At 60.4% G+C, this 88,019-nt stretch carries 82 protein-coding genes, 2 tRNA genes, 3 pseudogenes and 1 riboswitch; of the genes and pseudogenes, 37 read left to right on the forward strand and 50 right to left on the reverse strand.

Annotation, left to right across the window (positions count from 1 at the left end; all coding sequences use genetic code 11):
* Window positions 1–197, forward strand: a 197-nt coding sequence (locus tag QRN36_RS19350) for a hypothetical protein (protein WP_285425548.1), incomplete at its 5' end; no start/stop codon positions are given.
* Window positions 198–254: 57 nt separating this feature from the next.
* Here the strand turns inward: QRN36_RS19350 and mksF are convergent.
* Genes mksF through mksB form a run of 3 tightly spaced genes read right to left on the reverse strand, consistent with a single transcriptional unit; the run spans window position 255 to window position 5,060 of the window.
* Window positions 255–3,089 (reverse strand): Mks condensin complex protein MksF, encoded by a 2,835-nt coding sequence (gene mksF, locus QRN36_RS19355; RefSeq protein WP_285425549.1) that lies wholly within the window; start codon window positions 3,087–3,089, stop codon window positions 255–257.
* Window positions 3,086–3,793, reverse strand: a complete 708-nt coding sequence (gene mksE, locus QRN36_RS19360; protein WP_285425550.1) for an Mks condensin complex protein MksE — start codon at window positions 3,791–3,793, stop codon at window positions 3,086–3,088. The genes mksF and mksE overlap by 4 nt, the downstream gene beginning before the upstream one ends.
* Complete coding sequence (gene mksB / locus QRN36_RS19365; RefSeq protein ID WP_093462618.1) at window positions 3,783–5,060, reverse strand: Mks condensin complex protein MksB; 1,278 nt, start codon at window positions 5,058–5,060, stop codon at window positions 3,783–3,785. Before mksB ends, mksE begins: the two co-directional genes overlap by 11 nt.
* A 144-nt stretch (window positions 5,061–5,204) precedes the next feature.
* On the opposite strand from mksB, the gene QRN36_RS19370 reads away from it, so the two are divergent.
* On the forward strand, window positions 5,205–6,014 hold the full coding sequence (locus tag QRN36_RS19370; RefSeq protein WP_285425551.1) for an energy transducer TonB: 810 nt from the start codon (window positions 5,205–5,207) through the stop codon (window positions 6,012–6,014).
* Window positions 6,007–6,459: a ribosomal protein S18-alanine N-acetyltransferase gene (gene rimI, locus QRN36_RS19375; protein ID WP_074759276.1), complete on the forward strand. Its 453-nt coding sequence runs from the start codon at window positions 6,007–6,009 to the stop codon at window positions 6,457–6,459. The genes QRN36_RS19370 and rimI overlap by 8 nt, the downstream gene beginning before the upstream one ends.
* A 135-nt stretch (window positions 6,460–6,594) precedes the next feature.
* Here the strand turns inward: rimI and QRN36_RS19380 are convergent, their stop codons facing one another.
* On the reverse strand, window positions 6,595–7,008 hold the full coding sequence (locus QRN36_RS19380; protein WP_285425552.1) for a serine kinase/phosphatase: 414 nt from the start codon (window positions 7,006–7,008) through the stop codon (window positions 6,595–6,597).
* Window positions 7,009–7,160: 152 nt separating this feature from the next.
* Between QRN36_RS19380 and can the strand changes: the two genes are divergently transcribed.
* Window positions 7,161–7,802 carry a carbonate dehydratase gene (gene can, locus QRN36_RS19385; protein WP_285425553.1) on the forward strand — a complete coding sequence of 214 codons (642 nt, stop codon included), beginning with the start codon at window positions 7,161–7,163 and terminating at the stop codon, window positions 7,800–7,802.
* A gap of 148 nt (window positions 7,803–7,950) precedes the next feature.
* Here the strand turns inward: can and QRN36_RS19390 are convergent, their stop codons facing one another.
* From QRN36_RS19390 to QRN36_RS19405, 5 genes and pseudogenes are all read right to left on the reverse strand, one after another.
* A complete protein-coding gene (locus QRN36_RS19390) occupies window positions 7,951–9,117 on the reverse strand; it encodes a hypothetical protein (protein WP_285425554.1) in 1,167 nt (388 codons plus the stop codon).
* Between the two features lie 178 nt (window positions 9,118–9,295).
* Complete coding sequence (locus tag QRN36_RS27665) at window positions 9,296–10,171, reverse strand: methyl-accepting chemotaxis protein (RefSeq protein ID WP_373568772.1); 876 nt, start codon at window positions 10,169–10,171, stop codon at window positions 9,296–9,298.
* Window positions 10,154–10,969 (reverse strand): annotated as a pseudogene (locus tag QRN36_RS27670) (MCP four helix bundle domain-containing protein); the annotation flags it as partial. The pseudogene QRN36_RS27670 and the gene QRN36_RS27665, both read right to left, overlap by 18 nt.
* Window positions 10,970–11,165: 196 nt before the next feature.
* Window positions 11,166–11,816 carry an HD domain-containing protein gene (locus tag QRN36_RS19400; protein WP_285425556.1) on the reverse strand — a complete coding sequence of 217 codons (651 nt, stop codon included), beginning with the start codon at window positions 11,814–11,816 and terminating at the stop codon, window positions 11,166–11,168.
* Window positions 11,817–11,908: 92 nt separating this feature from the next.
* A complete protein-coding gene (locus QRN36_RS19405) occupies window positions 11,909–12,373 on the reverse strand; it encodes an Lrp/AsnC family transcriptional regulator (protein ID WP_285425557.1) in 465 nt (154 codons plus the stop codon).
* A gap of 123 nt (window positions 12,374–12,496) precedes the next feature.
* Between QRN36_RS19405 and mdeB the strand changes: the two genes are divergently transcribed.
* Complete coding sequence (gene mdeB / locus QRN36_RS19410; protein ID WP_285425558.1) at window positions 12,497–15,202, forward strand: alpha-ketoglutarate dehydrogenase; 2,706 nt, start codon at window positions 12,497–12,499, stop codon at window positions 15,200–15,202.
* A 107-nt stretch (window positions 15,203–15,309) separates the two neighbouring features.
* Here the strand turns inward: mdeB and QRN36_RS19415 are convergent, their stop codons facing one another.
* From QRN36_RS19415 to QRN36_RS19430, 4 genes are read right to left on the reverse strand one after another with little or no spacing between them, the layout of a single operon-like run.
* Window positions 15,310–16,197 carry a metal ABC transporter substrate-binding protein gene (locus QRN36_RS19415; RefSeq protein WP_285425559.1) on the reverse strand — a complete coding sequence of 296 codons (888 nt, stop codon included), beginning with the start codon at window positions 16,195–16,197 and terminating at the stop codon, window positions 15,310–15,312.
* Window positions 16,198–16,223: 26 nt separating this feature from the next.
* Entirely contained in the window at window positions 16,224–17,093 is an 870-nt protein-coding gene (locus QRN36_RS19420) for a metal ABC transporter permease (RefSeq protein WP_285425561.1), read from the reverse strand.
* Window positions 17,090–17,842, reverse strand: coding sequence for a zinc ABC transporter ATP-binding protein AztA (gene aztA, locus QRN36_RS19425; protein ID WP_285425562.1), 753 nt, complete (start codon window positions 17,840–17,842; stop codon window positions 17,090–17,092). Before aztA ends, QRN36_RS19420 begins: the two co-directional genes overlap by 4 nt.
* The gene (locus QRN36_RS19430; protein ID WP_177182087.1) at window positions 17,839–17,976 is read right to left on the reverse strand and encodes a hypothetical protein; all 138 of its coding nucleotides are present in this window, start codon (window positions 17,974–17,976) and stop codon (window positions 17,839–17,841) included. The genes aztA and QRN36_RS19430 overlap by 4 nt, the downstream gene beginning before the upstream one ends.
* 177 nt (window positions 17,977–18,153) lie before the next feature.
* Here QRN36_RS19430 and QRN36_RS19435 point away from each other — a divergent pair, with 177 nt between their 5' ends.
* Window positions 18,154–18,756, forward strand: coding sequence for a flavin reductase family protein (locus QRN36_RS19435; protein ID WP_285425563.1), 603 nt, complete (start codon window positions 18,154–18,156; stop codon window positions 18,754–18,756).
* A 73-nt stretch (window positions 18,757–18,829) separates the two neighbouring features.
* Here the strand turns inward: QRN36_RS19435 and QRN36_RS19440 are convergent, their stop codons facing one another.
* The 4 genes from QRN36_RS19440 to QRN36_RS19455 form a co-directional block, all read right to left on the reverse strand.
* Window positions 18,830–20,410: an aldehyde dehydrogenase (NADP(+)) gene (locus tag QRN36_RS19440; RefSeq protein ID WP_285425564.1), complete on the reverse strand. Its 1,581-nt coding sequence runs from the start codon at window positions 20,408–20,410 to the stop codon at window positions 18,830–18,832.
* A gap of 13 nt (window positions 20,411–20,423) precedes the next feature.
* Window positions 20,424–22,082: a thiamine pyrophosphate-binding protein gene (locus tag QRN36_RS19445; protein WP_285425565.1), complete on the reverse strand. Its 1,659-nt coding sequence runs from the start codon at window positions 22,080–22,082 to the stop codon at window positions 20,424–20,426.
* Window positions 22,083–22,208: 126 nt separating this feature from the next.
* Window positions 22,209–22,913 carry a hypothetical protein gene (locus QRN36_RS19450; protein ID WP_285425566.1) on the reverse strand — a complete coding sequence of 235 codons (705 nt, stop codon included), beginning with the start codon at window positions 22,911–22,913 and terminating at the stop codon, window positions 22,209–22,211.
* A gap of 266 nt (window positions 22,914–23,179) precedes the next feature.
* Window positions 23,180–23,256, reverse strand: a tRNA-Met gene (locus QRN36_RS19455).
* Between the two features lie 1,494 nt (window positions 23,257–24,750).
* Here QRN36_RS19455 and QRN36_RS27675 point away from each other — a divergent pair.
* Entirely contained in the window at window positions 24,751–25,758 is a 1,008-nt protein-coding gene (locus QRN36_RS27675; RefSeq protein ID WP_373568773.1) for a methyl-accepting chemotaxis protein, read from the forward strand.
* 303 nt (window positions 25,759–26,061) lie between these two features.
* Window positions 26,062–26,718, forward strand: a complete 657-nt coding sequence (locus QRN36_RS19465) for a bifunctional 2-polyprenyl-6-hydroxyphenol methylase/3-demethylubiquinol 3-O-methyltransferase UbiG (protein ID WP_285425568.1) — start codon at window positions 26,062–26,064, stop codon at window positions 26,716–26,718.
* 9 nt (window positions 26,719–26,727) lie between these two features.
* Here the strand turns inward: QRN36_RS19465 and QRN36_RS19470 are convergent, their stop codons facing one another.
* Window positions 26,728–28,074 carry an ATP-binding protein gene (locus tag QRN36_RS19470; protein WP_306470482.1) on the reverse strand — a complete coding sequence of 449 codons (1,347 nt, stop codon included), beginning with the start codon at window positions 28,072–28,074 and terminating at the stop codon, window positions 26,728–26,730.
* Between the two features lie 5 nt (window positions 28,075–28,079).
* Window positions 28,080–28,790, reverse strand: coding sequence for a response regulator transcription factor (locus QRN36_RS19475; protein ID WP_285425570.1), 711 nt, complete (start codon window positions 28,788–28,790; stop codon window positions 28,080–28,082).
* Window positions 28,791–28,957: 167 nt separating this feature from the next.
* Between QRN36_RS19475 and QRN36_RS19480 the strand changes: the two genes are divergently transcribed.
* Window positions 28,958–29,749, forward strand: a complete 792-nt coding sequence (locus QRN36_RS19480; RefSeq protein ID WP_285425572.1) for a VacJ family lipoprotein — start codon at window positions 28,958–28,960, stop codon at window positions 29,747–29,749.
* A 100-nt stretch (window positions 29,750–29,849) separates the two neighbouring features.
* Here QRN36_RS19480 and ychF read toward each other — a convergent pair whose 3' ends face one another.
* From ychF to QRN36_RS19520, 8 genes are all read right to left on the reverse strand, one after another.
* Window positions 29,850–30,950: a redox-regulated ATPase YchF gene (ychF, locus tag QRN36_RS19485; RefSeq protein ID WP_093462398.1), complete on the reverse strand. Its 1,101-nt coding sequence runs from the start codon at window positions 30,948–30,950 to the stop codon at window positions 29,850–29,852.
* A 21-nt stretch (window positions 30,951–30,971) separates the two neighbouring features.
* Window positions 30,972–31,556 carry an aminoacyl-tRNA hydrolase gene (pth, locus tag QRN36_RS19490; protein ID WP_093462395.1) on the reverse strand — a complete coding sequence of 195 codons (585 nt, stop codon included), beginning with the start codon at window positions 31,554–31,556 and terminating at the stop codon, window positions 30,972–30,974.
* Window positions 31,557–31,631: 75 nt separating this feature from the next.
* Entirely contained in the window at window positions 31,632–32,240 is a 609-nt protein-coding gene (locus QRN36_RS19495; protein WP_285425573.1) for a 50S ribosomal protein L25/general stress protein Ctc, read from the reverse strand.
* A 139-nt stretch (window positions 32,241–32,379) separates the two neighbouring features.
* Window positions 32,380–33,321: a ribose-phosphate pyrophosphokinase gene (locus tag QRN36_RS19500; RefSeq protein WP_093462390.1), complete on the reverse strand. Its 942-nt coding sequence runs from the start codon at window positions 33,319–33,321 to the stop codon at window positions 32,380–32,382.
* 47 nt (window positions 33,322–33,368) lie between these two features.
* Window positions 33,369–33,443, reverse strand: a tRNA-Gln gene (locus tag QRN36_RS19505).
* Window positions 33,444–33,478: 35 nt separating this feature from the next.
* The gene (gene ispE, locus QRN36_RS19510) at window positions 33,479–34,330 is read right to left on the reverse strand and encodes a 4-(cytidine 5'-diphospho)-2-C-methyl-D-erythritol kinase (protein WP_285425574.1); all 852 of its coding nucleotides are present in this window, start codon (window positions 34,328–34,330) and stop codon (window positions 33,479–33,481) included.
* 2 nt (window positions 34,331–34,332) lie between these two features.
* Window positions 34,333–34,950, reverse strand: a complete 618-nt coding sequence (lolB, locus tag QRN36_RS19515; RefSeq protein WP_093462386.1) for a lipoprotein insertase outer membrane protein LolB — start codon at window positions 34,948–34,950, stop codon at window positions 34,333–34,335.
* Between the two features lie 4 nt (window positions 34,951–34,954).
* The gene (locus QRN36_RS19520) at window positions 34,955–36,682 is read right to left on the reverse strand and encodes a tetratricopeptide repeat protein (RefSeq protein ID WP_285425575.1); all 1,728 of its coding nucleotides are present in this window, start codon (window positions 36,680–36,682) and stop codon (window positions 34,955–34,957) included.
* A gap of 258 nt (window positions 36,683–36,940) precedes the next feature.
* Here QRN36_RS19520 and hemA point away from each other — a divergent pair, with 258 nt between their 5' ends.
* The 6 genes from hemA (at window position 36,941) to QRN36_RS19550 (ending at window position 42,324) form a co-directional block, all read left to right on the forward strand.
* Window positions 36,941–38,218: a glutamyl-tRNA reductase gene (gene hemA / locus QRN36_RS19525; protein ID WP_285425576.1), complete on the forward strand. Its 1,278-nt coding sequence runs from the start codon at window positions 36,941–36,943 to the stop codon at window positions 38,216–38,218.
* Window positions 38,215–39,297, forward strand: a complete 1,083-nt coding sequence (gene prfA / locus QRN36_RS19530) for a peptide chain release factor 1 (RefSeq protein WP_285425577.1) — start codon at window positions 38,215–38,217, stop codon at window positions 39,295–39,297. The genes hemA and prfA overlap by 4 nt, the downstream gene beginning before the upstream one ends.
* Window positions 39,298–40,131, forward strand: coding sequence for a peptide chain release factor N(5)-glutamine methyltransferase (gene prmC, locus QRN36_RS19535; protein ID WP_285425578.1), 834 nt, complete (start codon window positions 39,298–39,300; stop codon window positions 40,129–40,131).
* Window positions 40,125–40,880, forward strand: coding sequence for a molybdopterin-synthase adenylyltransferase MoeB (locus QRN36_RS19540; RefSeq protein ID WP_285425579.1), 756 nt, complete (start codon window positions 40,125–40,127; stop codon window positions 40,878–40,880). The genes prmC and QRN36_RS19540 overlap by 7 nt, the downstream gene beginning before the upstream one ends.
* Window positions 40,881–40,890: 10 nt before the next feature.
* Window positions 40,891–41,691, forward strand: a complete 801-nt coding sequence (murI, locus tag QRN36_RS19545; protein ID WP_285425580.1) for a glutamate racemase — start codon at window positions 40,891–40,893, stop codon at window positions 41,689–41,691.
* Window positions 41,692–41,805: 114 nt separating this feature from the next.
* On the forward strand, window positions 41,806–42,324 hold the full coding sequence (locus tag QRN36_RS19550; protein ID WP_093462609.1) for an acyloxyacyl hydrolase: 519 nt from the start codon (window positions 41,806–41,808) through the stop codon (window positions 42,322–42,324).
* A gap of 144 nt (window positions 42,325–42,468) precedes the next feature.
* On the opposite strand, the gene QRN36_RS19555 is transcribed toward QRN36_RS19550, so the two are convergent.
* The 8 genes from QRN36_RS19555 to QRN36_RS19590 all read right to left on the reverse strand — a co-directional run bounded on the left by QRN36_RS19555 (window position 42,469) and on the right by QRN36_RS19590 (window position 48,800).
* Window positions 42,469–42,777: a YkgJ family cysteine cluster protein gene (locus QRN36_RS19555; RefSeq protein WP_093462371.1), complete on the reverse strand. Its 309-nt coding sequence runs from the start codon at window positions 42,775–42,777 to the stop codon at window positions 42,469–42,471.
* Between the two features lie 150 nt (window positions 42,778–42,927).
* Window positions 42,928–43,704: an SDR family oxidoreductase gene (locus QRN36_RS19560; RefSeq protein ID WP_285425581.1), complete on the reverse strand. Its 777-nt coding sequence runs from the start codon at window positions 43,702–43,704 to the stop codon at window positions 42,928–42,930.
* Entirely contained in the window at window positions 43,701–44,126 is a 426-nt protein-coding gene (locus QRN36_RS19565; RefSeq protein WP_285425582.1) for a nuclear transport factor 2 family protein, read from the reverse strand. Before QRN36_RS19565 ends, QRN36_RS19560 begins: the two co-directional genes overlap by 4 nt.
* Window positions 44,119–45,564 (reverse strand): deoxyribodipyrimidine photo-lyase, encoded by a 1,446-nt coding sequence (gene phrB / locus QRN36_RS19570; protein WP_285425583.1) that lies wholly within the window; start codon window positions 45,562–45,564, stop codon window positions 44,119–44,121. The genes QRN36_RS19565 and phrB overlap by 8 nt, the downstream gene beginning before the upstream one ends.
* A 9-nt stretch (window positions 45,565–45,573) precedes the next feature.
* Window positions 45,574–46,512 carry a MerR family transcriptional regulator gene (locus QRN36_RS19575; RefSeq protein ID WP_285425584.1) on the reverse strand — a complete coding sequence of 313 codons (939 nt, stop codon included), beginning with the start codon at window positions 46,510–46,512 and terminating at the stop codon, window positions 45,574–45,576.
* Window positions 46,513–46,515: 3 nt separating this feature from the next.
* Window positions 46,516–47,496 (reverse strand): DUF523 and DUF1722 domain-containing protein, encoded by a 981-nt coding sequence (locus QRN36_RS19580; RefSeq protein WP_285425585.1) that lies wholly within the window; start codon window positions 47,494–47,496, stop codon window positions 46,516–46,518.
* 105 nt (window positions 47,497–47,601) lie between these two features.
* Window positions 47,602–47,817, reverse strand: a complete 216-nt coding sequence (locus QRN36_RS19585; protein WP_285425586.1) for a TIGR02450 family Trp-rich protein — start codon at window positions 47,815–47,817, stop codon at window positions 47,602–47,604.
* Window positions 47,814–48,800 (reverse strand): NAD(P)/FAD-dependent oxidoreductase, encoded by a 987-nt coding sequence (locus QRN36_RS19590; protein WP_285425587.1) that lies wholly within the window; start codon window positions 48,798–48,800, stop codon window positions 47,814–47,816. The genes QRN36_RS19585 and QRN36_RS19590 overlap by 4 nt, the downstream gene beginning before the upstream one ends.
* 300 nt (window positions 48,801–49,100) lie before the next feature.
* On the opposite strand from QRN36_RS19590, the gene QRN36_RS19595 reads away from it, so the two are divergent.
* Window positions 49,101–50,003, forward strand: coding sequence for a TIGR01777 family oxidoreductase (locus tag QRN36_RS19595; RefSeq protein WP_285425588.1), 903 nt, complete (start codon window positions 49,101–49,103; stop codon window positions 50,001–50,003).
* Between the two features lie 14 nt (window positions 50,004–50,017).
* On the forward strand, window positions 50,018–51,046 hold the full coding sequence (gene hemH / locus QRN36_RS19600; RefSeq protein WP_285425589.1) for a ferrochelatase: 1,029 nt from the start codon (window positions 50,018–50,020) through the stop codon (window positions 51,044–51,046).
* 123 nt (window positions 51,047–51,169) lie between these two features.
* Here hemH and QRN36_RS19605 read toward each other — a convergent pair whose 3' ends face one another.
* Both QRN36_RS19605 and upp read right to left on the reverse strand, forming a co-directional pair.
* On the reverse strand, window positions 51,170–52,450 hold the full coding sequence (locus tag QRN36_RS19605; protein WP_285425590.1) for a uracil-xanthine permease family protein: 1,281 nt from the start codon (window positions 52,448–52,450) through the stop codon (window positions 51,170–51,172).
* Window positions 52,450–53,088: a uracil phosphoribosyltransferase gene (upp, locus tag QRN36_RS19610; protein ID WP_081565524.1), complete on the reverse strand. Its 639-nt coding sequence runs from the start codon at window positions 53,086–53,088 to the stop codon at window positions 52,450–52,452. Before upp ends, QRN36_RS19605 begins: the two co-directional genes overlap by 1 nt.
* A 257-nt stretch (window positions 53,089–53,345) precedes the next feature.
* Between upp and QRN36_RS19615 the strand changes: the two genes are divergently transcribed.
* From QRN36_RS19615 to QRN36_RS19630, 4 genes are all read left to right on the forward strand, one after another.
* Window positions 53,346–53,903, forward strand: coding sequence for a hypoxanthine-guanine phosphoribosyltransferase (locus QRN36_RS19615; protein ID WP_285425591.1), 558 nt, complete (start codon window positions 53,346–53,348; stop codon window positions 53,901–53,903).
* Between the two features lie 696 nt (window positions 53,904–54,599).
* Window positions 54,600–55,085 (forward strand): hypothetical protein, encoded by a 486-nt coding sequence (locus QRN36_RS19620; protein ID WP_285425592.1) that lies wholly within the window; start codon window positions 54,600–54,602, stop codon window positions 55,083–55,085.
* 68 nt (window positions 55,086–55,153) lie between these two features.
* Window positions 55,154–55,441: a PA4642 family protein gene (locus QRN36_RS19625; RefSeq protein WP_093462339.1), complete on the forward strand. Its 288-nt coding sequence runs from the start codon at window positions 55,154–55,156 to the stop codon at window positions 55,439–55,441.
* Between the two features lie 226 nt (window positions 55,442–55,667).
* Complete coding sequence (locus tag QRN36_RS19630) at window positions 55,668–56,129, forward strand: hypothetical protein (protein ID WP_285425593.1); 462 nt, start codon at window positions 55,668–55,670, stop codon at window positions 56,127–56,129.
* An 84-nt stretch (window positions 56,130–56,213) separates the two neighbouring features.
* Here QRN36_RS19630 and mqo read toward each other — a convergent pair whose 3' ends face one another.
* The gene (mqo, locus tag QRN36_RS19635; RefSeq protein ID WP_285425594.1) at window positions 56,214–57,719 is read right to left on the reverse strand and encodes a malate dehydrogenase (quinone); all 1,506 of its coding nucleotides are present in this window, start codon (window positions 57,717–57,719) and stop codon (window positions 56,214–56,216) included.
* A gap of 730 nt (window positions 57,720–58,449) precedes the next feature.
* Window positions 58,450–58,683 (reverse strand): hypothetical protein, encoded by a 234-nt coding sequence (locus QRN36_RS19640; RefSeq protein ID WP_285425595.1) that lies wholly within the window; start codon window positions 58,681–58,683, stop codon window positions 58,450–58,452.
* Window positions 58,684–58,888: 205 nt separating this feature from the next.
* Here QRN36_RS19640 and QRN36_RS19645 point away from each other — a divergent pair, with 205 nt between their 5' ends.
* Window positions 58,889–59,470, forward strand: a complete 582-nt coding sequence (locus QRN36_RS19645) for a YajG family lipoprotein (RefSeq protein WP_093462331.1) — start codon at window positions 58,889–58,891, stop codon at window positions 59,468–59,470.
* An 87-nt stretch (window positions 59,471–59,557) separates the two neighbouring features.
* Here the strand turns inward: QRN36_RS19645 and QRN36_RS19650 are convergent, their stop codons facing one another.
* Window positions 59,558–59,761, reverse strand: coding sequence for a hypothetical protein (locus tag QRN36_RS19650; protein WP_093462328.1), 204 nt, complete (start codon window positions 59,759–59,761; stop codon window positions 59,558–59,560).
* A 266-nt stretch (window positions 59,762–60,027) separates the two neighbouring features.
* Between QRN36_RS19650 and QRN36_RS19655 the strand changes: the two genes are divergently transcribed.
* Window positions 60,028–60,297 carry a hypothetical protein gene (locus QRN36_RS19655; RefSeq protein ID WP_285425596.1) on the forward strand — a complete coding sequence of 90 codons (270 nt, stop codon included), beginning with the start codon at window positions 60,028–60,030 and terminating at the stop codon, window positions 60,295–60,297.
* Between the two features lie 107 nt (window positions 60,298–60,404).
* Here QRN36_RS19655 and QRN36_RS19660 read toward each other — a convergent pair whose 3' ends face one another.
* A complete protein-coding gene (locus tag QRN36_RS19660) occupies window positions 60,405–61,568 on the reverse strand; it encodes a 1-acyl-sn-glycerol-3-phosphate acyltransferase (protein ID WP_285425597.1) in 1,164 nt (387 codons plus the stop codon).
* A gap of 130 nt (window positions 61,569–61,698) precedes the next feature.
* Between QRN36_RS19660 and QRN36_RS19665 the strand changes: the two genes are divergently transcribed.
* From QRN36_RS19665 to QRN36_RS19675, 3 genes are read left to right on the forward strand one after another with little or no spacing between them, the layout of a single operon-like run.
* Window positions 61,699–61,890, forward strand: a complete 192-nt coding sequence (locus QRN36_RS19665; protein ID WP_093462322.1) for a CPXCG motif-containing cysteine-rich protein — start codon at window positions 61,699–61,701, stop codon at window positions 61,888–61,890.
* A complete protein-coding gene (locus QRN36_RS19670; RefSeq protein WP_285425598.1) occupies window positions 61,890–62,150 on the forward strand; it encodes a DUF2007 domain-containing protein in 261 nt (86 codons plus the stop codon). Before QRN36_RS19665 ends, QRN36_RS19670 begins: the two co-directional genes overlap by 1 nt.
* 52 nt (window positions 62,151–62,202) lie before the next feature.
* On the forward strand, window positions 62,203–62,832 hold the full coding sequence (locus tag QRN36_RS19675) for an SOS response-associated peptidase (RefSeq protein ID WP_285425599.1): 630 nt from the start codon (window positions 62,203–62,205) through the stop codon (window positions 62,830–62,832).
* A 67-nt stretch (window positions 62,833–62,899) separates the two neighbouring features.
* Here QRN36_RS19675 and QRN36_RS27680 read toward each other — a convergent pair whose 3' ends face one another.
* Entirely contained in the window at window positions 62,900–63,742 is an 843-nt protein-coding gene (locus tag QRN36_RS27680) for a methyl-accepting chemotaxis protein (RefSeq protein ID WP_373568774.1), read from the reverse strand.
* Between the two features lie 15 nt (window positions 63,743–63,757).
* Window positions 63,758–65,041 (reverse strand): annotated as a pseudogene (locus QRN36_RS27685) (HAMP domain-containing protein); the annotation flags it as partial.
* A 295-nt stretch (window positions 65,042–65,336) separates the two neighbouring features.
* Between QRN36_RS27685 and QRN36_RS19685 the strand changes: the two are divergent.
* Complete coding sequence (locus QRN36_RS19685) at window positions 65,337–66,155, forward strand: M48 family metallopeptidase (RefSeq protein ID WP_285425601.1); 819 nt, start codon at window positions 65,337–65,339, stop codon at window positions 66,153–66,155.
* Window positions 66,156–66,200: 45 nt separating this feature from the next.
* Here QRN36_RS19685 and QRN36_RS19690 read toward each other — a convergent pair whose 3' ends face one another.
* The 3 genes from QRN36_RS19690 to QRN36_RS19700 all read right to left on the reverse strand — a co-directional run bounded on the left by QRN36_RS19690 (window position 66,201) and on the right by QRN36_RS19700 (window position 69,180).
* Window positions 66,201–66,785, reverse strand: a complete 585-nt coding sequence (locus QRN36_RS19690) for a TMEM165/GDT1 family protein (RefSeq protein ID WP_285425603.1) — start codon at window positions 66,783–66,785, stop codon at window positions 66,201–66,203.
* Between the two features lie 90 nt (window positions 66,786–66,875).
* Window positions 66,876–66,996: riboswitch (yybP-ykoY riboswitch) on the reverse strand.
* 40 nt (window positions 66,997–67,036) lie between these two features.
* On the reverse strand, window positions 67,037–68,035 hold the full coding sequence (locus tag QRN36_RS19695; protein WP_285425604.1) for a class I SAM-dependent methyltransferase: 999 nt from the start codon (window positions 68,033–68,035) through the stop codon (window positions 67,037–67,039).
* A 179-nt stretch (window positions 68,036–68,214) separates the two neighbouring features.
* The gene (locus QRN36_RS19700; protein WP_285425605.1) at window positions 68,215–69,180 is read right to left on the reverse strand and encodes a 2-hydroxyacid dehydrogenase; all 966 of its coding nucleotides are present in this window, start codon (window positions 69,178–69,180) and stop codon (window positions 68,215–68,217) included.
* Window positions 69,181–69,267: 87 nt separating this feature from the next.
* Between QRN36_RS19700 and QRN36_RS19705 the strand changes: the two genes are divergently transcribed.
* From QRN36_RS19705 to QRN36_RS19725, 5 genes are all read left to right on the forward strand, one after another.
* A complete protein-coding gene (locus tag QRN36_RS19705) occupies window positions 69,268–69,897 on the forward strand; it encodes a LysE family translocator (RefSeq protein WP_285425606.1) in 630 nt (209 codons plus the stop codon).
* 243 nt (window positions 69,898–70,140) lie between these two features.
* Window positions 70,141–71,817, forward strand: coding sequence for a fatty acid--CoA ligase (locus QRN36_RS19710; RefSeq protein WP_285425607.1), 1,677 nt, complete (start codon window positions 70,141–70,143; stop codon window positions 71,815–71,817).
* Between the two features lie 367 nt (window positions 71,818–72,184).
* Entirely contained in the window at window positions 72,185–74,122 is a 1,938-nt protein-coding gene (locus QRN36_RS19715; protein ID WP_285425608.1) for a DUF1302 domain-containing protein, read from the forward strand.
* A gap of 14 nt (window positions 74,123–74,136) precedes the next feature.
* Entirely contained in the window at window positions 74,137–75,501 is a 1,365-nt protein-coding gene (locus tag QRN36_RS19720) for a DUF1329 domain-containing protein (RefSeq protein ID WP_285425609.1), read from the forward strand.
* Between the two features lie 394 nt (window positions 75,502–75,895).
* Window positions 75,896–78,658 (forward strand): LuxR C-terminal-related transcriptional regulator, encoded by a 2,763-nt coding sequence (locus QRN36_RS19725; RefSeq protein ID WP_285425610.1) that lies wholly within the window; start codon window positions 75,896–75,898, stop codon window positions 78,656–78,658.
* A gap of 30 nt (window positions 78,659–78,688) precedes the next feature.
* Here QRN36_RS19725 and QRN36_RS19730 read toward each other — a convergent pair whose 3' ends face one another.
* Complete coding sequence (locus tag QRN36_RS19730; RefSeq protein ID WP_285425611.1) at window positions 78,689–79,900, reverse strand: HD-GYP domain-containing protein; 1,212 nt, start codon at window positions 79,898–79,900, stop codon at window positions 78,689–78,691.
* Between the two features lie 395 nt (window positions 79,901–80,295).
* Here QRN36_RS19730 and QRN36_RS19735 point away from each other — a divergent pair, with 395 nt between their 5' ends.
* Window positions 80,296–80,940, forward strand: a complete 645-nt coding sequence (locus QRN36_RS19735; protein ID WP_285425612.1) for an MBL fold metallo-hydrolase — start codon at window positions 80,296–80,298, stop codon at window positions 80,938–80,940.
* Window positions 80,941–81,049: 109 nt separating this feature from the next.
* Window positions 81,050–81,751 (forward strand): OmpA family protein, encoded by a 702-nt coding sequence (locus tag QRN36_RS19740; protein ID WP_285425613.1) that lies wholly within the window; start codon window positions 81,050–81,052, stop codon window positions 81,749–81,751.
* Between the two features lie 106 nt (window positions 81,752–81,857).
* Here QRN36_RS19740 and QRN36_RS19745 read toward each other — a convergent pair whose 3' ends face one another.
* From QRN36_RS19745 to QRN36_RS19755, 3 genes and pseudogenes are all read right to left on the reverse strand, one after another.
* On the reverse strand, window positions 81,858–82,757 hold the full coding sequence (locus QRN36_RS19745) for an acyltransferase (RefSeq protein WP_285425614.1): 900 nt from the start codon (window positions 82,755–82,757) through the stop codon (window positions 81,858–81,860).
* Between the two features lie 81 nt (window positions 82,758–82,838).
* Window positions 82,839–84,932 (reverse strand): phosphate acetyltransferase, encoded by a 2,094-nt coding sequence (gene pta / locus QRN36_RS19750; protein ID WP_285425615.1) that lies wholly within the window; start codon window positions 84,930–84,932, stop codon window positions 82,839–82,841.
* 137 nt (window positions 84,933–85,069) lie between these two features.
* Window positions 85,070–85,431: pseudogene (locus QRN36_RS19755) on the reverse strand (DUF3565 domain-containing protein).
* Here QRN36_RS19755 and QRN36_RS19760 point away from each other — a divergent pair.
* From QRN36_RS19760 to QRN36_RS19770, 3 genes are all read left to right on the forward strand, one after another.
* The gene (locus tag QRN36_RS19760; RefSeq protein ID WP_285425616.1) at window positions 85,400–85,885 is read left to right on the forward strand and encodes a peptidylprolyl isomerase; all 486 of its coding nucleotides are present in this window, start codon (window positions 85,400–85,402) and stop codon (window positions 85,883–85,885) included. The pseudogene QRN36_RS19755 and the gene QRN36_RS19760 sit on opposite strands and share 32 nt — an antisense overlap.
* A gap of 130 nt (window positions 85,886–86,015) precedes the next feature.
* The gene (locus QRN36_RS19765; RefSeq protein WP_285425617.1) at window positions 86,016–86,498 is read left to right on the forward strand and encodes a glutathione peroxidase; all 483 of its coding nucleotides are present in this window, start codon (window positions 86,016–86,018) and stop codon (window positions 86,496–86,498) included.
* Between the two features lie 218 nt (window positions 86,499–86,716).
* Window positions 86,717–87,820, forward strand: coding sequence for an NADH:flavin oxidoreductase (locus QRN36_RS19770; protein WP_285425618.1), 1,104 nt, complete (start codon window positions 86,717–86,719; stop codon window positions 87,818–87,820).
* Window positions 87,821–88,019: the final 199 nt, after the last annotated feature.

Consider the following 88,019-nt stretch of genomic DNA (forward strand, 5'->3'; position numbering starts at 1 on the left):
TCGTCAAGATTAAATTCCAGAACCCCATTTGCGAAAGCAGATGGGGTTTTGTTTTTGCGCGTGAAAAATCTGCGGCGTCTGCCCCCTATCGTCTAGCTCTGCAACTCCGCTTCACCCGTTACGGGCTATCATTCGTCGGCTCACGCAATTCCCCACGCTTTGCTGATGCGCTATTCGTACCCGGCAGTACAAGATAGCGCTCATAAAAAACCCCGCATCGCTGCGGGGTTCAGTTAACGCTCATACTATCTGGGTTACTCAGCGGTTTCCGCCGTAACTTCAACGGCCTTTACCGCTGTGACTTCGTCACGACGACGAATGTGTTTCCAGTCCGCTTCGTCGATATAGATCCCGGCTGGTCCACTGCCACCTTCAAGGTCGATTGCGACATGGGCCGAGACCTGCGGCTTTACGCTTGCCAGGATCGGCACGAAGCCCAGTTGCAAGCTGGTTTCAAGCAATGCAGCCTGGTTTCGTTCGTCGATGTCCGCTGCTTCGTCCAGGTAATAGGGCAAGCGCACACGACCGGCTTGTTCGCGATCCATCAAGTGCAACAACAAGTACATGTTGGTCAGCGCTTTGATCGTCATGGTCGTGCCATTGGATGCCGCGCCATCGATATCAGTGTGGATAACCGGTTGGCTGTTGACCTTGGTGATTTCGAATGCAAGTTCGAAGAGGTCTTTGAGACCCAGCTGGTTATGGTTGGCAGCCACGAGGCGCGCCAGATACTCCTTCGCTTCCTCGTTCTTATTATCTTGCTCAGCGCTTTGGCTCAGATCGAACACAGACAGCGTTTCGCCTTCCTCGTACTGACCGGCGCTGTGGATAATCTGATCGATGTGCTTGAGCGCTTCCTTGTTTGGGGCAAGGACGATACGGAAGCTTTCGAGGTTGGAGACTTGGCGGCGGTTGATTTCACGGTTGAACAACGCCAGTTGATGCTCGAGGCTGTCATAGTCGCTACGGATATTGCGCAGCGTGCGGGCGATATCGGTGACAGCCGCACGGCGGGCCTTGCCCAGTGTCAGCGCTTCGTCCTGGCGATGCGCGTAAGCATTGATCAGCAACTGGAGGCGACGCTCCATGTCGTCTTCGCTGTCGAATTTCGCCACGCCTTTGAGACGCACCTGCGCGTACAGCGCCTCAATCTGGCCATCGCAACGCAAAAGTCCTTGCCAGCTGTCCTGGTAATCGTTGAGCAGCGGCAGCAGGTTTTCGAGCGAGTCGTCCACCGGTTCCATGAACGGCGTGCCAAACGGCAGGTCTGCCGGAAGCAGTTGACGCCGACGCAACGCATCGTCCAGCGTGCGTTGCTTGGATTCGAGGTCGCCAATCTGGCGACCCACCAACTGCAATTTTGCCGACAGTTGCTGGACGCGTTCGGTGAATGCGTCGCTGGAACGTTTGAGTTCGTCCTGCGCTGCTTCCATCTGCGCGAGCTGTTCGAGCTTCTCGCCTTCCTCTGCGCTCAGCGTCTGTGTACGGCGGAAATCTTCCAGCGCCTTTTGCGCATCCAGCACCTGCTGGTAAAGCGCTTCGGTCTGAGTCTTGCTCGCTGCTCGGTCAGCAGCAACGGCTTGTTGCGTTTTGAGTTGCTTGAGTTCTTTCTCCAGACGCTCTTTCTGATCACGCAGGGCAGCACGATCGGCCAGCGCTTGCAGGGCAGGCGGCTCGATGTGGGACAGGTTGATCGACAGGCCCGGCACTTCGAAGCGCTCGCCCTTGAAACCGTCAAGGATTGCTTCGAGCGATTTGACCCAGGCCTCCCCGTCGTCCAGTGCGATGCCTTGTTCGCCCAACGGCAAACTGAACAGCGCGCTGTTGAACAGACGCATCAAACGCTCGACATCCGGTTGCGAGAACTCTTCGCGCAGCCGGGCGTAGCTGTTGTTGTCTGCGTGATCGAGTTGCTGTTTGACCGACTTCAGGCGCTTTTCCAGATCGCGCAGGCGCTCATCCAGATCCTCGGCGCTGAACTGACGCGACTGAGCCAGCGCACCGGCCAGTTCGTCGTGCGCGTCTTTTGCAGCCAGCAGCTGTTGCTCCAGCGTTTTGACATCGTCTACCAAGGCAAAGCGGTTCTTCAGCACGGCCAGCTCGCCGATCCAGCGCTGAATATTGCTGATCTCACGCTCAAGCCGCATCAGCTCTTGCGTGCTGCCGCGTTGATCGTTCTGCAGGGCGTCCTGCTCGCCGCGGTAGTGCTCGGCCTGAATGACCAGCTCTTCCTTGCGCGCGTTGGAATAGTCCTGCCACGTGCCCAGCAACGAGTCGAGCAGCGGCGACAGGCGATGCAGTTTACCGCGCAGGATGTCGCGTTGTTTTACGCCGTTGGCCAGCGCCTCGACCAGCGGGCCGGCGAGCACCAGCGCGTTGTAGTCCTGCTCCATGCGGCGTACGTCGCGGAAGGCTTCTTCGCACGCGGCGATGTAATCCACGCTGCCGGAACGCAGGCTGTGCTCGAACGCGTCGAGGAACAGCTGCTTGAGCTTGGCGGCGGTGATTTCGCGCATGTGCAGCAGGTTGATGAACAAGGCGCGGAAGGTCTTCAGGCTCTGTTCGCTGGTGGAGCGCAGCGGGATCAGCGTCAAGTCCAGAGGAATCGACGTGTGTCCGCCCACCAGCAGGCGACGCAGTTCGTCAGGCTTGAGTTCGTAGGCCTTGAGCCCCTGGCTTTCCAGATTGGTGAACAGCTCTTTCTGACGCAGGCAGGTGTCATTCTTCTGGTAATGAGCCAGGTCCAGCTTGCCGGCATAGGCGAAGAACTGGTGCCCGAAACCGCCACCCGGTCCGCGGCCGACCACGCCGATAACGTGCGGGCCGTGGGGCAGGGCGACCTCGACCAGGATGTAACTGGTGTCCGAGGCAAAATAGAAGCGACGCGACTGATCCAGGCTGTATTTGCCGAAACTCATGTCCGACATGCGCGCCAGAATCGGGAATTGCAGCGCGTTGATCGACGCACTCTTGCCCAGGTTATTCGCGCCATAGACCGACAGCGGGTGTTCCAGCGGAAACAGCCCGAGGCTGTAACCGGCAGTGTTCAATAGCGCGAAGCGGCGGATGCCGTAGCGTTCCTGGCTCATGCGTCAAGCTCCTGTTCTTCGGCGATCGCGCGGGCAAGGGCCTGTTCTTCGGTTTCTTCAGCGTCATCAAAAACGGTCAGATCCAGTGGATCGTCGGTCTGCAGCAGCTTTTCATCGCTGTCATCATCGATCAGCACCGGCGTCGGCAGGGGCAGATCGCTATGCAGACTGGCAGCCAGATCGCGGTCTTGCTGGACCGACAGGCAGACATCGAGGAAGCGGTGCATCGGCGGCAGGAAGCGATAGATGCCGACCTCTTCGGCAGCAAAACCAAGCTGGGTCATGCGGCGCATGATCTTTTCTTCCAGCTCTTCCTGCGTCTGCACTTCGGCCTGGAGGAACAGATCGCGGTACTTCTCGAGCAGCGATGGCAACTCGTCGCGCCCCAGACTCCCGCCATCGAGCACGGCGACCGGGTCGCGGCCCTGATCGGCCAGATGCTCGACGAGAATGAAGGTGAACAGCGCCAGGCGCTGAGCGGTCTTGTTGACCTGCGCGGCAGCCAGGTCCGGCACGAAGTAATAAAAGCCGCGTGTGTCACAGATCAGCTCGAAGCCCAGTGCCTTGAACAGTGTGCGGTACTGATCCTGGAAGTTGGACAGTTGCGCATACAGCTCAGGGTCGCGGCGGCTGATGTGGTAACCCTTGAACAGCTCGCGAAAGATGGGCGCGAGCTGGGACATTTCGGATAGATCAAGATGCATGGGCGGTGCCCTCGGAATTCTCTGGGTTTGCGTCTTTGCTCGAGAGCAGGGCGAAGGAGCGCAGGCTGACGCGGTGCTCCTGAGTCAGGTATTCGCGGCGTTCGAGACGCTCGCGCTTGAAGCGTTTTTCCCGCGACAGGCGCGAGAACCAGTACAGCAATTCATCGGTTGCGCCGGTCGGTTCCTGCTCCAGCAGCCAGACCATCAGATCCGGCATGGGCAGCGCCTCTTCACAGCGCTCGACCATTTCCTTGACGGTGCGCGGCGCACGCGGCGGCTCGCCCTTGCGGGTGAGACTGGCCTTGGGAAAGCGCGCAGGTTTTGGCTCGAAGCGCGCCAGGGCGTAGACGTACGCTTCGACCTGGTTCGCGCTGCCGAGAAAGGTGCTCTGCGGACGCGTGAACATGGGCATGGCGGCCTGCGGAACGGCGTCGATGCCTTTGCGGCGAATGGCTGAAAGAGCAAGCGCCGCCCCTCGAGTGACGGCGTTGTGACGACGTGCTTCTTCACGCAGCGGCAGCAACAGCTCGCGGGCATGACGCAAGGTCAGCTGAGCGCTGGTCTGCATTTCTAGAATGCGCGCATGGGTGCGCAGAAGCATGTCGTCATCGACCAGTTGGCCCAGGCGTTGCTGGTCGGTGAGCATGCGCAGCAGCACGTTCTCGACCTTGCGCACCCCTTGCTCGAACGCGCCATCGGCATTCACCAGCTGAATCATCGGCTCGACGTATTCGTCCCACGTCGCCAGTACCTCGGCGTAGCGCTGACGCAGCGGGATCTGGCGATCACTGGTCTTGGCGCGTTCGGCCACCGAGACCAGCGCCTGTTCATCGTTGGCCAGCTTCTTGAGGACGTCGCGCACGCGCATGTCCAGTAGCCGCAGTTGGCGGGCAAGGTCATTGGCATCACGGGCCTCGAACGCTTCCTGAATGTAACCGGCCAGTCGTTCGAGGTGACGCAGATACGCTTCGATTTCCAGGCACAGGCCCAAGCGGTGTTCACGGCGCAGATACGACAGAAAATCGTGAATCTGCGCGTTGAGCTCGAACCGGTTCGGGCTTTTCGCCACGGGAACCAGGATGTCGAGACGAATCCACACGTCCAGCAGGTTGGTGATGTCCTGAGGCGTGCTTTCCAGTTGCTGGGCGGCCAGTTGCAGTCGCAGTTCGCTCAGGCTCAGGGTGCCTTGGTCGAAATGCTCGCACAGTGGCTCAAGAAGCGCCCAGTGTTCGGCAAGGGCGCGCAGGACGCGCTTAGGTTCGATCATCGGATGGCCGCTGGTTGGCAAATAAAAGCGGCAATTGTACTGCATCGTCGGGTCTGGTTTTCACCCTCAGTCGATCAACTGCGGCGTGATTCGTCCAAGGCCTGTAGAATCCCCCTCCTGAATTCATCCACAGGTGGCTGACCTTTGCTCAACGAGCCTCGCCGTCGCGCTTATCTGACCGCCATGCAGGTGGTCAGCTGGCTGCCGCGCACCGAATTGCCATTCGCCGCACCCTCGCGCGCAGAGCTGCTCGCGCCGCTGCCAGCGCTGGTCGATACGCCCGCGCAGGTGGTGCAACCGGCTGCCGCGTTGCCTGCCAGCAACGAAGCACTCGCGGCGAGCAGTACGCCGGCGGCCCGCACGGTCGAGCGGCCGAAGATCGAGGTGCCGCGCCCGTCATCCTCAGTCAGACCAGCGGCCAAAGCCGATGAGGATGACGCTGCGCCTGCGGTGGTCAAGGCCGCTGTCGTACCGCCGCCACGCTTTGCCTTGCAGCTGTTGCGCGCGGGCAGTTGCCTGCTGCTCGTCGAGCTTGCCACCGGCGAGCCGTTCCAGAGCCGCGATCCTTCATATCTCCTGCTCAAGGACATGTTGCGTGCGGCCGGTCTGCCGGACAGTCCGCAGATCATCGGCGAGCCTGTGCGCTGGCCCTTGCTGGTGCGTGGCCAAATGGATCAAGGGCCTGAGGCTGCGCGGGATTTCGTTCAGGGTTTCCTGTATGCCCGTGTCGAAGAACAGCCCTGCACATGCTTGTGGCTGATCGGACTTCCAGCGGTACGTTTTGCCGCCGAAGCCGACGCCGAATCCTACAATCTCGAGCTCCAGGTCGACGGCCTCGGGCTGGCCTGGGCGCTGCCGGGTCTTGAACTGTTGATGGACGAGCCTCAGCGCAAGGCCGATGTCTGGCGCGCCATGCGTCGATTGATGGGCCGTTGGAAGAGCGTAAATGAGTGATGCCGTAACGTTTCGCCGCATGACCGAAGCGGATCTGGACGCTGTATTGAAAATCGAATATGCCGCATTCAGTCATCCATGGACGCGCGGTATTTTTCTCGATGGCCTTAAGTCGTATGAAATCTGGCTGATGTTCGAGGGCAATCAGCAGGTCGGGCACGGCGTGATCAATGTGATCATCGACGAAGCGCATTTGCTGAACATCACGGTCAAGCCGGAGAGCCAGGGTCGCGGGCTTGGCCTGTTGCTGCTCGACAAATTGATGAAGCGGGCCTACGAACTCAATGGGCGCGAGTGCTTCCTTGAGCTGCGTGCCAGTAATCAGTCGGCCTACCGATTGTATGAGCGCTATGGGTTCAACGAAGTCGGCCGACGTCGCGATTATTACCCGGCAGTCGGCGGTCGCGAAGATGCGTTGGTGATGGCGTGTACGTTGGTCGATTAGGTTTTTGATGGTGCGGCAAGCTTGCTCGCGCTGACAATGCGACAACCGCCGAAGACCAGGCCGATTGCAGACGCCTTCGCGAGCAAGCTCGCACCCACAGGAACAGTTCAATCAGACGACTGATGCTCTGCCGACTCAGACGCCAGGTTTGCCATCCAACGGGTCGAGAATCGCCATTTCTTCCTCATCCAGACCATCGCCACCACCGATGTCGTCTTCGTCGACGATACTCAAATCGAAGTCCGCAGGGCCGCCTTCGCCTTGTTCCCGCGCCGAGCGCGCGCCGTCTTCATCGATCAGCGTTTCCGGGCTCATGTCATCGTCGGTGGGATTGTGGTCGTCGGTCGAGGCGCCGGTCATCCCGGCTTCTCTGACGCGCTCGTCCGGGATATAGGTTTCCAGCTCGTCGGCAGGGATCGTGTCACCGATTCTGCCGCTCGGCTCATTGTTGTCGTTGAAGTTGAGCTCTTCCATCGAGCCCATGCGGTCTTCGTTGTCATCGATGGGCTCAGGTTGAGTAGCACCGAAGGGGCGGCGTGGATCGTTCATGGCAAAATCCTCATTGTTGGCGGTCATAGTTGGGTGGACCTGACGTGCCGGTGAAGATTCCCTCCGGTTCTCGATCGGTAGTGGCCCTGAAGGCGTGACCTGAAGCGCCGAGCCCCAGTCATAGCTGAGCATCATTTCCGAGGCATCAACGCATGAACGAACTACAAGACTTGATCGACAACAACGAACGTTGGGCTGCCGCCATCAAGGAAGAAGACCCCGAATTCTTTGCCAAGCTGGCGCGCCAGCAGACGCCTGAATTCCTCTGGATCGGTTGTTCGGACGCTCGTGTCCCCGCCAATGAAATCGTCGGCATGCTGCCAGGCGATCTCTTCGTCCACCGCAACGTTGCCAACGTCGTGCTGCACACCGACCTTAATTGCCTGTCGGTCATTCAGTACGCGGTCGATGTGCTCAAGGTCAAACACATCCTCGTCACCGGCCATTATGGTTGCGGCGGCGTGCGTGCATCGATGCAGGATCGCCAGTTCGGCCTGATCGATGGCTGGCTGCGGACCATCCGCGACCTCTACTACGAGAACCGCGAAGTGCTGGCCAAGCTGCCCACCGAAGAAGAGCGCGTAGATCGTCTGTGCGAGCTGAACGTCATCCAGCAGGTGGCGAACGTCGGCCACACCAGCATCGTGCAGAACGCTTGGCATCGTGGCCAGAAACTGTCTATCCACGGCTGTATCTACGGCATCAAGGACGGCCGGTGGAAGAGTCTGAACGCGACCATCAGCGGCTTTGAGCAGTTGCCACCCCAGTATCGGTTGCGTCCGCTCGGGGAGTGATGGCCTGACGGAGCCCGGTTAATGCGGCGCGATTCTCACGCGTCAGTCAATGGCGGGCGCGAGCCTTGGATTGCGCTTTGTCTGACCTGAGTCTCAGGTAGAAAAAGCGCAGCCATGGGCAAACGCGATCTCTGCCGGCGAGGCGGTGTCAGATCTTGACCTGCTTCATTTCAGGCAGCGGTTTCTGCAGCTGCTTGAGCTGGCGTGACACAGTCCCCGTGCGGCATTTGGCAGCTGCCTGATCGGGCTTCATCTTGCGAACCGAGGTGTAGAACAGCTTGCAGGTCGAGACCTTGTCGGTCACCTGCCAGCGGGTCATGCACTGTTGCAACAGTGCCGCTGCATCCGCTCCCGGTTTCTGGCCCATGCCGGCTTGCCAGCAAGCGGCGCTCAAATCCTGCCCCATCACCTTCAGGCCAGCGTCGTCGGCCTTGGTTTCGTCGCCGCCATAATTGCTCTTGTCCGCTGCATACCAGATATAGCTGGGATGATTGGCGCCAATCACCGAAACCGCCTGTCCGGTTGCGGGGCTGATCGTCGCCAGGCCCAGCAAAGGCACGTCGACCTTATATTGCTCCTTAATCCAGCTGCGTACAGGCGCACCAAAGGCGACCATCGGCAGCGAGGTACCTGATGAACGCTGGCTGACCTGCCTCACCATGGTTGTCTGGTAATCATTGAAGTAGCTGTAGACGCCTTCCAGATCCTTGCCTGCATTGGACGGCGCGGCGATTGGCGCGATGTCGATAATGGTTTGATAGGCCGGCGCCTGATCGGCAGGGATGTCGTTGTCGGTGAGCAGTTCAGCCCAGCGATCCGTGGTGGCCGAGCGCAGATAATCCTGCGCCTGGGTCAACGAATAATCAGGCGGGAAATGCAGCAGTTCGACGCTTTTGCGGTTTTCCAGTGCCATGCCCAGCGGCAGGAACAGATACCAGTTGTAGGCAAACTTCCCGTCTGCATTGAGTTTTGTCGCACCGGCATACGCCAGATCGCCCGCATCCAGTAGAGCAGTCAGCGGCTTGTCGTAGCCATCCGGTACGCCGCTGATGTCCGCGTAAAGCGCATCGCTATCCGTGCGCACTGTCACTTTGGCGGCGGCGTACCCGTCGCGCTGCACGCTCTGCGTCAGGTAATGCTCGACCGTTTGCCCGAGTGTCCAGTCGCGAAAGCAAATGACGTTGCAGTTGTTGGGATAAGCGAAAAGACGAGTGACACGTTCCGTGCTGCCCAGCTTCACGCTGACGTCCGCCTGAGCCATGAAGCTCAGCGTCAAGGCGGCGAGGGCGATACTCAATGATGCGGTTTTGGTCATGCTCATGTCCTTGTTGGCGTGGCCATCCCTCTGCGTGGATGGTGTTTCAATGATGAAACACTTCAACATGGCTGGAAATGGATTCAGACGTGAGCCAGGGAGATTTTTGCACGCGCTTGAGACATCCGTATCGGGTGACAGCGATGACGTTGCCGCGCCACCGCTGCCAAGCGCAGGCTTAAAGGACGAAGCGTTGAACCATCGTGTTCAGATCAGTCGCGAGCATTGCCAGGGCGTTGCTCGCCACGGTCGTCTGCTGCGCACCCGATGCCGATTGCGTTGACAAGTCGCGGATACTGCTCAGGTTGCGGTCGACCTCATGCGCCACCTGCGCCTGTTGCTCGGCGGCGCTGGCAATCAGCATGTTGCGATCGCTGATTGTCGACGTCGAGCTGATGATCACCGTCAGTGCCTGGCTGGTAGCGGCCGCCTGCTCAAGCGTCTGACTGGCCTGCGCCGCCGTGACGCGCAGGGTTTGCGCGGTGTCCTGAGTGCTTTTCTGGACATCGTTGATCAGGCTTTCGATTTCCGTCGTCGAAGCGCTGGTGCGTTGCGCCAGTGAGCGGACTTCGTCGGCCACCACGGCAAACCCGCGACCTGCCTCGCCAGCGCGGGCAGCCTCGATGGCCGCGTTGAGCGCGAGCAGGTTGGTCTGGTTTGCGATCGCGCGGATGACTTCCAGAATCTTGCTGATGCTCAGGGTACGCTCGGCCAGGCCGTCGGCCTGATGCGAGGAATCAAGCACGTTGTCGGTCAGCTCCTTGATCGAGTCGATCGTACCGGTCAGGCGCAGACGACCTTCAGCGGCGGCCTCGTTGGAGGCCTTCGATTCCGTCGAGGTATTGCTGGCGTTGTCGGCGACTTCCACCGCCGCCTGGCTCATCTGGTTCACGGCCACGGCGGCCTGTTCGATCTCATCGTTTTGCGCTTGTAGGTTCTTCGCGCTGGCCTCGGCGATCGCGCCCATTTCCTGTACCGACTGGCTCAATTGGCTGGCAGCGGCGTAAATCTGATCGATGGTGCCGTGCAGGTTGCCACGCATCTGACCGAGCATCTTCAGCAACTGCGCGGTCTCGTCCTTGCCCTCTGCAACGGGCTGGGGACTCAGGTCGCCTTCGGCGATGGTGCTGGCGATCTGCAGCGACTGACGCAGCGGTCGGATGATGCTGACGCTGAGACGCCAGGCCAGCAATAATGTGAGCACCAGCGCCACGACGATGGCGCTGACGGCGATGATCCGGGTCTGTTGAAAACGGCTGCCAGCGCCCGATACTGCGGCCGCCGCGCCTTGCTTGTTCAGCTCGCGCAGCAGTTGAACCTGCATGTCCATCAGGTCGCCCTGCAGGCTCAAGCTGGTGTTGAGCAGCATTCGGGCATCCTCGAGTTTGCGTTGCTCGATCAGGGCGATCTCGTCGTGCAGCCCCGGCATGAATGCGCTGTAGGCGTCTTGCAGGGCCTTGATCGAGTCGCGCTCGGTGCTGTCGGTGGCATGGGCGAGGTAATCACTGAAGCCTTTCTCGACCTCGTTCTTGAGCTGTTCGACGTTGATCTTGCTGGTGACCACGGCGCCCGGATCGTCAGCGTTGGCGATCAGTCGGGCGCTCTCTCCGCGCAGCTTTATCAAGTCGATGGCAATTGCGTCCGCCATGGCAATGCTCGGCAAGGTGCCGCTTTCAACGGCTTCTCCCTGATCGCGGATGCTCTGCATCTGAAACAGGCAAAATGCGCCGAGGGCCACTAACAGCAAAGCCGTCACGCCAAAGCACAACACCAGCCGCTGAGCGATCCTGAAACGCCGCAAAAAGGCGGGCCTGGACGAAGCACGAACTGAACGACGCAATAACCTTTTCACTGCAAACCAATCCCATCGACGAATTCACCGGAGACTTGGTTATAGAGACGTTCCATGATGTCTTTGTGACATCGGAGCTGGATTGTTGCAGATTTGTGGTGATTTGACGGCATTCCGATGAGCGGACGTTTTCATCCCTTCGGCTGCACGCACTTTCAAGCAGCTGCATGAGCGACTGGGTGCGCCACGCGTGTGCTTACCCGCCGATTTCTTCCATGAGTTCCTGCAAAAACCGCTGTGCGCGATCGTGTCTGATCCGGGCCATTCGCTTGCCGGTAGTGGTCTGAAAGCCTTCGGCCAAGGTGAAGATCTTGGTCTTGAAGTGGTCCACCGCGAAGCGTTTGTCATCCAGCGCCCGTCGTTCGGCCTGTGGATCGGAGGGATCGTAGAGATGGCTGCCCATGCGCCCTGACACGTAAAACAGCCGGGCGACGCCGATCATGCCGATGGCGTCGAGGCGGTCGGCGTCCTGGAGGATTTTTGCTTCCAGCGTATGGGGCGTGATGTTGGCCGAGTAGCTGTGGGATTCGATGGCGTGGGCGACCGCCTGCGTGCGCTCCTCGTCCCAGCCCATTTGTGACAGAAGCTCGGTCGCCTTGGCGGCTGCCAGACGCGAGGCGCTGGAGCGAAAGGGTGAGTTTTTCTCGATTGCAACGCAGTCATGCAGCAACGTCGCCGCCAGTAACAACTGAGGATCGCCGCCTTCCTTGTCGCGAATCGCGCAGACATTGCTCCAGACCCGATGCAGGTGCGACACATCATGAGAGCCATCGACTTTTTCAGCCACGGTGTGTGGGATCAGCTTGTTGGCAAGGTCCTGGAAGGGCGCGAAGGAGAGGGCGGTCATGGAGGGTCCTTTCGATGCGGGCTGGCGGTCGTGGCCAGCATAAGCAAATTGACCGGCAAGGCGGGTTTCGGTTCGTCGCGCCCGCGAGGCGTTCACGGCCGCAGTGGCAGGGCGGTTTTGTAGCGGACCTGTTTGAGCGACAGGCTGGAGCGGATTTTTTCGACTTCCGGCATCGGCGACAGGCGCTCGATGATGAAGTGTTCCAAAGCCTGCATATCGGCCATGACCACCCGCAGCAGATAGTCGGCGTCTCCGGTCATCAGGTAGCACTCCATCACCTCCTCGCACTCGCACACGCGGCGCTCGAAATTCTGCAGGGCCTCGCGGCTCTGCTCCTTCAGGCTGATGGATATGAAAACGTTCAAGCGCAGGCCCAGGTGCTCCGGCGCAAGCAGCGCAACGTATTCCCGGATGCAGCCTGATGCTTCCAGCGCCTTGACCCGCGCCAGGCAGGGCGAGGGTGACAAGTGCACACGTTTGGCCAGTTCGACGTTAGAGAGGCTGCTGTCGCGTTGCAGTTCTCTGAGTATCTTCAGGTCAGTGCTGTCGAAATTCATCGTGCTTCAATCCGCCGATTTTGAAGTTTTTTATGCTGAGCATCATCGTTCTTTTCCCGCAGATCAGTCATTAAAGCTGCGACTTCAAGCATAGACTTTTCGGTAAATAATACGGAGGTGTCTATGAGCCATTTCGAGTCCGGCATCCGAGCCGCCGCTGTTGAGCGCAGTCATCCTGATCACCAGGAGCTGACCGAGTGGCGGGACGCGCTGTTGTCGCTGGCTGAAAATGCCGGGCCCGAACGCGCTCGCGAGATCCTCGACATGCTCGCCGCGGTGGCCCGCGACCCGAAAATCGGCTGGCAGCCTGCTCACGGCACGCCCTACATCAACACCATTGCTGTGCATCAGCAGCCTGCGTTTCCGGGAGATCTGGCTCTCGAAGAACGTCTGGCTTCAATCATGCGCTGGAACGCGCTTGCGATGGTCGTACGCGCCAATCAGGCCTACGGTGAGCTGGGCGGGCACATCGCAAGCTACGCCAGCGCGGCGGATCTGTTCGAGGTCGGCTTCAACCATTTCTTCCGTGCGCAGAGCGACAATCCCGGCGGCGATCTGGTGTTCTATCAGCCGCATTCGGCGCCCGGTATCTATGCGCGGGCGTTTCTGGAGGGGCGTCTGGACGAGGACGATCTGGCTCATTATCGCCAGGAGATCGCCGGCCCACGCGCAGGCGCACGCGGTCTGTCGAGTTATCCACATCCATGGCTGATGTCCGACTTCTGGCAATTTCCTACCGGATCGATGGGCATTGGCCCGATCAGCTCCATTTATCAGGCGCGCTTCATGCGCTATCTGCAGCATCGGGGCTTGCAGGAAACGTCGGCCCGGCATGTCTGGGGCGTGTTCGGCGATGGTGAAATGGACGAGCCGGAAAGCATGTCGGCACTGACGCTGGCGGCGCGTGAAGGTCTCGATAACCTGACGTGGGTGGTCAACTGCAACCTGCAACGGCTCGATGGACCGGTGCGCGGCAATGGCCGGATCATCGACGAACTGGAGGCGCTGTTCAGCGGCGCGGGCTGGAATGTGATCAAGCTGGTGTGGGGCTCGGACTGGGATCCGCTGTTTGCGCGTGACGCCGATGGCTCGCTGGTGAGAACCCTGTCGCAGACGGTCGACGGTCAGTTTCAGACGTTCGCCGCCAAGGATGGCCGCTATAACCGCGAGCATTTCTTCGGCCAGAGCGAGGCGTTGGCGCGACTGGCTGCTGGCTTGAGCGATGAGCAGATCGACCGGCTCAAGCGCGGTGGGCACGATCTGGTGAAGATATTCGCGGCCTACGACGGCGCATTACGACACAAGGGACGGCCGACGGTGATTCTTGCCCAGACCAAAAAGGGCTTCGGCATGGGCGAAGCGGGGCAGGGCAAGATGACCACGCATCAGCAGAAGAAACTCGATCGCGAGGCGCTGCTTGCCTTCCGCAACCGGTTTCACCTGCCGCTGAGCGACGATCAGGCCGAAAACCTCAGCTTCCTCAAACCCGACGCCAGCAGCGCCGAAATGCGTTATCTGCGCCAGCGTCGTCAGGCGCTCGGAGGGCCCATGCCCAGTCGCAAGCATAGGGCCGAGTATGTCGGCGTCCCGGCGACCGACCGCTATGCCACGTTTGCGCTGCAAGCGCAGGGCAAGGAAATGTCGACCACCATGGCGTTCGTGCGCATGCTCGGCAACCTGCTCAAGGATACGCAGCTTGGCCCGCGCGTGGTGCCGATCGTGGCGGACGAGGCACGCACGTTCGGCATGGCCAGCCTGTTCAAGCAGATCGGAATCTATTCCAGCGTCGGCCAGCGCTATGAGCCGGAAGACATCGGCTCGATCCTGAGTTATCGCGAAGCCATCAATGGACAGATCCTCGAGGAGGGCATCAGCGAGGCCGGTGCGATCAGTTCGTGGGTGGCGGCGGCGACCAGTTATTCAACTCACGGTTTGCGCATGTTGCCGTTTTACATCTATTACTCGATGTTCGGTTTCCAGCGCGTGGGAGATCTCATCTGGGCCGCCGCAGACCAGCGCGCCCGAGGGTTTCTGCTGGGCGCAACGGCGGGGCGGACGACGCTGGGCGGGGAGGGGTTGCAGCACCAGGACGGCTCAAGTCATCTGATGGCGGCGACCGTACCGAACTGCCGCGCCTACGATCCGGCATTTGCGAGCGAGCTTGCAGTCATTCTCGACCATGGCATGCGTCAGATGCTTGAGCACGATGTCGACGAGTTCTACTACGTGACGTTGATGAACGAAAACTACGCACAGCCTTCGCTGCCGGACGGGGTCGACCAGGCGATCATTCGCGGCATGTATCGCTTTGACGAGCATGTGGTCGAGAAGCCAGCTGGGCGGGTTCGCCTGCTCGGCTCAGGGACGATCCTGCGCGAAGTGATCGCAGCGGCTCAGTTGCTGGCGCAGGACTGGCGCATCGAAAGCGAAGTCTGGAGCGTCACCAGTTTCACTGAGCTCGAGCGGGAGGCGCGCGAGGTCGAGCGCTGGAATCGACTGCATCCACAACACGCCCGGCGCGTCAGCCATCTGGATGCGTGCCTGCCTCAGGGCGCACCGGTGGTTGCTGCATCCGATTACGTACGAGCCGTTCCGCAGTTGATCGCCGCAAGCGTGGCGAGCAACTACACGGTGCTGGGTACGGACGGTTTCGGCCGCAGCGACACTCGCGCGCAGTTGCGCAGTTTTTTTGAGATCGACCGGTTTCACATCGTACTGGCTGCAATAACCGCATTGATGGGTGAAGGCGCAGTGTCGGCGGATCTGGCGGCTCAGGTGATCGAACGCTATGGAATTGAGGTCGACAGCGGCGAACCGTGGGCGCGCTGACCGAGGCGCCTGGCGCTCGACGCAGTGGTTGCAGACCGGTCAGCCCGAAAACGGCGCCGCACCGGTTTGATGGCAACCCCGGTGCCTGGGGGGGGGCGCTGACGGCCTTACTTGCCCTGCATCGCCGCGGTCAGCTTGTCGACGTTGTAACGAAACATCTTCACGTAAGTCGACGCCGGGCCGTCGGCCGGGGACAGCGATTCCACATACAGCTCGCCGCCAGGATGGGCGCCACTGGCCTTGGCGATCTGCTGGACCAGGCGGGGGTCGCCGGAGTTCTCGAAGAAGTAAGCGCTGACCTTTTCCTGCTTGATCTGATTGATCAGCTTGCCAACGTCAGCGGCCGACGCTTCGGTTTCGGTGGAGAAACCCAAGGGTGACAGAAAGGTCACGCCATAAGCGTCGCCGAAATAGCCGAAGGCATCGTGTGACGTGAGGACCTTGCGTTGTGCGACCGGGATGGCATTGATCTGCGCGCGAGCATAGGCGTCCATGTCCTGCAGCTGGGCGATGTAGCGATCACCGTTGGCTTTGTAATCGGCAGCGTTTTCCGGGTCCGCTTTCTGCAGCGCCTTGATGATATTTCTGACGTAGACGACGCCATTCACTGCACTGTTCCAGGCATGCGGGTCGGTGATCTTCTTGCCGTCTTCCTCCATGCTACGGGTCATGATGCCGTTGGATAGCACCACCGGCTGGCCTTTGTAGCCGGACGCGGTGATCAACCTGTCGAGCCAGCCTTCCAGGTGCAGGCCGCTGACAAACACTACGTCAGCTTTTTTCAGCGCCTGTGCATCATTGGGTGTCGGTTCGTACACGTGCGGATCGCCATTAGGGCCGATCAGCGAAGTGACATGCACGTGTTCGCCGCCGACGTTATGCACCATGTCGGCAATGACCGTGAATGAAGCCACGGTTTCCAGGGTTTTTGCCTGGGCGAAGTTCGCCAGGCCCGACAACGCCAGCATGGCGGTCAGCAACGTCAAACGCTTCATGGGATTTCCTTTCGCTAAAAGAACGATCAGCCGGACAGATGAACCCTCGGGAACAGACGGCGCAGAAAACCGCTGCGTCCAAAGAACAGTGAGAACACATAAAAACCGCTGGCGGTCAGCACGATGGCCGGCCCCGACGCGACGCTTGCGTGGTAGGACACGATCAGGCCGATGAAGCCCGACAGGGTAGCGACCGCTGTCGAGATCACGATCATGCCGGTCAGCGAACTGGACCAGAATCGCGCCACCGTGGCGGGAAGCATCATCATCCCGACGGCCATCAGCGTCCCCAGCGCTTGGAAACCCGCGACGAGGTTGAGCACCACCAGCAGCAGAAACAACACGTGATACAGCGAGCCGCGACCGCCGACCGCCCGCAGAAATCCGGGATCGAAACATTCCAGGATCAGCGGCCGATAAATCAGTGCCAACAGGATCAGGGTGAACGAAGCGATACCGCCCACCATGAAGATCGCTTGATCATCGATGGCCAGAATGGTGCCGAACAGCACGTGCAGCAGGTCCACGTTGGAGCCGTGCAGCGAGACGATCAGTACACCGGCGGCCAGCGATGTCAGGTAGAAGCTGGCGAAACTGGCGTCTTCGCGCAGCGTGGTGAAGCGGCTCACCAGTCCGGACAGCAGCGCCACGGCGAGTCCGGCGATCAAGCCGCCGAAGCCCATCGCCGGCAACGACAGCCCTGCAAACAGGAAGCCCACCGCTGCGCCGGGCAGCACCGCGTGGCTCATCGCATCGCCCACCAGACTCATGCGACGCAGCATCAGCAGCACGCCGACCGGCCCCGAGCCAATGCCCAGCGCCAGACACGCCACAAGCGCGCGGCGCATGAACCCGAAATCGACGAAGGGCTGAATCAGCAGGCTGTACAGCGTCACAGTGAGGTCTCCTCATCGATTGCGCACGCCTGAGCGTCCGGGCTCCAGTGTTCAGCCATGTTCTTGGCCCGGCGCAGGTTGTCGGCGTGCAGAATGTCAGCGGTGTCGCCCCAAGCGATGGTTTCGCGCGCAAGAAGCAAGGTGCTGGGGAAATGCTGGCGCACTTGCTCGATGTCATGGAGAACGGCGATGACCGTGCGGCCTTGGCCGTGCCAGTTGCGGATCAACGTGAGCAGGTCGCGCGTGGTGCGCGCGTCGATGGCGGTGAAGGGCTCATCGAGCAGGATCACCGAGGCATCCTGTAACAGCAGGCGGGCAAACAGGACGCGCTGAAACTGGCCCGACGACAGCGAGCCGATGCTGCGCTGTTCGAAGCCGTCCAGCCCGACGGCTTGCAGGGCTTGCCGCGCCTGCTCGGCATGTTTGCGCGTCACACCGCGAAACGCTCCAATGCTGCGCCATGCGCCCATCATCACGGTGTCGGCAACGCTGAGCGGAAAGCTGCGGTCGATCTCGGCTGCCTGCGGCAGGTAGCCGATATGCCGCGTGGCCAGTGCGCCACGATCGACGCGTCCGAGTGCAGGCTTGAGCGTGCCGGCGATGGCCTTGATCAGCGTGGATTTGCCCGCACCATTCGGCCCGACGATCGCCGTCAGACTGCCCGCGGCAAACCGACCGCTGACGTGATGCACAGCCGGGCGCCGCTCATACGTCACCGTCAGGTCGTGAAGATCGATCGCGGCACTCACGGAATTGCCACCGCCCAGGCGATGCCCAGCCAGAGCACCGCCAGCAGAACCAAAGCGACCAGCGCCCGCTTGCCGGCCGACTGGGCCAGCGCTGAGGCTGCAAGCGTGGGGGAACGTCGAAGGGGAGATTTCACGAATGATCAGGCCTGAAATGTTTTGTTATAGTATTACATCACCTTTTTTAGCCGCGAGGGAAGGGCTATTTTTCGTCGGTTCAGCAAGCGGACAGTCAGACGTTGCGTGCGGTATTTTCCTGCGTACTCAAATCCCTGTAATTTCCTGAACAGATTTTCTTTTCCGGGATTGTTTCCATGACCGCTTCTCATCGACGTTCAGTACCTTTGGCCAAGTGCTACCGCCTGCTCAACCACGGCCCGACCGTGCTGATCAGTGCAGCGCATGCCGGGCAGCGCAATATCATGGCGGCCGCGTGGGCGATGCCACTGGATTTTCAGCCGCCGAAGGTAACGGTGGTGCTGGACAAAGCCGTGTGGACGCGGCAATTGCTGGAGGGCTCAGGCACCTTCGTGATCAATGTGCCGACGGTCAGTCAGGTCGATATCGTCGAAACCGTCGGCTCCACGTCCGGCCTGGAAATTTCTCATGAGAAGGACGTCGACAAGTTCACGGCTTATGGGCTTGAAACATTCGCGGGTGGGGTCGTCGATGCACCGCTGCTGGAAGGCTGTGCGGCCTGGCTTGAATGCCGTTTGATGCCGGAACCACACAATCAGAATCAATACGACCTGTTCATCGGCGAAGTGGTGGCGGCCTGGGCGGACGAACGCGTGTTTTCGGATGGGCACTGGCATTTTGCAGGTCATGATGAGCTGCGCACGCTGCACCATGTGGCGGGTGGTCACTTCATGGTGATCGGCGACGAAGTGGTGGGCAAGGTGCTGGAGCGGCCCTGAAGCCTCGTCCGTTCGCCAGCGTGCCCCGTCAGAATCGAGCGGGGCACGTGGCGCGAGCGGGAGAGTGCGCCGGTCAGTCTTTGGAGAGCTGACCGTTGATCAGGCGCCAGGTCTGGAGCGGATTGCCCTGCTGCAGCGCCGGCGGCAGCAGCGAATCAGGGACGTTCTGATAGCAGACCGGACGCAGGAAGCGATCGATGGCCGTAGCGCCCACTGAAGTGCTTCGGCTATCGGACGTCGCCGGGAACGGCCCGCCATGGACCATCGAGTAACTGACTTCGACACCGGTCGGGAAATCGTTGAACAGAATGCGTCCGGCCTTGCGCTCCAGCGTCGGCAGCAACGCCTGAGCCATCGCCTGATCACCCTCGTCGTAATGCAGCGTCACGGTCAGCTGACCGTCGAATTTTGAGGCCACTTTCTGCAGGTCGGCAGCGTCCTTGCAGACGATCAACAGCGCGCTGGGCCCGAAGTTCTCGTCTTCCAGTGCAGGGTTGGCGAGGAAGGTGGACGAGTCCGTGCGGAAAAAAGCAGGTCGCGCCTGAAACGAACCCTCCGCCTCACGGCCCTCGGCCACCAGTGTCACGCCCGCTGCGTTATGCAGATTGTTCAAACCGTTGCAGTAAGCGCCATGAATGTTGGGCGTCAGCATCGTCGTCGGGGTTTTGTCGGCCAGCGCTGTCGCGGCGGCTGAAACGAAGCTCTCCAGCGCATCGCTTTCCAGGGCCAGCAGCAGGCCCGGGTTCGTGCAGAACTGTCCGCCGCCCAACACCAGTGAGTCGACGAAACCTCTGGCGATGCTTTCAGCCCGGGCTGACAACGCCGAGGGCAGCAGAAAGACCGGGTTGATGCTGCTCATTTCGGCGTAAACCGGGATCGGCACAGGTCGCGCCTGAGCGGCAGCGACCAGCGCCAGTCCGCCACGGCGGGAGCCGGTGAAACCGACTGCCTGAATCAGCGGGTGGCTGACCAGCGCCTGACCGACCGAAATATCCTTGTCGATCAGCAACGAGAAAACGCCTTCTGGCATGCTCGTTTCGCGTGCAGCTTTTTGAATCACTCGGCCGACCAGCTCGCTGGTGCCCAAGTGAGCCGGGTGCGCCTTGACGATGACCGGACAGCCAGCGGCCAGCGCCGATGCGGTGTCGCCGCCGGCTACCGAGAACGCGAGAGGAAAGTTGCTGGCGCCGAAGACTGCGACCGGGCCCAGGCCGATGCGGCGCAGGCGCAGGTCGGCGCGTGGCAGGGGCTGGCGTTCGGGCATCGCGGTATCGACCACCGCGCCATGCCAGCGACCGTCGCGCAGCAGGCTGGCGAACAGCCGGAGCTGGTTGACGGTGCGCATCCGCTCACCTTCAAGCCGGGGGCGGGGCAGCCCGCTTTCAACGTGAACCCGTTCGATCAGCACGTCACCCAGATCCAGCAACCCCTGCGCAATGGCGTCCAGGAACGTGGCGCGCTGTTCGTCGCTCAGTTGCCGGTAGCGGTCGAACGACGCTTCGGCCAGTTCGCAAGCGGCCTGGACATCGGCGGGCGTGCTGGCGCCGAAGGTGGGCGTGAGTGGCTCGCCAGTCGCGGCGGCGAGGGCGAACACTTCCCCTCCCTGGCCTTGAACCGTACGTTGACCGATGATCGTTTCACCAAGAATCTGCATTGCGCAACACCTCTTAATCAAGACGAGCCTGGGGTGTGATCTGCCGTGGATCGACGCGCAACTCGATCAGCGCAGCGACGCCCGCTTCTTGCGCACGCTGAAAGGCTGCCGGGAAATCTTCGCTGCGTTCGACCCGCTCGGCATGAGCACCGAAGGATTTGGCCAGAGCGATGAAATCCGGATTCGCCAGCCCAGTGGCCGACACGCGTCCTGGATATTCCCGCTCCTGATGCATGCGAATGGTCGCAAGCATGCCGTTGTTCACCACAATGACCACTATCGGCGCGTTGTATTGCATTGCCGTGGCCAGCTCCTGAGGGTACATCATGAAGCAGCCATCGCCAGCAAAGCAGACGACAGTTCTGTGTGGGGCATGCAGTTTGGCCGCAATGGCTGCCGGCAAGCCGTAGCCCATCGCGCCATTGGTCGGCGCCAGTTCGGTGGCTGGCTGGCGGTAGCGATAGAAACGATGAACCCACACGGTGTAGTTGCCCGCGCCGTTGGTGATGACCGCGTCGTCCGGCAATACCTCATTCAAATGCGCCACCACCGCGCCCATGTCCACGCCCGCCAGTTGCGGGTGCGCGAGCGGCGGTGTCGAATGCTCCAGATAGTCGGCCCGCGCTTCGCTGGTCCAGGTTTTCCAGGCGCTGCTGACAACCGGCTCCATGGCTGCGGCGGCGTGGGCGAATTCGCGAAGCGACGACAGGATGGGCAAGCGCGAGTGATAGACGCGATTGAGCTCCTGAGGATCGGGGTGCACATGAATCATCGGCTGTTGAGGCGTCGGGCTCTCGATCAGCGTGTAGCCCTGGGACACCGTTTCGCTCAGCCGGGAGCCGATCACCACTAGCAAGTCGCTCGTCCTCACTCGCTCCAGAAGCTTGGGCGAGGTGCCCAGACCGAGTTGGCCGACGTAATGTCTGTCGCGATTGTCGAACAGGTCCTGGCGTCTGAACGACGCAGCCACGGGCAGATCGTTGGCGTGTATGAAGCGCCGCAGCGCATCGCTGGAAGCTGCGTCCCAGCCTGTGCCCCCGACGATCACCAGCGGCTGTTTTGCCGCAGCGAGCAGGCTGCGCAGCGACGTGAGTGAGGCGCTGTCAGGCGATGCGCGCGCAATGCGCACCGGTTGCGCGTCGGCCACTGCGGCGCTGCCGAACAATATCTGTTCGGGCAGGGCAACGACCACCGGGCCTGGACGACCCGACATGGCGATGCTGAACGCTTTACTGACGACTTCCGAAATGCGCTCGATGCTGTCGATTTCGGTCGCCCACTTCGCCAGACCGCCGAACATCTGCACGTAGTCCACTTCCTGAAAGGCCTCGCGCCCTTTGAACGCGCTTTCGATCTGGCCGATGAACAGAATCATCGGTGTCGAGTCCTGTCGGGCAGTGTGTACGCCGTTGCTGGCGTGGGTCGCACCGGGGCCGCGCGTCACGAAGCAGATGCCGGGGCGGCCGGTCAGCTTGCCGTAGGCGTCGGCCATGTTCGAGGCCGCGCCTTCGTGACGGGTGACGAAGGTGCGAATCGAGGTCGCGTCGTGCAGTGCGTCGAGCACCGGCAAATAGCTTTCGCCGGGAACGCAGTAAATCGTGTCAGCGGCATTGTGCAGCAGCGCCTGGACGAGAATCTGGCCGCCATTACGCGGTTGCTTGGCATCGGGCATGGACGTTGAATTCCTTGATTCGGGTTTCCCGCAGGACGAGCGTCGCGGGAGGCCTACAGTGGCGCTCCCGTCGACAGGTCCAATTGGGTGTAGACCAGAACCATGGCAATTGCATCGATTGCCGTTTTACTGCTGAGCGGCGCTGTACCCTTCGAACGCCGTCTGCTGCTGAATCGCGGCAATAATGTTTTTGCGTGTGGCAGGTTGCTCGTTGCCGTCTTTGTCCACAAAGCTTTCGCTCTGCAGCTCGGCGTCATCGCCTTCGCCGACAAAGGTGAATCCGAGGAACTCGAAGGCTTCACGGTCCACATTGGCTTTCGAACGCGGAGTGCGTAGCGGCAGCGTCACGTTGGCGCCGTCCTTGCTGATGACGAACACTTCGGCTTCTTTTTTCGCCCGCGCGGTTTTGCTCTTGCCGCCGCCCGGATTGCTCACTGCTTGATGAGTCTGGTTGAGCACCTTCAACGCAAGGCTGTACACCAGCTCCTGAAAGCTTGGGTCGTCTTTGTAGCTGGAGAGAATCCGGCTGATCGGGAATTTCGTGCTGAGGTCTTCCAGCGCAGCCATGTCGGCCGCTTCGGCGTCCTTGAGCTGTTTGAGCTGACCCATCAACTCGTACGCCTGGTCATCGTCGAAACGGTCGTGAGCCTGACGGATGGCAACGCGCAACTCGCGAATCTGATCGCTTTCCTTTGCACTCTGAAAGGCATCCAGGACCATTTCGCTGATGGTTTTCGCCTGCGGCACATGCTGTGAGAGGTTGATGGCGTCTTCGTACGCTTGCTTGGAAGACAGAGCGGTCACGGCTGCATCGGTTTGAAAATCAGACATTGAACATCCATTACTTCATTAACGGGATTTGAGACGCGAAAAGCGCTGGGCGTTTCGAAGGGGGGTTAATCTATTGGACGAGCCCTCGGTTGTCACGAGTGGCCTTGTGATTCGAAGCCGCCGCTCGCCGGCAGTGGTCAACTGCATGGAGTCGATCTGGGAAGTTAACGCGACGCTTGGACCCAATAGGTCAAGCGCAGAGACTGGCAGGTTTCAGACAGCCAGAAACAACAAAGCCCGCACAAGGCGGGCTTTGTTGAGGTACTTGGTGGCTACACAGGGACTTGAACCCCGGACCCCAGCATTATGAATGCTATGCTCTAACCAACTGAGCTATGTAGCCAAGTGGCGCGCATTATTCGCTCGAATCGAAGATGTGTCAAGCGCCTCTTTGAAAATTTTATGCGTGTGATCAATCGGTTAGGGTTTCAGCCCTGCCGCCGCCGAGAAATGCAGCGGGAATGTCACGACGGTGACAATTTTTGCAGCACCCGTTGAGTGGATTTGCCCCACTTTGGCGCATTTTGCGTGCACCGTCTTTGCGCTCGTGCCCATTTAGATGGCTTCGTGCTATCGGTCCATTTCTTGCTTAAGCCAGCCCGAGGGTGGGCCGGGCTGAACGTCGCTCCGTCTCTACATCACCGACCGTTTATACGTCCTCGACACAGGAGACGGGCGGTTATCGTTTTTGAAACAGAGACATGGCATTTTGCCTGTAAGTAATGTTGAGGACCCTGGCCGCGGTCACGAGCTGCGCCATGGAGTTATCGCTGAGGAGTAGTCGGGTATGCAGAGTCTTTTGTCGCCAGGAATCCGCCTGCTCGGACAGTTTGGGTTTGCACGCAAGTTTCAGGTGCTTTTCATCCTGTTCATGCTGCCGCTGGCCGGCAGCCTGTGGATGATCGGGCAAGACTACAGCAGCAAGCTGGCCGTCATTTCCGAGGAGCAATCCGGGGTTCGTCAGTTGCTTGCACTGGATCAACTGGACGCCCAACTGACGGCGCAACGTAACCTGGCGGCGCGCTGGAAAGCTGCCGACATCCTTCATGATCCGACGCCGGCCGCCAAAGCCGCCATGTCTGCGCTCGACGCCGCGAACCCTCAGCTCTCGCAAACCCTGTCCACCCTGGCTGACGAGCTGAAAGCGCGCCAAGTCAGTGCCGATACGATGGCCCGTTTCCAGGCGCTGCAGGCATCGGTCAAGGGGATGGACTCCGAGTCGCTGCGTACCGTGGGCTGGTGGCCCGATGGATACGATCGTTTCACGGCGGCGCTGACGGCGCTGCAAAGTCTGCGTGAGCAGATCGCCATCGACAGCGGGCTGATCCTCGACCCATGGCTTGAAACCTACTTGCTGATGCAAGTCGCCACGCAACAGGCGCCGGATCTGATCGAGCGTATTGGTCGGATGGCCAGCATCGGTCAATCGTCGATTGCTTCGGGGCAGTTCACCTTGCAGAGCCGTTTACAGATGCGTGACCTGCGCAGTCGCATCGGCGACGCTCGCGACCAGTTGGTCAAGACCGTGAGCTCGTTGCAGGCGAAATCCTACCCTGGCATGGAGGTCTGGACGCGTCAGTACAACGACAGTCTTCAGCGCCTGGACACCGAACTGAAAACCCTCGATGACGGCGTTTTCGGCGGCACGATCAAGCTTGATACATCAGCCTTCGAGCGCAGCGTCGACAGCACGCTCCAGGCTCTGGCTGCGCTGCGTAATCAGTCCTTGTCCTCGTTGCACAGCCGGCTGGATTACTACCACGATCGCAGCATCCGTCAGTTCATCCCGGTTGCCGCGACGTTCAGCATTCTTGCTGTGGCCGCGTTGTATCTGTTCATGTGCCTGCAGGCCTCGATTCGTCGCAGTGCTCAGGGCATCACGACCCTGGCCGAGTCCCTTCGTGACGGCAATCTGTGCGTCGAGGTTCCGGTGCAAGGGCGCGACGAGCTGGCGGCGATCAGCACCGCGCTCAACGTTGCGGTCGTGCAGTTGCGTACCAGCCTGCTGGGCGTCAACCACGAAACCCAGCAACTCGGCTCGGCGGTGCTGACGCTCAATTCGCAGTCGGGCAGCACGCTCAATGAGGTGGAAGATCAGCAGCAGCAGATCAGCCAGATCGCAGCGGCGGCCACTCAGCTGGCCGCGACGTCGCTGGGCGTTGCCAAAAGCTGTGAGGAGGCGTCCGGCAGCGCGCAACAGACGCGGCAGATTGCCGAAGACAGCAGTCGCGACAGCCTGCGCACAACGGCGAGTATCCAGCAGTTGAATCAGAAACTCACTGATACGGCCAATGCCCTGGGCCGTGTCAGCGAGCAAGGGCAGCAGATTCAATCGGTGGTGGACACCATTCGCGGCATCGCAGAACAGACCAACCTGCTGGCGCTCAACGCTGCTATCGAAGCCGCTCGGGCGGGCGAGCAGGGACGTGGTTTTGCCGTGGTGGCCGACGAGGTGCGCAGTCTGTCCCAGCGCACGCAGGCCTCGACTGCGCAAATCGCCGGCACGGTCGACAGTCTGCGCTCGACGGTCAGCCAGGCCGTCACCCTGATGGAAGCCGCGTGTGGCCAGGCGGTGAGCGATGCGCAATCGGTCACCGGCCTGGGCGAGCGCCTGGGCGAGATTGCCAACGCCGTTCAAGTCGTCACCGACACCCTGGCGCAGATCGCCACCGCAGTGGAAGAGCAGGCAGCGACGGCCGATGAAGTCAGCGGCAATATCCAGCACGTTGACCAGGCGGCCGGGCGATTGCTGGAGGGTGCACGCGCGGTGAATCAGGCCGCCGACACGCTGAGCAAAGGCAGTCGCGCGTTGAGCGACAACACCGCCAGATTCCAGCTGAGCTGATGACAGCCCCGGCAGTTAAAGCCGGTCCTGCGAAGCGGGCAGTGTCCGTAGGACCGGCTTCAGCCGGGAAGAGGCCTGCACGAACACCCTCCATTCGACGGCGTGATACCCGACGCCTTCCCGGCTAAAGCCGGTCCTACAAGAGCCCGCCGAGCACGTGGCGTCGGTCGGGCCGCACGGACCGCGCTATGTCGGTGAGCACAGTGCCTTCATATACGCTCAGATAGTGGTCGCTCGATCGCGGCTGACGTATAAGAATCGTCATTTTTCGGGCTTCCACTCATTCTTTCGCAAGGCGTTCTCATGACTGACAGCAGTGCCGCAGGCGCGGCGGTTTATTCTCCATTCACCTTGGCGCTGTACGACGCGTGGGTGCTGGGCATCTCCAATCGTTACGCCTGGCGCTGCCCGACCAAAGAGGTCCTGCTGCCATTCTTCCGCGCCAACGCAGGCCTTCGTCATCTGGACATTGGCGTGGGCACCGGTTACTACCTGGCCAACGCGCAACTGCCGGCGGACACCCAGATCACGTTGCTCGACCTCAACCCGAGCAGCCTGGAAGCGGCCAAGCGCAGGATCGATCGGCCAGGTACACGAACCCTTCAGCACGATGTCATGACCCCCATTCCGGGCGATGAGCTGTTCGACTCCATTTCGCTGTTCTATCTGCTGCATTGTTTGCCGGGTCCGCTGGACGCCAAGGCCGCCATCTTCGGCACGCTCAAGCACAACCTGCAGCCGGGCGGCGTCCTGTTCGGCGCGACGATTCTGGGTGATGAGGCCGGGCACAATGGTTTCGGCCGCAAATTGATGGCGGTGTACAACAAGAAAGGCATTTTCGGGAACCGCGGCGATACCCAGCTCGGCTTCGAAGCGCACTTGCGTCAGCACTTTCGTGACGTCACGCTCAAGCGCGAGGGCAAAGTCCTGCTGTTTCGCGCGGCCCAACCGATCGTCTGACGCGCGCCTTCAGCCGAGCGGCAGCACAACGCGGGCTTCGAGCCCGCCTTGCTGGCGGTTGTGCAGGCTCAGCGTTCCACCGTGCTCCAGCACCGTCGCCCGCGCTGCGGACAAGCCCAGCCCGACGCCGCCGGTCGTTCGATTACGCGATCCCTCGACGCGAAAGAACGGCGTGAACACTTTTTCATGAAGTTCTGAATTGATACCTGGTCCGCGATCCTTCACCTGGATCAACACATGTTCGGCGTGCGCCCCGAGGTAAACCTCAGGCTCGCGTCCGTACTTGACGGCGTTCTCCACTACATTCACCAACGCGCGTTTGATGCCGATCGGACGACCCATGTAAACGAGCCTGTTAGGCCCGTGGAATGTTACCTCCGCGCCTGCATCCTTGAAGTCGTCGACCACGGTTTGCAGCAGTTGGGCCAGATCGAACGCGGTCGCTTCTTCAAGCCGCGCATCGTCGCGGAAGAAATCCAGCGCCGAGTTCACCATCGCCTGCATTTCATCGACGTCCCGGAACAGCCGGGATTGCTGCTCGGCGTCTTCAATGAACTCGCCGCGCAGGCGCATGCGGGTCAACGGTGCGCGCAAGTCATGGGAAATGGCGGCGAGCATTTGCGTGCGGTCATGCAGAAAGTGCTGGATCTGCGCCTGCATGGCGTTGAATGCAAGGATGGCCTGACGGATTTCCTGAGGGCCGATCACCGGAATCGGCGGCGCGCGGAAATCGGTGCCGAAGCGCCTTGCACCTTGTGCGAAACGCTCCAGAGGACCTGCGAGATGCCGCGTGGCAATCAATGCGACGACCATCGTGGAGGACAGGATCAGCGCAATGATGATCAGGTTGCGCGGCAGCTCCCCAAGTCCCCAACTGCGCGTGGGCACTGAATACATCACCCACGAGCGGTCGCTCAATTCAATCATCAGGGCATAGCGGCTGCTTGCCGCGCCGCTTGGCCAGTCGGCAGGTTCATAGGCTTCGATGCTCGCGTCAGGCCTGCTCAGCAGCCGTCGAAGCAATGCCGAGCCGGTGCGGAATGTCGGATCTTCGATGGCTGGCAGATGCGCGTCTTCGTGGTGCGGCAGCCATTGACTGCTGAAGTCCCGATCGCTGGCGGCGGCGGCAATGGCGGCCCGTTGTGCAGTCGGAACCGAGTCGATGATGCGCGTGATCGCGGCTGCCTTTTCCATCAGGCCCGTTTCCATCAGCGGTGGCCTTGCCCAGACACCCCCAAACACGCTGACCACACCGTTGAGCGCCAGTGAGGCGAGCATCGCTGCCATGGTCGTCAATGCGATCCAGCGGGCCACGGTGTCGCGCGGGCGGCTGAGTCTGTCCCGTAAGCCTTCCATCAGGTTCACTTTTTGATCACCGAGGGCGTGAACAGATAACCGACGTTGCGGATGGTCCGGATGATCGGGGCGCTGCTCAGGTCCGCCTCCAGCTTGCGGCGCAGCCTGCTGACCTGAACATCGACGCTGCGATCGAAGGCGTCATGGGTCTCGCCGCGCGCCATGTCCAGCAATTGCTGACGCGTCAGGATGCGCTGCGGATGTTCGGCGAACACCAGCAGCAGTTCGAACTCACCGGCAGAGAGCGGGATCATGACCCTTTCCGGCGAGCGCAATTCGCGTCGGGTCACGTCGAGTCGCCAGCCCGCGAACTCCAGAGCAGGGCGCGGCGTATCGCCGACAGTGCCTTGCAGTTGCGCCGTACGTCTGAGCACCGCGCGGACTCTGGCCAGAAGCTCCCGTGCATCGAAGGGCTTGGTCAGGTAATCGTCGGCACCAAGCTCCAGCCCGACGACGCGATCGCTGAGCTCACCCATCGCCGTCAGCATGATGACCGCAACGTTGTGCTCCGCGCGCAAGCGTTGGCACAGCACCAGGCCGCTGTCGCCCGGCAACATGACGTCGAGGATGATCAGGTCAGGCTTACGGCGTTCGATCGCGTTCCACAGCGACGCTCCGTCGGTGGCAATGTCGACGCTGTAACCGTGCTGCGCGAGGAATTTCTGCAGAAGCGCGAGGACTTCAAGGTCGTCGTCGACCAGTAATAGATGAGTCACAGGGGACACGCTGCCGGAATGAACATGAGTGCGTATCTAAAATCATTCAAGCCGCTGCGTCATATATTTCAATCCGGAAATAAAGCGCCTGACGGGCAATAATCCGGCAATCATCGAGCAAGAAAGCGCATGCAGCATTGGCCTCAGTCCTTGCCCGAGATGCTCGCATGCCCATTATCAAATCGGTTTCGCCTTCTGTTCGATCTGCCGTCGCGGGCTGTCTCGCGCTGCTCGCCAGTGGCTGCGCGAACACGCTGCCTGTTGGCTCGGCATCCTGTGACCGCGCGTCGTACACGATCCACGACCCGGCCGAGTCCTTCAACCGAGGCATTTTCGTACTCAACCGAGGTGTCGACGACTACGCCCTGGCGCCGGTGGCCAGAGGCTATTTGCATTTGCCCGGTTTCATACAGACGGGTGTGCATAACTTCGTGGCGAACTTCGGAGAGCCGAAAGTCTTCATCAACGATCTTTTGCAGGGCAATGCCCAGCGCTCGATCAACACCCTAGGGCGTTTCGTCATCAACTCGACGGCAGGCGTGGTGGGGTTGATCGATGTTTCAGGCAAGCTTGGCATCGAACGCCACAAAGCCGATTTCGGACAGACTTTCGGGGTCTGGAACATCGCCGATGGCCCTATCATCGAGCTGCCGCTGCTGGGCTCCGCCAATGCGAGAGACGCCGTTGGCAAGTTGCTGAGTTTCGCCATCGACCCGTTCGGGGATAACAGCGATACAGTCGATGCGCTCGGCACGGCCAATACGGTGGGCGGCGTCGTTGACGGGCGAGCGCGTCTGCTGCCTGTCACGGACAGATTGCAGCAGCGGCCCGATTACTACCTGGCGCTTCGCGATGCGGTGGCACAACGGCGCGCCGACTTCGTTGCGGATGGAAAGGAGGGGGCTGTCGTAGAGCCCGTCAAACGTTGCCCTGACGGCGCCGCAGTGAATAAGGACTGACTGCTCGGTTCGCCTCACAAGCCAGAAAACAAAAGGCCCCCGCATCCATTGATGCGGGGGCCTCGTCGTTCAGCAAGTGCGCGGCCGTTGCCGCAATCCATCAAACGTTAAAACGGAAGTGCAGCACGTCGCCGTCCTTGACGATGTAGTCCTTGCCTTCCAGACGCCATTTGCCTGCTTCCTTGGCACCGGCTTCGCCCTTGTACTGGATGAAGTCGTTGTAGGCGATGCACTCGGCGCGGATGAAGCCTTTCTCGAAGTCGGTGTGAATCACGCCTGCCGCTTGCGGCGCGGTTGCACCCACGCGCACGGTCCAGGCGCGTACTTCTTCGACACCGGCAGTGAAATAGGTCTGCAGGTGAAGCATTTCATAGCCGGCGCGAATGACGCGGTTCAGACCGGGTTCTTCGAGGCCGAGGGCTTCGAGGAACATGTCCTTTTCTTCACCGTCGTCGAGCTCGGCGATCTCTGCCTCGATCTTGTTGCAGACCGGAACCAGCATTGCGCCTTCTTCTTCGGCGATCGCGCGAACGACGTCCAGATGCGGGTTGTTTTCAAACCCGTCTTCGGCCACGTTGGCGATGTACATGACCGGCTTGGTGGTCAGCAGATGGAAGCCTTTGATCACGGCTTTCTCATCGGCGCCCATGTTCTTCATCAGGCTGCGCGCAGGCTTGCCTTCGGTGAAGTGAGCGATCAGTTTTTCCAGCAGGCCCTTCTGGACCACGGCATCCTTGTCGCCGCCCTTGGCGTTGCGCGCGACTTTCTGCAGCTGTTTCTCGCAGCTGTCGAGGTCGGCGAAAATCAGCTCCAGGTCGATGATCTCGATGTCACGCTTGGGGTCGACGCTGTTGGAGACATGAATCACGTTCTCGTCTTCGAAGCAGCGAACCACGTGAGCAATGGCGTCGGTTTCACGGATGTTGGCCAGAAACTTGTTGCCCAGGCCTTCACCTTTGGACGCACCGGCTACCAGACCCGCGATGTCGACGAACTCCATCGTGGTCGGCAGGATGCGCTTCGGATTGACGATCTCGGCCAGCGCCTGCAGGCGTGGATCCGGCATCGCCACGATGCCGCTGTTCGGTTCGATGGTGCAGAAGGGAAAGTTCTCCGCCGCAATACCGGATTTGGTCAGGGCGTTGAACAGGGTGGACTTGCCGACGTTGGGCAGGCCGACGATGCCGCAATTGAATCCCATGGTGTTTCCCCTCGAGTGATGTCAGGCCTTCTGGCTGTGCAGGACGCGCATCGCCTTGGCGAAGTCGCCAGCGAGTACATCCGGCAGCACGCCGAGGGCAAAGTCGATGCTGGCGTCCAGTTTTTCCTGTTCGGCGCGTGGCGCACGACCCAGTACGAAATTGGAGACCAGACTGGCATCGCCCGGGTGGCCGATGCCAAGCCGCAGACGATGGAATCCGTTCTGGTTGCCGAGCTGCGCAATGATGTCGCGCAGGCCGTTATGCCCGCCGTGCCCGCCACCCAGTTTGAGTTTGGCGACGCCCGGAGGCAGGTCGAGTTCGTCGTGAGCCACCAGAATGGCGTGTGCCGGGATCCGGAAAAAACCTGCCAGAGCCGCAACCGACTGGCCGCTGCGGTTCATGTAGGTCGTCGGGATCAGCAGACGAACGTCTTGGCCTTGATGGCTGAATTTAGCCGTCAGACCGAAATACTTGCGGTCAGCGGTCAGATTGACACGCTGTGCGCTGGCAATACGCTCAACGAAAAGAGCCCCTGCGTTATGCCGGGTCTGTTCGTATTCGGGGCCTGGATTTCCCAGGCCGACGATCAGTTGGATGGCGGTCACGTCAGGGGCTCTTCCTTGGGTCGAGTGTGATGATGCCGGGCATCATCACGGGTTCAACCGGCTAGCGAGTAATGATTACTCAGCTTCGCCTTCTGCAGTGCCTTCTTCGTCCTGAACAACACGTGGAGCGTGGACGTTTGCGATGTCCAGGTCCTTGCCGTGTGCCAGAGCGACGAATTCAACACCTTTTGGTGCTTTAACGTCGGACAGGTGAACGTTGTCACCGATTTCCAGCGCGCCCAGGTCAACTTCGATGAACTCAGGCAGATCTTTAGGCAGGCAGGACACTTCCAGTTCAGTGGTAGTGTGCGAGATTTCGCCGCCTTTCTTGACCGGAGCTTCTTCGTTGATGAAGTGCACAGGAACGGTAGCGGTCAGTTTCTGGCCGGCTACAACGCGGATGAAGTCAGCGTGCATGATGAACTGCTTGGCCGGGTGACGCTGCATGGCCTTGATCAGTACGTTCTGCTTGGCACCGTCAACGCTCAGTTCGATAACGTGGCTGTAAGCAGCTTCGTTTTCGAACAGCTTGGCGATTTCCTTGGCTTCGATGGTGATCGAGATAGCTTCTTTGCCACCACCGTAAACAACGGCAGGAACAGAGCTGGCGAGACGACGCAGGCGGCGGCTCGCACCTTTCCCCAGGTCGGTACGCGCTTGGGCGTTCAGAGTAAAGTCAGTCATTTTGTATCTCCAAAATAGCCATCATCGGGTGGCGTTTGCGACCAGCGCCAAACCGGGATGGGCAAAAAAGCCCCGCCCCAACAGTGCTTGTTGGGGCGGGGCGCTTTTCGTCAACGGATGATTCGAGAGGGCAGGGCCCTTAACGGAACATCGCGCTGATCGATTCTTCGTTGCTGATGCGGCGAACCGCTTCTGCTACAACCGGTGCGATATCCAGCTGGCGGATACGGTCACAGGCTTGTGCTGCTGCGGACAACGGGATGGTGTTAGTTACCACCAGTTCGTCCAGCACGGAATTTTCGATGTTCTCGATTGCGCGACCCGACAGCACAGGGTGTGTGCAGTACGCAAAGACCTTGGCAGCGCCATGTTCTTTGAGGGCCTTGGCCGCGTGGCACAGGGTGCCGGCGGTATCGACCATGTCGTCAACCAGAATACAGGTACGGCCTTCGACGTCGCCGATGATGTGCATCACTTCGGAGTGATTGGCCTTCTCGCGGCGCTTGTCGATGATGCCCAGATCCACACCCAGGGATTTGGCAACCGCACGTGCGCGCACGACGCCGCCGATATCCGGGGAAACGATCATCAGGTTTTCGAAGCGTTGGTCTTCGATGTCATCCACCAGAACCGGGGAGCCGTAGATGTTATCTACCGGAATATCGAAGAAGCCTTGAATCTGGTCAGCGTGCAGGTCAACGGTCAGCACACGGTCGATACCAACGACGGTGAGCATGTCCGCAACCACTTTAGCGCTTATAGCCACACGAGCAGAACGCGGACGGCGATCCTGACGGGCATAACCAAAGTAAGGAATTACAGCAGTGATTCGAGTCGCCGAGGAACGACGGAAGGCATCAGCCATCACGACGAGTTCCATCAGGTTATCGTTGGTCGGAGCGCAGGTCGGCTGAATAATGAAGACGTCTTTACCGCGAACGTTTTCATTGATCTCAGCGGTAATCTCGCCGTCGGAGAACTTACCAACAGAGATGTCACCGAGAGGGATATGCAGCTGACGTACGACACGCCGAGCCAGATCGGGGTTGGCGTTCCCCGTAAAGACCATCATCTTGGACACGCGCAGTACCTGGAGGCTTAGGGTATGCCTGGATGACTATAGGAAAATGGCAGGGGCGGCTGGATTCGAACCAACGCATGGCAGGATCAAAACCTGCTGCCTTACCGCTTGGCGACGCCCCTGTATCTGTTGCTCGAGTGCCTGGCACTCGGTTCTCTTAGAGCAGTGTCTGTAACTTTCGGTGCAACATCGAGCTGTTGCTGCCTTTTGCTACAAACCCTGTAAGGGTCTCTGTAAGAAGGGCCGAGACTTTATCAGCTTCAGCTTTGTTTGGGAAGGCCCCAAACACACAACTTCCAGTTCCGGTTAATTTTGCTTCGGTAAATTTACCTAGCAAATTCAAAGCGTTACGTACATCTGGATAACGCCTTGCTACAACCGGTAAGCAGTCGTTTCGACTGTTTCCCTTGGGAACGGGGCGCACTTTAATGGGCGCAGTGTCACGTGTCAACAGTGGATCTGAAAAAATTTCTGCTGTACTTACAGATACTTGCGGCACAAGTACGAGATACCACGGTTCTTCGGGGGTCACAGGCGTCAGTATCTCGCCCACGCCCTCGGCAAAAGCGGCGAATCCACGGACGAAAACCGGGACGTCAGCCCCAAGCTTGAGGCCCAGCGCCGCCAGGCGATCTTCATCCCAGCCCAGCTTCCAGAGGTGATTCAGACCCAGCAGCGTGGTGGCCGCATCTGAGCTTCCGCCGCCGATGCCGCCGCCCATGGGCAGGATTTTTTTCAGCCAGATGTCGACGCCCAGCGTGCAGCCCGATTGTTCCTTGAGGGCGCGTGCGGCCTTGACGATGAGATTGCTGTCGTGAGGCACGTCGGCAATCTCGGTCTGCAAACGGATTTCTCCGTCCTCGCGAAGTGCAAAACTCAGTTCATCGCCGTAGTCGAGAAACTGAAAAATCGTCTGCAGCTCGTGATAGCCATCGGGGCGGCGCCCGGTGATATGCAGCATGAGATTGAGTTTGGCGGGAGCCGGCAGCGTGAGCAGGGGGTGCGCCATGTTCACTGTCCCAGTTTGCGTGGTTGCCAGTCCTTGATGACCAGCGTGACATCCAGATCCTGGCCGTGCAGTTTCATGCGCTCGGGTAGCGTGTAGCCGTTCTGTTCGGTGTAGCTCAGGTATTCGATCTGCCAGCCATCTTGCTCTAGGCCGGACAAGCGACTGTCACCGTCCAGCGTCAGGCGGCTTTTGCTGTCAGGCGCCGGCAGGCCGCGAACCCACCAGACCAGATGCGAAACCGGCAATTGCCAGCCCAGTTGATCTTTGAGCAATGTTTCGGGATCGGGCGCGTCGTAGCGACCCTGATTGGCGACTTCCAGCGACACGGCACCGGGGCGACCCGTCAGGCGGGCCGCGCCACGGCCCAGCGGACCCGAAAGGCGAATGTCGTAGTAATCCTGACGTTGCAGCCAGAACAGCGTGCCGCTGCCGGAGTCCTTGGGCGCACGAATGCCGACTTTACCGTTGATCTGCCAGCCATCCAGGCTGCTCAGCTGTTCTTTGTTCACACGCCACTGGCTGGCGTTGCCCTGACCTTGCACGGCTTCGCGGGAAGTGACGCCGGCGCAACCGGCGAGCAGGGCAATGAGGCTGAATACGACTACGTGGCGCAATAACATAAATTCAAAGAGTCTCGGAGCCGGTCAGGCGTTTGAGGGTGCTGCGCAGAACCGGGCTGTCAGGTTGCTGTTCGAGGGCCTTGCCCCAGATTTTGCGTGCTTCGCGCTGTTGGCCCTTGGCCCACAGGACTTCACCCAGGTGTGCGGCGACTTCGTGATCGGGGAAGCGCTCGAGCGCCTCGCGCAGCAGGCGTTCGGCCTCGTCGAGATTGCCGAGGCGATAATTGACCCAGCCCAGGCTGTCGAGCACGGCAGGATCTTCCGGATTGAGCTGGTGCGCGCGTTCGATCAGTTCCTTGGCTTCGGCGTACCGGGTAGTGCGGTCGGAGAGCGTATAGCCCAGGGCGTTCAGCGCCATGGCGTTGTCAGGCTCACGCTTGAGAATGGCTCGCAGATCAGTCTCCATCTGCTGAAGATCATTGCGTTTTTCGGCCAGCATGGCGCGGGTGTACAGCAGGTTGAGGTCGTCCGGGTATTGCTTGAGCGCTGTCCCCAACACCTGCCAGCCACGATCGCTCTGGTTGTTGTTGGTCAGGGTTTCGGCTTCGATCAGGTACAGCTGAATCGCGTAATCGGGCTGATCTGCGCGGGCCTGAGCCAGACGCTTGGAGGCTTCGGCCGTATTGCCATTGCTCATCAGAATATCGGCCTGGCGCAGTTGCGCGGGCAGATAGTCATTGCCAGGTCCCACCTGGGCGTATTCGCCGAGCGCGTTCTGCGGGTCGTTGCGTTCTTCGTAGATGCGGCCCAGGTTCACGTGCGCCGAATCGACATGACTGCCGCGTGCTACGAGGTCTTCCAGGTAACCCTGGGCTTCGTCCCACGCCTTGTTTTCAAGGCAGACCAGCGCCAGCGAATAGCGCAATTCGTCGTCGTCCGGGTACTGCTGAACCAGACTCGAGAACTGCACCTTGGCGTCTTCCATGCGGTTCTGTTCGACCAGCATGCGTGCGTAGGTCAGGCGCAGGCGTTTGTCGTCAGGGTATTTCTTGATGCTTTTTTCCAGCAGCGGAATCGCTTCCTTGCCACGGTTCATGCTCTGCAGCAGCCGCGCGTGGAGAAGAATCGGCGCCACTTCGCCCTCGCCGGGCGGGTTGTCTTCAAGGAGCTTGAGCGACGCCGCGCTATCGCCTTCCTGCTGCAGCAGCAGCGCTTTGCCAAAAATCAGTTGACCGTTTTTCGGGTACTTGACCAGCAGGCGATCGAAGCTTGCGATCAGCCCCTTGCGCGTATTGGAGTCGGTTTCCGCCGCTGACAGCGCGAGGAAGTCGAAATGCGTGTCGCCCTGACCCTGCAACACCTTTTCCATGTAGCGCATGGAGTCGTCGTAGCGTCCGGCGCGTGCCAGCTGGATGGCGGCGGCGCGCTGGGCTTCGAGATTGGCCGGATCGTTCTTCGCCCAGATCATCGAGGTGTCCAGTGCAGCCTGATCGGCGCCCAGGTACTCGGCAATGCGGAAAGCGCGCTCGGAGATCCCCGGATCCTGGGTCTGGATGGCCTGGGTCACGTAGTTGTCCAGCGCGATGTCGAAACGGTTACGTTGCCCGGCCAGCTCGGCGGTCAGCAGGCTGACGACGGTTTCCTGGGTGAACGAGCCGTAAACCTGGGGCTTGGCTTCAGGTGCGGGGGTCGCTTCTTTCGCCGGAGCAGCGGGCTCCGTAGAAACAGAGGCCGTAGACTGACAGCCACCAAGAACGACAAGGGCAAAGAACAACGCGGAGGATTTATTCATATAGAAGAGAGGGCGGCTTACCTGCGGTTTGGAAGCATCATGACACAAGGCAGGGAGCAAACCCACAGCCCGCGCGAAATCTAAAGACCCTCAATCTACAGCGTGCGCCCGGACAATTTGCCGCACGCGCAGCGCTGTAATGCGGATCACTATAGGGACAATAGACTCTCCCGGACGTTCTGAATCTCTTGCGGTGGTTGTCCTGAATCTATTGAAGTAGGACAATTGCCGGCTTCACGTCACCATCAGCGACCTTGAATGGCCTTTCTTGCTCTGGGTATCAACCATAAGACTGCATCAGTGGATGTCCGCGAGCGCGTGGCATTTACGCCTGAGCAGCTGGTTGAGGCATTGCAGCAGCTCTGCCGCCTGACTCAAAGTCGCGAAGCGGCCATCCTCTCGACCTGCAACCGCAGCGAGCTCTATATAGAGCAGGACCAGCTGACCGCCGAGGTCGTGCTGCGCTGGCTGGCCGATTATCACCATCTCAATATCGATGAGCTGCGCGCCAGCGCCTATGTCCATGAAGACGACGCGGCCGTGCGCCATATGATGCGCGTGGCGTCGGGGCTCGATTCACTGGTGCTGGGCGAGCCGCAGATTCTCGGCCAGATGAAATCCGCCTACGCCGTGGCCCGAGAGGCCGGCACCGTCGGCCCCTTGCTCGGCCGATTGTTCCAGGCGACGTTCAGTGCCGCCAAACAGGTGCGGACCGACACCGCCATTGGCGAAAACCCGGTCTCGGTGGCATTTGCCGCGGTCAGCCTGGCCAAGCAGATCTTCAGCGATCTGCAACGCAGTCAGGCATTGCTGATCGGGGCAGGCGAGACCATCACGCTGGTCGCCCGGCACCTGCACGATCTGGGGGTCAAGCGTATCGTGGTCGCCAACCGCACGCTGGAGCGCGCAAGCATTCTGGCTGAAGAGTTCGGGGCGCATGCGGTGCTGCTGGCCGACATTCCGGCCGAGCTGGTCAACAGCGACATCGTCATCAGTTCCACTGCCAGCCAGCTGCCCATTCTGGGCAAGGGCGCGGTGGAAAGTGCGCTGAAACTGCGCAAGCACAAGCCGATCTTCATGGTCGACATCGCCGTGCCGCGCGATATCGAGCCTGAAGTCGGTGAGCTGGACGACGTTTACCTGTATACCGTCGACGATCTGCATGAAGTCGTCGCGGAGAACCTCAAAAGTCGTCAGGGCGCAGCCTTGGCCGCCGAGGAACTGGTCAGCCTGGGTGTCGACGATTTCATGTCGCGCCTGCGCGAACTGGCGGCGGTCGATGTGCTCAAGGCCTACCGCCAGCAAAGCGAGCGTCTGCGCGACGAAGAACTGCAGAAGGCCCAGCGCATGTTGGCCAACGGCAGCAATGCCGAGGATGTGTTGATGGCGCTGGCCCGTGGCCTGACCAACAAACTCATGCATGCGCCAAGCGTGCAATTGAAAAAGCTGTCCGCCGAAGGCCGCGTCGATGCGTTGGCCATGGCCCAGGAACTCTTTGCCCTCAACGAGGGCTCCACGGATAAACCCCCGCAATGAAAGCTTCACTGCTCAATAAGCTGGACGTGCTCAGCGACCGTTTCGAGGAATTGACCGCGCTGCTGGGTGATGCGGAAGTCATTTCCGATCAGACCAGGTTCCGTGCTTACTCGCGCGAGTATGCGGAAGTCGAGCCAGTGATCCAGGCGTACAAGCAACTGCAAAAAGTGCAGAGCGATCTTGAAGGCGCTCAGGCCTTGCTCAAGGACAGTGATCCTGACATGCGTGAAATGGCCGTCGAAGAAGTGCGCGAGGCCAAGGATCAGTTGCTGGTGCTCGAAGGCGAACTGCAAAAGATGCTGTTGCCCAAGGACCCGAACGACGGTCGTAACGTGTTTCTGGAAATCCGCGCCGGCACCGGCGGCGACGAAGCGGCCATTTTTTCGGGCGACCTGTTCCGCATGTATTCGCGGTATGCCGAGCGTCGCGGCTGGCGGGTGGAGATTCTTTCCGAGAACGAAGGCGAGCATGGCGGCTTCAAGGAAGTCATCGCGCGGGTCGAGGGCGACAACGTCTACGGCAAGCTGAAGTTCGAATCCGGCGCGCACCGTGTGCAGCGTGTGCCGGAAACCGAATCCCAGGGCCGTATTCACACTTCGGCCTGTACCGTGGCGGTGCTGCCTGAGCCCGATGAGCAGCAGGCGATCGAGATCAACCCCGCCGACCTGCGCGTCGACACCTATCGCTCCTCGGGTGCCGGTGGTCAGCACGTCAACAAGACCGACTCGGCGATCCGCATCACGCACTTGCCCACCGGTATCGTGGTGGAATGTCAGGAAGAGCGCTCTCAGCACAAGAACCGCGCCCGCGCGATGGCCTGGCTGTCGGCCAAGCTCAACGACCAGCAGACGGCCGCCGCCGCCAATGCCATCGCCAGTGAACGCAAATTGCTGGTGGGTTCCGGCGATCGTTCCGAACGCATTCGCACGTACAATTTTCCACAGGGACGAGTGACGGACCATCGCGTTAATCTGACGCTGTACTCGCTGGATGAAGTTTTGGCCGGCGGAGTCGATGCAGTGATAGAGCCGTTACTTGCCGAGTATCAGGCAGATCAACTTGCGGCACTGGGTGAGTAAATGACCATCATCGCCAGCTTGTTAAGAAGCGCCGAACTGCCGGACTCTCCGACAGCGCGTCTGGATGTCGAACTGCTGCTGGCGGCTGCCTTGGGCAAGCCGCGCAGTTTCCTGCACACCTGGCCCGAGCGTATCGTCAGCACTGAAGCGGCACAGACGTTCGACGGCTATCTGCAACGCCGACGAACCGGTGAGCCGGTGGCCTACATCCTGGGTCAGCAGGGCTTCTGGAACATCGACCTTGAAGTCGCCACGCACACATTGATTCCACGTCCGGAAACCGAAATGCTGGTGGAAACCGCATTGGAGTTGCTGCCTGGCCCGATCCCGCATCGCTTGCTCGATCTAGGCACCGGCACCGGCGCCATCGCGCTGTCGCTGGCCAAGGATCGTCCGCAGTGGTCCGTCACTGCAGTGGATCGGGTGGATGAAGCCGTCGAGCTGGCGGAGCGAAATCGCCAGCGACTGCATCTGGACAACGCCACTGTGCTGAGCAGCCATTGGTTCAGCGCCGTGCAAGGTCAGCGATTCGACCTGATCCTGAGCAACCCTCCATATATAGCCTCCAATGACCCGCATCTGGTCGAGGGCGACGTGCGTTTCGAGCCTAGCAGCGCGCTGGTGTCCGGCACGGACGGCCTGGACGATCTGCGCCTGATCGTCTCGCAGGCGCCAGAGCATCTGGAACCGGGGGGTTGGTTGCTGCTGGAACATGGCTACGATCAGGGCCCGGCGGTACGCGATCTTCTGCACAGCCACGGTTTCGAGCAGATCCAGACACGTCGGGATCTGGGGGAGCATGAACGCATTACCTTTGGACGCGTGCCGTGCTGACTGACGACGAACTGCTGCGCTACAGCCGGCAGATTCTCTTGCAGCAGGTGGATATCGACGGTCAGTTGCGCCTCAAACAGAGCCGCGCGCTGATCGTCGGCATGGGCGGGCTCGGTTCGCCGGTCGCGCTGTACCTGGCGGCTGCCGGCGTTGGCGAACTGCATCTGGCGGATTTTGACAGCGTCGATCTGACCAATCTGCAACGCCAGATCATTCATGACACTCAGAGCGTCGGTCAGGGCAAAGTCGATTCGGCCATGAACCGGCTGACGGCGATCAATCCGCAGGTTCGACTGGTCGCTCATCGCGCTGCGCTGGATTCGGATTCGCTCGCAGCTGCCGTTGAGGCCGTCGATGTGGTGCTCGATTGTTCCGACAACTTTTCAACGCGCGAGGCCGTCAACGCTGCGTGCGTTGCGGCGGGCAAGCCTCTGGTAAGCGGCGCCGCCATTCGCCTTGAAGGGCAGCTGTCGGTATTTGATCCGCGTCGCGCCGAGAGCCCGTGCTACCACTGCCTCTATGGGCACGGCAGCGAAAGTGAACTCACCTGCAGCGAGGCTGGCGTGATCGGGCCGCTGGTCGGATTGGTCGGCAGCCTGCAAGCGCTTGAGGCCCTGAAGGTGCTGGCCGAATTTGGCGAGCCGCTGGTCGGCCGCCTGCTGTTGATCGATGCCCTGAGCACTCGATTCCGAGAGCTCAAAGTCAAACGCGATCCGGACTGCAGCGTCTGCGGCAGCGCTCGCCAATGAACGGTCGCGTATGAACAGAGACAGCGACGCCCCGGTAGGCGTGTTCGACTCAGGCGTCGGCGGCCTGTCGGTGCTGGGCGAAATCCATCAGTTGTTGCCGAGGGAATCGCTGCTTTACGTCGCCGATTGCGGGCACATTCCGTATGGCGAGAAAACCCCCGAATTCATTCGTCGTCGCTGTGTGGCGATCGCCGAGTTCTTTCGCGAGAAGGGCGCCAAGGCGCTGGTGCTGGCCTGCAACACCGCAACGGTCGCCGGCGTAGCGGACCTGCGCGAGCGCTACCCGGACTGGCCGATCGTCGGCATGGAGCCCGCGGTCAAACCAGCCGCCGCAGCCACTCGCAGCGGCGTGGTCGGTGTGCTGGCGACGACCGGCACGTTACAGAGCGCAAAATTTGCCGCGCTGCTGGATCGGTTCGCAGCCGACGTGCAGGTCGTCACGCAACCGTGCCCCGGCCTGGTCGAACTGATCGAGACCGGAGACCTCGCCAGCGCGCACATCCGACAACTGCTGCACAGCTACGTCGAGCCTTTGCTGGCCGCTGGTTGCGACACGATCATCCTCGGCTGCACCCACTATCCATTTCTTAAACCGCTGCTGCGCGAGATGATTCCGGCGTCCATTTCCCTGATCGACACCGGCGCTGCGGTTGCCCGCCAATTGCAGCGTTTGCTCAGTCAGCGTGACCTGCTGGCGACTGGGGCAAGTCATCCCACACAATTCTGGACGAGCGGTGATCCAGAAAATTTCAGAAACATCCTACCGTTACTCTGGAAAAAATCTGACAGTGTGCGAAGCTTCGTTTCGTGAAAAAAACGTGAATAGCACTGTTTGCCGCTGAACTAATGTTCAGCGCCGGATTTCTACAGCACGTCTGTTGATATAAAAATTTTTCTAACTGCACTCGAAAATGGGATGTTTCAGATGAAGCGACTGTTTTGTTTGGCTGCGATTGCGGCCGCTTTAACGGGGCAAAGTGCAATCGCACAAGCTGATGGGGTTGAGTTTTCGGTGGGGCAGACCGGCGAATCGACCATGACTTATCGCTTGGGCGCGCAATTTGATTGGGATAAGAGCTGGTGGCAAACCGGCGTCGGTCGTCTGACCGGTTACTGGAGCGGTGCTTACACCTATTGGGAAGGCGACAAAAACTCGAGCAACAACAGCCTGTCTTTCTCGCCTGTCTTCGTTTACGAATTTGCCGGCGATAGCGTCAAGCCGTATATCGAGGCAGGTATCGGTGCTGCTGTATTCCAGCGCACGGAAGTTGAAGGCAACAAACTGGGCAGCGCGTTCCAGTTCGAAGACCGTCTGGGCTTCGGTCTGCGCTTTGCTGGTGGACATGAAGTCGGCCTGCGTGCCACTCACTACTCCAACGGCGGCATGACCACCAACAACGACGGTATCGAAAGCTACGCCATTCACTACACGATGCCGTTCTAAGCGATCCATCGCTGCGGCTCGTCGAGCTGTGGGAGTCGGTTGGCTGACGCGGGTGCATCCGCAAAGGATGCAGCGTCTGCTGCGTCAGCCTTCGCGAGCGAACTCACTCCCACAGTGCCTGCAACCCTTGCGGATCCGTGACACTCACAGATACGCCGTTGCAATCCCTTCCCGCTCGGTGATGCACTCGGGCGCACCCATCTCGAATTCTCTGCAGATCAACGGACGTCTGTCATAGATCGTGCACATCATCGTGTCGCGATCGAGCGCGGCGCACCAGCCGTCATCCAGGCGCAGCATCACTTCACCGCCCCAATCGTCAGTGTCGATGAAACGCTCGGGTACGCCGGTGTCGGTGATCAGCATCACTTCCAGTTGGCAGCAGCACGCCGCGCAGGTTGAGCAGGTGACGACAGGATCGGCAGGGATTTGAAGCACGGGGATGGCAGTCATGGGCGGCAGTGTAAAGCAGCGCACAGCAGACCGGTGGTCAGTCTGACGGACGTGGCTTGCAGGGGGATCTCCTTGAGGGCGCCATGACTCAGGCTTGGTCTTGATGGCCGCCATCGCGTCCGCAGGTCCAGACAGGGTAAGAATGACGATTTACGACGCGCGCTCGCCCTCATCGGCATCGCGCATCATGCGTTTGCCCAAGGTGAGCTGAACACGTTCAGGCAGCAGTGCGAGGAGTTTCAGTGTCAGCACCAGCGGCAGCGGAAAGGCAATTTCCAGCGGTCGACGTTTTTTCACGAGCCGGCTGGCAATGTAGCGCGCGGCTTTTGGCGCGGACCAGCGCATCGACATCGGAAAGTGGCTCGTCTGCGTGTGTTGCGTGTCGATGACGCCGGGGCTGATGATCGTGACGTCGATGCCTTCGCGCGCCAGGTCGATGCGCAGCGATTGCAGCAGATACCGCAAGCCTGCTTTCGATGCCCCGTAGGCTTCCGAGCGTGCAAGGGGCAACAACGCCAGCGAACTGGCGACGCCGACCAGGTGCGGTGCCTCGCTCAGGCGCAACAGAATCAGCGCTTCCTGAATGCAATAGGAGGTCGCGATCAGGTTGGTCTTCACCACGCGCTCGACGGTTCGCGCATCGAAACGGCTGGCGTCGATGTATTCGCACGTGCCTGCGTTGAGGATGACCGTGTCTACGGCGCCCCAGACCTGGCCGATGCGCTCGCCGATGGCCGTGACGTCGTTCGGTTCACTGATGTCGCCGGGGGCCAGCAGCACCTGACGCGGGAAGCGTTGATCCAGCGCTTCGAGCGGCTGGACATTGCGCGCCGTCAACGCAACCCGATGCCCGGCGTTCAACAGCTCTTCGGCAAGGGCCAGCCCCATGCCGCTGCTGGCGCCTGTCAGCCAGATGCGACGTTTCATGCCAGCCTCCGTTTGAGCCAGCGAATCATCCGGCCCATGACGGGCAAGTGTTCATACAGCAACGCGCCTGCGTCGAAGAAGTCGCGGTGCTGAAAGACTTTGTTTTCTGCCCACAACAAATGCGAGCACCCCTGGACGGCAATCGGTTCGCCCTGGTTGAGGCGAGGATGGCAGTAGGCCCTGGTCCAGCGCACATAGCCCTTGCCTTCGCGCACCTGGTCGAAGGCGTGGAATTCAAACTGCAGATCACTGACGTTGGCGTAAAGCTCGGCGAAATACCTGCGCACTTCTGCCAGACCTTGGGCCTTGCGCATGGGGTCGGCGAACGCGATATCGTCCGCGTACAGTTCGCCCAAGTGCTCAAGGTTGTCTTTGTTCAGCGCCGCAAAGCGCCGGGCATAGTCGCGCAGGAATTCACTCATGGTCCTGAGTCTCTGCTTGTCGGTGCGGCAATGATTTGAAGGCCTGAAGCGCTCGCTCGCGGCTCGACTTCAGGTCGACGATTGGCGCCGGATAACCCTCGACGCCGAACAGTCCGCCCAGCGATGCCGGGTTATGAATGTCGCGCTTGTTCAGCTCTGCGAGCTCTGGTATCCAGGTTTTGATGAAGCGGCCGTCAGGATCGAACCGTTCGGACTGGCTGATGGCATTGAAGATCCGGAAATAGGGCGATGAGTCGGTGCCAGTCGACGAACTCCACTGCCAGCCACCATTGTTTGCCGCCAGATCACCGTCGATCAGGTGCTGCATGAAAAAGCGCTCGCCTTCGCGCCAGTCGATCAACAGGTTTTTGGTCAGGAACATCGCCACCACCATGCGCAGGCGGTTGTGCATCCAGCCGGTTTCGAGCAATTGGCGCATGGCTGCATCGACAATCGGCAACCCCGTCCGACCTTGCTGCCAGGCCTCCAGATCCTTGGGCGCCTGGCGCCAGTTCAGCGCCTCGGTTTCCGGACGGAACGCGCGATGGCGGGAAACGCGCGGAAAACCCACCAGCACGTGTTTATAGAACTCACGCCAGATCAGCTCGTTGATCCAGGTCACTGAACCGGTGTTTCCGCTTTCGAACTCGCCGTTGTTGCTGCGCAGGGCCGCGTGCAGGCATTGACGGGGTGACACGACGCCAGCGGCCAGGTAGGCCGACAGCTGGCTGGTGCCCGGTTTGGCTGGAAAATCGCGCTCGTCCTGATAGTAATGCACCTGCTCATCAGTGAACTGCTCCAGACGCTTGCGGGCTTCATCCTCGCCTGCCGGCCACCGTTTGCGCAGCGCGTCGGGCGGGGTAGCGAACCCCTTCACGTGCGTCGGAATCTCGTCGCTTTTGACCGAGACGGGCTGCTGCGCTTTCGGCAGGCGTACGAGCGCCGGCATGGAGTAATGCAGGCGCCCGTAGCACACCTTGCGGAACTGGGTGAAGACCTTGAAGTAGTTGCCGCTTTTGGTCAGCACGCTGCCGGGCTGGAAAAACAGCTGATCGAGATAGCGCCTGAAGCCGATGCCGTGTTTGTCCAGCTCGGCTTCGACGTTGCGATCGCGGGCGGTCTCATTGACGCCATATTCATCGTTGACATGGACCTGCTCGATCCCGTGTTGCCTGCACACATCGAGCAGAGCTTTGGGCGCATGTTTCCAGGTGTCGGCATGAACGATCAGCAGCGGCACCTTGAGGGCGGCCAGCGCCTTTTTGAGCTCGACGAGGTTGCGCAGCCAGAAATCCACCTTGCAGGCGGCATCGTCATGGCTCAGCCACTGGCCCGGACTGATCATGTACACGGCCAGCGTAGGGCCCAGCTCCATGGCCGCGCTCAGGGCAGTATTGTCGTGTACGCGCAAATCGCTGCGCAGCCATATCAATTGCATGGTCGTGTCCTAGATGAGCCCGAGATGCTGCAGCGCGGTCTGGGCGGTCAACGGGTCTTCAGCGAGCGTCAGTCCGGCGATCTCACTGGCAGATACGGATAACTCGGCCGAATGGATGCGCACCGTGGGGCCAATAATCAACGTCGAGCACTCGATGTTCTGAAGCAGCCGAGGCAACTGCGCCACATTCAGCGACTTGCTCGAATACAGCAGCACCGCGCGCGGCTTGAGGTACTCGCAAGCGAGGGCCAGTTCACCGGCAGGCAACGGCCAGTCGAAGACTTCCACGGGGCAATCGGTGCTGCTCAACAGCCAGGCGGTCAGCCATACGTGAGGCTCCAGCGGCAGATCGGACTGGTTGACCAGCAGCAACGGCGCCCCATTGACCTGCCGGTTGTTGTGGTAAAGCCGGGCGCCGAATTTGCTGCGCAGCCAGGAATAAAAGAACACGCGTTCCAGCTGCGCGCCGAATTGGCCCTGCCAGCGTTGTTCAAGCGAGGCGAGCAGCGGCAACAGCAACTGCTCACACAACGTGCGCGGCGGATACAGCGACATTGCACGGTTCAACGTGTCGTCCAGCCGACGCTCTGCAAGCGCGGTGATGGCGTCCTGCAAACTCTGACGCAACTGATCCCAATCGTTTTCCGGATTGGGCGGCGGCGCTTCTTTCTCATCGATGAGCTGTTTGACCTGACTGACCGATACGCCGCGGTTGAGCCAGGTCAGGATCGCCAGCACACGATCCACGTGTGCGGTGCTGTAGAGCCGATGCCCCTTTGGCGTGCGATGAGGCACGATCAGCCCGTAGCGTCGCTCCCAGGCGCGCAGGGTGACCGCATTGACGCCCGTCAGGCGCGCGACTTCGCGAATCGGCAGCCAGCCTTCTTCGAGCGCGCTGGCGTACGCCTGCGGGTCATTGTCCAGTGTTTCCGAATGGTTGTTTTTCATGTGTCAGATCGCGTTGCGCAGGCTTAGGTTTTCCGGATGCGGTTGCAGGTAAACCTGTAGCGCGATGTAAGGGTCCGGGTGTTGACGGAAATGGTGCTTGAGCAGTGTCAGTGGCACGACCAGAGGCACGATGCCCTGGTGGTACTGGTTGATGACGGCCTGGATTTCTTTCTTGTCCGAGGCGCTGATAGTCTGGCGCAGGTACCCGCACAAATGCTGCAACACGTTGGTATGAGTGCGACGTGTGGCGGGCTTTTTCAGAGCGGCCATCAACTGAGAGAAATAACGCGGCGCGATTTCGCCGGGATCGTTACGGCCCATGTTGCCCAACAGGTTGCCCAGCACTTTGTACTGGATAGGGTCGTTGGCCATGAGCTGATATTTGTAGCGCGAGTGGAACTCGGTGAGCGCGCGTCGCGTGATGCCGCCCTTGAGCACCTGTTGCCAGGCGGCGTAGGCGAACACGCGCGTAATGAAGTTCTCGCGCAGCACCGGGTCGTTGAGGCGGCCATCTTCCTCGACCGGCAGATCCGGATGTCGGGCACAAAACGCCTGAGCGTAAATACCGCGTCCGCCTGCGTCGAAGGGCGCACCGTTATCGCGGTAGACCTTCACCCTTTCCAGGCCGCAAGACGGAGATTTCTGCATGAAAATGTACCCGCAGATATCATCCATTTCCTGCGCCATGTGTTCGCCGTAGTCGGCCAGCGCCTGGGTGACATTCATATCGGTGTGAACGGTGCCGACGGCTTGCGGGTTTTCCGGATCGCCGACCAGGCGAATGGCTTCGCGGGGGATTCCCATGCCGATGGCCACCTCAGGACACGCAGGAACGAAGTCGAAGTGTTCACTGAGCGCGCGCGTCAGCAGGTGGGATTCTTTATGCCCGCCGTTATACCGGACTTCGACGCCCATCAGGCAGGCACTGACGCCGAGCTTGGGCTTTGATGCATGTTCCGGTAATGGATCGGATACAGCAGACATGGCAAAACCTCGATAAGCGACTTGTACAGAAAGTAATGCCTGTACAATATTTGTTCATCATAGGTTTGCGGTTGTACAAGTCAAATCATTTGTACAAGGTTGAAGCTACTTCCATCCCATTCGCCAGCTCTGATCGTCGGTCAACGCCTGCCATGCCATTCGTTCGCCGCGTTTGGTCAGCACGGCCTGCAGTTCGATCTCAAGCACGGTGCCTTCTTCGTCACGGAACAGTTCAGTGACCAGGAAGTGCTTTTCGCGGTTCTGGGGATGGGCTGCTGTCCATTTCGACAGCAGCAGCTTTTGCGGATTCAGGCGATTCACTTCAGGTGTTCAAGCAAGCGACGGGCTGCTTCCTGACCGCTGAGCCATGCGCCTTCGACGCGGCCCGACAAGCACCAGTCGCCACACACATATAGGCCCAGATCAGGATCGGACAGCGCGCCGACTTCGCGACCTCCGGCAGGTCGTGCGTAGAGCCAGCGATGCGCCAGCGTGAAAGCCGGTGCCGGGACCGCGCAGTTGATCAGCTCGGCGAACGCGCCGTGCAGATGGTCGATGACCTCTTCTTTCGGCATGTCCAGATGCTGACGGCTCCAGGCGCTGGTCGCATGCAGAATCCAGGTGTCCAGCTTATTGTCGCGCCCCGGTTTGCTGCGATTACGGGCGAGCCAGTCGATCGGGCTGTCCTGCACGAAACAGCCTTCCAGCGGGGTATCCAGCGGCGTGTCGAACGCCAGCGCCACCGCCCATGTCGGCTCCATCTTCACACCGGCCACCACGCTTGCCAGCTTTGGCGCGGCAGCCAACAGCGTGGTTGCCTGGGGGGCTGGAATGGCAATCACCACCTGGCTGAACGGGCCGTGACTGCGGCCATCGGCATCCAGCAGGTTCCAGTGTTGCTCGCCATGAAAGACTTCAGTGATACGGCAGGAAAACGTGACCGGCATGTCGCCGAGCATGGCCCGCGTGATCGCGCTCATGCGCGGCGTGCCCACCCAGCGCACTTGCTCGTCGGGCGACAGGCTCAGTTTTGCGCCGTGATAGTTATACAGCACAGGTGCCCATTCGGCGACGTGGCCTTGCGCCTGCCATTGCTGAACGGCGGCGGCGAAGCGGCGGTCGCGTGCGGTGAAGTACTGCGCGCCCATGTCCAGCGCGCCTGCATCGCTGCGCTTGCTGGACATCCTTCCGCCGCTGCCGCGGCTCTTGTCGAAAAGGTGGATGGCATGCCCGGCGGCTTGCAATGCGCGGGCAGCAGAGAGTCCGGCGATACCGGTACCGATGATTGCGATAGGTACAGTCATAGGGGCCTCGTTACCTTGTCTGCACAGACTACGCCGTAGTTAAAACCTGTACAATGCTGTTTTTCGGTATAACTTGTCGTCCTTCGACGTTCAGGACGATGGCCTTGCTCAAGCCTCAATGTTGAGTCTGACGCTTCACCCGAATCGTTCAACCCTCCGAACGGATAAATCGAACCGCGTCAGCAAGACCGTTCTCTATAGCGTGGCCTATGGTTCAACTGTTCGCTTCGTTCACAAGCGCGTTGTTTGTGAAGAAATAGACTACCGATTTGCGACGAACGCCACGCGAGGAACTCACTCATGCACATCTTGCTGACCGGCGGTACAGGGTTGATAGGTCGTCGTCTGTGTCGACATTGGCTCGATCTGGGCCACCAATTGACGGTGTGGAGCCGCAGGCCCGATGAGGTGCCAAGGCTGTGCGGGGCTGGTGTTCGGGGCATTGCCCATCCGGACGATCTGGGCGCGCAGCAGGTCGATGCCGTGGTCAATCTGGCGGGCGCGCCGATCGCCGACAGGCCCTGGACCCGCAAGCGCAAAATGCTCCTCTGGGACAGCCGGATCACGTTGACCGAACAGCTCGTGACCTGGCTCGAGCGGCGTGAGCAGAAACCTGCGGTGCTGATTTCCGGCTCGGCAGTGGGCTGGTACGGCGATGGCGGCGAACGCGAGCTGGACGAAACGTGCGCGCCGGTCAGCGAGGATTTCGCCAGCCGACTGTGCATTGCCTGGGAAGAAACCGCCCAGCGTGCCGAAGCGCTGGGCATTCGCGTCGTACTGCTGCGCACCGGTCTGGTCCTGGCCAGCGAGGGCGGCATGCTGCAGCGGCTTCTGCCGCCGTTCAAACTGGGCATGGGCGGCCCGATCGGGAACGGACGGCAATGGATGCCGTGGGTTCATATCGACGATCAAATCGCGGCGATTGATTTTCTGTTGAACCGGGACGACGCCCAAGGTCCCTATAATGCCTGTGCGCCATCACCGGTGCGCAATCGCGATTTCGCCAAGACACTGGCCGCGATCCTGCACCGCCCGGCCTTCATGCCTATGCCCGCAGTTGCGTTACGCCTGCTGCTGGGCGAGTTGTCGATATTGCTCCTGGGCGGCCAGCGTGCCCGCCCCGGTCGCCTGCTACAAGCAGGTTTCACTTTCCGATTCACCGATCTGCGCGCGGCCCTCGAACAACTTTCAGGCCGCCACTGACATCAAGGTGTTGCATGACCGATCACGCATTATTGCTGGTAAATCTGGGTTCTCCTGCGTCTACCGAAGTCGCCGATGTGCGTCGCTATCTCAATCAGTTCCTGATGGACCCTTACGTGATCGATCTGCCGTGGCCGGTGCGCCGCTTGCTCGTCTCGCTGATTCTCATCAAACGTCCGGAGCAGTCGGCTCACGCTTACGCTTCGATCTGGTGGGAGGAGGGCTCGCCGCTGGTGGTGCTGAGCAAGCGCCTGCAACAGGCGATGACCCGGGAGTGGACTCAGGGCCCGGTCGAGCTGGCCATGCGTTACGGCGAGCCATCGATCGGCACTGTGCTGACCCGGCTGGCCTCTCAGGGCATCAGGAAAGTCACCCTTGCGCCCCTCTATCCACAGTTCGCGGACAGCACGGTCACGACCGTGGTCGAGGAAGCCCGGCGAGTCATTCGCGAGCAGAAACTCGATTTCGAACTCGCGCTACTGCCGCCGTTTTTCAATCAGCCCGAATACCTCGATGCGCTGGTCGAAAGCGTGAGGCCGCACCTGACGCAGGATTACGATCATCTGCTGCTGAGCTTTCATGGCCTGCCCGAGCGGCACATCACCAAGCTCGACCCGACGGGCAGTCACTGTTTCAAGAACGGCAACTGCTGTGAGACCGCGACACCAGAGGTTCTTGCAGTCTGCTATCGCGCGCAGTGCATGCGTTCGTCAGCCGAGTTCGCCAAGCGAATGGGCATCCCGGATGGCAAATGGTCGGTGTCGTTTCAATCGCGTCTGGGCCGGGCCAAGTGGATCGAACCTTACACCGAGGCGCACTTGGCCGAGTTGGCAGGGCAGGGCGTGAAGAAGCTGCTGGTGATGTGCCCGGCGTTCGTGGCCGACTGCATCGAAACGCTGGAAGAGATCGGCGATCGCGGCGCCGAACAGTTCAAGGAGGCCGGAGGCGAGGAGCTGGTGCTGATCCCTTGCCTCAACGACGACCCGAACTGGGCCAAGGCTCTGAATACGTTGTGTGAGCGGGCGCCGGCGATGAATGTCTAGGCTTGCGTGCAGGCAGTGCGCGGGCTCGCGATGAGCAAACGTAGTGGCGCGGGGAGCAGCAATCGGGCATAAAAAAACGGCGCGCCAGTGAATGGCGCGCCGTTTTTCACTGGCCGGCCGACGTTACGGCAACTGGTCATCCAGATGCTTGTTCTTCCAGCCGTCGTTGCCCGGCAGAATCAGGTTCAGCAGGATCGCCGTGACGGCGCACAGCGCGATGCCTTTCATGCCGAAATCGTCGGGGCCGTTGCCGGTGCCGATCAGCACGCCGCCGATGCCGAACACCAGGGTTACCGACACGATCACCAGATTGCGCGCTTCGGCCAGATCAACCTTGTGGCGGATCAGCGTATTCATGCCGACCGCTGCGATGGAACCGAACAGCAGGCACAGAATCCCGCCCATGACCGGCACCGGGATGCTCTGCAGCAGAGCCCCGAACTTGCCGATGAACGCCAGGGAGATGGCGAAGATCGCCGCCCAGGTCATGATTTTCGGGTTGTAGTTCTTGGTCAGCATCACTGCGCCCGTGACTTCGGCGTACGTCGTGTTGGGCGGGCCGCCGAACGCACCGGCGACCGTCGTTGCGATGCCGTCGCCGAGCAGGGTCCGATGCAGGCCTGGCTTCTTCAGGTAGTCGCGGCCCGTCACGCTGCCCACGGCGATCACGCCACCGATGTGCTCGATGGCCGGCGCCAGCGCCACCGGAACGATGAACAGGATCGCTTGCCAGTTGAACTCAGGCGCCGTGAAGTGCGGGATGTCCAGCCATGGCGCCGCAGCGATTTTCGCCACGTCCACCACGCCGAAGTAAAACGACAGCGCAAAGCCCACCAGTACGCCCGAAATGATCGGCACCAGCCGGAAAATGCCTTTGCCGAACACCGCGACGATCAAGGTGGTCAGCAGCGCAGCCATCGAAATGATGATCGCAGTGTGGTACGGAATCAGCTCGGCGGCACCATCGCCGGTACGGCCCATGGCCATGTTGGCGGCAATGGGTGCCATCGCCAGGCCGATCGAGATGACCACCGGGCCAATGACCACCGGCGGCAGCAAGCGATCGATGAAACCGGTGCCTTTGATTTTTACCGCGAGGCCCAGGAAGGTGTAGACGAAACCGGCCGCCATCACGCCGCCCATGGTCGCGGCCAGACCGAACTGACCCTTGGCAAGAATGATCGGGGTGATGAATGCAAAGCTCGACGCCAGAAAAACGGGCACTTGACGGCCAGTCACCAGCTGAAAGCACAGCGTGCCAAGGCCTGCGGTGAACAGCGCGACGTTGGGATCGAGCCCGGTGATCAGCGGCATCAGCACCAGCGCGCCGAACGCCACGAAGAGCATTTGGGCGCCCGACAGTACGGTACGCCACAGTGGATCGTTGAACTCATCCTGCTTCATCAGGCGTCCTTTTGCTTGGTGCCGAAAATCTTGTCGCCGGCATCGCCCAGACCCGGAATGATGTAACCGTGTTCGTTGAGGCGTTGATCGATGGAGGCGGTGTAAATGTTCACGTCGGGATGAGCCTTCTCAACGATGGCGATGCCTTCCGGCGCGGCGACCAGGACCATGGCGCGGATATCGCGGCAGCCGGCTTTTTTCAGCAGATCGATGGTGGCGACCATCGATCCGCCGGTCGCCAGCATCGGGTCGATGATCAGCGCCAGGCGCTGGTCGATTTCAGGGGCAAGCTTTTCCAGATAGGTGTGCGCTTCGAGGGTTTCCTCGTTGCGTGCGACGCCCACTGCACTGACCTTGGCGCCTGGGATCAGACTGAGCACGCCTTCCAGCATGCCGATGCCCGCGCGCAGAATCGGCACGACGGTGATTTTCTTGCCTGCGATCTTTTCGACCTGAACGGTGCCGGCCCAACCCTGAATGTCGTAGGTTTCCAGCGGCAGGTCCTTGGTCGCTTCGTAGGTCAGCAATGCGCCGACTTCCTGAGCCAGTTCACGAAAGTTCTTGGTGCTGATATCGGCACGGCGCATAAGGCCGAGCTTGTGACGGATCAGCGGGTGGCGGATCTCACGAATGGGCATAAGGGGAAGGCTCCAGCGGGCGGGCAAAAAAAACGGCTTAGATTAATCTATTCAGCTGTAACTTGTCTCAGGGTCTGCTTCTGTCTCATCGCGGGCCGGGCACGACCTTGATGAGACGGGAGCAGACCCTTTGGTCAAGTCAGGTTTCGTACATTAATGGGACGCTTGTGCAACGTTAGTCCAGAAAAGCTTGCCCTGGACTTGGCTCATGCGTACCTTTGCCCGCTTTTCCTTACACTGCCCCCCTGGAGAGCGTCATGTCCGCTGATCTCGAGCATATCCGTCAAGTCATGCACGAGGCTGACTGCCTGTACACGAACGACGAAGTCGAGGCGTCCATCGCTCGCGTTGGTGAGCAAATCAACAGCGTGCTGGCCGATCGCAATCCGGTCGTCTTCTGCGTGATGAACGGCGGTCTGATTTTCGCTGGCAAATTGCTGACGCATCTGAACTTCCCGCTGGAAGCGTCCTACCTGCACGCCACGCGTTATCGCAACGAGACCAGCGGCGGCGAGCTGTTCTGGAAGGCCAAGCCTGAAGTGTCCTTCATTGATCGCGACGTGCTGATCATCGATGACATTCTCGACGAAGGTCACACCCTGGGCGCGATCATCGACTTCTGCAAACACGCCGGCGCCCGCGCTGTGCACACCGCCGTGTTGATCGACAAGGATCACGACCGCAAGGCGCGACCTGACCTGAAGGCCGATTTTGTCGGCTTGCCATGCATCGACCGCTACATCTTCGGCTACGGCATGGACTACAAAGGCTACTGGCGCAACGCGGCCGGGATCTACGCCGTCAAAGGCATGTAAGCAGCGCTCGCCTTTTCTGTAGGAGTGAGCTTGCAGGCGATGGCGTTGGTACATCCGACACACTCGTATCGTCTGGCGGATTATCGCGAGCAAGCTCACTCCTACACGATTTCTGCGGCGTCGCCTGGTATTGGGCCAAGCACAAAACCTTTGGGAGCTTGTCCGCGAAGGCTTGATGCACTGCCCGTAGGAGCGTGGCTTGTCCCGCGATCGGCGACGAAGTCGTCGTAAAGCCCGGCCATGCAGTCTGCCTGACATACCCCGTCATCTGATTCTGCTGCCGCTGCGTGCCAGATCGCGGGACAAGCCGCGCTCCTACAAGGGATTTGTGGGGTTGCCAGGTGTGTGTCGAGCAGGCGATATCTCTCCGGCGAACATATTGGCCTCATCGTGAGCAAGCTCACTCCCACACGATTTCTGCGGCGTCGCCTGGTATTGGGTCAAGCACAAAACCTGTGAGCGAGCTTGCCCGCGAAGACTGAATTCCAGACGCTGCATCTGCACGGCATGCACCGGCCTCTTCCCGGCTGAAGCCGGTCCTGCAGACGCTGCACGTTTTTCGTAGGACTGGCTTTAGCCGGGAAGGCGCCAGGTATTACGCCGTTGATCGAAGGGGCGTTAAAGACAGTTTGCTCACTCCTACAGGTCCCGGTTTCGCCCATGTTAGAGTGCTTGCCACTTTTTCGGGAGGCGCCCATGACGTTATCGTTTCGTAGCAAGACTGCGTTGCTGTTGCTCTTGATCCTGCCACTTCCCGCCCTCGCAGAACCCATGCATGCTCAATATCTGCCGCCTGACGAGCTGTCGGTGCGCGAAGGTGAGCCCGAGCAGCAGCAATTGCTGCAGGTCACGGAGTTTTCAGTCGTGGCCGGGAGTCAGCGCCAATCCAATCAGACGCCGATCCCGGTGACGTCACCGCTGGTGCTGCGTCTGAAAGGCAAACCGATGAACAAGGGCGCAACCATTTCTCAGGTGCTGGTCCATTTCGACGGTGAAAGCAAAAGCCTGAAGAAGCCGGCCTATGACGAGCCATCCCGGACGCTGACGCTTTATTACCCTGCAACGCAATACCGCGTATTGGTGGATCTGCTGCGCAACGAGAAGGTTTACTGTCAGTTTCTCAGCTACGCCAATGGCCACGTCTGGGCCGATCTGCACACCGGTAGCGTACGCGCGCGTTGAGCACGCGGCCGGGCGGGGGGTAAACTGCCCGCCCGTGAAATGTCCCCGCAAGTCAGTTGGAGTCAGCAATGCGTAAAGATAAGAAGCAGGTGATTGGCGATGAAATCGGCGACGCCCAGATCAAACTCTTCCTGGATTTCGAGCCGGTCGATGCCACTTCCCCTTCGCTGCACAAGCTGATCAAGGCCTACCGCGGTCTGCGTGTCGACGATTTCGAACGCTTCCTGGTGTTTTTCAAAGAAGCTGGCTACGACCTGGATGGCAAGGATGAGCACGGCAACGACTTCATTACACTGATCAAGGATCAGCGCAACGCCGAGGAATACATCGAGTTGATCGAAAAAGCACGGTCCTGAATCGCCCTCCGCACGTCGGTATTTTCGGCTGACGCACTGTAACCGCGAGAAACTTCATCAGCGGATCTCGCGGTTTCGCTACCTCCCTGCAAGACGTCTCCTACTGCTTGACTCCGCTTCTTCCTCTTTCTGAATCACTCTGTATCGCCATACTTGAAGTCGTGAAATCACTCACAACATTGTCGGGCAGGACGCTCGATATGCCTTCAGGAAATGGAGTTCAGACATGCACAGCAAAATCAGTATCTCTGTCAAAGCGATGACCGCGACGGCCCTGCTGTCGGCGGCTACGGGCGTCAGCGCCGCCTACCCGAAGAGCATGGAGGTGGGCATTGAACTGTGGAATCACGCCAATACAGAACTTGCGTTGGCGTCGGCAAGCTGGATGCCGAAAAACGCTGATTTGAGTGTTTATACCGTGCCTGCCAATGTGCGCACCTCGGCTGCTCAAATCGTGCTGAACAATGCCAGGAACGACTCGGCGACGTTTCGCCTGCGCGGGGGAGACAAGACCTGTGAGTTCAAACTGGCTCACGAAGTGACGTTCAGCTGGATTTCCATCAACCCCGCGCCGCAGAAGTCAGCAAGTGCTGCATCGGTGGGGAAAGTGGCGGCTGAATGTGGCGCGTCCGTTGTCAGCGGAGCGGATTCGATGAAGACGTACACGGTCAGGTTTGTAATGAAGTGATCGGGCGCATTTGATTCAAAACTGAAAACCCCGCTGCGTGGGCGGGGCTTTCAGTGATCTCACTGATTCAGGGCAAGCCCTGGATCAAGCGAAGCTTGCCGCCTGGCTGCTTGGGACCAGGTCCAGGCTTTCGTCGCTCTGGGCACTGATGCGCTGATACAGCTGCGCATCGGTTTCCAGGGCTTTTTCACGAGCCGGGAAGATCTCATTCAGCTTGGCGGCCCATTCGGTGCGAGCCTTGTCCGGGAAGCAGCGTTCGATCAGGTCAAGCATGATCGACACCGTCACCGAGGCGCCCGGCGAAGCGCCGAGCAGTGCTGCGAGGGAACCGTCTTTGGCCGAAACCAGCTCGGTGCCGAACTGCAGAACGCCGCCTTTCTTCGGGTCCTTCTTGATGATCTGCACGCGCTGACCGGCCACTTCCAGGCGCCAGTCCTCGGCCTTGGCCTCTGGATAGAAACGACGCAATGCTTCCAGACGCTGCTCCATGGATTGACGCACTTCGCTGATCAGGTACTTGGTCAGGTCCATGTTGTCGCGGGCCACCGCCAGCATCGGCGCAATGTTGGCTGCGCGGATCGACAGCGGCAGGTCCATCAGCGAACCGTGCTTGAGGAATTTGGTGGTGAAGCCGGCATAAGGGCCGAACAGCAGGGACGTCTTGCCGTCAACGACGCGGGTGTCCAGATGCGGCACCGACATCGGTGGCGAGCCGACCGCGGCCTGGCTGTACACCTTGGCCTGATGGCGTTTGACGACTTCGGGGTTATCGCAGCGTAACCATTGACCACTGACCGGGAAGCCGCCGAAACCCTTGCCTTCCTCGATGCCGGACATCTGCAGCAACGGCAGTGCCGCGCCGCCTGCGCCGAGGAACACGAATTTCGCGTCGATTTCGCGGGTGCTGCCGCTGTTGACGTCCTTGATGGTCACGCTCCAGCCGTCGCCCTTGCGGGTCAGGCCAGTGACGCGTTTGCAGTATTTGACCTGCGCATCAGGTGCGCTCGACAGGTGCTTGAGCAACTGGTTGGTCAGGTTGCCGAAGTTGACGTCGGTACCGTGCATGACGCGGGTTGCCGCGATGGGCTCATCGGCCGGGCGGCCAGGCATCATCAACGGCATCCATTCAGCCAGCGTGGCTTTGTCTTCGGTGTATTCCATCGAAGAAAACGCGTGGTGCTTGCGCAGCGCCTCATAACGTTTCTTCAGGTACGCCATGCCTTTTTCGCCCTGTACGAAACTCAGGTGCGGCACCGGCGTGATGAACGAGCGCGACGAACCGAACGTGCCTTTGCGCGCCAGGTAAGCCCAGAACTGCTTCGACACTTCGAACTGCGTGTTGATGTGAATGGCTTTTTTGGTCTCGATCGAGCCATCGGCGGCCTCGGGCGTGTAGTTCAGCTCACACAGCCCGGCGTGACCGGTGCCGGCGTTGTTCCATGGGTTGGAACTCTCCGCCGCACCGGAATCCATCAGCTCGACGACCTCAAGCTTGAGGCCAGGGTCGAGCTCTTTGAGCAGTACCGCGAGGGTGGCACTCATGATGCCGGCCCCGACAAGTACTACATCGACTGCTTCGTTATGCGCCATTAACGCGTCTCCAAAATCTGCAGCACCAAATTGACGGCATGGGTTCCCGTGGTCAGTTGCCAGGTGCGGGCGGCGCTTGAGTCGCGCATTGCCTCGAACAACCCGGCCGGGATCGTCATGTCCGATTCTTCGCAATTTTTTGCATTTCAGCGCACGCCTCGAACGGGCCTGGTTGATGCTTTTGTAAGGCAAGCATGAACGCATTTTCTGGCCCGGAGAGCCATTCGACTATCGTCAAGGCATCCGGTCGTGCGGCCAAATCCGTCGTGGACAGGCATCAGACTCCGGTCAGGGAGACTGCGCTGCAATGGGTCCTTTGCAAGGGGGCTGGGTCAGACGCTAACGGTGCATGTACAAACGCGTAACTATTCATTTGCTCGCCACACTCTTGTGAAGTTGTGAAAACCCGTTTTTTTCACGCTCTTTTGGAGACGCGAACCTCAAAAAGGGCTGCGCGATGGCAGCTCTGCAGATCAGGTTCAATCACGATGTGGGGCAAGGGCATGCGCAAAAGGTTCGAAACAATCAATCGATCTGCGCCTGCACAGCGATCACATCGCGCTGCACATGTCTGTGTGGAAGGCTCTCTGTGGGCGATACGGAGGAGTCGGCAATGCTGTCGACGATGCTGCGAGGCCCGATCAGGAGACGTCCTTATAATCGGGGGGAGATTATAGCGATGAAACGCGCAGAATTGATCCAGAAAAAATGACTTTTATTCGCCGTTCGGTCAGATGCTGAGCAATTGTCGGGCGGTAATCGCACGTTCACGTGACGCAACCCGGGCGCTGGCGGGCAGGGGCTGATGCAGCCAGCAGAGTTTGGGTTCGTGAACCTGGACCCAGTCCTGGCCCTGAGGCGGCGTGGCGCAGTGTCTGAAGGCCAGGCAAACGCCGGATTGATCGACTCGAGCGTAATGGCGATACCGGCGACGCAGGGCGAACAAGGACCAAAGAAAATCCATGACAGGACTCCTGGCTGGGAAGTTGTGAAAAGTATGTCGAGGGGCGATGACAGTGCAGTGACGCTGACGTTGCGCAATTGTGTTCGGGAGGGCGAGCGGCGGAACCGGGGCAATGGCACTTTGTCGTATCTTTACGCTAGTGAGCGACCTCGCGAGGTCGTTATACTGCCGCACAATTTGTGCCTTGGCCCATGGAGAGATGAGCATGTTGCGTCGCGTTTTGTTCGGTTTGCTTGCTGTAGGCAGTCTGACGCTGGTGGGCTGTGCTCACAGTCCGCAATCCCTTAACCCGCAACCGAAGTTGAACAGTCAGCTGGCGCCGGTCGGGCATGGTCAGCAAGTGGTTGTCCGGGTCGTCGACGGACGTCCTTCGCAGACGCTCGGCACGCGGGGTGGTCTGTACCCTGAAACCAGTTCGATTTCCGTCAATGGCCAGCAACTGGTGCCGCAATTGCAGGCACAGGCTGAAGCAGCCGTGCGTTTGATGGGTTTCACGCCTGTGCAGGGCGGCAACGGCCCGCAACTGACCGTGACGCTGGCGGACCTCAAATACCAGTCGCCCAAAGAAGGGCTGTATGTGACCGAAGCCAACATCAGCTCCACGTTCCGCGCTGACGTGCAGAACAACGGTCGCAGCTACAGCGGTCGTTATGCAGCCTCCCTGGACCAGCGTTTCGGCATGGCGCCGAACGAGGAAACCAACACCAAACTGATCAGCGACGTACTCAGCGATGCGCTGACCCGCCTGTTCCAGGATCAGACAATCGGTCGTCTGCTCGGCCAATAATCCTGGCGGCATGACGGAAAGCCCCCGGTTTCGCGAGAAACCGGGGGCTTTTGTTTTTCAGGTCGCTTTCGATTGCGGGGTGCTGGTTCAAGCCGCCTGATAGAAATCCAGAAAACTGTACCCCGTCACCAGATCCACCTCCGGCAGGTCGTTGTGGGCATGCCCGCCCAGCGCGCAGTACACCAGCCAGTGCCGGTCTTGAACATTGAACGCCAAGGCATCGATCAACGCTTCCTGCTCGTCGCTCGGCGCGATCAGGTAAAGGCGATCCTGGTTGTGGGCATGCAGCATGACGGGCTCTCTTTTCCGGGTGGGCAATTGAAGGGTGCTACACAGTGACCGGTTCAGGTGACGTTAAGGTGACACTCGTTACCTTTGCATCACCGCATTGCTCAGGTACACCGTGTTTAAACGGTAGGACCGGCTTTAGCCGGGAAGGCGCAAGGCGTCACGCCGCGAGATTGGAGGGTGTTCGTACCGGCCTCTTCCCGGCTGAAGCCGGTCCTACACCGGATTTTCCCGTGCGGCGCCGTCCGACCAGGCGCCATCGAGGCCTCATGTCGCTTATCCAGCATTCCCCTGGCGTGGTCATCAACCTGTTTGCACTGCTGGCGGCGAGTCCCGGCATCTGGTTGCTGCACACCACGCGCAGTCGCGAGCAGCGAGTGAACGCCCGTCTGCACAACCTTGCCGAAAACGCCCCGATTGACGAACCCATGCATTTGATGGATGGGCCAACCGTGCGCATGATCCGGCTGAGCTACCGCATCGGGGCGGCGTGTCTGGTGTTTGCGCTGTTGCTGTCGTGGGTGAGCACGAAACTCTGACCGGCCGCGCACCTTCGGGCCATGCACGCCCATCGGGTGGTGTTTCCGGGGCTGTAGCGTCATGCAAAAAAAACGGCGCCTTGTGAGCGCCGTTTTTGCTGAGTGCCTTAAAGCGGCAACCCGGCCTTGACCCGGTACTGGTTGCGCACCGGCGTGGCGTATTGCAGAACCAGATAAGGACGATGTTCTTCAGGGCAACCGTCGAGGCGGCGCTGCCATTCTTCCTGCGCACGCTCCAGTTCGTCGGCCGCGAACACCTCAGCGGCAGTGGGCACATTCAGGCTCGGGTCGGCATCGGCCCACTGTGCGTACGCCAGGTAATGCACGGGGAACAGGCGATAGCCACCCAGAATCTGCTTGTCCATCTCGATCGCCAGCTGCTTGGTGTCCTCGAACAGCCCGGTGACCGGTGGCGCGAAGTTGACGTGCACACGCCCTTTGTAGCCGGTGATGCCCAGCGCAATGCTGACATCGTCCTCACCCGGCGCCTTGGTGTAGCTGCCGGTCGTGGCGCGAATGTACAGCTCTCGCGCCTTGGCGTGGTCGCACGGATCGTATTCATAGCTGATCGACACGGGCGTCAGGTTCAGCGACTGAATGACCTCGCCGAATGGCTCGTCCTTGCGGCTCATGTGAAACATTTTGAGGATGGCCGACTCGGTGCGATCGTCGCCGTCTTTGGCGCGGCCTTCGGCCTGGGCGATCCAGATCGAGGCGCAGTCGTTGCGGATCGAGTGATTGATGTACGCCGACAGCAGCTGATACGCCGCCATTTTCTCCCGACGCCCGGTGATCGAGCGGTGGACGATGAAGCTCTTGTTCAGGCGCATCAGGTCGCTGACGAAGGGCTTTTGCAGCAGGTTGTCGCCGATGGCGATACGTGGCGTTGGAAGCCCGGCGTGATAGACCGCGTAGTTGACGAACGCCGGGTCCATGACGATATCGCGGTGATTGGCCAGGAACAGATAGGCCACGCCGGACTTGAACTGCTCGACGCCGGTATAGGTCACACCATCGGTGGCACGCTCGATCGTATGATCGACGTAATGCTCGACTTTGTCCTGCAGGGCCGCGACCGAATCGATACCGGCAAACTGACGGCGCAGCTTGCGCGCGATGGCAGGCTGAAGGATCCAGCCCAGCGAGCCGGCCAGACGTGGAAAACGGAAATGCGTGAGGATCGCGAGGAACGCCTTGTCACCGAGCAGCCGGTTGAGTACGGCTTTTACTTCGGAGTCGTCGTAAGGTCGGATGGCATCGAATTCGCCCATCATGCTCTCTTGTTGGAAACGGCTAGGGTAAAGGTAGGTCGAGTCCGGCGTGACGCCCGGATGTCGAGAAATAAAGCTCGACCCGCAAACAAGTCGGCGATTATACGCAAAACTGCTCTCGGAGACTGTGATGCACGAAATACAACCTGCAGCCCCTTATGAGTGCCCTTATTGCGGCGAACCGGGAGAAACCGTCCTGGACCTGTCTGAAGGCGATCACAATTTCATCGAGGATTGCCACGTCTGCTGTCGGCCTATCGAGTTTCATCTCGAAACCGACGGCGAGCAATGGGACCTCGAGGTCCGTGCCGAGAACGATTGATGCGCAAAATCTATGAGCCGGAAAACATGATGGAAGGCGAGTTATTGCAGTCCATGCTCGCCAGTGAGGGCATCGAGGCGCATATCACCGGGCGCCATCTGCTCGGCGGCATCGGTGAGTTGCCGGTGTCCGGCCTGCTGGGGCTTGCGGTCGAGGACCATCAGGCGGAGCGGGCGCGGCAGCTGATCACTGAGTACAATGATGCCTTTCCGCTGTCGGGCGATGAGCCTGACAGTTACCCCGACGTGTTGTTGTGTTGAACGCCGTTCAGCCCCGCCTCATCCGCTTTCCCAGAAGAGTTGCCCCAAGCCCATGTGTGGACGTTATGCGCTGTTTCGTTGGACTCCCGCTTTCGCGGCCCTGCCCGGATTCCCGACCGATCAGCAAGCGCAATGGAACATCTCCCCGGCCGATGCAGTGCTGATGCTGAGGGCGGGGCAGGGCGCGGACGGCGGACGAGAAGTGGCCAGAGCCCGCTGGGGCCTGACGCCGCCCTGGCTGACCGATATGTCACGCACGCCAGCCCATGCACGGGCCGAAACCCTGGCCGAGCAACCGATGTTTCGTCAGGCGTTTCGGGAACGGCGGTGCCTGCTGCCGGCGAACGGGTTTTACGAATGGCGTGGTTCGGTGCGCAAGCGGCCTTTCTGGCTCACGCCCGCTGAAGGGTCGACCCTGTTTTTCGCAGCCATCTGGGAAGCCTATCCGGTGGAAGGCCACACCTACCACAGCGTGGCGGTGGTCACGCAGGCGGCGATGGGGCAGCGCCGGCCGCTGATTCTCGATGAGCAAGGTCAGGCGCAGTGGCTTGACCCGGAAAGCTCGCCGGTCACGCTGCAATCATTGCTGGCCGCGCCGCAGATGCAATTGCGCGAGCGTCCTCTGGCCAACCTGGTCAACGACCCGAAACTCAACGCGCCGGAATGCCTGACGCCGCTCTGATGCTCCGCCTGCGCGCCTACAGGTCGGCAATGAGCGCGCGGCGTGTCAGGCACGTGCGCTCGCCTCTTCAAACCCTGAACTGATTGATCAAGCGGCGCTGTTGTTCCGCCAGCTTGGTCAGTTCGGCACTGGCCTGGCTCGACTCGTCGGCGCCACCTGCCACCTCGTTGGCGACCTGACCGATGTTGATCACGTTGCGGTTGATGTCGTCGGCGACCGCGCTTTGCTCCTCGGCAGCGCTGGCGATCTGGTTGTTCATGTCGTTGATCACCGACACCGCTTTGGTGATGCTTTCCAGTGCCTGCGCTGCCTCGGCGGCATGGCCCACGCTCTCGTCGGTCTTGCTCTGGCTGTCTTCCATCACTTTGACCACCTGACGCGTGCCGTTCTGCAGCTGCTGAATCATGTTCTGAATTTCTTCGGTGGCCTGTTGGGTCTTCTGCGCCAGGTTGCGCACCTCGTCGGCCACCACGGCGAAGCCGCGGCCCTGTTCACCGGCACGCGCCGCTTCGATGGCAGCGTTAAGGGCCAGAAGGTTGGTCTGCTCGGCGATGCCACGAATGGCGGTCAGGATGGCGTTGATGTTTTCGCTGTCCTTGGCCAGGGCTTGCACCACGCCGACGGCGCGGCCGATTTCCACCGCCAGTTCGCTGATCGAGTTGGACGTGTTGTGGACGATGCGCATGCCTTGGCTGGCCGCGTCGTCTGCATGGTTCGCCGCTTGCGCGGCCTGCGTCGCGTTACGGGCGACGTCCTGCGCGGTCGCGGTCATTTCGTGCACGGCGGTGGCGACCAGATCGATTTCGGCCATCTGCTTGTGCACGCCTTTGTTGGTGCGAATGGCAATGTCTGCGGTGTGTTCGGACGAGTCGCTGACCTTCTGCACCGAGGTCACCACTTGGCTGATCATCACCTGCAGCTTGCTCAGGAACGTGTTGAAGCCGCTGGCGATCGCGCCCAGTTCGTCAGCGCGATCGCTGGTGAGGCGGCGCGTGAGATCGCCTTCACCCTTGGCGATGTCGTCGAGCATGGCGACCATTTGCTTGAGCGGGCGGGCGATGCCTCGGCCGACGAACCAGACGATCAACAGCCCCAGCGCGGCGATCAGCAGACCGACCACCATCATGCCGAAGATATCGGTCTCGCGTTGATGCTTGAGGTCTTTCTGCAACTGCTGAAGGTCGGCCATGACCGCGTCGACAGGCATGCGCATCATCAGGGTCCAGCGTGCGTCGGTGTTGCCGATGCCGAAAGGCAGGTACAGCTCGATGTGGCCGTGAGCCTTGTCGATGTCGTAACGCACTTCGCCTTTGGTGATCGTGCTCAGGTTGGCGACTTCGTTGGCATCGAGGATGTCGCTGGCCTTTTCGCCGAGCTTGCTCGTGTCCTTGGTGTAGGCGACCAGGCGGCCATTGGTGGCGATCAGGGCCATATCACCAGCGCCGTCGTACAGCTTTTTGTCAGCGTTCTCGAGCATGTCCTGAATGAAGTTCACCGACAGGTCGGCGCCGACGATCCCCTGAAACTGGCCGTTGAGCATGATGGGCTCGATGAACGAAGACAGCATGACCATCTTGTCGCCGACCTTGTAGGGCGCCGGGTCGATCACACAAGCCTTGCGCGTCTCCCGCGAGCACAAGTAGTACTCGCTGGAGCGGATGCCGGTCGACAGGATTTTCTGATCCTCAAGGCTGGCCAGCTTTTCCAGATTGAACGTGCCGTCCGGCTTGCGATACCACCAGGCCATCATGCGGCCATCTTTCGGATCGACGCCGATCATCGACGAGCCGACGTAGGCCGCGTCGTTACGGTCCAGCGCGTCGTGTTCCCAGCCGATGTAGGAGCCGAGGATCTTCGGGTTACGGACGACGGTTTCGTGCAGCACATTGAGCAGTTGCTCACGGCTGAGGGTCAGCGACGGCTCACCTTTGGCGTCCTTCATGCCCAGCAAGGCGTTGGTCGTGGCCAGCGCGGCGGCGGTCTGCAGCGGCGCTTCGAGTTCGCGCTGGATTTCACTGGCCTGCGTGCGCGCAATGGCGCTCAGGCGCTGCTCGACCGCTTGCTCGAACTGCGACGTCGTGCGCTGCTCAACCATGTCCTGAGTGCGCGCGCCTGAAAACAGGGCAAACAGTACGAGAGCAACCACGACGCTGAGGACGATGGCGCCCGCCAGAGCGGCAACGGAAAACTGGATCGACTTGAACTTCATAGGAACTCCGGACGTGGAATTACGCCTGAAGTGGATATCGCCTCGGGGCCGCGAAGCATGAGATGGATCCGACGAAATGGGCGTTTTTGAACGGGTTTCGTCGTTGCTGGATAAGTCGAGCGCGCGCCCCGGATATAAAGGGCTGCAGCGGTCCTGCGAGGGATCGGAGTTGTGTTTCGAATCTGTTACGAATGTGTGTTTATTTAGTGTTGCGGCACATGGCAAACGGCTGGCATCTGGTGCTCCGGCCACGCAGCCCCTAGGATGAGCGCCATTGTTTCAATGGAGATACGTGATGCGTAGGACTTTTGCCCTTTGTGCCGTCGCAGCAGCCCTGCTGGTTGCAGGATGTCAGGCGGTCAACACCACCAGCGGCGACTCGGTCGGTGTCGAGCGCAAGCAATACATGTTCAGCATGCTGTCGACCGATGAGGTCAACCAGATGTATGCCCAGTCTTACCAACAAACGGTCAGCGAGGCGTCGTCCAAAGGTGTGCTGGATAACAGCAGCGCAGAGGCCAAGCGTGTTCAGGCCGTGGCGAAGCGGTTGATCGCTCAAGCGCCGAAACTGCGGCCTGATGCAGCGCAGTGGCAATGGGACGTGAACCTGATCAAGAGCGATGAGCTCAACGCCAACTGTGGTCCGGGTGGCAAGATCATCGTCTACAGCGGACTGATCGATACGCTCAAGCTGAGCGACGACGAGCTGGCGGCGGTCATGGGGCATGAAATTGCTCACGCTCTGCGCGAGCACGGACGTGAAGCCATGTCCAAGGCGTACGGCATTCAAATGGCCAAACAGGGCGCCGGTACGCTGCTGGGATTGGGCCAGGACAGCCTGGCGCTGGCCGACACGGTCGTCAATTACAGCCTGACCCTGCCGAACAGCCGCGCCAACGAAAACGAAGCCGACCTGCTGGGTCTGGAGCTTTCAGCCCGTGCCGGTTACAACCCCAACGCCGCGATCACCTTGTGGCAGAAGATGCAGTCCCAGGCCGGGGCTTCCCAGCCTGAGTTCATGAGCACGCACCCGGCATCGACCAACCGGATCGCGTCGCTGCAAGCGGCGATCCCCAAGGTGATGCCGCTGTATCAGCAGGCGCCGAAGTCTTGATTCAGCGCTGATCGGGCACACTCTCGCAGGGATGCGGCGTTCGGGTTACACCCAGCCGCTGACCTGCATCGCTTTGTACACCGCCACGATGGCCAGAATGAAGAACGCGCCCGCCGCCAGGCGACGGATCAGGGTCAGCGGCAATTTCTCTGCGGCGAAGTTACCGGCCAGCACCACCGGCACGTTGGCCAGCAGCATGCCCAGCGTGGTGCCCAGAATCACCAGCCACAGATAAGAATATTGCGCCGCCAGCATCACCGTGGCGATCTGCGTCTTGTCACCGATCTCAGCCAGGAAGAACGCGATCAGGGTCGTCATGAACGGGCCGAACTTGCGTGCGGTGTTCGCTTCGTCGTCGTCCATCTTGTCCGGCACCAGCGTCCACAGCGCGGTGGCGGTGAAGCTTGCAGCCAGCACCCAGTGCAGCATCGCGTCCGAAAAGAAGCTGCTGAACCAGGCGCCAACGGCACCTGCGGCAGCATGGTTTGCCAGCGTGGCCGCGACGATACCGCCGATGATGGGCCAGGGCTTGCGAAAGCGTGCAGCGAGAATGAGCGCGAGGAGTTGGGTCTTGTCACCGATTTCGGCCAATGCGACGACGGCGGTGGGGACCAACAGGGATTCCAGCATCAGGGGTTTCCTAAGGGGCGGGTCGACACGGCTATGACACGTACAGCCTCCCCGCCCCGGGTCAGGATGTTCGTGTCATAGGTCTTGTCAAACCACCGATCCGTCTGGGGCGGATCTGGGGTCGCACGCACCATGGTCTGTGGACCAAGTATGTTGATGCGCGCCGGACGAGCATGGCGCTCGCGGGAGACTACTCCCCTAGGACGGTGCGGATTCTGCCTACACGCCTTGCGTTCGGCAAGCGGTAATTTTCACGCACGTTTGGCGCGGTAAATCCGGAAACCCTGACCTTCCGACATGATTGCACACGGTCCGAGATGGGCTTCGATGATCGGCTGATAGCGCAGGAAACTGTTGGCTACCAGACGCAGTTCGCCCCCTTTTTTCAGATGTTCGCGCGCTTTTCGCAACAGGTTTTCGGTTGCCGCGTAGTCGGTGTGAACCCCGGTATGGAAGGGTGGGTTGGTCAGAATTGCATCAAGATGTGCAGGCGCTGCATCAATGCCATCGCCGGTCAGCACCTCGGCTTCTAGGCCATTGGCGGCGAGCGTCAAGCGGCTGCTTGCGGTGGCGAACGCGTCGACGTCGAGCATCGTGACGGTCATGTCCGGATTGTGACGTTTCACCGCAGCCCCCAGTACGCCGGCGCCGCAGCCGAAATCGAGCAAGTGGCCGCTCGGCAGACGGTCGATGTTTTCCAGCAACAGCGCAGAGCCACGGTCCAGTCGCCCATGGCTGAACACGCCGGGCAGGCTGACGACTTTCAGGGGCCCGCCGTCCAGGTCGATGTCGAAGTGCTTCGCCAGGCTGTCGAGCGCAACAGCCTGCGGGGCGTTTTCCACGGTGACCTGCCACAGCTGGCAATGACGAGCGCTGTCGAGCTTGCGCGCCCGTCCGAACGGACTCAATTGCCGGGCCGCCGCTTCGATGCCCGCGCGCTTTTCGCCAACCAGAAACAGCTCTCGACCTTGCAATCTGGACGCCAGTGCGTTGAGCAGATAGTCGGTCAGGTCCTTGGCTTTGGGCAGAAACAGCACAGCGGCTTCGAAAGGTTCGACGGGGGCCTCGGTGCCGAAGTGCGTGCGCCTGGGGAATCGGGTCTCCAGCGCCGCAAAATCTCCGGCATGCCAGCTCCAGCCCCGAGCGTTGGGGAGCCTGCCCGGCAGATCATCGGCGGGCAAGCCGGTCAGCAACAAGGAGCCCTGAAACAAATCGGCCTGACGGAGTAACACTTCACTGCGCGGATCCATCTTCGGCTCCTCGAAAAAAGGGCGAAGTTTATCAGGAGAACGCAGCGAAGACAGTGAGCGCGCAGTGAACGGGCAAGTGCGCGCTGCGCGAGGCTGCACGCTCGCGAAGGTGACGTGCCACGTTCAAACCATCAGCCTCGTCGCGATGAAGCTCGCTGCGGCCTGAACGGTGGTGGTCCTCAGCTGACCACACGCAGAGGCTGTCCGGCATAGAACGCCTGAGCGTTGTCATTCACTTGCCCGACGATCCGCTGCCGCGCTTCCTGGCTCCCCCATGCGCTGTGCGGCGTGATGATCAGCCGTGGAATATCGCCGGACAACAGCGGATTACCATTGACCGGAGGCTCGACGGTCAGCACGTCGGTGGCTGCGCCGCCCAGATGACCGTTGCGCAGGGCGTCGGCCAGCCCCTGCTCGTTGATCAGGCCGCCGCGCGCGGTATTGACGATGAACGCCTTCGGTTTCAGCAGGCTGAGTTCATGGGCGCCAATCATGTCGCGGGTGTGTTCGTTGAGCGGGCAGTGCAGCGTCAGCGCATCCACCTGCGGCAGCAACTCATGCAGCGGCACGCGATCCGGCCGGGCAGGGCGGCCGGGAATCTGTCCCAGGACGACGCGCATGCCGAAGGCTTCCGCCAGTTTCGCCACCGCCCCGCCGAGCTCGCCGTGCCCCAGCAGGCCCAGGGTTTTGCCCTCCAGTTCGACGATCGGGAAATCCAGCAGGCAGAACTGTTTCGATTTCTGCCACTGCCCCTGATGAATCGCTTGCTGGTAATCCGGCAGACGTGTCGCCAGCGCCAGCAGCAACATCAACGTGTGCTGCGCCACCGACGGCGTGCCGTAACCCTGACAATTGCTCACCACGACGCCATGTTCGCGCGCGGCCTGCAGGTCGACATTGTTCACGCCCGTCGCGGTCACCAGCACCAGTTTCAGATCCGGGCACGCGGCAAAGGTCGCGGCGTCGATCATGATCTTGTTGGAAATCGCGACCTGCGCGCCCTGTAACCGCTCGATGACCTGCTCGGGTGTCGTGCTGGCATGCAGTACCAGTTCGCCAAAGGTCTCACGCCAGGGAGTAAGGTCCAGATCGCCCAGATCCAGAGAGGTATGGTCCAGGAAAACTGCTCTACGTTGACTCGACATCAGCTGTACCTTTTTCTGGGTTGACAGGAGGCGTAAGGTAGCGAGCCTACCAGAGCCTGCCGCTCACCAAAACGCCTGGAGCCCTTCATGTACTGGACGGAATTTCTCACCGTTGCGCTGATTCACCTGCTCGCTGTCGCCAGTCCCGGCCCGGATTTCGCCGTGGTGGTGCGCGAAAGCGTGACCCACGGGCGCAAAGCCGGCACCTACACCGCCATGGGCGTAGGCACCGCGATTTTCCTGCACGTGGGGTATTCGTTGCTGGGGATCGGCCTGATCGTTTCGCAGTCCATCGTGCTGTTCAACGCGCTGAAATGGGCAGCTGCGGCATACCTGCTGTATATCGGCTTCAAGGCCCTGCGCGCCAGACCTGCTGGCTCCTCCGACGCGCCTGTCGACATCGCCAAGGGCGAGCGGACGGCGCGCGGAGCCTACACGGCAGGGTTCGTGACCAATGGCCTGAACCCGAAAGCCACGCTGTTCTTCCTGTCTTTGTTCACTGTGGTGATCAATCCGCATACGCCGATGCTGGTTCAGGCCGGGTACGGTGTGTATCTGGCGTTCGCTACAGGCGTCTGGTTCTGTCTGGTGGCGCGTCTGTTCAGCCAGCCTCGCGTGCGCGCCGGGTTTGCCCGTATGGGGCACTGGTTCGACCGCGCCATGGGCGGGGTGCTGGTGGCGCTGGGGGTAAAACTGGCGCTGACCGAGATGCACTGATCGCACAGCGGGAGTGAGTGCGCTCACGCCCGCTGTGCCATTTGCGCCACCTGTGAATTGTCCGCCCTGCTCTTTATGCCGATTCCTGCGGGCCGTTTCACGACCGATTTGCCCTTTCAAATGGCGTTATGCCTGTAGGGTCATTCGTCCACAGAATCATCCCTTTGGCTGATTTGACTGGCGAGCGAAGGCCCTAGAGTGCATATTTTCAGCACCGCCTATGCATCTTGAAAAGGGATTCCTATGCTGCAGACTCGCGTGATTCAGCCCGCCGATGGCGCGTACCAATATCCGCTGTTGATCAAACGTCTGCTGATGTCCGGCGGGCGCTATGAAAAGACACGGGAAATCGTCTACCGGGATCACTCGCGCTATTCGTATCTGACGCTCAACGAGCGGATCTGTCGGCTGGCGAATGTGCTGACCGAGGCGGGGGTGAAAGCGGGCGATACAGTGGCGGTCATGGATTGGGACAGCCATCGGTATCTGGAATGCATGTTCGCGATCCCCATGATCGGCGCGGTGATCCACACCATCAACGTGCGCCTGTCTCCGGATCAGATCCTCTTCACCATGAACCACGCCGAAGACAAGTTCGTGCTGGTCAACAAAGAATTCCTGCCGCTCTATAAGTGCTTCGAGAGCAAGCTGACCACGGTCGAAAAGACCTTGCTCATCACCGACACGCAAGACACGAGCGCCGACTTGCCCAACCTTGTGGGTGAATACGAAACGCTGCTGGCGGCTGCCAGCCCGACGTATCAGTTCGAGGATTTCGACGAGAACTCGGTGGCCACCACCTTCTACACGACCGGCACCACCGGCAACCCGAAGGGCGTGTATTTCACCCATCGTCAGTTGGTCCTGCATACGATGGCGGTGGCGACCATCATGGGCAGCGTCGAGGGCATGCTCGGTGGGGACAAGGTCTACATGCCCATCACGCCGATGTTTCACGTTCATGCCTGGGGCGTGCCGTACGCGGCCACGATGCTCGGCGCCAAGCAGGTTTATCCCGGGCGCTATGATCCCGAATTACTCGTGGAGCTGTGGCGCAAGGAGAAGGTGACGTTCTCGCATTGCGTGCCGACCATCATGCAAATGGTGCTCAACGCCAAAGCGGCCAAGGACGTCGACTTCACCGGTTGGAACATCATCATCGGCGGCAGTTCGCTCAACCGTTCCCTGTATGAAGCCGCCAAGGCGCGTGGCATTCAGCTGACGGCTGCGTACGGAATGTCCGAGACAGGCCCGCTGGTGTCCGTCGCGCACCTGAATGACGAACTGATGGCGGGCAGCGAGGACGAACGCACGACGTATCGCATCAAGGCTGGCGCGCCCGGCGTGCTGGTCGAGGCGGCAATCGTCGATGCCGAGGGCAATTTCCTGCCCTCCGATGGCGAAACCCAGGGCGAACTGGTGCTGCGTGCGCCGTGGCTCACCGAAGGGTATTACCGCGAGCCGGAAAAGGGCGCCGAGCTCTGGGCCGGTGGCTGGCTGCACACTGGCGATGTCGCGACGCTGGACAGCATGGGCGGCATCGACATTCGCGACCGCATCAAAGATGTGATCAAGACCGGGGGCGAGTGGGTGTCGTCGCTGGAGCTGGAAGACCTCTGCAGTCGTCATCCGGGAGTGCGCGAAGTGGCGGTGGTGGGCATCGCCGATCCACAGTGGGGCGAACGGCCTTTCGCGCTACTGGTTGCCCATGAAGGCCACGTCATCGATGCCAAGGCACTGAAAGAACATCTCAAGCCATTCGTGGAGCAGGGCCACATCAACAAATGGGCCATTCCGAGCCAGATCGCCCTTGTTACCGAAATTCCCAAGACCAGCGTCGGCAAGCTCGACAAGAAGCGCATCCGCCTGGACATCGTCGAATGGCAAAGCACCAACAGCGCTTTCCTCTCCACCCTCTGAGCTGATTTTTGCACGGACATTGTCAGGGTTTTCGGCCCTGACAATGTGCCGCGAAGGCTCTCGCCCGCCGTCTTGCTTGCCAAATTCTCAAATTCAGCCATCCTCCCCCTGCCGCTGAGCCGGTACGCCGAAATCGGCGTGTTAGAGGCTTCGACGCTGCAAATCACACTTTAGAGGGATCAAGTCGTCCCACCTGCTGGATATAGTCGGCAGTAGGTTGAAACCGGAGAAAAACGCCGGATCGTTTCGCAGCTTTACATGGGCTGCCCGATCAGCGTTGACACCCAGGCACTGCGGACAAATCCGCCTGAGTCGTTTCTGGAAGCACCCACTGCCAAAAAAAATAAAAGCACATGGAGTAGCGTCGATGACATCAGCAAACCTGTTCTGGCGCCGGGCAAAACTGCCTCTGGCCGTCAGCCTCGCTTCCACGCTCGCCGGCCCTGCATTCGGCGTCAGTTTCAACATCGGTGAAATCGAAGGTAACTTCGACTCGTCGCTCTCCATCGGCGCCAGTTGGTCCACCGAGAACGCCAACAAGAACCTGATCGGGTCCAATAACGGCGGTCATGGCCTGTCGCAGACGTCCGACGATGGCCACCTGAACTTCAAAAGCGGCGAGACGTTTTCGAAGATTTTCAAGGGTATCCACGATCTGGAGCTCAAGTACGGCGACACCGGCGTGTTCCTGCGGGGCAAGTACTGGTATGACTTCGAGCTCAAGGATGAAGGCCGCGACTTCAAGGACATCAGTGATTCGGGCCGAAAAGAGGGCGCCAAGTCGTCAGGTTTCGAGCTGCTCGACGCGTTCGTCTATCACAACTACTCCATTGCCGATGAGCCGGGTTCGGTGCGTTTGGGCAAGCAAGTGGTCAACTGGGGTGAAAGCACCTTCATCCAGGGCGGCATCAACAGCATCAACCCGGTAGACGTCTCTGCGTTCCGCCGGCCTGGCTCGGAAATCAAGGAAGGCCTGATTCCGGTCAACATGTTCTACCTGTCCCAGAGCTTGACCGAAAACCTCTCTGCCGAGGGTTTCTATCAGTTGGAATGGGACCAGACGGTCGTCGATAACTGCGGCACCTTCTTCTCCCAGCCTGACGTGATTGCCGACGGTTGCTCCAACAACCTGGCGGTGTTGCGCAGTCAGGCCGGCCTGAACACCGCGCTGACCAACGCCGGTCTGCCGGCACCTTTGCGCGGCGCGGTATTCAACACGCTGGGCCAACAGGGCGTGAACTTCGGCAACCCGGATGAGGGCGCCGTCGTGCGTCGCGGCCCTGACCGGGATGCTCGCGACAGCGGCCAGTATGGCTTCGCCATGCACTACAACTTCGAGCCGCTGGACACCGAGTTCGGCGCCTATTACATGAACTACCACAGCCGCCTGCCGATTTTCAGCGGCAAGGGCGCGCCTGCCGGTGCCTACAGCCCTGCAGCGCTGGCCGCCGCGCTCGCGGGCAATGGCGTGCCGGGTATCGCCATTCCGGGGCTGGTCACTCAGTTGCTGCCAGTGGTGGTCGCCGCCAACTCCAGCTACTACGTCGAATACCCTGAAGACATCCACCTGTTCGGTCTGAGCTTCTCCACCACGTTGCCAACCGGCACAGCGTGGAGCGGCGAAATCAGCTACCGTCCAAACGCGCCCGTCCAGCTCAACACCACCGACATCCTGTACTCAGGGCTGTCGCCGCTGAACCCGAACGTCTCGCTGTTGCAGGGCACGCCAGGCCAGGATCAGAAGGGCTATCGCCGCAAAGAGATCAGTCAGGCGCAGACCACCTTCACGCACTTCTTCGACCAAGTGATGGGCGCCGAACGTCTCACGGTCGTTGGCGAAGTGGGCTGGACGCACGTCGGTGGCCTGGAAAGCACATCCAAACTGCGTTACGGCCGAGACCCGAGCTACGGCCCCGGCCCGCTGCCTAACGGCCAGTGCCAGACCCTCAACGCCGGTACGCTGGCAGGCGCTGCGCTGAACAACCTTAGCCGTTACTGCGAGAACGACGGGTTCACCACTACCGATTCGTGGGGCTACCGCGCCCGCGCCATCTGGGACTACAACAACGTGTTCGCCGGTGTGAACCTCAAGCCGAGCGTGGCCTGGTCTCACGACGTAGACGGTTACTCGCCAGGGCCTGGCGGTAACTTCGAAGAAGGCCGCAAAGCGGTCAGCCTGGGTCTGGAAGCGGAATATCAGAACACCTACACCGCCAACCTTTCCTACACCAACTTCTTCGACGGCAAGTACACCACGGTGGATGACCGCGATTTCGTGGCGCTCAGCTTCGGTATGAACTTCTAAGGACAATTATGAAAATGAAAATCTCGAAGGGTCTGTTGCACGTCGGCGTACTGGGTCTGTCCCTGCTGGCGACCGGGGTGATGGCAGCCGTTTCCGAATCCGATGCTGCCAAGCTGGGCACGACACTGACCCCAATGGGCGCCGAAAAGGCAGGCAACGCGGCGAACACCATTCCGGCCTGGAGCCCGATGCCGACCAACGCGGGCGCTGTGGACGACAAGGGCTTCCTGGCCAACCCTTACGCCAGCGAAAAACCGCTGTTCACCATCACCGGCCAGAACGTGGAGCAATACAAGAACAACCTCGCCCCGGGCCAGTACGCGATGTTCAAGCGCTACCCGGAAACCTTCAAGATGCCGGTCTATCCGTCACACCGTGGCGCGACCGTTCCGGCCGATGTGTTTGCCGCCATCAAGAAAAACGCCACCAATACCAAGCTGGTTTCCGGCGGTAACGGTCTGGAAAACTTCGAAACCGCCGTGCCGTTTCCGATTCCCAAGGACGGCCTGGAGGTGATCTGGAACCACATCACCCGTTATCGCGGCGGCAGCGTCAAGCGGCTGGTGGTTCAGGCCACACCGCAGACCAACGGGTCTTTCAGCCCAGTGTACTTCCAGGACCAGTTCGTGTTCCGCGACAAGATGAAGGATTTCGATCCGAAGAATCCGGGCAACGTGCTGTTCTACTTCAAGCAGGAAGTCACCGCACCGGCGCGTCTGGCCGGAACGGTGCTGCTGGTGCACGAAACCCTCGATCAGGTGAAGGAGCCGCGTTCTGCGTGGGTGTACAACGCCGGTCAGCGTCGCGTGCGTCGCGCCCCGCAAGTGTCCTATGACGGACCGGGTACCGCCGCCGATGGCCTGCGCACGTCCGATAACCTGGACATGTACAACGGCGCGCCGGACCGTTACGACTGGAAACTCATCGGCAAGCAGGAAATGTATATCGCGGCCGACAGCTACAAGCTCGATGATCCGAAGCTCAAATATGCCGACATCATCAAGGCCGGACACATCAACCAGGACCTGGCGCGCTATGAGTTGCGTCGCGTCTGGCACGTGACCGCAACGCTGAAGGAAGGTCAGCGTCACATCTACGCCAAGCGTGATTTCTTCATCGACGAAGACACCTGGCAGGCTGCGGTGATCGACCATTACGACGGTCGTGGTCAGCTGTGGCGCGTGGCCGAAGCGCACGCCGAGAACTACTACGACAAGCAAGTGCCGTGGTATGCACTTGAAACGATCTATGACCTGCAGTCGGGACGTTATCTGGCACTGGGCATGAAAAACGAAGAGAAGCGTGCCTACGACTTCGGTTTCACCGCCACCACCAGCGACTTCCAGCCCAACGCGCTTCGCCAGGAAGGCGTGCGTTAAGGTCTGAACGAACAGGCGCAGAGTCGTGCAACGTTGATCACAGCTACAGCGCACCGTGGTCCTGCGCCGCTTTGAAAAGAAACGCCCCGATCCGTCGGGGTGTTTCGAGCGGGCCGTGACGTCGCCCGGGTCAGCGTGACCTCATCGGCGAACCATCGCCCGGTCCAGCCAGACGTACAGATTGGCACCCTCCATTCGCAAATGAATCGCCTCCCGTCGCGTTCATTGGCAGCTCAGCGTCATCTCCCCCAAAACATATGAAGCGACATTCGCGGTGTTGATTGGATATGTTTTCTTACAGTCTTTCGTCGAACAATCTTCAAAAGCCATCACATAGCCGCTAGTCTCCCGACATCTGAACGCCGAATAACAAGCACTTCTACAAGAGCCGGCCATGACTGATCTGTCGCGTTTGCAAGGATTCGCAAATCACGCAGTCACTGCATTGGAGGGACGTTTCTACCGCCCGCCACTGCCTGACGGCTACGTCGCGCGCCCCCGTCTGTGTGAGCGATTGAGCGCCGGTCTGTCCGGGCGACTGCTGCTCGTCTGCGCGCCAGCCGGGTTTGGAAAGAGCTCCCTGGCGGTCGAATTCTGCGAAAACCTGCCGGATCAATGGCAGAACCTGTGGCTGGGACTGAGTCATCGAGACAGCGATCCAGGCCGCTTCCTCGAGCGTCTTCTCTCCGGCCTTCAGCAATATTTCCCTCAATTGGGCGGCCAGGCGCTGGGGCTGCTCAAAATGCGTCAGCGTCATCAGCCGTTTGCCTTCGAGGAATGGCTGGACGGGCTGCTCGACGAACTCGCCATGCACCTGATGTTGAGTAAACCGCTGCTGCTGGTGCTCGATGATTATCATCTGGTCCAGGGCCCGGTGCTCGACCGTTGCCTGCAATTTCTCCTGAATCATCTGCCCGCGGGCCTCGTCGTGATGGTCACCAGCCGCCAGCGCCCCGACTGGCATCTGGCGCGCCTGCGGCTCTCCCGGCAACTGCTGGAGTTGTCCGAGCACGACCTGCGTCTGACTGACGACGAATCCCTTGCCGTGCTTGATCAGCAGCGTAATTCGCTGTCCGAGGATGCCCTGCGCAGCCTGTTGCAGCGCAGTGAAGGCTGGGTCGCCGGCTTGCGCTTCTGGTTGCTGGCGGCGAGCGAGGCTGGCAGCAACACGTTGACCCAGGGACTCAACGGCGGCGAAGGCCTGATTCGCGACTACTTGCTCGAAGAGGTCATCGACTGTCTGCCCGCCGACGTTCAGACCTTTCTTTATGAAACCGCGTGCCTTGAGCGATTCAGCAGTGCGCTGTGCAACGCGGCACGTGACAGCCATGACAGCGCCGAAATGCTCGGCTATCTGCAAGCCCATCAGGTGTTTCTGGTGCCACTGGATGAAAACGGGCGCTGGTTTCGTTATCACCACCTGTTTTCCGATCTGCTGCGTGCACGCGCCGGCACCAGTCTTGCGCCCCAGCAACGACGGCTTCATCTCAACGCTTGTCGCTGGTTCAGCGAGCAGGGGCTGCTCGACGAGGCCATTGAGCAAGCACTGCGAGCGGGGCATCTGGACGTTGCCGCCAATCTGGTGCAGAACCTTTCCGAGGAGCAACTGCTGGCCGAGCAGAACGTCGGCATGCTCCTGCGCTGGAAAATGGACCTGCCCGACAGCCTGCTGGTCAGCACCCCACGCCTGATCGTGCTGTACGCATGGGCCTTGGGGCTGGCGTGCCAGCTTGATGCTGCCGAAGAGCTCGGCAATCAGCTCAGTCGGTTCCTGCCGGCGCCCTCGGCCACGGCGCAGAACTCCATGCTGGCTCAATGGCTGGCGCTCAGCGGCATCATCGCGCGCGGGCGCGGCGACAGCGATACCGCCCAGCGTTATTGCACCGAGGCGCTGGCGACGTTGCCCCACAAACGGTATGGACAAAGGTTGGTGTGCCTGTCGACGCTGGCGAATCTGGCGATCACCGGAGGCGATTTGTGGCGCGCGCGGGCCTTGAATCGCGACGCCCTGGAGCTGGCGCAGCGAGTTGCCAATCCGTTGTTTGAGGCGCTGGCGCACTATGACCGCGCGCGTACATTGCAGGCCCGTGGTGAAGCGCTTCGTTCGATGGAAGAAGTGCGCCAGGGGCTGCGGCGGCTGAGCGGGTTGTCTTCGCAACGACTGTACGCCGTGCGTGCCCGGCTGACGCTCTACGAAGGCTATCTGCTGGTGCAGTTCCTTCAGCCGCAAGCGGGAAGGGAGCGCCTGAACGCAGGTCTGACCGAAGCGCGCGCCTGTCGCGACATCAGCGTATTGATCGGGCACTGCGTGATCGCCGGAATGGAAGGGCGGGAAGGGCGTTTTGCCGAAGCGTTCGCCGAGCTGGCTGAGGCCGAGCGACTGATGCATATCTGGGATGTGCCGCCGGTTTATTACCTGGCGATGATCACGTTGACCAAATGCGAACTGTGGCTGGCGCAAGGTCGTATCGATCTGGCCGACGCCTGGTTGCTGCGGCTGGGTCAGACCTATGGCGGCGAGCAGCCGGCGGCTGCTCCGGAATGCATGCCGCAGATGCCTCAGCAGATCGCGCTGTTGCAGGCGTCCCTCGACGCCATTCAGGGCCGCCCCGAGCGATCGGCCGAGCGGCTGCGAGACTTGAAAGCCCAGGCGGATCAGGTCGGTGCGGGGCTGGTCGGGTTGTACGCGGCAAGCCAGCATTGCCTGCTGTCACTCGAGACCGACGATCAGCCTCAGGCTGCGAAGCTGCTGGGCCAGAGCCTGGAGCTGGCGAGCGGGGGCGCGGTGTTGCCGCTTCACGGCGTGATCCGAAAATATCCCGACTGGCTGCGCGAGCAGTTATCCAGGCGCCCGTCGTGCCGGCTGGTCGATTATCTGCTCACGCAATTGCCGCACTCGAGCCCCGGCAAGGAGCTTCCCTGCGCGCGTGTCATCAGTGAACCTGCGGCCTGCAGCGGGCCCGATTACCTCAGCGCAAGGGAACTGAGCGTGCTGCAGCTCATCGCTCAGGGCTGTTCGAATCAGGAAATCAGCGACCGGTTGTTCATCTCTCTGCATACCGTCAAGACCCACGCCAGCCACATCAACAGCAAGCTCGGCGTGGAGCGCCGCACGCAAGCGGTGGCACGCGCGCAAGAGTTGGGCCTGCTGGGTTAGATCAGGCAGCAGCCGTGCGCGGGCCGTCGGTCATCCCGCAGGACAGCCCGCCCACATTTCATCGACGTTGTGCACGCCCCAATCCTCCGCCAGTTCGAACTTGACGATGGCGTCCTGCTCCTGCGCACAGGCGAGGTTGATGACTTCGGGCGTGAACATGATGCGGGTCTTGGCCGACATGAATATTTTCACTTTGGGGTGCAGCAGCGATTTTTCACCCTGTTCAATGACAATGCCCAGCCGCTCGCTCTTCAGGCGCACCAGCGCGCCCACCGGATAAATACCGACTGTCTTGACGAAGTGCTGGAAGATTTTCTCGTCGAAATGCCCTTTCCAGGAGGCCATCTCCCGGACCGACCTGGCTGCATCCCAGCCTTTCTTGTAGGGCCGGTCTGACGTCACGGCGTCATAGACATCGCAGATTGCGCCCATTCGAGCCAACTGACTGATCTGCTCGCCCTTCAAACCATGGGGATAGCCACTGCCGTCGACCTTTTCATGATGATGCAGGCACACATCCATGACCGCGTGGGTCACTTGCTGACAACCCTGAAGAATTTCAAGTCCTGCCTGGGGGTGATGCTTCATCGCTTCGAATTCATCGAAGGTCAGGCGATCGGGTTTATTGAGGATGGTGTTGGGGATCATCATCTTGCCAACGTCGTGCATCAGCCCGGCGACGCCGGCCTCGCGCACTTGCTCCTCATCCAGATTCATCTGCCGCGCAAGCGCAACCATCAGCGCGCACACCGCCACTGAATGCATGTAGGTGTATTCATCGGACGTTTTAAGACGGGACAGACTGATCAGCGCGTGAGGATGGCGCATCACCGACGTCGAAATTTCTTCGACCAGCAGATCGACGTCTTCGGTGTTCATCGAGCGACCCATGCGTGCGTCGCTGAACATGGTCATGACGGCCGCTTTGGCCCGGCCGCAAATCAGTCTGGCGCGAGCCAGTTCCTGTTCCATGCTGGCTGGCGAGGTATCGGAATCGCTTTCGCTGTCGCAGGCCGTTGTCGGGCCCGAGGCCAGAATGCTGCTCTGTTCGGCAGGGCTTTTGCCCAGTCGGGTGTCAATCCACACCTCACGCGTGGAGGCCTGAATCTGGCGCAACACCGCCTCGTCTCGCAACTCGCGCTCCACGTGGGAGGTCCAGAAGGGGTCGTTGATCCGGGGGCGGCAGAATTCGTGGATGTACATGCCCAGAGTAAGGTCGGAAACCGCGATTTTTCTTAGCATGAAAGCCTGCTCTACGCTGTTGCTGAGCTGCCTTGCGGGTGCATTGAGTCGACGTCTTATCACCTCAAATGACGCACTATCCGTGTAGTCGCGCAATGCCAGTATATGAGCGCGTTAGTAAAAAATATATCGCGACAGCGAAAATATCTTTATTCGCTTTAATTAAAAATTAATGAGTAAAATCAGTAACTTGCGGAATGATTTTCTGAGCTGTCCGGATGAGTTACAAAAGATTTTTAGCGTTGAACTAAAAGGTCATACTATTCAAGTTCATCCCGCATTAGTTCTCATGCAAATAGTTGGCGTCGCAACTAATTGCCCTCCGGTCTGGCGCTGCGGGCTGACGAGTTTCCCCGGCTGCGTCAGAATGCGTCATCCCCTTCACAGGAATCACCATGGAACCCGCCAAGCCTCAGTTGATCCGCGAAACCTTCCCCGTCGGGCCGTTGCAGTGCAACTGCACGATCATCGGCGATCCCGTCACCCGGCAGGCCATTGTCGTAGATCCGGGCGGCAACCATGAGCTGATTCTCGCCAGGCTTGAAGCACACGGGTTGAAGGTCGTGAGCATCATTCACACTCACGCGCATCTGGACCATTTCCTGGCGTCGGGGCAATTGAAGGAGAAGACCGGCGCAACCTTGCACCTGCACAAAGAGGATCAGTTTCTGTGGGATAACCTCGAAACCCAGTGTCAGGTGTTTCGCGTGCCGTACGTTCCTGTCCCTGCGCCGGATCGTTGGCTGGCGGACGACGAAGAGCTCGCTTGCGGCTGCGGCGTGGCGCTGCACACGCCAGGGCATACACCCGGCTCGATGAGTTTCTGGTTTGCGGATGCCAAGTTGCTGATCGCTGGCGATACGCTGTTCAAGCGCGGTGTGGGCCGAACCGATCTATGGGGCGGCGACCAGGCCACGATCGTGCGCTCTATCAAGCAGCGCTTGTACACGCTCGATGAGGACGCGGTTGTGGTGACCGGGCACGGGCCGGACACGCGACTGGGTGACGAAATGCGTGAGAATCCTTTCGTCAGAGCGTAGGACTGTTCAGGCCCGGTTAAGGAATTTTTGACGGCGGCCGTGCTCTAATCGCGCAAATCGTCCGGTCTTTTTTGATGGCCGTAGAAAAGCAAAACAGGAGCTCTCCTTGATGTTGACCTTTCGCCGTTTGACCATCGCTGCCACTGCGCTGGCCATGTTGTCTGGCTGCGCTTCGCAGAATCCGTATGACAATCAGGGGCAGGCACAAAATTCGGGCGGCGTGAGCAAAACCGCCAAATACGGCGGCCTTGGCGCACTGGCCGGTGCCGTCGCCGGTGCCGCCATCGACCACAACAACCGCGGTAAAGGCGCTTTGATCGGCGCGGCGCTGGTCGGTGCAGGCGCAGCGGGTTATGGCTACTACGCGGACAAACAGGAAGCCGCCCTGCGCGCCAGCATGGCCAATACCGGCGTGGAAGTTCAGCGTGAAGGCGACAACATCAAGCTGGTCATGCCAGGCAACATCACGTTCGCGACCGACTCCTCGGCCATCGCCAGCAGCTTCTACTCGCCGTTGAACAACCTGGCGGGTTCGCTGAAGCAGTACAACCAGAACATGATCGAGATCGTCGGTTACACCGACAGCACGGGCAGCCGTCAGCACAACATGGACCTGTCCCAGCAGCGCGCGCAGAGCGTTGCGACCTACCTGACGTCCCAGGGCGTGGATGCCGCTCACCTGTCGGTGCGCGGTGCTGGGCCTGATCAGCCGATCGCGAGCAACGCCGACGTCAACGGTCGCGCTCAGAACCGTCGCGTCGAGGTCAACCTCAAGCCTATTCCAGGCCAGCAGTACCAACAGCAGCAGTAAGCTGGCGACGCCCATAAAAAACCCCGGCCTGAGTGCCGGGGTTTTTTATGGGCGGTCGGTATGTGCCCAGCGTTTACTCAGGCGAGGTGAACGGCCCGTGGGCTGGTCAGCCCGGATGCTGCTCATGCATCTGTGCCAGCAACGCATCCTTGTCTTCCCACATGCGGTTGATCCACTGCTGGAATTCCAGACGGTAGGCGTCATCCTGGTCGTAGCTTTTGCCAATGAATTGCGGCGGGATCTGCACTTCTTCGAAATGCGCGACCACTTCGCGCACGTTCCCGCACAGCAGATCCCAATAACCGGGCTGGCCCGCTGGGTAATGAATGGTGACGTTGACGATCGATTCCAGCTGCTCGCCCATGGCATCGAGCACGAACGCAATGCCGCCGGCCTTGGGCTTGAGCAGATAGCGGAACGGGGAGTTCTGTTGCGCGTGCTTGGCCCGGGTAAAGCGCGTGCCTTCGACGAAATTGAAGATGCCGACCGGGTTGTTGCGAAATTTCGCGCAGGTGCGGCGGGTCGTCTCCAGGTCCTTGCCTTTCTTTTCCGGGTGTTTGGCCAGGTACGCCTTGCTGTAACGCTTCATGAACGGAAAGCCCAGCGCCCACCACGCCAGCCCGATCACAGGCACCCAGATCAGCTCTTGTTTGAGGAAGAATTTCAGCGGGCGGATGCGCCGGTTAAGCACGTACTGCAGCACCATGATGTCGACCCAGCTCTGGTGATTGCTGGTCACCAGATAAGAGTGCTGATAATCCAGGCCTTCCAGACCGCTCAGATGCCAGCGGGTATGACCCAGCAGGTTCATCCAGGCATTGTTGTTGCTGATCCAGGCTTCATGAATGTGGCTCATGAGCCAGTCAGTGACCTTTTGCGCGGCAGTGAAAGGCAGGCAGAGCTTGAAGATCGCGACGACGAACAACGGCGTGCAGCAGACGATGGTGTTGAGCGCCAACAGCAGCGAGGCGACGACGCCACGCAAAGGGGCGGGCAAGAAATCCATGAGGGATCGAACTCCGAGGCAAGACAGCCGCCGGTGGGTTCCGGCGGCGTTATTGTGATTGAAGGATATTGCAGGCCGACGTTATTGAGGCAAGGTCGCCGCCTGAATCGCAGTCAGGGCGATGGTATACACGATGTCATCGACCTGCGCGCCCCGCGGAAGGTCGTTCACCGGTTTGCGCAAGCCTTGCAGCATCGGGCCCAGGCTGACGCAGTCCGCACTGCGCTGCACCGCCTTGTACGTGGTGTTGCCAGTGTTCAGGTCAGGAAAGACGAACACGTTGGCGCGGCCGGCCACCGGGCTGTCCGGCGCCAGTTGGCGGGCGACGTTTTCGTTGGCAGCGGCGTCATATTGCAGCGGTCCGTCGATGAGCAGGCCACGCTGCGTCTCCCGAGCCAGCTGCGTGGCTTCGCGGACCTTTTCCACTTCCTCGCCGCTGGCCGAGTTACCGCTTGAGTAGCTGATCATCGCGACGCGCGGAGACAGGCCGAATGCCACGGCAGAGTCGGCACTCTGCACGGCGATCTCGGCCAGCTCACTGGCGGTCGGGTGCGGGTTCATGATGCAGTCGCCATACACCAGCACTTGCTCAGGGAACAGCATGAAGAACACCGATGACACCAGGGTGCAGCCCGGCGCGGTCTTGATCAGTTGCAGGGCAGGCCGGATGGTGTTGGCGGTGGAGTGAATCACTCCGGAAACCAGGCCGTCGACCTCATCGAGCGCCAGCATCATGGTGCCGATCACCACTGGATCCTCCAGCTGTTGCTCGGCCATCGGCGCGTTGAGCGCCTTGTTCCTGCGCAGGTCGACCATCGGCGCCACATAGCGCTCGCGCACCTCGTCCGGATCGAGAATTTCCAGCCCCGGAGGCAACTCGATGCCTTGGGCGCGCGCGACCGCGTGCACTTCTTCGGGTTTGGCCAGCAGCACGCAGCGGGCGATACCGCGCGCCTGGCAAATGGCGGCAGCCTGCACGGTGAGGGGCTCGGCGCCTTCGGGCAAGACAATGCGCTTGTTCGCCGCCTGAGCGCGCTGAATCAGTTGGTAACGGAAGACGGCGGGCGACAGGCGCATCTCACGGGGCGTGCCACAGCGCTGATGCAGCCAGTTGGCGTCCAGGTGGCTGGCGACGAAGTCAGTGATGATCTCCGCGCGCTCGCGGTCGTCGATGGGGATTTCCTTATTCAGCTGGTTAAGCTGGTTGGCGGTGTCATACGACCCCGTACTCACTGACAACACCGGCAGACCCGCCTGCAACGCGCCTCGGCACAGGTCCATGATGCGCGGGTCGGGCAGGGTATCGCTGGTCAGCAGCAATCCGGCGAGCGGCACGCCATTGAGCGTCGCCAGGCTCACGGCCAGGATGATGTCGTCGCGATCGCCCGGCGTCACCACCAGCACGCCCGGCTTGAGCAGTTGCAGCGTGTTGAGCACGGTTCGCGCGCAGATGATGATTTTCGACATGCGCCGTTGTTCGTAGTCGCCGGCGTTGATCACCTGCGCGCCCAGCAGGTCGGCCACGTCACGGGTGCGAGGGGCGTTGAGATCGGCCTGGAACGGGATGCAGCCCAGCAGGCGGAAATCGCCGCTGCGCAACAACGGGGAATGCTCTTTGAGGCGCGCCGAAAACGCCTCCATGCTCTCATCGGTGCGCACCTTGTTGAGGATCACGCCCAGCACTTTCGGGTCCTTGGGGCCGCCAAACATCTGGGCCTGAAGCTCCACGCGGCCGGACAATTCGGTCAGGACCTCGTTTTCCGGCGCCGAGACCAGAATCACTTCCGCATCCAGCGCCTTGGCCATGTGCAGATTGACCCGGGCGGCGTAGCTCGCGCTGCGGGTCGGCACCATGCCTTCGACGATCAGCACGTCGCGGCCGACCGAGGCCTGCTGATAGAGGCTGATGATTTCTTCGAGTAACTCATCGAGCTGGCCCTCGCCAAGCATGCGCTCGACGTGCGCCAGGCCAAGCGGCTTGGGCGGTTTGAGGCCATGGGTGCGGGCGACCAGTTCGGTCGAACGCTCCGGGCCCAGATCGCCAGGATGCGGCTGGGCGATGGGCTTGAAAAAACCGACTTTGAGTCCGGCGCGCTCCAGGGTGCGCACCAGTCCAAGGCTGATGGACGTCAAACCCACGCCAAAATCAGTGGGCGCGATAAAGAAAGTCTGCATGCGGGCTTCTCGAAAGTGAGCGTGCAAAGGTCCCGGCGTGGCTGTGTACGAATTCAGGCTGCGCTCGCCGACGTTTCGTACAGACCCGAGTCCGCCAATGGACCGAATAAAACCGGACGCTGTTCAGTCGCAGCGTCTCAACGGGGGACAAGGTTATCGTTATCTGCCCCTTGCGCGCACCAGCCGCAGCGAAAGGATTGTCTTGTTTTTTCTTGTCGCAAGGCTGCATCGAGCACCCACGGCCGGGACTGCCACGGTGGCTGGTGACGTAAATGCTGGGTGTGTCCGCAGGACAGTTCGACGATCCAGTGGCCGTCTTCATCTTGATGAAAGCCAGTAATCTTCGGGTCGTTTTCCGGCAATGGGAGGTCGTGCAATCGGGGCCGTCCGTCTGAGTTGCGTTCGCTTTCGCGCGAGTGCTTGGTTAGACTTGGTCGCTCATATCTATTTGCAAAAGGTCTCGCCCCATGCCGATCGCCGCCAACAAGGCTGTCTCCATTGACTATACCCTGACCAACGACGCTGGTGAGGTCATCGACAGTTCTGCCGGCGGCGCGCCGCTGGTTTACCTGCAAGGCGCAGGTAACATTATCCCGGGTCTGGAAAAGGCACTGGAAGGCAAGGACATCGGTGACGAGCTCAAAGTCTCCATCGAGCCTGAAGACGCCTACGGCGAATACTCGGCCGAACTGGTCAGCACCCTGAACCGCAGCATGTTCGAAGGCGTTGACGAGCTGGAAGTCGGCATGCAGTTTCACGCTTCCGCTCCGGACGGCCAGATGCAGATCGTGACCATTCGCGACCTGGACGGCGACGATGTCACTGTCGACGGCAACCATCCTCTGGCCGGTCAGCGCCTGAATTTCCAGGTCAAGGTCGTCGCGATCCGTGATGCCAGCCAGGAAGAGCTCGCCCACGGTCACGTCCACGGTGAAGGCGGTCATCACCACTGATTTGTCCTGCTAAGCTCATTTAGCTGGCCAGGCGTCCTCGCGGGTTTGCGAAAACAGTTCGGTTTTCGCGACTTGGGAGGGCGCCTTTTTCGGCCAATGGTTTTATGTATGGTGAGCAGGGGAGTTCGTCATGAGTGTATTTCACGACCTGAAATTGAAAGCTCTGGATGGCCAGGAACTGCCCCTCGCGCCGCTCAAGGGCAAAGTGGTTCTGGTGGTCAATGTGGCATCCAAGTGTGGCCTCACGCCGCAATATGCCGCGCTGGAAAACCTCTATCAAAAGTACAAGGACCGCGGCTTCAGCGTGCTGGGCCTGCCTTGTAATCAGTTCGCCGGACAGGAGCCCGGGACTCAGGAAGAAATTCAAGAGTTCTGCTCGCTCAACTATGGCGTGACCTTTCCGCTGGGCGACAAGCTGGAAGTGAACGGCCCTCATCGTCATCGTCTCTATCAGATGCTGGCGGGCGAAGGCGCTGAATTTCCAGGGGATATCACCTGGAACTTCGAAAAGTTTCTGGTGGGGCAAGATGGCCGCGTACTGGCGCGTTTCTCGCCGCGCACCACGCCGGATGATCCTGCTGTCATCCAGGCCATTGAAAAAGCGCTTCATTGATCGTCAACGCACGCTTTGCAGGCAAACTGCTCGCGCTGCGTTGATTCATCCCAACAGTAACGCCCTTCAGATCGCGACCATGAGCAAGCTCGCTCCTGCAGTGGTTGCGTCAATCTTTCTATACCTTAATCACTCCAATCAATAGTGCTGGGCACGATGCGCCGTTCGGCTCATTCTGTATGACCTTCATAATATTTTTTTACGCCGAGGACGCCTGCATGCCAGTCAAAGCCTTGTTCAAACCTTTCCACCTGGGCAGCCTGGAGCTACCGACGCGCGTGGTGATGGCACCAATGACCCGTTCGTTCTCGCCGGGTGGCGTGCCTAATTCCAAAGTCATCGAGTACTACCGCCGCCGTGCCGCTGCCGGCGTCGGCCTGATCATCACCGAAGGCACCACAGTCGGACACAAGGCCTCCAACGGCTATCCGAACGTGCCGCAATTCTTCGGCGAAGCCCCGCTGGCCGGTTGGAAGAAGGTGGTTGAAGCGGTGCATGCGGAAGGCGGCAAGATCGTGCCTCAGCTCTGGCACGTCGGCGCTGTCCGCCGTCTGGGCACCGAGCCGGACGGCGCTGTTCCGGCGTATGGGCCGACCGAGAAGCTCAAAGACGGCAACGTCGTGGTTCATGGCATGACCCGACAAGACATTCAGGACGTCATCGGCGCTTTCGCTCAAGCGGCGAAGGACGCCAAAGAGATCGGCATGGATGGCGTTGAGATCCATGGCGCTCATGGCTATCTGGTCGATCAGTTCTTCTGGGAAGGCACGAACCAGCGTACCGATGAATACGGCGGCGATCTGGCCCATCGGTCGCGCTTCGCGATCGAGCTGGTCGAGGCTGTGCGCGCTGCGGTTGGCCCGGATTACCCGATCATCTTTCGTTATTCGCAGTGGAAACAGCAGGACTACACCGCGCGCCTGGTGCAGACGCCCGAGGAACTGGGCGCCTTCCTCCAGCCACTTTCCGACGCCGGCGTGGACATTTTCCACTGCTCGACGCGGCGTTTCTGGGAGCCTGAGTTCGAGGGTTCTGACCTGAACCTGGCAGGCTGGACACGCAAACTGACCGGCAAGCCTACGATTACCGTCGGCAGCGTCGGCCTGGACGGCGAATTCCTGCAGTTCATGGTGAACACCGATAAAGTCGCCCAGCCTGCAAGCCTGGAGAACCTGCTCAAGCGCCTGGGCGATGATGAGTTCGACCTCGTCGCCGTAGGCCGCGCGCTGCTCGTCGACCCCGACTGGGCGGTGAAAGTGCGCGACGGCCGCGAAGAAGACATCCTGCCGTTCAGCCGCGATGCGTTGGGCAAGCTGGAGTAAGGCATCCACGATTGCTTGTAGGAGCGGGCTTGTAGTGGTCCAGTTTTTTTGGACCATTGTGTAGGAGTCTAGGCCGCCAGCTTTTCGAAAATGGCTGGCGGCAGGTTGTTCGATGCAGAGTGACAGCGTCGATGGTTGTAATGAGCGATGAAGTCCATCACGTCGCGCTCTGCCTCGAAGTGATTGGTGTAACCGTTTT

It is taken from the genome of Pseudomonas sp. efr-133-TYG-103a, from assembly GCF_030209235.1.
GTDB lineage: Bacteria > Pseudomonadota > Gammaproteobacteria > Pseudomonadales > Pseudomonadaceae > Aquipseudomonas.

What these genes read in the sequence shown, in the direction of transcription:
- mksF (WP_285425549.1), bottom strand. Translation starts at nt 3,089, where the DNA reads ATGAGCCAGGAACGCTACGGCATCCGCCGCTTCGCGCTATTGAACACT.
- mksE (WP_285425550.1), bottom strand. Translation starts at nt 3,793, where the DNA reads ATGCATCTTGATCTATCCGAAATGTCCCAGCTCGCGCCCATCTTTCGC.
- mksB (WP_093462618.1), bottom strand. Translation starts at nt 5,060, where the DNA reads ATGATCGAACCTAAGCGCGTCCTGCGCGCCCTTGCCGAACACTGGGCG.
- rimI (WP_074759276.1), top strand. Translation starts at nt 6,007, where the DNA reads ATGAGTGATGCCGTAACGTTTCGCCGCATGACCGAAGCGGATCTGGAC.
- QRN36_RS19380 (WP_285425552.1), bottom strand. Translation starts at nt 7,008, where the DNA reads ATGAACGATCCACGCCGCCCCTTCGGTGCTACTCAACCTGAGCCCATC.
- can (WP_285425553.1), top strand. Translation starts at nt 7,161, where the DNA reads ATGAACGAACTACAAGACTTGATCGACAACAACGAACGTTGGGCTGCC.
- QRN36_RS19390 (WP_285425554.1), bottom strand. Translation starts at nt 9,117, where the DNA reads ATGACCAAAACCGCATCATTGAGTATCGCCCTCGCCGCCTTGACGCTG.
- QRN36_RS27665 (WP_373568772.1), bottom strand. Translation starts at nt 10,171, where the DNA reads ATGCTCGGTCAGATGCGTGGCAACCTGCACGGCACCATCGATCAGATT.
- QRN36_RS19400 (WP_285425556.1), bottom strand. Translation starts at nt 11,816, where the DNA reads ATGACCGCCCTCTCCTTCGCGCCCTTCCAGGACCTTGCCAACAAGCTG.
- QRN36_RS19405 (WP_285425557.1), bottom strand. Translation starts at nt 12,373, where the DNA reads ATGAATTTCGACAGCACTGACCTGAAGATACTCAGAGAACTGCAACGC.
- mdeB (WP_285425558.1), top strand. Translation starts at nt 12,497, where the DNA reads ATGAGCCATTTCGAGTCCGGCATCCGAGCCGCCGCTGTTGAGCGCAGT.
- QRN36_RS19415 (WP_285425559.1), bottom strand. Translation starts at nt 16,197, where the DNA reads ATGAAGCGTTTGACGTTGCTGACCGCCATGCTGGCGTTGTCGGGCCTG.
- QRN36_RS19435 (WP_285425563.1), top strand. Translation starts at nt 18,154, where the DNA reads ATGACCGCTTCTCATCGACGTTCAGTACCTTTGGCCAAGTGCTACCGC.
- QRN36_RS19440 (WP_285425564.1), bottom strand. Translation starts at nt 20,410, where the DNA reads ATGCAGATTCTTGGTGAAACGATCATCGGTCAACGTACGGTTCAAGGC.
- QRN36_RS19445 (WP_285425565.1), bottom strand. Translation starts at nt 22,082, where the DNA reads ATGCCCGATGCCAAGCAACCGCGTAATGGCGGCCAGATTCTCGTCCAG.
- QRN36_RS19450 (WP_285425566.1), bottom strand. Translation starts at nt 22,913, where the DNA reads ATGTCTGATTTTCAAACCGATGCAGCCGTGACCGCTCTGTCTTCCAAG.
- QRN36_RS27675 (WP_373568773.1), top strand. Translation starts at nt 24,751, where the DNA reads ATGTGCCTGCAGGCCTCGATTCGTCGCAGTGCTCAGGGCATCACGACC.
- QRN36_RS19465 (WP_285425568.1), top strand. Translation starts at nt 26,062, where the DNA reads ATGACTGACAGCAGTGCCGCAGGCGCGGCGGTTTATTCTCCATTCACC.
- QRN36_RS19470 (WP_306470482.1), bottom strand. Translation starts at nt 28,074, where the DNA reads ATGGAAGGCTTACGGGACAGACTCAGCCGCCCGCGCGACACCGTGGCC.
- QRN36_RS19480 (WP_285425572.1), top strand. Translation starts at nt 28,958, where the DNA reads ATGCCCATTATCAAATCGGTTTCGCCTTCTGTTCGATCTGCCGTCGCG.
- ychF (WP_093462398.1), bottom strand. Translation starts at nt 30,950, where the DNA reads ATGGGATTCAATTGCGGCATCGTCGGCCTGCCCAACGTCGGCAAGTCC.
- QRN36_RS19495 (WP_285425573.1), bottom strand. Translation starts at nt 32,240, where the DNA reads ATGACTGACTTTACTCTGAACGCCCAAGCGCGTACCGACCTGGGGAAA.
- ispE (WP_285425574.1), bottom strand. Translation starts at nt 34,330, where the DNA reads ATGGCGCACCCCCTGCTCACGCTGCCGGCTCCCGCCAAACTCAATCTC.
- lolB (WP_093462386.1), bottom strand. Translation starts at nt 34,950, where the DNA reads ATGTTATTGCGCCACGTAGTCGTATTCAGCCTCATTGCCCTGCTCGCC.
- QRN36_RS19520 (WP_285425575.1), bottom strand. Translation starts at nt 36,682, where the DNA reads ATGAATAAATCCTCCGCGTTGTTCTTTGCCCTTGTCGTTCTTGGTGGC.
- hemA (WP_285425576.1), top strand. Translation starts at nt 36,941, where the DNA reads ATGGCCTTTCTTGCTCTGGGTATCAACCATAAGACTGCATCAGTGGAT.
- prfA (WP_285425577.1), top strand. Translation starts at nt 38,215, where the DNA reads ATGAAAGCTTCACTGCTCAATAAGCTGGACGTGCTCAGCGACCGTTTC.
- prmC (WP_285425578.1), top strand. Translation starts at nt 39,298, where the DNA reads ATGACCATCATCGCCAGCTTGTTAAGAAGCGCCGAACTGCCGGACTCT.
- murI (WP_285425580.1), top strand. Translation starts at nt 40,891, where the DNA reads ATGAACAGAGACAGCGACGCCCCGGTAGGCGTGTTCGACTCAGGCGTC.
- QRN36_RS19550 (WP_093462609.1), top strand. Translation starts at nt 41,806, where the DNA reads ATGAAGCGACTGTTTTGTTTGGCTGCGATTGCGGCCGCTTTAACGGGG.
- QRN36_RS19555 (WP_093462371.1), bottom strand. Translation starts at nt 42,777, where the DNA reads ATGACTGCCATCCCCGTGCTTCAAATCCCTGCCGATCCTGTCGTCACC.
- QRN36_RS19560 (WP_285425581.1), bottom strand. Translation starts at nt 43,704, where the DNA reads ATGAAACGTCGCATCTGGCTGACAGGCGCCAGCAGCGGCATGGGGCTG.
- QRN36_RS19565 (WP_285425582.1), bottom strand. Translation starts at nt 44,126, where the DNA reads ATGAGTGAATTCCTGCGCGACTATGCCCGGCGCTTTGCGGCGCTGAAC.
- phrB (WP_285425583.1), bottom strand. Translation starts at nt 45,564, where the DNA reads ATGCAATTGATATGGCTGCGCAGCGATTTGCGCGTACACGACAATACT.
- QRN36_RS19575 (WP_285425584.1), bottom strand. Translation starts at nt 46,512, where the DNA reads ATGAAAAACAACCATTCGGAAACACTGGACAATGACCCGCAGGCGTAC.
- QRN36_RS19580 (WP_285425585.1), bottom strand. Translation starts at nt 47,496, where the DNA reads ATGTCTGCTGTATCCGATCCATTACCGGAACATGCATCAAAGCCCAAG.
- QRN36_RS19590 (WP_285425587.1), bottom strand. Translation starts at nt 48,800, where the DNA reads ATGACTGTACCTATCGCAATCATCGGTACCGGTATCGCCGGACTCTCT.
- QRN36_RS19595 (WP_285425588.1), top strand. Translation starts at nt 49,101, where the DNA reads ATGCACATCTTGCTGACCGGCGGTACAGGGTTGATAGGTCGTCGTCTG.
- hemH (WP_285425589.1), top strand. Translation starts at nt 50,018, where the DNA reads ATGACCGATCACGCATTATTGCTGGTAAATCTGGGTTCTCCTGCGTCT.
- QRN36_RS19605 (WP_285425590.1), bottom strand. Translation starts at nt 52,450, where the DNA reads ATGAAGCAGGATGAGTTCAACGATCCACTGTGGCGTACCGTACTGTCG.
- upp (WP_081565524.1), bottom strand. Translation starts at nt 53,088, where the DNA reads ATGCCCATTCGTGAGATCCGCCACCCGCTGATCCGTCACAAGCTCGGC.
- QRN36_RS19615 (WP_285425591.1), top strand. Translation starts at nt 53,346, where the DNA reads ATGTCCGCTGATCTCGAGCATATCCGTCAAGTCATGCACGAGGCTGAC.
- QRN36_RS19620 (WP_285425592.1), top strand. Translation starts at nt 54,600, where the DNA reads ATGACGTTATCGTTTCGTAGCAAGACTGCGTTGCTGTTGCTCTTGATC.
- QRN36_RS19625 (WP_093462339.1), top strand. Translation starts at nt 55,154, where the DNA reads ATGCGTAAAGATAAGAAGCAGGTGATTGGCGATGAAATCGGCGACGCC.
- QRN36_RS19630 (WP_285425593.1), top strand. Translation starts at nt 55,668, where the DNA reads ATGCACAGCAAAATCAGTATCTCTGTCAAAGCGATGACCGCGACGGCC.
- mqo (WP_285425594.1), bottom strand. Translation starts at nt 57,719, where the DNA reads ATGGCGCATAACGAAGCAGTCGATGTAGTACTTGTCGGGGCCGGCATC.
- QRN36_RS19640 (WP_285425595.1), bottom strand. Translation starts at nt 58,683, where the DNA reads ATGGATTTTCTTTGGTCCTTGTTCGCCCTGCGTCGCCGGTATCGCCAT.
- QRN36_RS19645 (WP_093462331.1), top strand. Translation starts at nt 58,889, where the DNA reads ATGTTGCGTCGCGTTTTGTTCGGTTTGCTTGCTGTAGGCAGTCTGACG.
- QRN36_RS19650 (WP_093462328.1), bottom strand. Translation starts at nt 59,761, where the DNA reads ATGCTGCATGCCCACAACCAGGATCGCCTTTACCTGATCGCGCCGAGC.
- QRN36_RS19655 (WP_285425596.1), top strand. Translation starts at nt 60,028, where the DNA reads ATGTCGCTTATCCAGCATTCCCCTGGCGTGGTCATCAACCTGTTTGCA.
- QRN36_RS19660 (WP_285425597.1), bottom strand. Translation starts at nt 61,568, where the DNA reads ATGGGCGAATTCGATGCCATCCGACCTTACGACGACTCCGAAGTAAAA.
- QRN36_RS19665 (WP_093462322.1), top strand. Translation starts at nt 61,699, where the DNA reads ATGCACGAAATACAACCTGCAGCCCCTTATGAGTGCCCTTATTGCGGC.
- QRN36_RS19670 (WP_285425598.1), top strand. Translation starts at nt 61,890, where the DNA reads ATGCGCAAAATCTATGAGCCGGAAAACATGATGGAAGGCGAGTTATTG.
- QRN36_RS19675 (WP_285425599.1), top strand. Translation starts at nt 62,203, where the DNA reads ATGTGTGGACGTTATGCGCTGTTTCGTTGGACTCCCGCTTTCGCGGCC.
- QRN36_RS27680 (WP_373568774.1), bottom strand. Translation starts at nt 63,742, where the DNA reads ATGATCAGCCAAGTGGTGACCTCGGTGCAGAAGGTCAGCGACTCGTCC.
- QRN36_RS19685 (WP_285425601.1), top strand. Translation starts at nt 65,337, where the DNA reads ATGCGTAGGACTTTTGCCCTTTGTGCCGTCGCAGCAGCCCTGCTGGTT.
- QRN36_RS19690 (WP_285425603.1), bottom strand. Translation starts at nt 66,785, where the DNA reads ATGCTGGAATCCCTGTTGGTCCCCACCGCCGTCGTCGCATTGGCCGAA.
- QRN36_RS19695 (WP_285425604.1), bottom strand. Translation starts at nt 68,035, where the DNA reads ATGGATCCGCGCAGTGAAGTGTTACTCCGTCAGGCCGATTTGTTTCAG.
- QRN36_RS19700 (WP_285425605.1), bottom strand. Translation starts at nt 69,180, where the DNA reads ATGTCGAGTCAACGTAGAGCAGTTTTCCTGGACCATACCTCTCTGGAT.
- QRN36_RS19705 (WP_285425606.1), top strand. Translation starts at nt 69,268, where the DNA reads ATGTACTGGACGGAATTTCTCACCGTTGCGCTGATTCACCTGCTCGCT.
- QRN36_RS19710 (WP_285425607.1), top strand. Translation starts at nt 70,141, where the DNA reads ATGCTGCAGACTCGCGTGATTCAGCCCGCCGATGGCGCGTACCAATAT.
- QRN36_RS19715 (WP_285425608.1), top strand. Translation starts at nt 72,185, where the DNA reads ATGACATCAGCAAACCTGTTCTGGCGCCGGGCAAAACTGCCTCTGGCC.
- QRN36_RS19720 (WP_285425609.1), top strand. Translation starts at nt 74,137, where the DNA reads ATGAAAATCTCGAAGGGTCTGTTGCACGTCGGCGTACTGGGTCTGTCC.
- QRN36_RS19725 (WP_285425610.1), top strand. Translation starts at nt 75,896, where the DNA reads ATGACTGATCTGTCGCGTTTGCAAGGATTCGCAAATCACGCAGTCACT.
- QRN36_RS19730 (WP_285425611.1), bottom strand. Translation starts at nt 79,900, where the DNA reads ATGCTAAGAAAAATCGCGGTTTCCGACCTTACTCTGGGCATGTACATC.
- QRN36_RS19735 (WP_285425612.1), top strand. Translation starts at nt 80,296, where the DNA reads ATGGAACCCGCCAAGCCTCAGTTGATCCGCGAAACCTTCCCCGTCGGG.
- QRN36_RS19740 (WP_285425613.1), top strand. Translation starts at nt 81,050, where the DNA reads ATGTTGACCTTTCGCCGTTTGACCATCGCTGCCACTGCGCTGGCCATG.
- QRN36_RS19745 (WP_285425614.1), bottom strand. Translation starts at nt 82,757, where the DNA reads ATGGATTTCTTGCCCGCCCCTTTGCGTGGCGTCGTCGCCTCGCTGCTG.
- pta (WP_285425615.1), bottom strand. Translation starts at nt 84,932, where the DNA reads ATGCAGACTTTCTTTATCGCGCCCACTGATTTTGGCGTGGGTTTGACG.
- QRN36_RS19760 (WP_285425616.1), top strand. Translation starts at nt 85,400, where the DNA reads ATGCCGATCGCCGCCAACAAGGCTGTCTCCATTGACTATACCCTGACC.
- QRN36_RS19765 (WP_285425617.1), top strand. Translation starts at nt 86,016, where the DNA reads ATGAGTGTATTTCACGACCTGAAATTGAAAGCTCTGGATGGCCAGGAA.
- QRN36_RS19770 (WP_285425618.1), top strand. Translation starts at nt 86,717, where the DNA reads ATGCCAGTCAAAGCCTTGTTCAAACCTTTCCACCTGGGCAGCCTGGAG.